The following is a 115,343-nucleotide window of genomic DNA, read 5'->3' as shown; positions in this document are numbered from 1 at the left end:
GTGCTCGTGGGTGACCAGCACCACGTCCGCCCCGGCCAGCGCGTCCGGGCCGCTGAACTCGCCCGGGTCGATCACCAGGGTGGTGCGGTCCAGTTCCAGTCGGACACACGCGTGTCCCAGTTTGGTCAGTCTCATCCGGAAGGCCGTCTCTCCTGAGTGGAACTCTGCCGCTCCACTGTGGAACCACCCCGACCCACTGCTCAACCAACGGTGCCGCACACCCCGTTCGGAAAAACCGAAACCGCAGCTAGAATGCGGTATCCCCGGGACAGAGGAACGGATGGGGCAGCGTGGAACTCCGCCAACTGGCCGCCTTTCTCGCCGTGGCGCGGACCGGAACGATCACCGCCGCCGCCACCGAACTCGACCTCGCGCCGTCCTCGCTGTCCGAACAGGTGCGCGCGCTGGAGCGGTCCCTGCACGCCGAGCTGTTCCACCGCACCCCGACCGGCATGCGCCTGTCCGACCAGGGGCAGGCCCTGCTGCCGCACGCCCGGTCGCTGCTCGCCCAGGCCGAGCAGGCCCGCCGGGCCGTGGCCGGCCAGCCCCGGCGGGTGCGGGTCGGCACGCTGGAGACGCTGGCCGCCAGCCACCTCCCCGGTGTGCTGGCCACCCTGGCCCAGCGCCGCCCCGAGCTGGCCGTCCAGGTCGACACCATGCCCAGGACCGCGCTGCTGGCCGGGCTGGCCGAGGGCGAGCTGGACGCGGTGCTGCTGCTGGACCTCGGCCCGGTGCTGGGCGGCCTCGGGTTCACCCCACCGCCAGGGCGATCACCGCTGTCCGCCGCGCGGCTGGCCTTCGTGGACCTGGACACGGTCCCGCTGGCCCTGGTGGCCGCCCCCGGCCACCCGGCACGCGCCCTGGGCGTGCTCACCGCGGCCCGGGTGGCCGCGCAGCGGCTGCTGGTCACCGAGCCCGGCTGCTCGTTCTTCCTGGCCCTGCACCACCTGGTGGCCGCTCCCACCGACCTGGTGCCACTGCGCAGCCTGGCCACCATGCGCGCGTGGGCCGCCGAGGGGCTGGGCCTGGCCCTGCTGCCCGAGTTCACCGTGGCCGAGGACCTGGCCGCCGGCCGGCTGGTGCGGCTGCCCCTGCACGAGTCCCCGCCCGAGCTGTGCCTGCGCCTGGTCTGGCCGGCCGACCGGGAGAACACCGACCCGGACCTCAAACAGGTGCTGTACGCCCTGACCGCGTAGGCGCCGCCTACCGGCTCGGCGTGCGCGCCGGCTCGGCGCCGGCCGCGTCCAGGAACCGCAGCAGCGCGTCCCGGTTGCGGGTGAGGTGGTCGATCCGGTCCTGCATGCCGCGCAGTGCCTGCTGCAGCGTGGCCACCAGGTCCGGGCAGGAGTTGAGCCGGGGCCCCCTGCCCTCGGCGCACGGCAGCAGCTCGCGGATCACGTCGGTGGTCAGCCCGGCGGCGAGCAGGCCCCGGATCTGCTCGACGATCATCGGCGCGTCCTCGGCGTACTCGCGGTAGCCGTTGGACCGGCGCGTGGACACCAGCAGGCCCTGCTTCTCGTAGTAGCGCAGCAGCCGGGTGCTCACCGACGTGCGGCGAGCCAGCTCCCCGATGCGCATGTGGTCCACCCCACGGCGGTCGTCACTGGACCTTGACACTGGTGTCCAAGTTTAGCGTCGCCCACATGCAGTACACCCACCTCGGCCGCACCGGTCTGCAGGTTTCCCGACTGGTGCTGGGCACCATGAACTTCGGCCCGGACACCACCGAGGCCGACAGCCACGCGATCATGGACCGGGCCGTGGAGCACGGCCTGAACTTCTTCGACACCGCCAACATCTACGGCTGGAAGCTCGGCGAGGGCTGGACCGAGCAGATCGTGGGCCGTTGGCTGGCCAGCTCCGGCCAGCGCGACAACATCGTGCTGGCCACGAAGGTGTACGAGCCCATGGGCGAGGGCCCCAACACCAGCGGCCTGTCCGCGCGGCACATCCGCCAGCAGGTGGAGGGCTCGCTGCGCCGGCTGCGCACCGACCACCTCGACGTCTACCAGGCCCACCACGTGGACCGGCACACCCCGTGGGACGAGTTCTGGCAGGCCATGGACACCCTGGTGGCCCAGGGCAAGATCCTCTACGTCGGCTCGTCCAACTTCGCCGGCTGGCACATCGCCCAGGCCAGCGAGGCCGCCCGGCGCCGGCACACCCTCGGCCTGGTCAGCGAACAGCACCTGTACAACCTGGCCGAGCGCAGCGCCGAACTGGAGGTGCTGCCCTCGGCCCGCGACTACGGCCTCGGCGTCATCCCCTGGTCCCCGCTGCACGGCGGCATCCTCGGCGGCTTCCTGCGCAAGACCCACCGCCGCGCGACCGGGTCCGACATCACCGCCAGGCGGCTGGCCGCGCTCGGCGTGGACCGGGTGCGGGCCTACGAGGCGTTCTGCGACGAACTCGGCGAGCACCCGGCCACCGTCGCCCTGGCCTGGCTGCTGCACCAGGACGGGGTGACCGGGCCGATCATCGGTCCGCGCACCGTCGAGCACCTCGACCACTCGCTGCGCGCTCTGGACGTCCGGTTGGGCCCGGACGAGCTGGCCCGCCTGGACGAGATCTTCCCCGGTCCTGGCCCCGCCCCCGAGGCCTACGCCTGGTAGGCCGGCACCGGCGGACCCGGCCGGCCCCACCCCGCAGCCGCGGCGTGGCGGCCCGGCGGGTCGGCCGGTTCAGCCGTCGAGGAAGCCGGCCAGGCGCGCGGCCATGTCGCTCCACCGCCACTGCTCGCGCACCCACGCGCGGCCGGCCTGGCCCATCCGCCTGGCCAGGTTGGGGTCGGCCAGCGGGGCGGTGACCGCCTTGACGACGGCGGTCAGGTCGCGGCCGTCCACCACGTTGCCGGTGACGCCGTTGCGGACGGTCTCCGGGGCGCCACCGGAGTTGCCGGCGATGACGGGCAGTCCGGTGGCGGAGGCCTCCAGGTAGACGATGCCCAGGCCCTCCACGTCCAGGCCGCGGCCCCGGGTGCGGCAGGGCATGGCGAACACGTCGCCGGCCGCGTAGTGCGCGGGCAGCTCCGCCCACGGCACCGAGCCGGTGATCACCACGTGGTCGGCCACCCCGCAGGAGGCGGCCAGGCGGTGCAGGGTGTTCCGGTACGGGCCGCCGCCGACCAGCAGCAGGGCCGCGTCCGGCACGGTCGCGCGGATCAGCGGCAGCGCGCGGATCAGCATGTCCTGGCCCTTGCGCGGCACCAGCCGGGACACGCACACCACGACCGGCCGGTCGGCCAGGCCGTAGCGGGCGCGGATCTGCTTGCCGGCCACCGGGTCGGGCCGGAACACCGTGGTGTCCACTCCGGACGGCAGGTGTTCCAGCGCGGCCATGGGGCCGAACGCGGCGGCCACCCGGGAGCGGGTGTAGCGGCTGACGAAGGTCACCACGTCCACAGTGGACCCGATGCGGCGCAGGGCCTGGCGGGCGCCGGGCAGCATGGACCAGCCGACCTCGTGGCCGTGCGTGGACGCGACCACCCGGTGCACGCCGGCCCGGCGCAGGCTGGGGGCGAGCAGGGCCAGCGGGGCGGCGGCACCGAACCACACCGCCTCGCACCGCTCCGCCCGCACGATCTCCCTGGCGCGGCGCAGCACCTCGGGACCGGGCAGCATCAGGGTGCCGGGGTGGCGGATCACCGGGAACGGCTGGGCGGCGTCGAACTCGGGGTGCGACCCTGAGCTGGCCTGCCAGGACGGGGCGTAGACCACCAGGTCGTCGGCTGGCAGCTGGGTGGCCAGCGCGTGCAGGTAGGACTGGATGCCGCCGGGCCGAGGGGGGAAGTCGTTGGTCAGCAACAGGGTACGACGCACTTGACCAACCATAACGCCGGACAGTCGTCGGGGCGGCGCCGAGGTGTTCCGGCACCGCCCCGAATCCACCCGCGTGGTTTCCGGCCGGCTCAGCCGCCGACCCGGCGGATGCCGGTGATCGGGCCGATGCTGTCGATGTTGGCGATCTTCACCGGCACGCCCTCGGTGGGCGCGTGCACGGCGCGGGTGTTGTCGATGGCCAGGGCCACGTGGCTGACCGGGCTGTAGTAGAAGATCAGGTCGCCGGCCTGGACCTGGCTGCGCGACACGCTCTTGCCGACGCCGGACTGGGCGCGGCTGGTGCGGGGCAGGGACACGCCGCCGTTCCGCCACGCCGCCTGGGTGAGGCTGGAGCAGTCCCACCGGTCCGGGCCGGTGGCGCCGTAGACGTACTTGTCGCCGAGCTGGTCGAGGGCGAAGCTGACGGCCTTGTTGACCGCGCCGGGCGGCAGCGAGATGCCGGAGGCGTCACCTAAGTCGTTGAGCGACTCCTTCTCCGCGCCGCTCAGCTTCTTGTACTGGTCGTTGGCTTCCTTGGACTGCTTGTCCAGCTCGTCCTTGCGCTGGCTGATCTCGTTGACCAGCTTGGCCGCCGAGTCGGTGGCCTCCTGGGCCCGGTTGCGGGCGTCCTCGGCCGCGCGCCTGGCCTCGTCGGCCCGGTCGACCGCGCCGCTGAGCTGGTCCAGCGCCTCCTTGTTGTCCGCGGCCAGCACGCCCAGCGCGGACATCCGGTTCAGGAAGTCCTGCTGGGAGTCGCTGACCAGGAACGCGGACAGCTGGTTGAACCGGGCACCCTCGAAGGAGGCGGCGGCCAGCTTGTCGACCTGGCCGCGGAACTGCTCCTCGTCGGCCTTGGCCGCGTTCTCCGCCTCGGTGGCCGCGTTCAGGTCGGCGTTGGCCTTGTCGAGATCGGCCTGCTTGGCCTTGAGGTCCTCCTTGGCCTGTTCCAGGTCCTGGGCGACCTTCTCGGCCTCGCGGCTCAGGTCGTTGTACTTCTGCAGGGCCTCGGAGGCCGTCCCCGATGTGTCGGGATCGGCGTTCGCCGGAGTCTGGGTGAGGCCAACCGCTGCGACCACAGCGGAGGCGGCGAGGGCTCCGCGCATGGAGCGCTTGAGTCGTTGCGACGCCACGTCGCGCGTGTCTCCTTCGTTGTCGCGACCGCCCACCGGGCAGTGGTCCACGGCGTGAGGAAGAAGGCAGCACGGGTCCCACCACTGGGGGACTTGCTTCTCGTGAAGTGTGCGGCCGGCTCTGCGCCCTGGTGTGCCCGGTTCGGCTCCCCCGACGGGCCGACTCGGCGGTGATCTCGCGGAGTCGCCCCCATCAGGCGACTGCCCGCCACGAAATCTCGGCAAGATTACGAAAGGTGAGCCCTCTCGTCTACCACCGGGACAACAAAACGAGCCCGTGCTAGTCGCTACCCACGATCGGAGTAGGGACGACTCCGGGATGTGATGATCACCACCGGAATGCCACCAGGTCAGGTGGTGCTGGTTCACCCTGGTCCAGCCGTGGTCGGGCCGGCGGGCGCAGTGCGCACACCCGGGGTGGGCGGCGCGTCCGGGGCGGCGGAACGGGTGTGAACACCGCCCCGGACGGCCGGCTGTCCGCGTGCGGCCGGGCGGCCCGGCTCAGCCCTCGACGCGCCGGATCGCGCTGGGCGAGCCGATCGCGTCGATGTTGGCGATCTTCACCGGCACGCCGTCGGTGGGCGCGTGCACCACCCGGTTGTTGTCGATGGCCAGGGCCACGTGGTGGATGGGGCTGCCGTAGAAGATCAGGTCACCGGCCCTGACCTGGCTGCGCGCCACGCTCTTGCCCACCCCGGCCTGCGCCCGGCTGGTGCGGGGCAGGCTCACCCCGGCGCTGCGGTAGGCGCCCTGGGTCAGCCCGGAGCAGTCCCACCGGTTCGGGCCGGTCGCGCCCCACTCGTACATGTCGCCGATCTGCTGCAGGGCGAAGGTGACCGCGCCGGCGGCGGAGCCGGCGGTGCCGGCGGGCGGGGTGTAGCTGGCCGAGGCCGCCCTGTCCACCCCGTCGTTCTGCAGCTTGCTCTTCTCCTGGGCGCTGAGCCGGTTGTACTGCTCCTTGGCCGTGCTGGCCTGCTTGTCCCGGTCGATCTTGCGCTGGTTGACCTGGTCGCGCAGGCGGGTGGCCTCGTCGGTGGCCTGCTGGGCCCGCTGCTTGGCGCCCTCCGCCTGCTCGCGGGCGGCCTCGGCGGAGCGCCTGGCCTCGTCGGCCCGGTCGACCGCGCCGGCGAGCTGGTCCATGGACCTCTTGTTGTCCTCGGCCAGCACGCCCAGCGCGGACATCCGGTTCAGGAAGTCCTGCTGCGAGTCGCTGACCAGGAAGGCCGCCAACTGGTTGAACCGGGCGCCCTCGTAGGAGGCCTCGGCCAGCTTGTCCACCTTGCCGCGGAACCGCTCCTGGTCGGCCTTGGCCGCGTTCTCCGCGTCGATGGCGGCCTGCTCGGCGTTGCTGGCCGCGGTCAGGTCGGCGTTGGCCCTGTCCAGTTCGGCCTGCTTGGCCGCGAGGTCGTCCTCGGCCTGGAGCAGTTCCTGCGCCAGGGCCTCGGCCTGGGAACTCAGCTCGTTGTACCTGTCCAGCGCCTCGGACGCGGTGTCCGGTGAGTCGGGAGCGGCGCTGGCCGAGGGCTGGCCCAGGCCCACGACCGCGACCACGGCCGAGGCGGCGATGGCCGCGCGCAGGGAACGCTTGAGTCGTTGCGACGCCACGTCGCGCGTGTCTCCTTAACTTGTCCCGACCGCCCACCGGGCAGTGCCCCAGCGGTGCCGCGGGGTCCCAGCGGTGCCCCGGGCCACCAGCGGTCCGGCGACGCCGGACCGCTGCCGCGCGGCTCGCCTGTTCGGCCCTGACACCGTGGCTGCCCGGTTCGGCTCCCCCGACGGGCCGACTCGGCGGTGATCTCGCGGAGTCGCCCCCATCAGGCGACTGCCCGCCACAAGATCTCGGCAAGATTACGAAAGGTGAGCACTTTCGTCTACCACGGGGATGGAAAGATCCGTTCGAGCTACGCCCTGCCCCTGGTAGGAGGAGCGGCACCACGCGCTGTGATGATCAACACCGCAACAACCCCGGTGGAGTGGTCACCCCACCGGGCCGGCCCGGGTTCGCCGATCCGGCGGCGACCCTCGTCGTGCGGCGCAACGCCGGGATCAGACCCGGCCCAGGCGGGCCAGCAGCACCGCGGACGGCACCGGGTGGGCGCCGCGCCGGCGCACCGAGTCGGCCACGGCCCGGTCCGAGGTCACCACCACCACCGGCCGCCCCTCGGGCTCGGCCGTGACCAGCGCCCTGATCACGTCGTCGGCCAGCACCCCGGGCGCGCTGAACAGCACCCGCACCCCGCGCGGCGCGGCCGAGGGCACCGCCACCACGCCGGCGCCGTCGAAGGCCACCGTCACCTCGGCGCCGGTGCGCGCGGCCAGCACCGCCAACTGGTGCACCAGCCGGTCCCGCTGGTCGGACAGGGGCAGCTCGGGATAGCCGGTCTTGGTCACGTTGTAGCCGTCCACGATCACGTGCACCGCGGGCAGGGCCAGCAGCCGGTCCAGCGCGGCCGGGTCCTCCACCCGGCCCACCGCGCCCTGCGCCGCGGTCGCGCCGCGCACCAGGTCGGCCGGCCGGGGCCCGCTGCCGCCCAGGGCGAGTTCCCGCCGCAGCCCGGTGACCGCGCCGTCCAGGGTCTCCACCAGCAGGGCCAGCCGCACCTCGTCGGCCTGCCTGGCCTCCCGCGCGGACTGCCTGGCCACCTCGGCGTCGGCCTCGGCGCGCTGGGCCCTGGCCCGCTCGGCCTCGGCCCGCGCCACGGCCGCGTCGCGCTCCGCGACCAGCGCCTCCACCCGGGCCCGCGCCTCGGCCTGGGCGCGTTCGATCTCCGCCCTGGCCGAGGCCGCCGCGTCCTTGGCCTCGCGCAGCCGCACCCCCTGCTCGCGCAGGCGTTTGCGCAGCCGCTCCAGTTCCGCCTCGCGTTCGGCGCGCACCCGCTCCACCGCGCCGTTGCTGGCCTCCAGTTCGGCGCGCAACCGGTCCACTTCGGCCTGCGCGCGCTCGGCCCTGGCCACGGCGGCGTCCCGGTCGGCCCGCAGCGCCGCGTCCGCCACCCGCCTGGCCACCAGTTCCACGTAGTGGGGCGCGGCCTCCTCGCCGAGCAGGATGGCCGCCGCCGCCGCGGACACCACGTCCGGTGTGCTCAGGTCCAGCGCGGCGGCCCGGTGCCTGCGGGTCCACTCCACCACCGCCCGGCGGAACGGCGCCACCTCGCGCAGCGCCCCCACCAGCACCGGCCCACCCAGCCGGGCCCGCTTGGCCGGCGCGAACCTGGCCACCGGCCGCAGCTGCTGGGGCACGTCCACCCTGGCCATCCCGCCGACCGCCTCGGCCGCCAGCTCGGCCAGCCGGCCCCGCACCGGTTCGGGCAGCGCGGTCCAGTCCACCTCGGGCTCGCGGAGTTCGCCCTCCTCCGCCTCGGGCGGCGTGTCCACCTCACCGACGGCGGCGTCGACCGAATCATCCACTGTGGATGACTCGGGGGCAGGAGCTGGCGAACCCTGTCCGGCCGGCTGTGGTGAGGGTGACACCCCACCAGGCTAGTGGCCCTACCTCGTCGGGACTAACCACTCAACCGCCACGCCGCTCAGCTGAGCACCGCCGACCGCCCGCCCGACCAGCAGGTGCGCGGCGCGGCGCGGGTCGAGCCGGGTGCGGTGGGCGGAAACGTCAGGGGTGGCGCTTAGCGTGCCAGTCATGCCGACCACGACATCCAGCACCCCCGCCCCGGACCCGGTGACCACGGCGACCGGCACGCCGCCCGCACCCGGCGGCAACGGCCACAGCGGCAGTGGCAGTGGCAGTGGCGCCGCCGTGCCGTGGCACGCCGGTCCCGGTCCCGGGGATCCGCCCGGGATCCCCTCGGCCAGAGGCCCCGGCCCGGCCGCCACCCAGCTCAGCTTCGACGAGCTGGGCAGCCCGCTGCGGCACACCACCTTCGTGGTGGTGGACCTGGAGACCACGGGCAGCCGGCCGGACGAGGACGCCATCACCGAGATCGGCGCGGTCAAGGTGCGCGGCGGCGAGGTGCTCGGCGAGTTCGGCACCCTCGTCGACCCGGGTCGGGGCATCCCACCGGCCATCGTCGAACTCACCGGCATCACCGAGGCGATGGTCAGCTCGGCACCGCGGATCGAGACCGTGCTGCCCGCGTTCCTGGAGTTCGCCGCCGGTGCCGTGCTCGTCGCCCACAACGCCGCCTTCGACATGGGCTTCCTGCGCGCGGCCTGCGAGCGGCACGGCTACCGCTGGCCCCGGCCCACCGTGGTCTGCACGGTCCGGCTGGCCCGACGCGTGCTCACCCGCGAGGAGACGCCCAGCTGCCGGCTGTCCGCGCTGGCCGAACTGTTCCAGACCCGCATCCAGCCCACCCACCGGGCACTGGACGACGCCCGCGCCACCACCGACGTGCTGCACGGGCTGTTCGAGCGGCTGGGGCCGCTGGGCGTGCACTCGGTGGAGGAACTGCTCGGCTACCTGCCCGAGGTCACCGCGGCCCAGCGCCGCAAGCGCGAACTGGCCGCGCCCCTGCCCAACCAGCCGGGCGTGTACCTGTTCCGCGGCCCCAACGAGGAGGTCCTCTACGTGGGCACCGCCTCGGACCTGCGCCGCCGCGTGCGCCAGTACTTCACCGCCAGCGAGGGCCGGCGGCGGATCAGGGAGATGGTCGGGCTGGCCGTCCGGGTCGACTGGGTGACCTGCGCGCACGCCCTGGAGGCCGAGGTGCGCGAGCTGCGCCTGCTCGCCGCGCACCGCCCCGCCTACAACCGGCGCTCCACGAACGCCCAGCCCGGCTGGTGGCTGGCCCTGACCGACGAGGCGTTCCCCCGGCTGTCGGTGGTGCGCCGGGCCCGCGACGGCGCGTTCGGGCCGTTCCGGTCCAGGCGCGGCGCGGAACTGGTGGCCGACGCGCTGCTGGACGGCGTGCAGCTGGACGCCGGCCCGCTGCGCCGCTGCACCGTGCGCATCCCGGCCCGCAACCCCTCGGCCAGCCCGTGCGCCCTGGCCGAGCTGGACCGGTGCGGCGCGCCGTGCGCCGGCCGGCAGACCCCCGAGCAGTACGCGCCGGCCGTGACGGCACTGCGCGAACTGGTCGCCGGCCAGCGCGGCCGGGCCCTGCCGCTGCTGGTCGACCAGCTGTCCGAGCTGGCCGGGGCCGAGCGGTTCGAGGAGGCGGCCGTGCGCCGGGACCGGCTGGTGGAGCTGGTCCGCGCGCTGGACCGGGCGCAGCGGCTGGCCGGGCTGGCCGCGCTGGCGGAACTGGTGGCCGCCCGGCCGGACGGGCGGGGCGGCTGGGAGTTCGCGGTGATCCGGCACGGCCGGCTCGCCTCGGCCGGCGTGGCCCGGCGGGGCGTGCCCCCCATGCCGGTGGTGGACGCGCTGGTGGCCTCGGCCGAGACCGTGCTGCCCGGCCCCGGCCCGCTGCGCGGCGCCCCACCCGAGGAAACCGCGCTGCTGCTGCGCTGGCTCACCCAGCCGGGCACCCGGCTGGTGCGCTGCGATGAGCCCTGGGCGGAACCGGCCACGGCGGCCGGCCGGTGGCGGGCCTGGGCCAGCCAGGCGGCCAGCGCCGGACCGGTGCACCGAGATTAGGATCTGGGCGGCCCCGTCACCGCGGTGCGGCCAGTCGAGTCGAGGAGGACATCGTGATCACGGCGATCGTGCTGATCCAGGCCAACACGGACAGCCTGCCCGAGACCGCGCAGGCGATCGCCGACATCGAGGGCGTCACCGAGGTCTACTCCTGCGCGGGTGACGTCGACCTGATCGCCGTCGTGCGGGTGGCCGCGCACGAGGACCTGGCCGCGCTGGTGCCCGGCCGGATCAGCAAGGTGCCCGGTGTGCTGGACACCGACACGCACATCGCGTTCCGCTCCTACTCCCGCCGCGACACCGAGGCCGCGTTCGCCATCGGCCTGGACAACGACGCCTGAGCGGCCAGTTCCCGCTCCCGGCTCACTCCCACGTCCAGTCCAGCTCGCCCGCGTCGGTGACGACCGGCCGCCACGTGCCGTTGAACGGCTCGCCGGTCTCCAGCGCGGTGGCGGTGCGCTCCAGCAGGTCGGCCAGGCCGGCCGGCTGGCCCGCGAAGTTCACGCCGTCCACGCGCGCCGCCTCGCCGATGCGGCTGCCCGCGCCGTCGCGCTGGTCGAAGAACTGGTAGTCGCCGCGCCCGTCCTCGGCGAACGGCACGTACCGGCGGTGCCACCACCAGCCGTCCGCGAAGCCGTCGCCGTCACCGGCCCGAGCACCGTCGTCGATGCGGCAGCGCAGCCGCCACGCGGCCACGATCCGGTCCACCGACATCGGCTCGTAGATGGTGGGCAGCGTGAAGGCCGACACGGTCGAGGTCGACTCCGCGCCGTTGTGCCGCAGCAGCGAGGCCACCAGTTCGGCCGGGAACGCCACGCCCACGGCCTGCTCCGCCGCGGCGATCGAGTCCACTGTGGCCGGCGGCGCCAGGGTGGCCGCGGTGGCCGGCGCGTGCGCGGCCAGCCAGGTCTCGATCCGCTGCCACGCCCGGTCGATCCGCTCGACCACGCGCGGGTCCACCGCCGGCCCGTCCCCAGCCGGTTCGCCCCCAGCTGGTTCGTCCACTGTCGACTTGTCCACTGTCGACTTGTCCACTGCGGACAGTCCCCCTCGCCTCGGCTGAGATGCCACGAGGGCCCCGAACCGCACTGGTTCGGGGCCCTCGGGTGAATCGTCCGATCAGGACACTCGACCGGTCAGTGCCCGGACTTGGCCGCGGCGTGCTCCTCGCCGGCCTCGGTCAGCTCCGGACGCTCCTCCGCGGTCAGCGCGTCGGCCTGGGTGCCGTGCGCCGCCCTGGCCCTGGCCAGGGCCGTGGTCTCGTCGCGCGGGTCGGGCCGCAGGAAGCTGCCCGGCACCGGGTGGCCGGAGGTGCCCAGCTTGTTCATCCGCTTGGGCACGGGAGCGCCCTGGTAGGGCAGGGCGATCGGGTGGCCGTGGTCGTCGACCGGGCCCAGCGGCTGGTGCACCTCGATGAACTCACCGTGCGGCAGCCGCTTGATGATGCCGGTCTCGATGCCGTGCTCCAGCACCTCCCGGTCGGCCCGCTGCAGGCCGATGCAGATCCGGTAGGTGACGTAGTAGGCGATCGGCGGCAGGATCAGCATGCCGATCCGGCCGGCCCAGGTCATCGCGTTCAGCGAGATGTCGAACTTGTCCGCGAAGATGTCGTTGCCACCGGAGATGAGCAGCACCATGAAGTAGGTGATGGACATCGCGCCGATGCTGGTGCGCACCGGCACGTCCCGGGGCCGCTGCAGCAGGTTGTGGTGGGCGTAGTCCTTGGTGAGCCTGCGCTCGATCCACGGGTACACCGCGGCCAGCCCGATCAGCAGCGGCAGCCCGGCCATGAACGGGATGAACGGCGCCGGGATCGTGTAGTTGCCCAGGTAGGTCTCCCAGGCCGGCCACAACCGGATCAGGCCGTCGGTCCAGCCCATGTACCAGTCGGGCTGCGAGCCGGCGGACACCTGCGAGGCGTTGTACGGGCCGAAGTTCCAGATCGGGTTGATCTGGAAGATGCCGCCCATGATCGCGCAGGCCGCCGTGGTCAGGGCGAAGAACGCGCCGCTCTTGACCGCGAACACCGGCATGATGCGCACGCCGACGACGTTGGTCTCCTTGCGGCCCACCCCCGGGAACTGGGTGTGCTTCTGGTACCAGACCAGGCCAAGGTGCACCGCGACCAGCGCCAGGATGATGCCCGGGATCAGCAGGATGTGCAGCGTGTACAGCCTCGGGATGATCTCGGTGCCCGGGAACTCGCTGCCGAACAGCAGGTAGTGCGCCCAGGTGCCGATCACCGGGATCGACATGATCAGACCGGACATGATCCGCAGACCGGTGCCGGAGAGCAGGTCGTCCGGCAGCGAGTAGCCGAAGAAGCCCTCGATGGTGCCCAGCGCGAACAGCAGCACGCCGATCACCCAGTTGGTCTCGCGCGGGCGCCGGAACGCTCCGGTGAAGAAGATCCGGAGCATGTGCACCACGATCGAGCCCATGAACAGCAGCGCCGACCAGTGGTGCACCTGGCGCACGAACAGGCCGCCGCGCACCTCGAAGGTGATCTGCAGGGTGCTCTCGAACGCCCGGGACATCTCGATGCCCCGCAGGTTGTTGAACGAGCCCTGGTACTGCACCTCCTGCATGGAGGGGTCGAAGAACAGCGTCAGGTAGATGCCGGACAGCAGCAGCACGATGAAGCTGTAGAGGGCGATCTCACCGAGCAGGAACGACCAGTGCGTCGGGAAGACCTTGTTCAGCTGCCTGCGCACGCCCGAGGCCGGGTGGAACCGGTCGTCGGCCCACTTGGCGGCACCGCCGGCCACCCTCGCCGCGGTCCCCTCGCCCCGGGTGGGCGTGGTGATCGAACTCATGACTTACGCTCCCAGAACGCCGGACCCACGGCCTCGATGAAGTCACCGCGAGCAACGAAGTATCCGTCCTCGTCCACCGTGATCGGAAGCTGCGGCAGCGCCCGCGTCGCCGGGCCGAACAGCGGCTTGGCGTAGTGGAACACGTCGAACTGCGACTGGTGGCACGGGCACAGCAGGCGGCCCGTCTGCTGCTCGTACAGGGAGGTCGGGCAGCCCAGGTGGGTGCAGACCTTGGAGTAGGCGTAGAAGTCGCCGTAGTTGAAGTCCTCCTGGCCGGCCCGCTTGACCACCTGCTGGTTGGGCCGCAGCCGGATCAGCATGACCGGCGCGTCCGACCGCTTGAGCGCGGCGGCCAGCTTCTCCGGGTCGTCCCGCTCGGACTCGCGGAACGGGAACACGGTCTCGAAGCCGCCCGCGTCCATGTCCTCCGGCCGGATCAGCACGACCTCGTGCGCGTCACCGGTGTGCCGGCGCAGGTAGACCTTCTCGCCGTTCTCCGGCAGCCACGAGCTGTGCCACAGCGAGTCCTTGGTGGTGCTGTCCTTCCACGGGTTGCGGATCATGCCGCCCAGCGGCACGGCCAGCGTGGCCAGGCCGAAGATGCCCGCGCCCAGCCCGGCGGTGCGCCGGATCAGCGACCGGCGGCCGATGCCGCTGCGCACACCCGCGTCGGCCAGCTGCGCCAGCAGCGTCTGCTTGTCCAGCTCGCTGGAGCCGCCGTCGTGGCGCTCCTGCACGGACAGCTCCTCGGGGATGAACTTCTTGGTGTAGTTCACCGCGCCGATGCCGAGGAACAGCACGGCCAGCCCCAGGGTCAACCCGATCAGCGGGTTGTACAGCGCGTACGGCCAGTACCCCTCGGTGCCGGGTGCCACGTAGCGCCACGGCCAGAACAGGAAGACCCCGAGGAAGGCCAGGCCGGCGAGCGCGGACAGCGCGAACCACAGGGTGATCTGCCGCGCGGCGCGGCGCTCCGCCCTGGTGCCCTTGACCGGCCAGCGGTCCTCGTAGTGGACGATCTCCACGCCGTCCAGCTTGGCGCCGAGCCGAACCAGCTCGTCCCGATTCATCTCCGCGAGCTCTGCCTCGCTGGGCAGGTCCTGACGCTGCTCGCCGCTCATGCCTTGGCTCCGATCCACAGGGTCGCGCCGATCAGGGCCGCGATTCCCACGATCCAGGCGATGAAGCCCTCGGACACCGGACCGAGGCCGCCGAGCGAGGCGCCGCCTGGGTTGTTGTTCTCGTCGGTCACCGACTTGATGTAGGCGATGATGTCCTTCTTCTCCTCCGGCGTGAGCTGCCGGTCGGAGAACTTCGGCATGTTCTGCGGACCGGTCAGCATCGCCGTGTACAGCTGGTCCTCGGTCACCCCGTCCAGCGTCGGCGCGAACTTGCCGGAGGACAGGGCGCCGCCACGCCCGGTGAAGTTGTGGCAGGACGAGCAGTTGAGCCGGAACAGCTCACCGCCGCGCGCCGGGTTGCTGCCGACCAGCGCCGCACCCTGCTCGGCCGGCCGCTCCGGGCCGCCGCCGTGCGACTGGATGAACGCGCCAAGCGCGTCGATCTCCTCGGTGGTCAGCTTGGCCGGCTTGCGCTCGGCCTGCGCCTCCTGGCGCACCATCGGCATGCGCCCGCTGGAGACCTGGAAGTACACGGCCGCGTCGCCAACGCCGATCAGGCTGGGGCCGCGGTCCTGGACCCCCTCCAGGTTGGCGCCGTGGCAGGTGATGCAGGTGTTGTTGTAGATCTGCTCGCCCTGGCGCACCAGCGCGGGATCCTCCGCCGCCTGTGCGGTCTGCGGCGTCGGGGTCAGCGCGACGTACATCGCGCCGGCGCCGACGAGCGCGACGCCGAGGGCGAGCAGGCCGGAGATCCGCCGCCGCAGTTTGGTGCGCCGGCGGGTCCGTTCCTTTGTCGTGGTCATGAGTGCGGCAACCCTTGCTGTCAGTTCGGGCTCGGGCGAGCGTCAGGGGATCAGGTAGATGCAGGCGAACAGCCCGATCCACACGATGTCGACGAAGTGCCAGTAGTAGGACACGACGATCGCCGAGGTGGCCTGGGCCGGGGTGAACTTGCTCAGCTTGGTGCGGATGAGCAGGAAGACGAAGGCGATCAGGCCGCCGATCACGTGCAGGCCGTGGAAGCCGGTGGTCATGAAGAAGACCGTGCCGTAGGCCGAGGACGAGATCGTCGTCTCGTGCTCGGTCACCAGCGTGTAGTACTCGCCGGCCTGCCCGGCCACGAAGATCGCGCCGAGCACCAGGGTCAGCAGGTACCACCGCCGGAGTCCGAACACGTCACCGCGCTCAGCTGCGAACACACCCCACTGGCAGGTGAACGAGGACGCGACGAGGATCACCGTGAACGGCAGCGCGTACGCGACGTTGAGTTCCGCGGGGTGCGGCGGCCATTCCGGTGCGGCGTTCTGGGCCTTCACCGTGAAGAACATGGCGAAGAGCCCCGCAAAGAACATCAGTTCGCTGGACAGCCACACGATCGTGCCAACGCTGACCATGTTCGGGCGGTTCAGCGAGTGCACGCGTTGGCCGATTGAGGGCGCTGCCGTTGTCACGCGACGCATTATTGCTTGCAGGTTTTCCGCTTGCCCGTTCGGGTCGGCGGCGGGTCGCCAACGTCAACTGGGTCACATCAGCGCAGACCACACGCGATGCGCCGATCGCGGCGCCGGATCGCCAGCCGATCGGGTCGTGCTCCGGCGCTCGCGCGCGCCGGCCCGCGCGGTAAGAACCGGGCATGGATTTCTCGCGGTGGTTGCGCAGGGGGCGCCGGTCACGCCGACCGGAGTTGACCGTGGACACGCCCGGTCTGGTGGTGGTGGCCGAGGCGTTCGACGCGGCCGAGGCGGACTCGGCGGTGCTGGCCCGGTCCCCCCGCTGGGTGGCCGACCAGCCGGCGGTGCTGCGCCACCACCTGCTGCTGCCGGCGTCCGCCGTGGACCGGGCCCGCGACCTGCTCGCCCCGGACGGGTGGCAGCTGCGCCCGGCCGGGGGACCCGCCCCAGAACCGACCGCTCCGGCACCGACCGCCCCGGCACCGGCGGAACCAGAACCGGCCAGCCCGGCACCGGCGGCGCCGGACGCGGCGGGGGCCGGTGGCGCCGGGCTGGTGCGGGTGCACGCGCTGCGGGTGCAGCGGCTGGACGCGCTGAGCTGCGCCCAGGAGCGGTCCAGGATGGCCGGTCTGGCCCAGCGGCTGGGTGGGGATTCAGCTGGGTGGGACGCGATGCAGCCAGGGCTGGCCAAGCCGGATAGCATCGGCTGACCAGATCCGAAGAGCGCGGAGGGTCAGCTGATGGGCACGCAGCCGCAGACCACGAAGATCCTGGTGTTCAGCCACCGACCCGAGGTGCGTGAGGCGATCATCACCGCCGTCGGCCGGCGCCCCGCCCCGGATCTGGACCGGGTCAGCTACCTGGAGGCGGACACCACCGCCGAGGTGATCTACCAGATCGACAACGGCGCCGTCGACCTGGCCATCCTGGACGGCGAGGCCCAGCCCACCGGCGGCATGGGGCTGTCCCGCCAGCTCAAGCACGAGATCGACGGGTGCCCCCCGATCGTGGTGGCGGTGCGCCGCCGGGACGACCGGTGGCTGGCCACCTGGTCGATGGCGGACGCGGTGCTCGTGCACCCGCTCGACCCGCTGGCCGCCGCCGAGACCGTCGCCGAGGTGCTCCGGTCCACCCGGCTGCCCGCGGTGCCGCGATGACCGCCGGCACGGCACGGGGACCACACGCGCGGGGTGACGGCAATGGCTGATGCCAGGTCCTGGCCGACGGTGCTCGGCCAACTGGTGGAGGGTGTCGACCTGACCGAGGCCGACACCGCGTGGGCCATGGACCAGGTGATGTCCGGCACGGCCACGCCCGCGCAGGTGGGCGCGTTCGCGGTGGCGCTGCGGGCCAAGGGCGAGACCCCGGCCGAGGTGTCCGGCATGGCCGAGGCCATGCTCGCCCACTCCCGCCGGATCGACGTGGGCCAGCGCGCCGTGGACATCGTCGGCACCGGTGGTGACCGGTCCGGCACGGTGAACATCTCCACGATGAGCGCGATCGTCACGGCCGCCGCCGGGGTGCCCGTGGTCAAGCACGGCAACCGGGCGGCCTCGTCCAAGTGCGGCACGGCCGACGTGCTGGAGGCGCTGGGCGTGGCCATCGACCTGCCGCCGGCCGGGGTGCTGCGGTCCGTGGCCGAACTGGGCATCGGGTTCTGCTTCGCGCCCGTGTTCCACCCGGCCTTCCGGGTCACCGGCGGCCCGCGCCGGGAGATCGGCATCCCCACCGCGTTCAACCTGCTCGGCCCGCTGACCAACCCGGCGCAGCCGGCGGCCGGCCTGATCGGCTGCGCCAACCCGCGGATGGCGCCGCTGCTGGCCGAGGTGTTCGCCCGGCGCGGTGCCTCCGCCCTGGTGGTGCGGGGTGACGACGGGCTGGACGAGATCACCACCACCACGACCACCACGGCCTGGGTGGTGCGCGACGGCGCGGTGCGGGTGGACCGGATCGACCCGGCGGCCCTGGGCGTGCCCGGCTCGGCCCCCGAGGACCTGCTCGGCGGGGACGCGGCGGTCAACGCCGAGGTGGTGCGGGAGCTGGTGGCCGGCAAGCCCGGCCCGGTGCGGGACGCGGTGCTGGTCAACGCGGCCGGCGCGATCGCCGCCTTCCGCGGGTTCACCGACGACCTGACCGCCGACCTGGTGGGTGGGCTGGCCGAGGCCGGCCGGGCCATCGACTCGGGTGCCGCGGCCGACCTGCTGAGCCGGTGGGTCCAGCTGAGCACCAAGCTGCGCACCGAGCTGGCCGGCTCCTGACCCCTGGACGCCCCCGCGCGGCGCCCCGAACCGGGCGGGGATTGGTCCGTTTCGGGGACGCACGTGGTGTTTGACTGTGGTGTTGCGGACAATCCGCTCCGCTGTGGTCGATTACCCGGCAAGCTTTTCCGGATCGGCCAAGATCGTGCACGGCGAGGAGGACGCAGGGTGTTCCACGGGATCCTGAAGAAGGGGGTAGCCCCGGTCGCCCGGGCCGTCTACCGCCCGAAGGTCGAGGGGCTGGACAACCTTCCGGCACACGGCCCGGTGATCCTGGCCAGCAACCACCTCTCCTTCGCCGACCAGCTGGTGATCAGCATCGTGGTGCCGCGCAAGGTCTCCTTCCTGGCCAAGGCCGAGTACTTCGAGGGCACCGGGGTCCGCGGCGCGCTGTCCCGCTGGTTCTTCAGTTCCCTCGGTCACATCCCGGTGCGCCGGGGCAGTGGCCGCACCGCGCGCGACTCGCTGGACACCGCGGCCCAGGTGCTGGCCGAGGGCGGGATCTACGCGATCTTCCCGGAGGGCACCCGGTCGCTGGACGGCCGGCTGCACCGCGGCCGCACCGGCGTGGCCAGGACCGCGCTGGAGACCGGCGCACCGGTGATCCCGGTGGGCCTGATCGGCACGGACAAGGTCCAGCCGGTCGGCAAGAAGCTGCCCCGCGTCAAGCCGGTGACCGTGCGGTTCGGCGCGCCGCTCAGCTTCACCCGCTACCAGAACATGACGGCCACCCAGCCGATCCTGCGGGCCATCACCGACGAGATCATGTACGCCATCCTGGAGCTGTCCGGCCAGGAGTACGTGGACAACTACCAGCAGAGCGGTAACCAGGCCGCCTGAGGCGCGGCTGAGCAGCGGTTCGAGGGCCCCACAAGCGGCTTGTGGGGCCCTTTGCCGTGCGGGTGGCGTTCACGGTCTCACGGTCCACCTGGCGGGCACGCGGTGGTGGTGCGCGGCGTCCGGCGCGACGGAGCACCGCGCGTGCCGTGGCGGCGGCCGACCGGGTCACTGGTGGCCTTCCCGCCCAGGCTCCGCGAGCCCGGTCGCACCGTCGTGTGGGCGCCCCGCGATGCGCCCGGAATCCCCCAGCTCCCCCGCACGGCGAACGCCCTGGGCTCCACCCACCCGGGGTGGCGCGACCACGCCGGGAGCGTGTCCCATCACCCGAACGGCCCTGCCTGAACTGTCAACTCGCGGGGTTTGCAAAGTCGACTCGCGGGTGGGGGTGGGGTGGAACGACGAACGGGCCGGTCGGAGTGGACTGTGCACTCCGGCCGGCCCGTTCGGGGACGCCTCAGGGGCTGGGGTCACTCGTGGTTGGGGCCCACGTGGTACTCGAACAGCAGGCCGCCCACGGCGACCAGGATCAGCACGGCCGCGATCACCAGCAGCCACACGTGCCAGAACGCGACGGCCACACCGCCCACGGCCGCGGCCGAGGCCAGGGCGATCGGCCAGTAGCTGCCCGGGCTGAAGAAGCCCAGCTCGCCGGCGCCGTCGCTGACCTCGGCGTCCGGGTTGTCCTCGGGCCGCTGCTCGATGCGGCGCGCCACGAACCGGAAGTAGGTGCCGATGATCAGCGACAGCCCACCGGTCAGGGTCAGCGCCACAATGCCGACCGGCTCCTGGGCCCAGAACCCGTAGATGATCGCCACGAGAAAGGCGAACCCGGTGATGACGTCGAACAGCCTGGCTTCGACCTTCATGGTGTCCTCGTTCTCCCGTCCGTCATCCGCTCAGCTGCCGCCGCCGGAGGCCTCGCGGGCCGTGCGCTTGGTGTCGAACGGCGTGGTCGTCAGCGCGTGCGGGGTGCACAGCTCACCGCAGTTGAGCTGGCTGAGCGCCTCGGCCGCGGTGTAGGGCCGACCAGTCTGGGCGTTGGTCTGCTGCCGCAGCTTCATGTACTGGTCGAACAGGTCGGGACTGAGCGCGCGGACCTCGAAGTTCATCATCGCGTGGTAGACGCCGCACAGCTCGGCGCAACGGCCGACGAACGAGCCCTGCTTGTCGATGGTGTTCTCGAACGACGCTTCCTGGTTGTTCTTGTCCGGCTCCGGGAAGACGTCCCGCTTGAAGTGGAACTCCGGCACGAAGAACGAGTGGATCACGTCGGTGGACTTCAGGTTGTACCTGATCGTCTTGTTCGTCGGCAGGACCAGCAGCGGGATCTCGTTGGAGGTGCCCACCGTGCTCACCGGCGTGCCGCCGTTGTCCTGGCCGGTCGGGTAGTCGGGGTACTGGAACTCCCAGTTCCACTGGAACGCCACCACGTCGACGGTGACGTCCGGGTTGTCCGACAACTTGTTCACGAAGTTCTGCGCGGTCGCGGTGAAGTAGAACAACACCGCCACGATCACCGTGGGCACCGTGACGAGCACGATCTCCAGCGGCATGTTGTACGCGGTCTGCCGAGGGAACCGGTCCGACTTCTTGCGGTGGAAGATCACCGACCACAGGGTCAGTCCCCAGACGATGACACCCACGATCAACGCGGCAACCACCGACCAGGTCCACAGGTCACGCATCCGCTCGGACTGCGGGGTCACCCCCACCGGCCAGCCGAAGCGCAGCACCTCGTCCGTGGAGCAGCCGGTGGCCGCGATGCCAACCAGGCCGACCAGCCCAGTGATCTTGGCCAGCCGTGCTGCCCTGGTGCCCTCCTTCAGGCCCACTGCTCGACGCCTCCTCGCTGACTTAGCTACCTCGCCGCGACGGCTGACAGCCGCTGCTGAAAAGCATTTGCCGGCACCCGGCCGGAGTCGTGAGGAGCCTAGCTCAGCACGTGCCGCGCCACCGCCCGGGGGCAGGCGCGTCGACCTGCCGTTTAGATCACAACGCCACCCGGTCGAGGTAGCGCCGGTCCGGGTCGGCCAACGGCCGCCGCCCGGCTCACCGCGCTGTCCCGGCATACTTGACCACACACCGAGGGCTTCGCCACCGCCCCGCGACGCGGCCGGAAACCGGCCCGGCCCCTGCCGATGCCGGCGAACCCGAGGAACTGCTACAGCTCGACAGGACTCGACACGAGAGGTGCGCGAGACGCGTGTGCGGTCTGACTGGACTGGTTTGCGCTAGCGAGTACGACGCCGAACAGGCACGTCCGGCCGTGGCGAGCGCGATGCGCTGCCAGCGGCACCGCGGGCCCGACGAGAGTGGCACGTGGGTCGGTGGCCAGGCCGTCTTCGGCTTCAACCGACTGTCCATCATCGACGTGGAGCACTCCCACCAGCCGCTGCTGTGGGGCCCGCCCGGGGCGGAGGGCCGGTACGCCCTGCTGTTCAACGGCGAGATCTACAACTACCTGGAGCTGCGTGCCGAGCTGATCGAGCGGTACGGCGCCCGGTTCACCACCGACGGCGACAGCGAGGTGATCGTCGCCGCCTACCACTACCTCGGCCCGTCCGTGGTCGGCCGGTTGCGCGGCATGTTCGCCTTCCTGATCTGGGACAACGAGCGCCGGGTCGTGTTCGGCGCGCGCGACCCGTTCGGCATCAAGCCGCTGTTCTACGCGGTCGGCCCGAGGGGCGCGGTGTTCTCCAGCGAGAAGAAGAGCGTGCTGGCGCTGGCCAACACCATCGGCATCGCGCCCCGGATGGACCGGCGGGCGCTGCAGCACTACCTGACGCTGCAGTACGTGCCCGAGCCGGCCACCCTGCACGACCAGGTGCACCGGCTGGAGTCGGGCAACTCGTTCACGCTGGTCCCTGGCGGTCAGCCGGTGACCGAGCGGTACTTCGCCGCGACCTTCCGGCCCCGCACGGTCAACGGTGACGTGGAGGCCAAGCGGCTCTACCACGAGATCGCCGAGGTCATGCGGGACTCGGTGGCCAAGCACATGCGCGCGGACGTGACCGTGGGCTCGTTCCTGTCCGGCGGGATCGACTCCACCGCCATCGCGGCGCTGGCCAAGGACCACAACCCCGACCTGATCACCTTCACCACCGGCTTCGAGCGCGCCGGCTACTCCGAGGTGGACGTGGCGGCCGAGTCGGCCGCGGCGATCGGCGTCAAGCACGTGATCCGCACGGTCTCCGCCGACGAGATGATGGAGGCCCTGCCGCTGATCGTGTGGTACCTGGACGACCCGGTGGCCGACCCGGCGCTGGTGCCGCTGTGGTTCATCGCCCGCGAGGCCCGCGAGCACGTCAAGGTGGTGCTCTCCGGGGAGGGCAGCGACGAGCTGTTCGGCGGCTACACCATCTACCGGGAGCCGCTGTCGCTGGCCGCGTTCGAGAAGGTGCCCGGGGCGCTGCGCAAGGCCATGGGCAAGGTGTCCACCAAGATCCCGGAGGGCGTGCGCGGCAAGGACCTGCTCCGCCGCGGCGCGCTCACCCTGGAGGAGCGCTACTACGGCAACGCCCGGATCTTCCGGGACGACCAGCTGCGGTCGGTGCTGCGCAGCTTCGACCCGCGGGTGTCGCACCAGGACGTGACCGCCGGCCCGTACCGGGAGTCGGCCGGCTGGGACCCGGTGACCCGGATGCAGCACGTGGACCTGTTCACCTGGCTGCGCGGCGACATCCTGGTCAAGGCCGACAAGGTGACCATGGCCAACTCGCTGGAGCTGCGCGTGCCGTTCCTGGACCCGGAGGTGTTCCGGGTGGCCTCGCAGATCCCGCTGGAGCAGAAGATCACCAAGGAGACCACCAAGTACGCGCTGCGCCAGGCGCTGCGCGAGATCGTGCCGGCGCACGTGCTGAACCGGCGCAAGCTCGGCTTCCCCGTGCCGATCCGGCACTGGCTGCGCGAGGAGATGCACGACTGGGTGCTGCACATCGTGCGCGAGTCGCAGACCGACGAGTACATCGACAAGCCGGCCGTGCTGCGGATGGTGGAGGAGCACCGCGCGGGCACGCTCGACCACAGCCGGCGGATCTGGGCGCTGATCGTGTTCATGCTCTGGCACGGCATCTTCGTCGAGCAGCGCATCCGCCCGGTGGTGCCGGAGCCCCGCTACCCGGTGCGGCTCTGACCACCTCGGCTGGCCAGCCCCGGTGGGCCGGCCAGCGGGGCCGACAACAGCACAAGGCGTAGGCAGGAGCCGCCGGGGCGATCACCAGCCCCGGCGGCTCCGTCGTTGTCAGCGGGGGGGACTGCCGGCGCGCCCCGGTCCACCACGGGACCACCCGGGGGCGGGAGCCGAGCCGGCCCGCGCCCCCGGGATCGCGCCGGGTCAGGCGGGCAGGATGGCGGCCACCTCGTTGGCCGCGTCCGCGCCGAACGCCGCGTCCAGCCGGGCCAGGGCCGCCTCCTGGTCGAAGGTCCACTCCTGGGGCCCGTGCACCTCCAGCACCAGCACCGCGATCAGCGAGCCGAGCTGGGCCGCCCGCTCCAGGCCCAGGCCCTTGCTGACGCCGGCCAGGAAGCCGGCGCGGAACCCGTCGCCAACGCCGGTCGGGTCGGTCTTGGCGACCTCCGGCACGGCCGGCACCCGCACGGACACGTCGTCCCGGCTGATGATCTCCACGCCCTTCTCCCCCAGCGTGGTGACCCGCATGCCGACCTGGTCCAGCACCTGCCGCTCGGTCCAGCCGGTCTTCTGCAGCAGCAGTTCCCACTCGTAGTCGTTGCTGAACAGGTACTCCGCGCCGGTCAGGAACGACCGGACCTGCTCGCCGTCCATCCTGGCCAGCTGCTGGGAGGGGTCCACGGCGAAGGCGTAGCCCCGCTGCCGGCACTCCTCGGCGTGGCGCAGCATGCCCTCCGGGTCGTCCGGGCTGATCAGCACCAGGTCCAGCTGGCCGCCGTACCGGGCCGCGACCGGCTCCAGCTCGATCAGCCTGGCCTCGGACATGGCACCCGCGTAGAACGAGGCGATCTGGCACATGTCGTCGTCGGTGGTGCAGACGAACCGGGCGGTGTGCGCGACCTCGGAGACCCGCACGCCCGAGCAGTCCACGCCGTGCCGCTCCAGCCACGAGCGGTAGTCGGCGAAGTCGGCGCCCACCGCCCCGACCAGCACCGGCTGGCAGCCGAGCACGGCCATGCCGTAGGCGATGTTCGCGGCGATGCCGCCCCGCCGGACCACCAGGTCGTCCACGAGGAAGCTCAGCGAGATGCGGTCCAGCCGGTCCGCGACCAGCTGCTCGGCGAACCTCCCCGGAAAGTGCATCAGATGGTCGGTGGCAATGCTTCCGCTGACGGCTACGGGCACCGGTTTCTCCCCTACTTCGGCGACTGGGCTGGCTCGGGCTGCGGGCTGGTCGGGTACTGCGGCTCCACCGAGCGTGGCAGCCGATCGGGCTGGGCCGCCAGTGCGTGGCCGAACCGGTGAGCGATCCGTTCGCGTTCGGTTCGCGACCGGTTCGCGGGTCGCGCCACCCCGCTCTCCTGACCGGCGGAGCAGCCTACCCGGGGGCCCGCCCGGCGGCCCGGTCGTTCGGCGGACACGTCGAGGGCCGTGACCGAATGGTCGGCCACGGCCCTCAAGGAGTGCTGAAGATCAGTTGAACGAGTCGCCGCAGGCGCAGGAGCCGGTGGCGTTGGGGTTGTCGATGGTGAAGCCCTGCTTCTCGATGGTGTCGACGAAGTCGATCACGGCGCCCTGCACGTAGGGAGCGCTCATCCGGTCCACGGCCACCTTGAGCCCGTTGAAGTCCCGGAAGACGTCGCCGTCCAGGGTGCGCTCGTCAAAGAACAGCTGGTAGCGCAGGCCAGCGCAGCCGCCCGGCTGGACGGCGATGCGCAGGTGCATGTCGTCTCGACCCTCCTGGTCGAGCAGCGCCTTGGCCTTGCTCGCAGCCGCCTCGGTCAACGTGACGCCGTGGGTCTGCTCGGCAGCGGTCTCCTGAGCGGTCGTCATGGCTCTCCCTCAAGGTCCTTCGCGGGCACGTGTGTCGCACAGCTCTCGGTCACCGGCGTGGCCGAAAGGGTTGTCCGGAGGCTCTCGGCCACCGACGTGACCGATCCGCCCGCCCGTGCCAACACGGGACAGTCCCGCTTTGTTCCCGCCACACCATGGTGGCACACCGCGCCGGAGCCGACCGGGCCCGAGCCGCCCGAGGACAGCCAGCGGGGACAGGAGCCGAGGACGAACGCGCCACGCGGCACGGGGCAGTCCGGCACCGGAAATGCCCCGTTCGGGGCCTGCCCTACCCTAATGGTGTGAGGTTCCTGCGCCGCAACTCCGCCGAGACCACCGCTACCGCCGACAAGGACGCGGTGGAGGTGGCCAATCCGGTCGAGGTGACGACGGGCAGCAAGGCGGTCACGCCGGGCAAGGGGCGGCCCACGCCCAAGCGGCGCGAGGCGGAGAACCGCCGGCGCGGCCCGGTGCCGCCGCCCCCGAGGAACCAGCGCGAGGCCATGCGCCGGATGCGCGGCAACAAGGAGGAGCGGCGCAGGGCCGCGGCGGAGCGCCGCGAGCGGATGATGGCCGGCGACGACCGGTACCTGCTCCCGCGCGACCGCGGCCCGGTCAAGGCCTACATCCGCGACCTGGTGGACAGCCGCCGCAACCTGCTCGGCCTGTTCATGCCGCTGGCCGTGGTGGTGTTCGTCGCCCTGCTCACCCCGCTGGTGCAGGTGCAGCAGTACGCCACCCTGGCGTGCACGCTGATGCTGCTGGCCATGCTCGTCGAGGGCGTCGTGCTCGGCCGGCTGGTGACCAAGCGGGTGCGGGCGAAGTTCCCGGACTCGCCGCTGCGCGGGCTGTCCCTCGGCTGGTACTCGTTCATCCGGGCCAGCCAGCTGCGCCGGCTGCGGGTGCCCAAGCCGAGGGTCCGGCCGGGCGACGCGATCAGGTGACGGCCCCACCCCAGGTGGAGCGGGGTACCGCCCCGGGTCGTTAGCAAGCACAACGATTTCGTCTAGGCTCTCCACCATGGAGTTCCGTCGTCTCGGCCGAAGCGGCCTTTCCGTCAGTGAGATCTCGTACGGCAACTGGCTCACCCACGGCTCCCAGGTCGAGGAAGAGCAGGCCCAGGCGTGCGTGCGGGCCGCGCTGGACGCAGGCATCACCACGTTCGACACAGCCGACGTCTACGCCAACACCAAGGCGGAGGCGGTCCTGGGGCGGGCGCTGGCCGGCCAGCGCCGGGAGAGCCTGGAGATCTTCACCAAGGTCTACTGGCCGACCGGCCCGGGCGGCCCCAACGACCGGGGGCTGGGCCGCAAGCACATCATGGAGTCCTGCAACGCCTCGCTGCGGCGGTTGCAGACCGACTACGTCGACCTCTACCAGGCGCACCGGTTCGACCGGACCGTGCCGCTGGAGGAGACCATGTCGGCCTTCGCCGACCTGGTCCGCCAGGGCAAGGTGCTCTACGTCGGCGTGTCCGAGTGGACCGCCGAGCAGATCGCCAGGGGCGCGGCGCTGGCCCGCGAGCTGAACATCCCGTTCGTGTCCAACCAGCCGCAGTACTCGATGCTGTGGCGGGTGATCGAGTCGCAGGTGGTGCCCACCAGCGAGCGGGAGGGCATCAGCCAGATCGTCTGGTCGCCCATCGCGCAGGGCGTGCTGACCGGCAAGTACCTGCCGGGTGCCCAGCCGCCGGCCGGTTCCAGGGCCACCGACGAGTCGGGCGGCAAGATGATCGCCCGCTGGCTGCGTGACGACGTGCTGGAGAAGGTGCAGCGGCTCAAGCCGCTGGCCGAGCAGGCCGGCCTGAGCCTGGCGCAGCTGGCCGTGGCCTGGGTGCTGCAGAACCCGAACGTGGCCTCGGCGATCATCGGCGCGTCCCGGCCCGAGCAGGTGACCGAGAACGTGAAGGCCGCCGGCGTGAAGCTGGACGCGGACCTGATGGCCGAGATCGACGCGGTGCTGGAGGGCGTGGTGGAGACCAACCCGGCGCTGACCGTCTCCCCCTGAGAGTTGCCCGCCCGGACAGCCACCTCCCGTGAGGTGTGCCCGGTCGCCGACCCGGCCGGTCGCCGCCGCGATATTCGCTGGCGGCGGCCGGCCGAGCTGTGTTCCCCTGCCCAGTCACAGCGGAGCGGGGCCGCCACCCGGTGCGCGGGCCCGCCACGGACGAACCGAGAACGGCGTGGAGCGACGATGACATCGGCGGCGGCGATCGAGTACACCTGCGACCTGGCCGGACTCACCCCGGCGGATCTGGCCGGCTTCTTCGTCGGCTGGCCGGCCCCGCCCGAGCCGGCGCGGCGGCTCGCCCTGCTGCACGGCTCCCAGCACGTGGTGCTGGCCAAGGACGCCGACCGGGTGGTGGGGTTCGTCACCGCGCTCACCGACGGTGTGCTCATGGCCTACCTGCCGCTGCTCGAAGTGCTGCCCGAGTACCAGGGCCGGGGCATCGGCACCGAACTGGTCCGGCGGGTGCTCGGCGAACTCGACCGGCACCACCGGGAGCTGTCCGGCGACCCGGACGGCGGCATGTACGGCATCGACCTGTGCTGTGACGACGACGTGGTGCCGTTCTACCGCCGGCTGGGCTTCCAGCGCGTCAACGGCATGGTGCTGCGGCCCACCCTGACCCGGGGCCGCGCCTGATTTCGGCGCGATCATCACGTGACGTAGTCGCCCGGGGACATGAACACCCGCTGGTATGGTCGCCCTCGCCCGGCAGGTGGAATGTCAAGATATTTTGTCGTGTCCCCGGCCGACCCCGTGATATTCACTGATCGTGCCCAGCGTTGAGCCACCGGAACTTCCACCGGAAAAGCAATTCGAACACTGTTCCCCGTTGCTTTTCCGGTTTTTCGGATTAACGATCCAGTCGGAGCGGCGGCAATCGCCGACATCCGGCGGAGCGGGCCGCACGACACCACCGGCCGGGCGGCCTCAGCGCACCGCCCCCGCCCGCCCACACCGGGCTGACCAGCTGGGATGCCCCCGGTCAGGCAGTGGCCGACCTGGTCCGACCCGAGGACCGGCCGACGCCGGCGGCCGTGGTGACCGCGGTGACCACCGTTCGCGAATCGGGCATTTATCCCGAAAATTCTGATTTCCCGGCACCGGACGCTCCCGTTCACGAGTCCCGTTCGCCGTCGTCGCACCGGGCCGCCCACCGGTGTCCCGAGTTCGCTTTTCCCAGCGTTCCCAACAGCGTTCCCAACAACGTTCCCGACAGCGGGCGCGCGTGACCGATCGAGCATGTCGGTCATCGGAAAAACCCGCGCGTCCGCGGTTTGCCGACCCGCACCGCTGGACGCGTGACGAGCATCGCCAGTCACCCCGCGGCCCTTCCCGTCGCCGTGTGCCACACATCGCCGGAGAACCAGCCCGGACCGATCGGAGAGGTGAGCAACAATGGACGAGATCACGACCGAGACGGCGGACAACGCGATCAGGCGGGTGGTCATCCTCGGCGGCGGCACCGCCGGCTGGATGACCGCCGCCTACCTCGGCAAGATGCTGCCCCCGACGGTGTCCATCACCGTCCTGGAGGCCCCCACCATCCCCAAGATCGGCGTGGGCGAGGCCACCGTGCCCAGCCTCCAGCCGCTGTTCTTCGACCAGCTCGGCATCCCCGAGGAGGAGTGGATGCCGGAGTGCAACGCCGCGTTCAAGATGGCCGTCCGGTTCGTCAACTGGCGCACTCCGGGTGGCCCGCATCCCGTGCCCCAGCCGCTGGACGGCGGCACCGACCACTTCTACCACTCGTTCGGGGTGCTGCCGTACTGCGACGACACGCCCCTGTCGCACTACTGGGTGTACGACCGGCTGGCCGGCCGCAGCACCGAACCCTACGGCCACGCGTGCATGCGCGAGGTGCCGGCGATGGACGCGCTGCGCGCGCCGCGCTGGCTGGACGGCACCAGGGCGACCTCCTACGCGTGGCACTTCGACGCGCACCTGGTCGCCGACTTCCTCCGCCGGTTCGCCACCACCAAGCAGGGCGTCCGGCACGTCCAGGACGAGATGACCTCGGTGGACCTCGACGAGCGCGGGTTCATCACCGGCCTGCGCACCAGGGCCAGCGGCACGCTCACCGCCGACCTGTTCGTGGACTGCTCGGGCTTTCGCGGGCTGCTCATCAACGAGGCCCTCGGCGAGCCGTTCCTGGACATGAGCGACCACCTGCTGTGCGACAGCGCGGTGGCCACCGCCGTGCCCAGCGACAGCGCCACCCAGGGCGTGGAGCCGTTCACCTCGTCGATCGCCATGCCCTCCGGCTGGACCTGGCGCATCCCCATGCTCGACCGGTTCGGCACCGGCTACGTCTACGCCAGCCGGTTCGCCGACAGGGACCAGGCGACCAGGGACTTCTGCGCGCTGTGGAACCTCGACCCGGAGCGGGCCACGCTCAACCACATCCGCTTCCGGGTGGGCCGCAACCGGCGGGCGTGGGTGCGCAACTGCGTGGCGATCGGGCTGTCCTCCTGCTTCCTGGAGCCGCTGGAGTCCACCGGCATCTACTTCATCACCACCGCCATCAGCCGGCTGGTCGCCCACTTCCCGGACCGGCGCTTCGACGAGACCGGGATCGACCAGTTCAACCGCGAGATCGAGTTCATGTTCGACAACTCGCGCGACTTCATCCAGGCGCACTTCTACTTCTCGCCGCGCACCGACACCCCGTTCTGGCGGGCCAACAAGCAACTGCGGCTGACCGACAACATCCAGGAGAAGATCGCGACCTACCGGGCGGGCGGGGTGATCAACGCACCGGACCTGACCGCCAAGCAGGCGCTGATGGGCATCGACGTGAACACCGACGTGTGGACCAACGGCAGCTACTACTGCGTGCTGGCCGGCCTGGGCGTGCTGCCCGACCAGCCGCTGCCCGGGCTGGCCGACCGGCCCGCCTCGCTGACCAAGGCCGCGCGCATGTTCCAGGAGGTCAAACAGCAGCAGCGGGAACTCGTCGACACCCTGCCCAGCAACCACGAGTTCCTGCGCGTGCTCCATGGCCGGTGACGGCGAGCTGGCCCGCCCGGTGGTGCGGGCGGCGGACTACCGCCTGCTGATGAGCGCCTTCCCCACCGGGGTCGCCGTGGTCACCACGCTCGACGTCGACCGCACCCCGCGCGGGCTGACCTGCACCTCGCTGGCCAGCGTCACCCTGGCGCCGCCGACCCTGCTGGTGTGCCTGCACAGCGCCAGCGGGACGCTCGCCGCGCTGCGCCGCCGGGGCGGCTTCGCGGTGAACCTGCTGTCCGCGCACGGCCGGCACGTCGCCGAGGTGTTCGCCACCGCCGACACCGACCGGTTCGCCCAGGTGGTCTGGCAGCCCTTCGGCTGCGCCGGCCTGCCCTGGCTGGTCAACGACGCGTTCGCGATGGCCGAGTGCCGGGTCGCCGGCACCCTGGCCGTGGGCGACCACACCATCGTGCTCGGCGAGGTCGCCGCGGTCACGCAGACCTCGGGGGTGCCGCTGCTGTACGGGATGCGCCGGTTCCGGGCGTGGCAGTCGTGGTTCGAGGCGCTGCCGCCGCTGGCCGGGGCGCGCCCCGCCGGTCAGCCGACCGGCAGCGGCCCCGGGACGCAGCCCCGGCGTCGATGACCGGCCGCTGGTGGCGGTCACCGGGGTGGCCGCCACCAGCCCAGCGGTGCCGGCTCAGGAGTCCGCCGGCGCCAGACTCATCGGGCCGTAGACCTCGGACTCGCCGTGCAGCAGGGTGACCTGGTGCACGCCCGACTCGTACAGCTGCGCCCAGACCGCGCTCAGCCAGTCCTCGGCCTCGGCCTGGGCGTCGAAGATCTCCTCCGGGCCGGGCACGTCCCCGGCCTGCTCGTCCTGGTAGCGCCACCGGTAGTGCACGACGTCCTCCTGACGTGAGGCTGCCCGGATCCGCCCCGGGTAACGTGGCCGCCCGGAAGGCTAATCCCGGCGGACGTGCCAGGCGGAGGCGGATGTGACCCGGCGGACACTCGTGCTCGGTGGCGCGCGATCCGGCAAGTCGGCGCACGCCGAGGGCCTGGTGCCGGCCGAGGCGGCCGTGGACTACGTGGCCACCGCGCGCACGGTGCCCGGGGACGCCGAGTGGGCCGCGCGGATCGCCGCGCACGTGGCCCGCCGGCCGGTGACGTGGCGGACCAGGGAGGCACCCCGCCCCGGTGACCTGCCCGCGCTGCTGGACCGCACCCGCCCGGACGGGCCGCCGGTGCTGGTGGACGACGTGGCGACCTGGCTGACCGGGGTGCTCGACGACGCCTCGGCCTGGGACGCGCCCGCCCCGGACAGCCTGGCCGAGGTGCGCGACCAGTGCACCGCGCTGGTCAGCTCGGTGGCCGCGTGCCCGGCGCGGCTGGTGCTGGTCTCCGCCGAGGTCGGACTGGGCGTGGTGCCCGCGACCCGGTCTGGCAGGCTCTTCCGGGACCAGCTCGGCTCGCTCAACGCACGCCTGGCCGAGGTGTGCGACGAGGTGCTGCTGCTGGTCGCCGGCATTCCACTGCGCCTGCGCTGACCACTGGCCGCCGCTGTCGGCCCGCGCGCCAGTGCGGTCCGCGCCCGCCCGCGACCCGAGGAGACCCTGTGACCGCCACGCCGGACGTGGAGTTCCCGCCCGTCGTACCCCCGGACGAGACAGCCCGCCGCCAGGCGGTGGCCAGGCACCAGACGCTGACCAAGCCGGCGGGCTCGCTCGGCCGCCTCGAGGAGCTGGGCGTGTGGCTGGCCGCCTGCCAGGGCGCCTGCCCGCCTCGGCCGTTCACCCGCGCCCGGGTGGTGGTGTTCGCCGGCGACCACGGCGTGGCCGCCCAGGGCGTGTCCGCCTACCCCAGCGCGGTCACCGGGCAGATGGTGACCAACTTCCTCACCGGCGGCGCCGCCGTGAACGTGGCCGCGTCCGTGGCGGGCGCGACCGTGCGCGTGGTGGACATGGCCGTGGCCGCCGACACCCCCGAGCAGATCAGCGCGCACAAGGTGCGGCGCGGCTCCGGCCTGATCGACCGGGCGGACGCGCTCACCCAGCAGGAGGTCGAGGCGGCCATCGCCGCCGGCCGGGCCGTGGCCGACGAGGAGGTGGACGGCGGGGCCGACCTGCTGATCGCCGGCGACATGGGCATCGGCAACACCACCCCGGCCGCGGTGCTGGTCGCCGCGCTCACCTCGGCCGAGCCCGTGGCCGTGGTGGGCCGGGGCACCGGCGTCGACGACAACGGCTGGATGCGCAAGGTGGCGGTGATCCGCGACGCGCTGCGCCGGGCCCGCAAGGTCGCCAACGACCCGGTGGCGCTGCTGCGCACCGCGGCCGGCGCCGACCTGGCCGCCACCGCCGGGTTCCTGGCCCAGGCCGCTGTCCGGCGCACCCCCGTGCTGCTGGACGGCGTGGTCGTCGGGGCCGCCGCGGTCGTGGCCGAGGAGCTGGCGCCGGGCGCCCGGCAGTGGTGGGTGGCCGGGCACCGCTCCCCCGAGCCGGCGCACGCGCTCGTGCTGGAGCACCTGGACCTGACCCCGCTGCTGGACCTGGGGATGCGGCTGGGCGAGGGCTCCGGCGCGCTGGCCGCGCTGCCGCTGCTGGTGCTGGCCGCCCGGGTGCTGGGCGAGATGGCCACCTTCGACGAGGCCGGCGTCAGCGGCCCTGACACCCCGCCCCCGCCGGCCCCGACCGGCACCGGGGACGGCATCAGCACGACCGGCTGATGGGCGTGCGGGGCCTGCTGCTGGCGGTGTCCTGGCTGACCGTGCTGCCGGTGCGGGTCACCGGGGTGGACGCGGCCGCGGGCCGCTGGGCGATCGCGACCAGCCCGCTGGTCGGCGCGCTGCTGGGCGGCCTGGCCGCGGCCGGGCTGTGGCTGCTCGGGGCGCTCGGCTGCGCCGGGCTGGTCGCCGGGCTGCTGGTGGTCGGGCTGTTGGCGCTGGCCACCCGGGGCATGCACCTGGACGGGCTGGCCGACACCGCCGACGGCCTGGGCTGCTACGGGCCGCCGGAGCGCGCGCTGGCGGTGATGAAGGACGGCGGCGCCGGCCCGTTCGCGGTGGTCACCCTGGTGGTGGTGCTCGGGGTGCAGGCCGCCAGCCTCGGCCAGCTGCTCGAAGCGCACCGGCTGGGCGTGGTGGTGCTGGCGCTGGCCTGCGGCCGGGCCGCGTTCACCTGGTGCTGCCGGCGGGGTGTGCCGGCCGCGCGGCCGGACGGCCTCGGCGCGCTGGTGGCCTCCTCGCAGCCGCCGGCCGTGCCCGTGCTGTGGGCGGTCGGCCTGGCCGGGGCCGGCGTGCTGGCCGTGCCGGACCGGCCGTGGCTGGCGCCGGCCGGGGTGCTGCTGGCCGCCGCCGTGGTGGTGGTGTTCACCTGGCACGCGCGCCGCCGGTTCGGCGGGATCACCGGTGACGTGCTGGGCGGTGCCGCCGAACTGGCCGGCACCGCGGTGCTGGTGGTGGGTGGGCTCGCCGGCTGAGCCGACCGGCCGGCGAGCCCGCCCCGCCGCCCGCTCAGTTCAGGCGCCGCATCCAGCCGTGCCCGTCCTCGGCCGTGCCGCGCTGGATGTTGGTCAGCGCCTCGCGCAGCCGCATGGTGATCGGGCCGGGCTGGCCGTCGGCGACGAGGAACTCCTGGTCGGCGCCCTTGACCCGGCCGACGGGGGTGATCACCGCGGCGGTGCCGCAGGCGAACACCTCGGTCAGCTCACCGCTGTCGGCCTTCTTCGCCCACTCCTCGGTGGAGAACCGCCGCTCCTCCACCGCGTACCCGTGGTCGCGGGCCAGGGTGAGCAGCGACTCGCGGGTGATGCCCGGCAGCAGCGACCCGCTCAGCTCCGGGGTCACCACGCGGGCGTTCTCACCCGAGCCGAGGACGAAGAACAGGTTCATGCCGCCCATCTCCTCGACCCAGCGCCGCTCCACCGCGTCCAGCCACACCACCTGGTCGCAGCCCTGCTCCACGGCCTGCGCCTGGGCCAGGAACGACGCCGCGTAGTTGCCGGCGAACTTGGCCGCGCCCGTGCCGCCCGGCGCGGCGCGCACGTACTCGGTGGACAGCCACACGCTCACCGGCTTGACCCCACCGGAGAAGTAGGAGCCGGCCGGCGAGGCGATCAGGACGTAGAGGTAGTGGTTGGCGGGCCGGTTCACGCCCAGCGTGGCCTCGGTGGAGATCATGAACGGCCGCAGGTACAGCGACTCGTCCGGCTGGGTGGGCACCCACCGCTCGTCCACCGCGACCAGTTCGCGCAGCGAGGCGAGGAAGATCTCGTCGGGCAGTTCGGGCATGGCGATGCGGCGCGCCGAGGCGCGGAACCGCGCCGCGTTCGCGTCCGGTCGGAACGAGGCGATGGAGCCATCGGGTTGGCGGTAGGCCTTGAGCCCCTCGAAGATCGCCTGACCGTAGTGCAGCACCGTGGCCGCCGGCTCCAGTTCAAGCGTGTGGTAGGGCTCGACGCGCGCGTCGTGCCAGCCGTTCACCGAGTTCCAGCGGATCGTCACCATGTGATCGGTGAAGTGCTGCCCGAAGCCCGGCTTGGCCAGTACCTCCGCTACCCGCTCCGGGGTCGCCGGTTGGGGGTGGGGGGTCCGGGAGAAAGGCAACGCTGACGTCATAAGTGCACGGTATCTCGTGGCCGCACGGCTGAGAATCGCCAGGCCGGGGTTGGTGGGAACGCGGAACGGGCCGGCTGGCCGGGCGATCCGCGCGAAGTGGTCACAGCGCGCCCGGCTTCTCCTACCATCGGTGATCGTGAGCCACGACTCGTCCCGAAGCCCGGTCGCCGTGCCGCGCAAGGACACCGGCAACGACGTCCGGGTGTTCGTCCTGTCCGCCGCACTGCCCCTGGCCGCCGGCCTGCTCCTGTTGGACGCCTACGGGCTGATGGGTGTGGCCGGGGTGGTAGTCGGCGGAGTCGCCTGCCTCTGCTTCGGTGTCTGGTGGCTGAATCGGTACCGGGCGCTGGTGCCCCGGCGGCCGAGCACTCAGCTGACGGTGTGGGTCGGCGTGCTGGCGGCCGTGCTGGCCGTGGTGGCGTTCGCGCTGGGCTGACCGCCCCGCCGCGCGTTGCCCGCGGCGATCAGGCCGGTCAGCGCGGTGCCGGCGGCCAGGCCGACGCCGGTGATCAGCAGGCTGTCCACGGGCAGGCTCATGGCCAGCAGCACGCTCAGCGCCAGGCCCAGGCAGGCCGAGCGCATCGGCCAGCCGCGCTCCTCCTGCAGCAGGATGCGGGCCGAGGCGTTGGTGAACGCGTGCGAGAACAGCAGGGCGCACGCGGCCACGCCCACGGCGGTGGCCGGCGGCAGCAGGCCCAGGCCGAGCACCCCGGCCGCGCCGCAGCAGACCGTCGCCGCCCAGCGGCTGGCGGCGGCACGCCGGCCGGTCCGGTCCGCGCCGCACACCCGGCCCAGCCGCAGCGGCAGGTCACCGGCCTCGGCCATGGCCCGCACCGTCCGCCGGGTGTTGCCGAGCACCACGAACAGGGCCGCCGCCGCGGCCACCCCGGCGCCGAGGTCGACCAGCCGGGCCAGCCAGGCCGCGTCCGCGGCCACCATGGCGTCGTGCAGCGGCGCCGGCGACAGGGCCAGCCGCTGCGGGCCGAGCTGGCGCAGCACGGCCGCGCCCACCGCCAGGCACACCAGCAGCACCACCCCGACCACGACCGGCACGGCCAGGCGCAGCCGGCGGGCCGGGTGCCGGGGGTCGGGCGGGGTGGGCGCGGCGATCCGCTCGATCCCGGCGAACGCGAGGAACGTCAGCCCGGCCGCGCCGACCAGGCCGTCGCCGCCGCCGGCGGCCGGCTCACCCAGCGGCGCCACCCCGGTGGCCGGCGGGGCGGGCAGCGCGAAGCAGGCCGCGACCACCAGCGCGAGCACCACCAGCACGAACCCCACCACCAGCGCGCTGGCCGCCGTGGTGAACCGCACGCCGAGCCCGGTCAGCACGGTGACCGCGACCAGCACGGCCACCCCGGCCAGCAGCGGCTGCCCGGGTAACAGGTAGCGGCCGAACGTGCCGGCCAGCGCGGCCATCACCGCCACCCGGGACAGCAGGTGGGCGCTGCCCGCGATGCGCGCCGGCCACGGGCCCAGCTGCTCGCGGGCGAACCCGTAGCCGGCGGCGGCGGCCGGGTAGGCCCTGGCCTGGTCGGCGGTGGAGAACGCGCAGCACAGCGCGGTGATGGCGGCCAGCGGCAGGGCGGCGAGCAACCAGGGGCCGGCGTACCCGGAAGCGGGGGCCAGGCCGGTGAAGACACCGGCGCCGAGCATCGCGGCGAGGCCGAGCACCACGGTTCCGGACGCGCGTGAGCCCCGGTGCGGTGAGTGCGTCACAGCCACCACAGTTTCAGATTCCCCCTGCCGCAGGTACTCCCAGCCCGCCGTTCGCACGGAACCCGCCGGATTTTTGACCCACTTGGCCCAGCGGCGACGGTGCCGTCGCCGAGGGTGACCAGCGGGCCACCTCGGGTCCGGGTGACGCGCTCGCCCTAGCATGCGTGCACATCGCAGTGTTGCCGGCGCAAAAACCGGCGGGTGAACGTTCGCCGACGGCACCGGCAACTCCAGGCAGTGACAACTCAACACCAGGGAGCCCACGTGTCCGTGCCCAAGTTGGCCCTCACCGACAACGAGATAGCCAGGCGTTCCGCTGACGCGGTGGTGATCGGCACTGTCCAGGGCGAGGACGGACTCGTGCTCGCCGACGGCGCCGCGGCCGTGGACGCCGCGTTCGAGGGTCGGTTGCGCGACCTGCTCGACACCCTCGGCGCCACCGGGCGGGCCGAGGAGGTCGTGAAGCTGCCCAGCGCGGGCGCGCTGGCCGCGCCGCTGGTCGTCGCGGTGGGCCTGGGCAAGCCGGCCGCCGACGCGGCCAGCTCGGCTGACCAGGTGCGCCGGGCCTCGGGCGCGGCGGCCCGCGCGCTCGGTGGCCGCAGCCGGGTGATCAGCACCCTGTCCAGCACCCACCTGCAGGCCGCGGCCGAGGGCCTGGTCCTGGGCGGCTACACGTTCACCCGGTACAGGTCGGCGGCCGGGAACAACGCGGCGCCGGAGCGGATCGAGCTGGTCAGCCCGGCCGAGGGCAGCGCGAAGGAGCACAAGGCCGCGCTGAAGACCGCGACCGAGACCGCCGCCGCCGTGTTCGCCGTGCGCGACCTGGTGAACACCCCGCCCAACGACCTGTTCCCCGCCTCGTTCGCCGAGCGCGCCGCCGAACTGGGCCGCGCCGCCGGGCTGGACGTCGAGGTGCTGGACGAGAAGGCCCTGCGCAAGGGCGGCTACGGCGGCATCCTGGGCGTGGGCGGCGGGTCCAGCCGCCCGCCGCGCCTGGTCCGGCTGGCCTACCGGCCGGCCAAGGCGCGCAAGCGGATCGCGCTGGTCGGCAAGGGCATCACCTTCGACACCGGCGGCATCTCGATCAAGCCGGCCGCCAAGATGGACGAGATGACCTCGGACATGGCCGGCGCCGCGGCCGTGGTCGGCGCGGTCGTGCTGGCCGCGAAGCTGAAGCTGCCGGTGGAGGTGGTGGCCACCGTGCCGATGGCGGAGAACATGCCCTCCGGCACCGCCTACCGGCCCGGCGACGTGCTGACCATGTACAACGGCACCACCGTCGAGGTGCTCAACACCGACGCCGAGGGCCGGCTCATCCTGGCCGACGCCATCGCCAGGGCCTGCGAGGACCAGCCCGACTACCTGGTCGAGACCTCCACGCTGACCGGTGCGCAGCAGGTCGCGCTCGGCACCCGCACGTCCGGTGTGATGGGCAGCGACGAGTTCCGCGACCGGGTCGCCGAGCTGGGCCGCTCCGTCGGGGAGAGCGCCTGGGCCATGCCGCTGCCCGAGGAGCTGCGCGCCGACCTGGACTCGCGCATCGCCGACCTGGCCAACGTCACCGGGCACCGCTGGGGCGGCATGCTGGTGGCCGGCTGCTTCCTGCGCGAGTTCGTGGCCGACGGCGTGCCGTGGGCGCACATCGACATCGCCGGTCCCGCGTTCAACACCGGCGGCCCCTGGGGGTACGTGACCAAGGGCGGCACCGGCGTCCCGCTGCGCACCATCGCGGCGGTGCTCGCCGACATCGCCGCCAACGGCTGACCCACCCGGTCCGCCGGCTCGGCCGCGGCGCGCGCGGGGCGTCTCAGACGGTGTCCTTGCCCCGCTCGCGCCGCTCGGCCGCGCGTTTGCGCGCGGTGTAGTCGCGCATCCGCTGCGGGTAGCCGACCAGGCCCACGTCGTAGACGGGAATGCCCAGCTTGTGGCCAAGCCGGCGGGCCGCGTCCGGGCCGTCGATCCGGCGTCTGGTCCACTCCCCGTCGTGGGCGACGAGCACCACAGTGGTTTCCGTCACCGTGGTGCGCGGCTCGACGAACGCCTCCACCCCCCGCCTGGCCGCGGTCCACTGCTCCAGGTGCGTGGTGTCGTGCGAGGTGGCCGAACGCAGCTGGCCCGGCCGCTGCTTCCTGCGAAAACGATCAAACAGCCCCACCTGGCTCCTCCTCGTCTCGGCTGTTTCGATCGTGCCAGCTCGACCACTCCCCGTGTTCAGCCCGTACCGGTAGGGGTATTACCCGGTGGTCAGGAGTACGGACGTCCCGGCCCGCTTCGCCAGCTCACCACTTGTGGTGACAAGATGGCAGCTGGCCACGCGTCCACCGGCGTGAACGGCCCGAAACACGTGAACCAATCGATGCCTCCCACTAGGAGAGACTCGTGACCGACACCTCCGCCGACCTGGTCATCCTCGGCGGCGGCTCGGGCGGCTACGCCTGCGCCTTTCGCGCGGCCGAGCTGGGCCTGTCCGTCGTCCTGGTGGAGAAGGACAAGCTCGGCGGCACCTGCCTGCACCGCGGCTGCATCCCGACCAAGGCGCTGCTGCACGCCGCCGAGGTCGCGGACACCGCGCGCGAGGGCGACCAGTTCGGGGTGAAGAGTTCCCTGGAGGGCATCGACATCGCCGGGGTCCAGTCCTACAAGGACGGTGTGGTCGCCGGCCTGTACAAGGGCATCCAGGGCCTGTTCAAGGCCAACAAGGTGACCACGGTGGCGGGCACCGGCACGTTCGTGGCGCCCAACGTGGTCGAGGTCGACGGCGACCGCTACATCGGCAAGAACGTGGTGCTGGCCACCGGTTCCTACGCGCGCAGCCTGCCCGGTCTGGAGATCGGCGGCCGGATCATCACCAGCGACCAGGCGCTGACCCTGGACTTCGTGCCCGAGAAGGTGGTCGTGCTCGGCGGCGGGGTCATCGGCGTGGAGTTCGCCAGCGTGTGGCGGTCCTTCGGCGCCGAGGTGACCATTGTGGAGGCCCTGCCCAGGCTGGTGCCCAACGAGGACGAGTGGGCGTCCAAGCAGCTGGAGCGGGCGTTCCGGCGGCGCGGCATCGCCTACAAGACCGGGGTGCGGTTCACCGGCGCCACCCAGACCGACAGCGGCGTGACCGTCTCGCTGGAGTCCGGCGAGCAGCTGGACGCGGACGTGCTGCTGGTCGCGGTGGGCCGGGGCCCCAACAGCGCCGGCCACGGCTACGAGGAGGCCGGGGTCCGCATCGAGCGCGGGTTCGTCATCACCGACGAGCGGCTGCGCACCAACCTGCCCGGCGTGTACGCCGTGGGCGACCTGGTGCCTGGCCTGCAGCTCGCGCACCGCGGGTTCCAGCAGGGCATCTTCGTGGCCGAGGAGATCGCCGGCCTGAACCCGAAGGTGATCGACGAGGCGGGCATCCCGCGGATCACCTACTGCAAGCCCGAGGTCGCCTCGGTCGGCCTGACCGAGGCAGCCGCCAAGGAGAAGTACGGGGCGGCCGAGACCTACGTCTACAGCCTTGCCGGCAACGGCAAGAGCCAGATTCTCAAGACCGCCGGCGGGGTCAAGCTGGTCAAGGCGCCAGACGGCCCGGTTGTCGGTGTGCACCTGGTCGGCGAGCGCGTTGGCGAGCTGATCGGCGAGGCACAGTTGATCTACAACTGGGAGGCGTTCCCAGAGGACGTGGCACCGTTGATCCACGCCCACCCAACACAGTCCGAAGCGCTTGGCGAGGCGCACCTCGCCCTGGCCGGCAAGCCCCTGCACGTGCACGGCTGACGTCGGCACCAAGTCAGCCAAGCGAGCGATAAGTACTGAGGAGTCAGCGAACGATGGCCTTCTCCGTCCAGATGCCGGCACTCGGCGAGAGCGTGACCGAGGGCACCGTCACCCGGTGGTTGAAGCAGGAAGGTGACCGGGTCGAGGTGGACGAGCCGCTGCTCGAAGTGTCCACCGACAAGGTCGACACCGAGATCCCCTCGCCCGCGGCGGGGTACCTGCAGCGCATCGTCGCCCAGGAGGACGACACCGTCGAGGTGGGTGGAGAACTCGCCGTCATCGGTGACGAGCCCGGCGGCGGCGCTGCCCCGGCGGGTGGCGGCGGCGCCCAGGCCGCGGCCGAGCAGCCGCAGGCCTCCGCGCCCGAGCAGCCGGCCCAGCCCGCCCCAGCCCAGCCCGCCCCGGCCGCCGCGCCCTCGACCGGCGCGGCCAGCGGCACCCCGGTGACCATGCCCGCGCTGGGTGAGAGCGTCACCGAGGGCACCGTCACCCGGTGGCTCAAGCAGGTCGGCGACACCGTCGAGGTGGACGAGCCGCTGCTGGAGGTGTCCACCGACAAGGTCGACACCGAGATCCCCTCGCCGGTGGCCGGCACCCTGCTGGAGATCACCGCGGACGAGGACGCCACCGTGGAGGTCGGCGGCCAGCTGGCCGTGATCGGCGACGCCTCGGCCGCGCCCGCCCCGGCGCCCGCCGCCCCGGCTGCCCCGGCTCCGGCCGCCCCGGCTCCGGCCGCGCAGGCCCCGGCCGCACCGGCGCAGCCCGCGCCCGCCCCGGCGCCCGCCGCCCCGGCTGCCCCGGCTCCGGCTGCCCCGGCTCCGGCCGCCCAGGCGCCGGCCGCACCGCAGGCCAAGGCCGCCGAGGGTGAGGGCCCGTACGTGACCCCGCTGGTGCGCAAGCTGGCCGCGGAGCACGGCATCGACCTGGCCACGCTCAAGGGCACCGGCGTGGGCGGTCGGATCCGCAAGCAGGACGTGCTCGCCGCGGTCGAGGCCAAGAAGGCGCCCGCGCCGGCCGCCCCGGCCCCCGCCGCGGCGCAGCGGCCCGCCGCACCGTCGGTGGAGCCCTCGGCCGAGGCCAAGGCGCTGCGCGGCAAGACCGAGAAGATGCCGCGCCTGCGCCAGATCGTGGCCAAGCGCACCCGCGAGTCGCTGGCCGTGTCCGCGCAGCTGACCCAGGTGATCGAGGTGGACGTCACCAAGATCGCCCGGCTGCGCCAGCGCGCCAAGGCCGCCTTCGAGCAGCGGGAAGGCGTGAAGCTGACCTTCCTGCCGTTCTTCGCCAAGGCCACGGTGGAGGCGCTCAAGCAGCACCCCAAGCTCAACGCGTCGATCAACGAGGAGGCCCAGGAGGTCACCTACCACGCGGCCGAGCACCTGGGCATCGCCATCGACACCGAGCGCGGCCTGCTCAACGCGGTGATCCACAACGCCGGCGACCTCAACCTGGCCGGCCTGGCGCACAAGATCGCCGACCTGGCCGCCAGGGCGCGGGCGAACAAGGTCACCCCGGACGAGCTGGCCGGCGGCACGTTCTCGCTGACCAACCTGGGCAGCAACGGCGCACTGTTCGACACGCCGATCATCGTGCAGCCGCAGGTGGGCATCCTGGGCGCGGGCATCGTGAAGAAGCGCCCGGTGGTGGTGACCGACGAGAACGGCGACGACACCATCGCCATCCGCTCCATGGTCTACCTGCCGCTGACCTACGACCACCGGCTGGTGGACGGCGCGGACGCGGGCCGCTTCCTCACCACGATCAAGAACCGGCTGGAGGAGGGCGCGTTCGAGGCCGACCTGGGCCTGTGATGTGACCGCTTCCCGGTGAACCGGGGCCGCCACGCGCGGCTCGAAGACCGGTGGGGGCCTGCCGCGGACCACGTGGCGGGCCCCTGGTCTTTTCGGGCCAGCCACCACGGCCACCAGTGCATTTTCCGGCCGGATGCCGCACGATCAAGGTATGCGCGTGGTGGTGGCCGGGTCGTCCGGGCAGATCGGCTCCAGTCTGGTTCCGCTGTTGCGGTCGGCTGGGCACGAGGTCGTCCGGCTGGTCAGACGCCGGCCGCACGCGCCTGACGAACGCGGCTGGGACCCGCCGGCCGGGCGCATCCAGCCGGGCGCGCTGGACAGGGCGCGGGCCGTGGTCAACCTGTGCGGCGCGGGTGTCGGCGACCGGCGCTGGACCCAGGCCCGCAAGCAGCTGCTGCTGGACAGCCGCACGGTGCCCACCGAGGTGCTGGCCGCGGCCGTGGTCGAGCACGGGGTGCCCACGCTGGTGAACGCCTCGGCCGTGGGCTACTACGGCGACACCGGCGACGAGGTGGTGGACGAGCGGTTCCCGGCCGGCCGGGGTTTCCTCGCCGACCTGGTCCGCGAGTGGGAGGCCGCGACCGGTGCGGCGGCCGCCGCCGGCGTGCGCGTGGTGCTGCTGCGCACCGGCCTGGTGCTCGGCCCGGCCGGCGGGCTGCTCGGCCGGCTCCGGCCGCTGTTCGGCGCGCTGCTCGGCGGCCGGCTGGGCAGCGGCGCGCAGTACTTCCCGTGGATCTCGCTGGACGACGAGATCGGGGCGATCCGGTTCGTGCTGGAACAGCCGGGGGTGGCCGGTCCGGTCAACCTGACCGCGCCGGCACCGGTCACCAACGCCGAGTTCACCAGGGCGATGAGCCGGGCGCTGCACCGGCCGGCCCCGTGGGTGGTGCCCGCGCCCGTGCTGCGGCTGGCCCTGGGTGAGTTCGCCGACGAGGGGGTGCTGGTCGGCCAGCGGGCCGTGCCGGCGGCGCTGCAGCACCACGGCTTCCAGTTCCAGCACCCGGCCCTGGCCGCCGCGCTCGCCGAGCTGGTCGGGACCTGAGGTGAGCCGCCTGCTGGTTGGCGCGCTCGGCCTGGTCCTGGTGGCGGCCTTCGTCGTGCTGGGCCTGGCCGTGGACGACCGGGCGCCCCGGATCGACGTGGTGGTCGCCGAACTGGCCGGCGGGCTGCCCGGCGTGGTGCGCGCGGCGGCGGCCCCGGTCAGCCTGGTGCTCAGTCCGGGCCTGGCCTGGCTGGGCCTGTTCCTGCTGGCCGTGGCGGCGCTGCGGGCGCTGCGCGGTGGCCGGCCCCGGCTGGCCGGCCTGCTGGTGCGGGCCGGGGTGCTGCTCGGCAGCTGTTGGGGGCTGGTGATGCTGACCCGCTACGGCTTCCAGCGCACCCGGCCGATCAGCTTCCCGGTGTGGGCCTACCCCAGTGGCCACACCACGGCCACGACCGCGGTCGCGGTGACCGCCGTGGTGCTGACCGCCTGGCTGGCCCGGCGCTGGCTGCGGGTGGCGGTGCTGCTGGCCGGCCTGGCCGTGGTGGTGGTCGCGGTCAGCCGGGTCGTGCTGGGCATGCACTGGCCGACCGATGTGGTGGGTGCCACGCTCGGGGTGGTCGGTGTCGGACTGCTGGCCGCGACCGCCCTGGGGCTGCTCCCGGTCGGCCAGACCCAGTCGGGCCAGTCCCGGTCGGGTCAGCCCCAGTCGGTTCCGAGCGGGACGGGGCGGGTCGAGTCGGGCGGGGACCGGTCGGGGCAGGCGGAGCCGCGTCCGGGGCAACCCCCGCGGCGCTGACCTGTGCCAGGAGCTGACCTGTGCCAGGAGCTGACCTGTGCCGGGAGCTGATCTGTGCCGGGCGTGACACCGCCGCGGCCGTGCCGATGTGGAGCAGGAGCGTAGGGTCGAGCCGTGACCGCTGACTCCTCCTGCCGTGCCGCTGACACCCCTGTTGACGTGCGCCGTCTTGGCACCATCGACTACCGCGCCGCCTGGGACCTGCAACGGGAACTGGTGCGGGCGCGGGCGGACGGGGACGGCCCGGACACCCTGCTGCTGCTGGAACACCCGGCCGTGTACACGGCCGGCCGCCGGACCAGCGACGACGAGCGACCCACCGACGGCACCCCGGTCATCGACGTGGACCGGGGCGGCAAGATCACCTGGCACGGCCCCGGCCAGCTGGTCGGCTACCCCATCATCGGGCTGGCCGAACCGGTGGACGTGGTCAACTACGTGCGCCGGCTGGAAGAGGCCCTGATCGCCGTGTGCGACCAGCTCGGGGTGAAGACCGGGCGGGTCGAGGGGCGCAGCGGGGTGTGGCTGCCCGCCGACGACCACGGCGTCGAGCGCAAGATCGCGGCGATCGGCATCCGCGTGCAGCGTGGCGTGACCATGCACGGGTTCGAGATCAACTGCGACGCCGACCTGACCCAGTTCGACCGGATCGTGCCGTGCGGCATCCGGGACGCCGGCGTGACCTCGCTGTCGGCTGAGCTGGGCCGCGACGTGTCCGTGGCCGAGGTGCTGCCCCTGGCCACCGAGGCCGTGCTGGCGGCGCTGGACGGCCACCTGCCGGTGACCGACCGCTGGCTGGACCGGCCGGAGCCGAGCAGCCCCGGCGTCACCTTCGCGCTGCGGAACTGACGCCGCCGAACCGAACCCGGACCACCCTCCACTCCTCTAGTATTCCGGAAATCCGTTCTACTGGAGGAGTGGAGCCATGCGCCTGTCCCGACGCCGCCTGCTCGCGGCCACGGCCGCCGCCGGATCGGCCACCCTGCTCGGTCCCACCCTGCTCGGCCACGCCCCGGTCGCCGCCGCCGCACCACCGGCGCCGGACACCGGCACCGAGCAGGGCTGGCTGGACTGGCTGCGGCGGCACCGCGACCACGCGGCCGTGGTGGTCGACAACGGCTCCGGCGGCCGGATCGCCCACCGGGCCACCGCCGACCACGTGCTCGCCTCCACCATCAAGGTGGTGCACCTGGCCGGCTACGCCACCGCCGTCACCGAGGGCCGGCTCGACCCGGACCAGCAGGTGCGCGTGGGCGACTGGGAGGCGTACTACCCGGGCTTCGACGGCGGCGCGCACGGCCACGCGCTGGCCGCCCTGGGCGTGCCGAACAACGGGGTCGTCGCCACCGACCCCGAGCACCGGGTCAGCGTGGACCAGCTGGCGCACGCCATGATCACCTACAGCGACAACGCCGCCACCGACTACCTGCGCGACCTGCTCGGCGACCCCGTGCTGCGGCGGGCGGCGCACCGCGCCGGATGGCGCGACCCCGACCTGCGGTCCCTGCTCGGCGAGGTGATCCTGCTGATCCTGCCCGAGCGCGCTCCCCGGCCAGGCGCCCCGGCCAGCGTCCGCCGGGCCGTCGGCGACCGGCTGGCCAGGCAGGCCATGTCCGACCCCGACCTGCAGCGCGAACTCACCGAACGGGTGTCCCAGGTCCCCGACTACACCGGCCAGCTCCCCTGGGCCCGGCAACACGGCAAGGGCAGCGCCCGCGACCTCGCCGCCATCCACTCGGCCCTGGCCAGCGGTTCGTTCACCCCGCACGGGGCCGTGCCCGTCGCCCGGGACCACCTGGAACGCCAGGCGCGGGAGAACGGCCCACTGCCGCCCGGGGTGCTCGGCATCGGCTTCAAGGGCGGCTCCCTGCCCGGCGTGCTCAACCTCGCCTACAGCGTGCGCTGGGCGGACGGGCGCGTCGGCGTGGGCGTGGTCCTGGTCGACGGCATCGACCAGGACACCCAGGCCGACGCCATGCCCCTGGCCCTGCTGATCCAGCACGCCCTGGCCGACCCGGCCTGGCTGGACCGCCTCGCCACCGCCCTCACCGGCTGAGCCGGCGCGGCCAGGCCCGCGGCGCGGACCAGCCGACCAGCCAGCGGGGCGGTGGCTACGGCGGGTGGGCCGCGCCGGGCATGCTTGGCCCATGACCGAGGAGACAGCCGATCAGCCGGACCTGGCCGGCCGGGTCGCGGAGTTGGAGCGCCGGGTGGCCGCGCTGGAGGGCCGCCGAGAACCGGCCGACGGCCAGCAGCAGCGGCCCGCCGGGCTGCCGGACGAGCCGCTCGGCCAGCTCGGCTACCAGGGTCAGGTGCGCCACCCCTACGAGCTGGAGTGGCGGATCAGCGTGGAGCCGGGCGCGGTGCTCGCGCTGCCGGATCTTCCCCGCATCGACGTGCTGGCCGCGCTCGGCCACCAGGTGCGGGTGACCGTGGTGCGGCTGCTGGCCACCGAGGGACCGCAGCCGGCGGCGGCACTGCAGGCCGCCGCCGGACTGGGCTCGCCGGGCCAGCTCTACCACCACCTCAAGTCGCTGACCAGCGCCGGCGTGGTGGAGCAGGACAAGCGGGGCAGCTACCGCATCCGCCCCGCGGCACTGATCCCCACCCTGGTGCTGCTCACCGCCTCGGCCGACATCGCCGGCCAGCTGCGGTGACGCCGCCGGGTGGGGCGGCCACCCCGCCTCAGCCCAGCTGCGGGGCCACCTCGGCGGCAATCAGCTCGACGTGGTCCAGGTCGGACAGGTCGAGCGCCTGCAGGTAGACCCGGGCGATGCCGGTGCGCTCGCGCCAGGTGCCGAGCTTGTCGACCACCTCGGCCGGGGTGCCGGCCAGGCCGTTGGTCCGCAGCTCGTCGACCTCCCGGCCGATCGCCCCGGCCCGCCTGGCCACCTCGGCCTCGTCCCGGCCCACGCAGATCACCAGGGCGACCGAGCGGACGATCTCGGCGGGGTCGCGGTTGATCTCCTGGCAGGCCCGCTCGACCCGCTCGAACTGGGCCAGCGCCGAGTCCAGCGAGCTGAACGGCAGGTTGAACTCGTCGGCGAACCGCGCCGCCAGCGCCGGCGTGCGCTTGAGCCCGTGCCCACCGATCAGCACCGGCGGCCGAGGGCTCTGCGCCGGCTTCGGCAGCGCCGGCGAGTCGGTGAGCTGGTAGTGCTTGCCGGTGAAGGAGAAGGTCTTGCCGACCGGGGTCTCCCACAGCCCGGTGATGATCTCCAGCTGCTCGGCGTAGCGCTCGAAGCGCTCACCCAGCGCGGGGAACGGAAGCCCGTAGGCCTGGTGCTCCTCCTCGTACCACCCGCTGCCGAAGCCGAACTCCACCCGGCCGCCGGACATCTGGTCGACCTGGGCCACGCTGATCGCCAGCGGGCCCGGGTGGCGGAAGGTCGCCGCGGTCATCAAGGTGCCGAGGCGGATCCGCGAGGTTTCCCTGGCCAACCCGGCCAGGGTGGTCCACGCGTCGGTCGGGCCGGGCAGCCCGCTCACCGACCCCATCTTCAGGTAGTGGTCGGACCGGAAGAACGCGTCGTAGCCGGCGTCCTCCGCACAGCGCGCCATGCGGAGCAGATCGTCGTAGCTGGCCCCCTGCTGGGGCTCGGTGAAGACCCTGAGTTTCACCGGCCCAATCTACGATCCCCACCCGGCCGGGACCACCGAAGCCGGTCGGACCCCGGTGCGGACCGGCGGGGCCGCCGCCACCGGTGCGCGCCAGGTCCACTTCGGACCGTCCACTGGGAACGGTCCGTCAGCGGCTCCCGGGTGCCGCGTCCGCGCCACCGGCCTCGGCGGCCGCGGCCTGGATGTCGGCGAGCATCCGCTGCCGCCGCGCCGAGTCGATCAGCTGCCCGGCGACGACGACCGCGTGGATGCGCGTGGTGTTGCCGATGTCGGCCAGCGGGTCGGCGTCGAGCACCACCAGGTCCGCGTACTTGCCCGGCTCGACGGTGCCCTGGACGTGCTGGGTGCCCAGGAAGCGCGCCGGCTCCAGGGTGGCGGTCTGCAGGGCCCGCATGGGCGTGAGCCCGGCGGCCACGCACAGGGCCAGTTCGGTGTGCAGGTCGAAGCCGTGGAAGCCGAAGATCGTCGGGTTGTCGGTGCCGGCCAGCAGCCGCACCCCGGCCTCGTCCATCGCCTTGGTGATGGCGAGCCGCCGCTGGAACAGCACGGCGCGCTGGGCCGCCTCCTCGGCGGTGCGGCCCCGGGTGTACAGCTCGTCGTGCACCCACTCCCAGATGCCCGGCAGGCTGGCCGGCAGGTACTTCAGCCGGTCGTCGGCGAGCGAGCCGAGGTGGGGCAGGTCGAGCATGCGGTGCATGGTCAGCGTGGGCGTGTACGCGACCCCGTTGGCGACCAGCTGGCGGAACACCCGGTCCGCGGTGAACGGGCTGTAGCTGTGCGCCGCCGCCCACTCGACGCGGTTGACCTGGTGGAACCAGCCGCTGTAGTCGCCGGCGGCGATGGTGGTCCTGGCCAGCGCGTCGAGGTGCTCGGCCGGGTTCCTGGCCGTGGCCGGGAACAGCGCGTGCACGTGCTCGATGCTGGCCTGGCCGGCCTGGGCGACCTCGACGACCGGGACGTCGTCGGGGATGTGCCCGGCGAAGGGCAGGTCCAGCCGGTGCGCCTCGTCGGCGAGGGCCCGGTAGACGTGCCGGCGCAACCGGGAGTAGACCTTGACGAAGTCGGCGCCCTCCGCCTTGGCGTCGCGGACCGCCTGGCGCGCCTCGGCCTCGGTGCCCACCGCGACGAACGGCACCCCGGCCACGCCCCGCTCACCCCACAGCGAGGGCCGGCCGTCGATCATCTTGCTGGCGATCACCAGCCGGGGCCCGAGCAGGCTGCCCTCGGTGATCCGGCGGCGCCACTCGTGGTGGTGGGCCTGCCCGGCCATCTGACGCACCGTGGTGACCCCGTTGACCAGGTAGAGCGGCAGGTAGACGCGTTCGACGGCATCGGTGTGCAGGTGCATGTCGGCCAGCCCGGGGATGAGGAACTTCCCGGTCAGGTCGACCTCGGCGGCGTCGTCGGGCACCCCGACCTCGCTGGCCCGGCCAACGGTGTGGACGCGCCCGTCCCGGACGACGACGGTCATGTCCGGCCGCGCCGGCGCGCCGGTCGCGTCGATCACGGTGACGTGGGTGAGGGCGAGAGGTGTTGACACTGCTGGCTCTTCTCCTGTGTCGGTGAACCTGGTGAACCCGGGGGCTGTCAGCCGGCCGGGGCTGTCAGCCGGCCGGGGCGTCAACTGGCTGGGGCGTCAACTGGCTGGGGCGTCAACTGGCTGGGGCGTCGGCCGGCGTGCCCGGCCCGGTCCCGGTGGCGCGACCGGTGCGGCCCAGCAGCACGGCGGCGGCGACCGCGGCGGCCACGACGAGGGCGAGGCAGGTGAGCATGGCGGCGCGCACGCCCGCGACGAACGCCTGCTGGGCCGCGGCGCGCAGGGCGGCCCCGACCGGCTCGGGCAGCCGCGCGGCCACGTCGAGCGCGGCGGCCAGGGTGGCCCGCGCGGCCGCCGTGTCAGCCTGGGCCAGCCCGGCCGGGGCGGCGGCGGTGAGGTCCGCCCGGTAGATCGCCGCGTGGACCGCGCCGAGGATCGCGGCGCCGCACGCGGCTCCCAGCTTCTCGCTGGTCTCGATCAGGCCCCCGGCTGCTCCGGCCCGCTCGACCGGCGCGGTGGCGATGATCAGGTCGGCGGTGGTGGCCAGGGTGGTGGCCAGGCCGATGCCCAGCAGGACACCGCCGGACACGATGAGCCAGCCGCCCGAGTCAACGGTCAGCCGGGCCAGCACGGCGAAGCCGGCCGCGGCGGCGGCCAGGCCCGCGCAGACCACCACCGCGGGCCGCGTCCGGGAAGCCAGCGCCGCCACCACCCACGCGCCGGCCACGGCCGAGGCAGCGCCGGGCAGCAGGCACAGCCCGGCCGCCAGCGGGCTCATCCCGGTCACCAGTTGCAGGTGCTGCCCGGTGAACAGCGCCGACCCGACCATGCCGAACGCGGCGAGCAGGTTGGTGCCGACCGCCGCGCTGAACGCCGGGGCGGTGAACAGCGCGAGGTCGATCAGGGGTTCGGTGAGCCGGCGCTGTCGGCGCGCGAACACCCCGCCGAGCACCACCCCGATCCCGATGGCCAGCACGGGCGGTCCGCCGAGGCCGTGCGTGGCCAGCACCTTGATGCCGTAGACCACGGGGAGCACGGCGCCCAGCGACAGCGCCGCGCTCAGCAGGTCCACCCGGGCGTGCGCGCTGCCCCGCGACTCGGGCAGCAGCAGCGGGCCGAGCACCACCAGCACGGCCATGACCGGCACGTTGACCAGGAACGCCGCCCCCCACCAGAAGTGCTGCAGCAGGGCGCCGCCGAGCAGCGGCCCGAGCGCGGCGCCGGCGGCGAACCCGCCGGTGACGATGGCGATCGCGGTGCTCCGCTGCCGCGCGTCCCCGAACAGGTGGCGGACCAGGGCCAGGGTGGCCGGCATCAGGGTGGCTCCGGCCGCGCCGAGCAGCGCCCTGGCCGCGATCAGCATCGGCGGGTTCACCGAGGCGGCGGCGAGTACCGAGGCCAGCCCGAACGCGCCGGCACCGACCAGCAGCAGCCGGCGCCGACCGATCCGGTCGCCGAGGGCCCCCATCGTGATCAGCAGTCCGGCCAGCAGGAACGAGTAGATGTCGGTGATCCACATCAGCTCGGTGGCGCTGGGCGCGAGTGCGGCGCTCAGCGCGGGCAGCGCCAGGTACAGCACGCTCACGTCCATCGACACCAGCAGGACCGGCAGCAGCAGCACGGCCAGGGCGCTCCACTCACGGCGTCCGGCGCGGGTGTTGCCGGAGGTCACGGTCATAGCCAGCACGCTAACAGCTGTTTCAAACGATCGTTAGATACGGAGGTATGAAACGCTCGTCAGCAGTGGTGGTAGGGTGCCGCCGTGGGAACGCGGGAGGAGTTGCTGAACGGCGCCAAGCGCTGCCTGGCCGAGCGCGGTTACGCGCGCACCACCGTGCGGGACATCGTGGCGGTGACCGGGGCGAACCTGGCCGCGATCAACTACCACTTCGGCACCAAGGACGCCCTGCTCAACCAGGCCCTGCTGGAGTCGGCCAGCGAGGCCGTCGGCGAGATCCTCAACGCGGTCCGCACCGACCCCGACCCGGCCGCACGGCTGCGCACCTTCCTCACCGCACTCACCGAGTCCTTTGTGGACAAGCGGGCGATGTGGGCGACCAACATCGAGGCACTCGCCCAGGCGGCCCACTCACCCGACCTGCGCACCCAGCTGGCCGCCGGCCAGGTGGCGGCGCGCACCGGCCTCGCCGACATGTCCCCCACCACCGACCGGGACGACGAGAGCACGCGCGCCGCCGTGGGCGCGGTGCACATGACCCTGCTGTCCGGGTTGCTCGTGCAGTGGATGGTCGCGCCGGACCAGGCGCCAACCGCTGACCTGGTGATCGAGGGACTGCGCACCCTCGGCACCACCCTGGCGAAACCAGCAGCGGACTAGGTGCCCCGCCGCACGCGGCAGTCACCCTCGGCACCGCGGCAGTCGCCCTCGGCACCACCGAACCCAACCGGGGCACCGCCCCAACCAGGGAACCGCTCCAACCAGGGAACCGCCCCAACCGGGAAACCGCGTTGCCCCACCCTGGATCGCGACCGGCCGGGACAAGCACCGCACAGGCCCGATCCGGATTGGCCGGCAACCGTTCTGGAGCGGCAACGCTCCACTCCGGATCACCAGCAGTTCACTCGCACCAGGAGCCGGTAGACAGCCCTCCGACGTGGCTCGTCAACGACCCGCACCCGGTCAACGGCAGTTCGACGGAGAACACGGGACGGTGGCGGTCCACTGACGGCGGATCGGCGGCGGTCCACCTCGCACGGCGGCGACTCCGAACTGCCAGGGACACAGCCGTTCCAGTTCGGAACACCAGCGTTCCCCTCCGGGGTTCGCGCAATCCAGTGCGGCCACCCAAAGCCTCCCATCGGAGCGCCATAGCTCCAGAGTGGAGTGCCGGGAGTCCTATGTGGGGCATGCAGGTTCCACAACGGAACAACCAAGCCCCACTACGGGGCATCGAAATCCCACTTCCACTTCTGGGCAACTTCTGGGCACGGGAGTTCCAGCAGGCTCCCGATCCCGCGCCGGCCCGGGCCTAGCGGTTGTCGGTCGGATCCGGGGTGGGACGGCGGCGCAGGCCCTCCACCACGCGGTCGATCGACCGGGTGACGTCGGCGCTGGCCTTGCGCGGGTCGGGCGAGGTGGCGATGACGGTCGCGGCCGAGGACAGCGCGCCGAACAGCAGCCTGGTGGTGATCTCCACCGGCAGGTCGTCGAGTTCACCGCTGACCACCAGGTTCTCCACCGCCGAGCGGAGCACGCCGAAGCTGAAGCCCTCCTCGGCCTGGCGCCAGCGCTCCCAGCCAAGCACCACCGGGCCCTCGTGCACCACGATGCGCTGGTAGGCGGGTTCCAGGCAGACCTCCACGTAGGCGCGCAGCCCGGCGATGGCCGACTCCCACGGGTCTCCCGGACCGCGCACGATCTCGCCGAGCCGGCCCATCACCTTGGTCTCGACCTCGGCGAAGGCCGCCTCGAACAGTCCCCGCTTGCCGCTGAAGTGGTGGTAGAGCGCGCCCTTGGTGACCCGGGCCCGCTTGGCGACCTCGTCCAGCGAGGTGTCCGCATAGCCGTACCTGGTGAACAGTTCCACCGCACTGTTCACCAGCGCCTGCCTGGTCGTTTCCGAGTACTCCAGGCGCCTTGACCGCACTGTCACCACGTTCACAACGTTACGACATACCGACAGTACGTACCGGTGGTATGTTCGCCACCAGGGGTACGTACCGAGGGTATGCCGCAAACCGCGAGTACGCCCTGGGTCACGATCTAGGGAGGAACGCTCCGTGAGCTGGACCGACCACTACCGACGGCGCAAGGCGCTCGACACCGTGCTCGCCAGGGCCGAGGCAGATCCGGCCGCCCCGCTGACCGGCACCAGCACCAGCCCCGCCCGGGACCTCGTCGCCCAGACCAGCGCTGACCAGCACAGCCCCAACCACCACAGCCCCAACCACCGCAGCGCCCACCACCGCAGCGCCCACCAGGACAGCGCTGACCAGGACAGCGCCGGGCCGGCCGAGGTGTTCGGCAGCACCGAGGAACTGGTGCTGGCCCTGCACCACAAGTGGATGCAGCAGCTCACCGGGCGGGTGGGGGTGGCACTGGCCGAGGCCGAGCGCTCGCCGGACGGCGACCGCGGTGACGCGGTGGGTCGGGCCTGGCTGGCCACCGCCGAGGCGCAGCCGGTGCTGCGGGCGGTGCTCGACGCCCACCTGGACACCACCCGACCGGCGCTGCGGGCCGCGGCCGAACGGGAACAGCGGATGGTCGCCCTGGCCTCGGGCATGGCCGAACTGACCGAGCCGGCCGCCCAGACCGCCGCCATCGGAGCGGCGTTCATCACACTCCTGCGCTCGGCGCCCACGCACACGGTGGCTCGCCGCAGGTCGACACGGTCGGTGCGGCCCGAGCCGGTTTCCGCGGTCGAGCGGTAACCCGACGGAGTGGCGCGCGCCACCCGGTGGCGAGTACTTGTGTCGGCATGACGAAGTGGACCGAGGCCGCGCTGCCCGACCAGTCCGGCCGCACCGTGCTCATCACCGGCGCGAACTCGGGTCTGGGGCTGCGCAGTGCGATGGTGCTGGCCAGCAAGGGCGCCAGGGTGCTGCTGGCCTGCCGGTCCGCGGAGCGCGGCCGGCGGGCCGTCGAGCGGGTCGGCGCGGGCGGCGGTCGGGCCGAGTTCGTCCAGCTCGATCTGGCCGACCTCGCCTCGGTGCGGTCGGCCGCGGCGGAGGTCCGGGACCGCACCGGCGACGCCCTGGACGTCCTGATCAACAACGCCGGGGTGATGGCCCCGCCGCTCGGCCGCACCAAGGACGGCTTCGAGACGCAGTTCGGCGTCAACCACCTGGGGCACGCCGCGCTCACCTGGCTGCTCATGCCGGCGCTGCGCAACTCGGCGACCGGGGCCGCGCGGGTGGTGGCCGTGTCCAGCCAGGCACACCGGTTCGGTCGGCTGGACCTGGCCGACCCCAACTTCGAGACCAGGCGCTACCGCGGCTGGCAGGCCTACGGCCAGTCCAAGCTGGCCAACCTGCTGTTCACGCGGGAACTGGACCGCCGGGCGAGGGCGGCCGGCCTGTCCCTGGTCAGCGTGGCCGCGCACCCGGGTTTCGCCGCCAGCGAGCTGGCCCCGAGCATGGGCCGCAACCACCGCAGCGGCCTGTTGGAGCAGGCCAGCCGGGTGATCAGCTCGCTGGTGGCCCAGCCGGTGCGGCAGGGCGCGCTCCCCCAGCTGTACGCGGCCACCGCACCGGGGGTGCGGGGCGGCGAGTACTACGGGCCGGACGGGTTCGGCGAGGTGCGCGGCTATCCCAAGCGGGTCGCCATGTCCTCGGCGGCCACGGACGACCACGCGGCGGCCCGGCTGTGGGAGCTGACCGCCGACCTGACCGGTGTCACCCCGGACCCCGCCTAGCCGCGGTCCGGACGGGCCCGTTCGGCGGGTTGGGGACGGCCCGGTGGCAGCCCGCGGCCGCCCCGCCCCGACTTGCCCGCACCCCAGGGGTCGGCAACGCTTTGTGATGTTGAATGCGCTGGTGGTCGCGCGTGCCGCCGCTGATGGCGGGTTCCGTGGGGCGGGGCGTAGGGTGGGTCGGTGACCGTCGCACCAGAGGGCCGGAAGCTGTTGCGGCTGGAAGTCCGCAACAGCCAGACGCCCATCGAGAAGAAGCCTTCGTGGATCAAGACCCGCGCCAAGATGGGCCCCGAGTACCGGGAACTCAAGGGCCTGGTCCGCCGGGAGGGTCTGCACACGGTCTGTGAGGAGGCCGGGTGCCCCAACATCTACGAGTGTTGGGAGGACCGCGAGGCGACCTTCCTCATCGGTGGCGACCAGTGCACCCGCCGCTGCGACTTCTGCCAGATCGACACGGGCAAGCCGGCCGAGTTCGACCGGGAGGAGCCGCGCCGGGTCGCCGAGTCCGTGCAGGCCATGGGGCTGCGGTACTCCACGGTGACCGGGGTGGCCAGGGACGACCTGCCCGACGGCGGCGCCTGGCTGTACGCCGAGACCGTCCGGCAGATCCACCAGCTCAACCCGGGCACCGGCGTGGAGCTGCTGATCCCCGACTTCAACGCCGACCCCGACCAGCTGGCCGAGGTCTTCGGGTCGCGGCCGGAGGTGCTGGCGCACAACCTGGAGACCGTGCCGAGGGTGTTCAAGCGCATCCGGCCGGGCTTCCGCTACGAGCGTTCGCTGGAGGTCATCACCCGGGCCCGCGAGGCCGGGCTGGTGACCAAGTCCAACCTGATCCTGGGCATGGGCGAGGAGCCGGCCGAGGTGGTGGCGGCGCTGCGGGACCTGCACGCGGCCGGCTGCGAGATCATCACCATCACCCAGTACCTGCGGCCGAGCGTCCGGCACCACCCGGTGGACCGCTGGGTCAAGCCGGAGGAGTTCGTCGAGCACGCCAAGGCGGCCGAGGAGATCGGCTTCACCGGCGTGATGGCCGGACCGCTGGTGCGCTCCTCCTACCGGGCCGGGCGGCTGTACGCGCAGGCCGTGCGGCGGCGCGGCGAGCAGCTCCCGGAGAACCTGGCCCACCTGCTCGACGCGGGTTCGGCGGCGCAGGAGGCCAGCTCCCTGCTCACCCGCTGAACGCGGCACACCCCAGCAGGTCAACCGCACCGCCCCGATGTTCCCGCACTGCCGGGACCACTCGGGGCGGTGCTTTTTTCTCGCCGGACACCCGAGACCGACACTCGGGACAGAAGACATCATTGATGTCATAATGACATCATGGATGCCAATGAGCGTGACGGTACTCCGGTGGCGCTCGACGCGCTGCTCGCCGAGGTGGTGCGCCGGCTGTGGCCGCTGCACCGCACGGTGGTGCGCGCGGCGGAGCGGGTGCTGGCCGGCACCGGGGTCACCCCGGGGCAGCACGCGGTCCTGGACCACCTGCACGCCACCGGTCCGCACACCGTGCCCCAGGTGGCCAGGGCGTTGGGCCTGGACCGGCAGCCGGTCCAGCGGCTGGTGAACGACGCGGCCGCCCTCGGCCTGGTCGAGGCGGTGCCCAATCCGGAACACCGGCGCTCCCACCTGATCCGCCTCACCGCTCGGGGCACGGCCGTGATCACCGGCATCCAGCGGGCCGAACGGCGTGAACTGCACCGTCGCCTGTCCGACGACGTCACCCCGGCCGAGGTCGCCACGGCACTGCGGGTGCTGGACCGGCTCGGCGAGGCGTTCCACCGCCTCGGCCAGGACACCCCCGACCAGCGCGACCAGGACGGCGCCCCGGACGGCGACGACGGCGGCAACGACGACGGCGACGACGGCGGCGCGCCCGAGCGAGCCCCACGCATCCCACCCCACACCGGAGGAGACCCGACATGACCCAGGCCCAGCCCACCTCGCTCGGCCACGCGCCCGTGCCCGGCGGTGAACTGCGCTACGAGACGGCGGGCAGCGGACCCGCCGTGGTGCTGCTGCACGGCGGCATGCTCGACATGGGCATGTGGGACGAGCAGTTCTCCTGGCTGGCCGGCCTGGGCCACCGGGTGATCCGCTACGACGCCCGCGGCCACGGCGGCTCCTCGTCGGTGACCGGGGACTACGCCCACCAGGAGGACCTGGCCGCCCTGCTGGCGCACCTCGACATCACCGACGCGACGCTGGTGGGCCTGTCCCTGGGCGCCCGGACCGCCCTGGACACCGCGATCGCGCACCCGCAGCTGGTGTCGGCCCTGGTGCTGGCCGCGCCCGGGGTCAGCGGCCGGCCGTTCACCGATCCGTTCGTGCGGCACCACCTGGCGCTGCAACTGGCCGCGCTGGAGGACACCAGCGGCGCGGCACCGTTCGTGGAGCACTTCCTGCGGATGTGGGTGGACGGCCCGCACCGCGACCCCGCGCGGACGCCTCCGGCGCTGCGGGAGCGGCTGCGGGCCTCGGCCGAGCACAACGTCACCCGGCACGCGCGCGGCCTGGGCGCCGGCCGCGCCCAGGAGGTGGGTGCGGCGGACCGGCTCGGACAGATCCGGGTGCCGACCCTGGTGCTGCACGGCGACCTGGACAGCACCGACATCGTGGGCAACGCCGAGCACATCGCGCGCGGGGTGTCCGGTGGTGTCCGGCACGTGTGCGTCACCGGGGTCGCGCACATGATCAACCTGGAGGCCCCCGACCGGTTCAACCGGGAACTGCGGGACTTCCTGGCCACACAGCAGGCTGACACCACGGCCGACTGACACCACAGCAGGCTGATCAGCGCAGCAGGGTGATCAGCGCAGCAGGCGGGCCACCAGAGCCGGCTGAGCGCCGTGCCTGGCCAGCGAGCACCTCAGCCGCTGGCGGCGCCGGCCGCCGGTGCCCGCCCTGGCCGCACCCGCCGCCAGGCCACCACCAGGAAGGCCACCAGCCCCAGCAGCGGCAGGGTGCTGATCGACCAGCTCACCGCCATGGGCGGGCCGGGCTGGGCGAGCACGGTCAGCCCGGTGAGTTCGCCGACACCCGGACCGGCCGGACCGTCGATGGTGAACCGGAAGGTCCACTGGCCCTCGACCGGCAGCGCCCGCACGTCCAGGCCCCACACGTCGCGCTTGCGCGGGTGGCGGGCCAGCGGCTGGGGCCGGGCACCGGGGTTGTCCGGCCCGATCGCGGTCAGCGTGCCGGACTTGCCGGCGATGCCGTCGTCGGGGGTGAACGTGAAGTCCAGGGACCGCATGGCGTGCAGCGGCCAGGTGCTGAACCCGACGGTCATCCCGTACGGCCCGACCTGCACCCGCTCGGTGTGCACGGTCTCCACCGGCTGGTACTCCTCGGCCGCCGCGGGCGCGGTCGCGGCGGCGGTCAGGCCCACCGCGGCCAGCAGTGCCACCGCGCCCGTGCGCAGCCTGGCCGCCACTGCCCGCCCGGTCACCGTGCCCCCTCGGGTGAGACCGGGGTGGCGGCGGCGGTCGCGCCGGGCGGCACACCGGGCGCGGACCGGCCGGCCGGCACGTCGGCGACGCCGCGCAGCATGATGCCGAACCCGCGGCCCAGCAGGCCCGCGGCCAGGCCGGCCACGGCGCCCAGTGCCGCGGTGGCCGCCAGGGTGGCCGTGCCGGGCAGGTGCGTGCCGTACAGCCAGTGCTGCTGCACCCCGTTGAGCCCGGCGACCAGCGCGCCGCCGAGCGCCCCGGTGGCGAGCCCGGCGGCCCGGCCCGGCCCGGTGCGCCGCCGACTGGTCCAGCGCGGCAGGTCGACCAGGGCGCCGACGGCGACCGCGCACACCGGCATGAGCGCGGGCATCACCGGGATCGCCAGCGCGTAGTCGCGCAGCGGCAGGCCGACCAGGTCGGCGTAGGCGTGCGCGGCCCACGGCGAGAACCACCAGAACACCGCCTGCAGCAGGGCCAGCACCGCGGCGGTGGCCAGGCCGCCGCCGGGCCGGCGGCTGGCGAACTCGCTGGCCAGCACCAGCAGCAGCGTGGTCAGGAAGGCCAGCCCCACGGCCACCGCGTCGACCACGCCGTCCAGGCCCTGCAGGCCGAGCACGGTGACCGTGCTGAACGCCAGCAGCATGGCCGTGCTGACCACCACGCCGGGCGGCCCCCAGCGGTGGCGCCGGCCGGCGGCGAACACCACGATCGTGCCGATCATGGTGCCGGTGACCGACAGCAGCAGGCCGATGTGCGGTGGCGAGTCGATCACCGCGTCAAACCCGTACAGGCTGTGCCACCACTGGTCCCACAGGCCGTAGAGCAGGAACGACGCCGCGCCCACGCCGGCAACCAGGTAGCCGAGCGGCGCGGTGAAGGTCCGGCCGAACACCCCGACCGGCATGCCGCCCAGGGTGGGGTCCACCCGCCGGCCGGCGCGCTGGGCCGCGGTGGTCGCCAGCACCACGGCCAGGCTGGCCAGCCCGGCGACGGCGCTGCCCGAGTACAGGAACAGGTGCGGCAGGGTGAAGAACGTGTCCGGACCGACGTCCTCGTGCCACTGCACGTCCCAGGTCAGGCCGACCAGGGAGAGCGCGCTGCCGCCGAGCAGCGCGCCCGCCGCCGGCAGTCCCAGGGCCGCGGCCCCGGGGCGGGCCTGGGCGTGGTCGGCCGGGCCGGCCCGGCCGACCACCGACCCCGATGCGGTGAACTCCATCCGGTTCGCTCCTTCACTGTCCTGTTCGGAATGTCCTCTTCGGAAAGTCCTGTTCGGAAAGTCCTCTGCAGAGCGTCCGATCGGGAACGTCCTCGTGGAAACGTCCGCATCGGATCGCGGGGCAGGCGCGGGCTGCCGCGGTGCGGCCGCGGTCCCGCATCGGGCGGGACGTCCCCGGCCGCCGGGTACCACGCGGGCCGGGCCGGGCTAACCGGACACCAGCAGCGGGAACACGACCTGGTCGGGCCCGTCGGCGCCGCTGATCGCCACGGTGATCTCCCACTCGCCGGCCATCGGCAGCGCGGCCGCGTCCACCCGGTACCGGCCGGGTCCCTGGGCGGTCGCGGTCAGCGGGGCGATCGCGTGGCCCATCCTCGGCATGACCGGGTCGACGCGCACCGCCGGTGCCGACACGGGCTGGCCGGCCGGGTCGCTGATCTCGACCAGCCAGGCGCCCGCCGCGCCGACCCGGGGCTGGTCCACGGTGAGCCGCACGCTGTGCCGGTCGCTGCCGGCGGTCAGCACCACCGGTCCGGCCGGGGTCGGCCAGAGCAGCCACACCAGGCCGGCGGCGACGACGGCCACGCCGAGCAGCACCGCGAGCACCGGTCGGCGCGCGAGCACCTGGCGGTGGGCGGCGGTGGGGTCGTCAGCCGAGGGCGGCCCGGCGGCCACGGGCGGTCTGTCGGTCACGGGCGGTCTCCCTGCGGGGTGGGCACCTCGACCGCCACGGGCACGGTCAGCACCGCGTACTCGCGCTCGACCTGCACCCACAGCCGGTAGTGGCCGGGCGCGGCGAAGGTGTGAGTGAAGTGGGCCGCCGGCCCGAACGCGGCCACGGTCTCGTCGGGTGGGCCGGTCGCGGCGTTGCTCACCGGCGCCATGGCGTGGGCGTGCGCCCAGTGGGGGGCGGTCAGGGCGGCGGCGCCGACCTCCGCCGCGGCTGGCGGCAGCGGCCCGACGATGATCAGGTGGCCGAGCATGCCCAGCCACGGCTGCAGGTCCGGGCGGGTGCCCACGGTCGCGGTGATGGTGCTCGCCGTGCCCACGGCCAGCTGGTCCACGCGCACGGCCACGGTCACGCCGTTGACCTCCCGCACGCCCGGGCCGCCCGGCTCGGCCGGGCCGGCCCGGTGCTCGCCGGCGGCCGCACCGGGGACGGTGAGCCCCGAGGGCGGGCGGAGCAGCTGCACGCCACCGCCGCGCCGGGCCAGTTCCGCGGCCACCGCGTAGGTCCCGGCCTCGGGTGGCACGAAGTGCGCCTGGTAGTCGCCGGGACCCAGCCGGATCGGGTGCAGGTGCCACAGCTGCCCGGACGGGCCGACCACCATGAGGTGGATCAGGGCGTTGTCGTGCACCAGCAGGTCGTCCACGGCGCGTCCGGTGGCCACGTCGGTGAGGGTGAGCCGCAGGTCCGCGGGTGCCCCGGCGCGGGCGTCGGGCGCGGCCACGGTCAGGGTCACCGGGGGCCGCGAGTAGTCGGTGGTCGCGGGCAGGGCCGCGACCGCGTACGGGTCGGTGACCGTGTCGAGGCTGGGGTCGGTCTGGCTGCCCGGTGCGGGTGGCGGCGGGATGCTCGCGGACAGCAGCGCGGCCGTGGTGGCCACCGCGATCGCCGCGACCACGCCGGCCGCCGGGACCAGCGGCACCCAGGCGCGGCGCGCCCGCACCGCGGTGACCAGCGCGAGCACCAGGAACGCGCCGGCCGCGACGAACCCGCCGTAGGTGAACGGCTCCCACGGCGCCACCACCCTGGCCGGCACCACGAACGGGATGCGGGCCACCCGGTCCCCGTCGTCGACGGCCAGTTCCCACGGCCCGGGCCGGTCCACCCGCAGCGTGCTGCCGTACAGGCCGGGCGTGCCGCCGAGCACCAGGTCGGCGCTGCTGGTGACGGTGCCGGGCGGGGCGAGCCCGGTGGCGGCGCTGTCGGCGGTGGTGGCGCCGGTCGGGGCCAGCCGCAGGCGCAGGGTGCCGGCGGGGGTGCCGGCGTGGCTGACCACCTCGACCCGCACCGGGCCGGGGGTGGCCAGCACGCGGCGGATCACCACGGTGAGTTCCCGCGCGCCCAGCGTCTGGGCGACGTGCAGGTCGCTGCCGACGGGTCCGCCGTCCGCGGCGGCCGGCAGCGGCCCGGCCAGCAGCAGGACGAGCGCGGTGAGGGCCAGGACCAGGGCGGCCCTCGGTCCGGTTGGTCTCGCATGCATCGACCAGACAAGCTAGTTACCCCGCGCGTCCGTGTCGTCACGCCGGGGCGGGAGGCGGCGTCCCCTGCGCGGGGGAGGCGGCGCCCCTGGTCCGGGGGAGCCGCTGGTTTCCCCGGGGAGCGGCTGGCACAGCACCGACTGGCACAGCACCGACTGGCGCGGGACCGGCTGGCGCGGGGCTGCCGCCGGACGCCTCAGCGGCCGACCAGCCCGTTGCGGTGCGCGTAGACCACGGCGTGCACCCGGTCGCGCAGGCCGAGCTTGGCCAGCACCCGCGACACGTGCGTCTTCACCGTCTCCTCGCCCACGCCGAGTTCCCTGGCGATCTCGGCGTTGCTGCGGGCGTCGGCCACCAGCAGCAGCACCTCGCGCTCCCGCGCGGTCAGCCGGTCCACCTCCGGGGTGCGGCTCGGCGGTTCGATGCTGGTGGTGAACTGCTCCACCAGCCGGCGGGTCACCGACGGGTCGATCAGCGCGTCACCCCTGGCGGCCACCCGGACCGCGGAGATCAGCTCCTCCGGGGGCAGGCTCTTGAGCAGGAACCCGCTCGCGCCGGCCCGCAGCGCCCGGTACACGTACTCGTCCGAGTCGTAGGTGGTCAGCACCAGCACGCGGGTGCCGTTGCCGGGAGCGGCCAGCACGGCCTCGGTGGCGGCGATCCCGTCGAGCCGGGGCATGCGCACGTCCAGCACGGCCACGTCCGGCCGCAGCCGGTGGATCTCGGTGATGGCGGCGCGGCCGTCGGCCACCTCGGCCACGCACTCCAGGTCGGCCTGGGTGTCCAGCACGGCACGCATGCCCGAGCGGAACATCGCGTGGTCGTCGGCCAGCAGCACCCTGATCGTCACGTCTGCTCCACCGGGAAGCTCACCCGGACCCGCCAGCGCCGGCCGTCCGGCTGCGGGCCGTAGCCGATCCGGCCGCCGAACAGGGCGACGCGCTGGCGCATCCCGGCCAGCCCGCGTCGGGACGACTCCCCCTCGGCGCCGCCGCGGCCGCCGGCACCGACCGGTACGCCGTTGGTCACGGTCACGCACACCTCGCCGGGCCGGTGGGTCAACTCGATCTCCACGGTATCGCCGTCGCCGTGGCGCACCGCGTTGGTCAGTGCCTCCTGGATGACCCGGTAGGCGGCGACGTCCAGCGAACCGGGCAGCGGCTGCGCGGCGCCGTGGACGGTCAGCCGCACCGGCAGGCCGGCGCCGCGCACGCCGTCGAGCAGTTCGTCGATGTTGTCCAGGCCGGGCTGCCGCTGGCCGGCGCCGCTGTCCTGGCCGTGCAGCACGTCCAGCAGCCGGCGCAGGTCGGCCAGGGCCGCGCGGCTGGCGGCCTCCACCGCGGCCAGCGACCGGTGCACGGGTGAGGCCGGCTCGGCCAGCCCGAGCCGGGCGGCACCGGCGTGCATGCTGATCGTGCTGACGTGGTGGGAGATCACGTCGTGCAGGTCGCGGGCGATGGCGCTGCGCTCCTCGGCCACGGCCCGCTGCACGGCCACCTGCTCGTCGCGGCGCAGCCGCTCGGCGTGCTGTTCGAGGTCCACGATGTAGGTGCGGCGGGCCATGGTGAACCGGCCGACCAGCCACGGCACCAGGCAGTTGCCGACGATCATCAGCAGCAGCACCACCCAGCCGCGCGCGAAGTCCTGATCGCCGACCGCGTTCACCGCGAACCCGAGCACCAGGCCGGCCAGCGCGGTCAGCGCCGGCCAGGTGCGCAGCCACGACCCGGCCAGGTAGCCGGACACCAGCAGGCCGGCGTTGTTGATCATCTGGGGGCCGGGCAGTCCGTCGAGCAGGACCGGGGCCAGCGCGACCAGCAGGCCGTGCCCGACGGCGACCTCCCTGGCCCAGCGCGGCGGCAGGGCGAGCGCCAGGTCGGCCACGATCACCAGGCCCAGCAGCAGCCAACACCGCCAGTCGGCCAGGTCCGCGGGCGGCAGGCACAGCCCGGCGTCGGTGGCCGCGCAGGCCACCGCCACCACCAGGGACTGCCGGGCCAGCGCCCGCTGGCCGCGCCGAGGGCCGGCGGGCTGGTCCTCGGTGTTCCGCACCTCGCCTCCCCCGTGCCCGACGATCACCCCTCGCGGGCGTACCAGGGTAGCCAGGCGGCCGGTGCGGGCCTCGGACGCCGCCCAGGCCGGCGGTCGCCCCGCGCGGCTCGCCGGTGGGCAGGTCCAGCAGCGGGTTCGACCGGTCCACGGCGCCGCCAGCGCCGAGCGGGTACGGGTACGGCCGCGCGATCGGCCGGTAGACGCGCCGCCAGAACGCGGTGTCCACGTCCCCGGCAGCGGCCAGGACGAACTGGTCGGCGATCGGCCGCAGCGACCGGCACCAGGTTCGCCGGCCGAACAGCGCGGCGACCGCGTCCACCCGCGCGCGGATCCTGCGCCGGTCCGCCACCGTGCCGGTCACGGTGATCGACGGGATGCCGCAGACGCAGGTCACCATCAGCGCGAAGTACGGCGAGTACCCGTCGAGCAGCACCGCCCGCCCGGCGACAGCTCGCGCAGCGGCTTGGTGGGCAGCGGCTTAGTGGGGCAGTGGCTCGCCGGCGGGGTGACGTGGTCGAGCGGGAAGGTCACCACCGGGCGCCGGTACCGCGGCTGTGGCCGCGCCGGCCCGTGTCCGGCCGTCCTTGGTGGGCGCAGCAGGGTTCGAACCTGCGACCCCCTGCTTGTAAGGCAGGTGCTCTTCCACTGAGCTATGCGCCCGGAAGGGGCGCCGGTCCGCCGCGTGGGTGGGCGGGCGGTCCGGCGCCGCCGGCCTCAGCCGTTCAGGGCGGCCACGGCCTTCTTCCACGCTTCCTGGTCGCGGGGCTCACCAGGCTGGTTGATCTCGGCGAACCGGATCACACCGTCCTTGTCGATCAGGAAGGTGCCCCGGTTGGCCAGCCCGGCGGCCTCGTTGAACACGCCGTAGGCCTTGGCGACCTCGCCGTGCGGCCAGAAGTCCGACAGCAGCGGGAACTGGTAGCCCTGCTGCTCCGCCCACGCCTTCAGGCTGAACGGCGTGTCCACGGACACACCGATGACCTGGACGCCCTCGTTGGTGTAGGTGGCCAGCTCGTCGCGCACCTGGCACAGCTCGCCCTGGCAGATACCGCTGAACGCGAACGGGTAGAACACCAGCAGCACGCTGCTCTCACCCCGGTAGGACGAGAGCGTGACCTGCTGCTTGTTGTAGTCGTTGAGCGTGAAGTCCGGGGCCTCCGAACCGACCTCAGCCGCCATTCCGCGCATCCTCCCAGGGTGTGAGCGCACGTTGCCCCGCCAAGCCTAGGGGACGGCCCGACGCGGTCAGCGTGCGCGGTGGCAAGACTCTCACCGAGTGCGGCCTCAGCGTCGGGTCTTGACTGTCTTCGGCGGCACCAGCCTGGTCCCGGCCCAGTCCGCCGCGACGCTGATGTTGGACGTCTGCGCGAGTCCAGCGGTGGGCACCGCCTCGGCGATGTCACTCGGCTCGACGTGCCCGGGCCGCCCCGTCTTCGGGGTCAGCACCCAGATCACGCCGTTCTCGGCCAACGGACCAGTGGCGTCCATGAGCGCGTCGACCAGGTCGCCGTCGCTCTCCCGCCACCACAGCAGGACGACGTCAACCACCTCATCGGTGTCCTCATCGAGGAGATCACTCCCGATGCGCTCCTCGATCGCGGCACGAACGTCGTCGTCAACGTCCTCGTCCCAGCCGATCTCCTGGACCACCATGCCCGGTTCGATCCCGAGCTTCTCGGCGACGCCGACCTTGCCAGCGTCTCCCGCGGCGACCACGGCTTCCACTCCTCCAACTACACCAAGTGCGGCAGACCACACGGGTCGCCGCACACTGTGCCAACTCTGGTCGCGATTAGCGAACACTGCGCATGCCCCCCTGCGCAACCGCCCACACCGTGACACGCCGTGACTTGACCCCCTCGACACCTTGCCGATGCAATGAGGCACCCTTGGACACACCTCTTATTGCGCGCGCGCGAGGACACGATTCAGCATTACTCACCGGTAGCGGTGACGAGGACGGGTACCTGGGGCGACGATGAGAGGACAATAGGACGGTTGGGCGTCACTCGGACGGGACCCGACCGTGCCGGTGACTCCGCTCAGTAAGCGGGGTTGATCGGCCAGCACAGAAGACAACCCAGGCGAGGAGAACCCTTGGCCCCGCAGAACAACGCCAACGGCGGCACGGGCACCCATGGACGAGTGCACGTCATCCGCGACGGCTTCGCGTCCTACCTTCCGGACATCGACCCGGAAGAGACCTCCGAGTGGCTGGAGTCGTTCGATGCTGTGCTGAAGGGCGCCGGCCAGCAGCGTGCCCGCTACCTGATGCTGCGCCTGCTGGAGCGCGCCCGCGAGAGCCGTGTCGGCATCCCGTCTCTGACCAGCACCGACTACGTCAACACGATCCCCACCGAGCAGGAGCCCTGGTTCCCCGGTGACGAGGAGACCGAGCGCCGCTACCGGGCCTGGATCCGGTGGAACGCGGCCATGACCGTGCACCGCGCGCAGCGGCCCGGCGTGGGCGTCGGCGGCCACATCTCCACCTACGCCTCCTCGGCCACCCTCTACGAGGTCGGCTTCAACTGGTTCTTCCGCGGCAAGGACCACCCGGGCGGCGGCGACCAGATCTACATCCAGGGCCACGCCTCCCCCGGCGTCTACGCCAGGGCGTTCCTGGAGGGCCGGCTGTCCGCCGAGCACCTGGACGGCTTCCGCCAGGAGTACTCGCACGGCGGGGCCGGCGCCGGTCTGCCGTCCTACCCGCACCCCCGGCTGATGCCGGACTTCTGGGAGTTTCCCACGGTCTCCATGGGCCTGGGCCCGATGAACGCCATCTACCAGGCCCGGTTCAACCGCTACCTGCACGCCCGGGGCATCAAGGACACCTCCGACCAGCGGGTGTGGGCCTTCCTCGGGGACGGCGAGCTGGACGAGGCCGAGTCGCGCGGTCTGGTGCACGTGGCCGCCAACGAGGGTCTGGACAACCTGACCTTCGTGATCAACTGCAACCTGCAGCGGCTGGACGGCCCGGTCCGCGGCAACGGCAAGATCATCCAGGAGCTGGAGTCGTTCTTCCGCGGCGCCGGCTGGAACGTGATCAAGGTGATCTGGGGCCGGGAGTGGGACGCGCTGCTGCACGCCGACCGCGACGGCGCGCTGATCAACCTCATGAACGTCACCCCGGACGGTGACTACCAGACCTACAAGGCCAACGACGGCGCCTACGTCCGGGAGCACTTCTTCGGCCGCGACCCGCGCACCAAGGAGCTGGTCGCCAAGCTGAGCGACCAGGAGATCTGGAACCTCAAGCGGGGCGGCCACGACTACCGCAAGGTGTACGCGGCCTACCAGGCGGCCGTGGAGACCACCGGTCAGCCCACCGTGATCCTGGCGCACACCATCAAGGGCTACGGCCTCGGCCCGCACTTCGAGGGCCGCAACGCCACCCACCAGATGAAGAAGATGACCCTGGACGACCTGAAGTTGTTCCGGGACACCCTGCGCATCCCGATCTCCGACGCCGACCTGGAGCGCGACCCCTACCTGCCGCCGTACTACCACCCGGGGCCGGACGCGCCGGAGATCCGCTACCTGATGGAGCGGCGCCGCCAGCTCGGCGGCTACCTGCCGGAGCGGCGGGCCAAGTCCAAGGCGCTGGTGCTGCCGGGCGACAAGGTCTACGACGTCATCCGGCGCGGGTCCGGCAAGCAGGAGGTCGCCACCACCATGGCGTTCGTCCGGCTGGTCAAGGACCTGGCCAAGGACAAGGAGATCGGCAAGCGGATCGTGCCGATCATCCCGGACGAGGCCCGGACCTTCGGCATGGACTCGATGTTCCCCACGCAGAAGATCTACAACCCGCAGGGCCAGCTCTACACGTCCGTGGACGCCCAGCTGATGCTCGCCTACAAGGAGAGCGACACGGGCCAGATCCTGCACGAGGGCATCAACGAGGCCGGCTCCACCGCCTCGTTCACCGCGGTCGGCACGTCCTACGCCACGCACGGCGAGCCGATGATCCCGATCTACATCTTCTACTCGATGTTCGGGTTCCAGCGCACCGGTGACGGCCTGTGGGCCGCCGCCGACCAGATGGCCCGGGGCTTCGTCCTGGGCGCCACGGCCGGCCGCACCACGCTGACCGGTGAGGGCCTGCAGCACAACGACGGCCACTCGCTGCTGCTGGCGCACACCAACCCGGCCGTGGTCGCCTACGACCCGGCGTGGTCCTACGAGGTGGCCCACATCGTCAAGGACGGGCTGCGCCGCATGTACGGCGAGCAGGCCGAGGACGTGTTCTACTACCTGACCGTCTACAACGAGCCCTACCAGCAGCCGGCCGAGCCGGCCGACCTGGACGTGGAGGGCCTGCTGCGCGGCCTGTACCGGTACGCGGTGGCGCCGGGCACGGGCGGCCCCCGGGCGCAGGTCCTGGCCTCGGGTGTGGCCATGCCGTGGGCGCTCAAGGCCCAGCAGCTGCTCGCCGACGAGTGGGGCGTGCAGGCCGACGTGTGGTCGGCCACGTCCTACTCGGAGCTGCGCCGCGAGGCCGTGGAGATCGACCGGCACAACCTGCTCCACCCGGAGAGCGAGCCGCGCGTGCCGTACGTGACCCAGGTGCTGGAGGACGCGGCCGGGCCGGTGGTGGCGGTGTCCGACTGGATGCGCGCCGTGCCCGACCTGATCCGCCCGTGGGTGCCCGGCGACATGCTCACCCTGGGCACGGACGGGTTCGGCTTCTCCGACACCCGGCCGGCCGCCCGCCGGCACTTCCTGGTCGACGCCGAGTCCATCGTGGTCGGTGTGCTCACCGCGCTGGCCCGCCGCGGTGAGGTGGACCAGGCCAAGGTGATCGCCGCGACCCGCAAGTACCGCCTGGACGACGTGACCGCGGCCGGCCCGCAGACCTCGGACCCCGGGGTCGCCTGAGCCGGCCGAGCAGCGCGTGCGCTGAGGCCGTAACGGGTATTCAGGGGCGCCGTGCCCCCCCATTTCGGTGGGGGCGCGGCGCCCCTGCTGTTTTTCCCGGGGCGCCGCCACTGACGCCGCTGGCGCCGCGGCGCACTCCGCCACCCCCGGCGGTGTGGACTGTACGAACGCACAGATTTGTTGTGGCGAATTATGTGTTCGGCCGCACGGGTCAATCGGGCAAGTGGATCACCGGGTTGCGCCGGACGTTTCCGGGGGCGTCGGATTCGCCTAGCGCACTGGGGTGAACGGCGCAATTCACCGTAGTCGTCCGCCCGGAATGCGGCCCCCTGGCCCGCCCCGCCAAAAACTGGCCGGCTTTGGCCAACCGTGTTGACGGGCAGGCCGCCGCATACCCCGCCACCTGCTCCGGGTGCCAGGTGGAGCACGGTGCCCTGCCCGTTTGTCCCGACTCCGCCGGGCACGCCGTCCCCCGCTGTTAACAGTATTGGGAATACTGTCAATAACCCACCCTTCATGAAACATATTCGTATCTTTTCTTCTGCCTGACGGCATTTACGCTGAACCCAGTTCGCGCGAACACCCTGCCCTTATCCCCCTAGTGCCCGGGCCGCCTATCCGGTGGCCCTGGTGCGCCCTGCACAAAGGGAGAGCCCAGTCATGGGAGAAGTTCGTGCTACCTGGCTCAGGCGGCTGGCCGGAATCGGGCTGGCCGCCGGCACCGCCGTGGCGGTGACAACCGGCGCGACGGCGACCGCGTCGGCGGCCGAGGCCAACATCCTCGACGCGGGTGCGGCTGACGCCATCCCCGGCAGCTACGTCGTGGTGCTCAAGGACTCGCTCGGCGTGTCCGCAGCCGCCTCGGCGAACAGCCTGGCCAGCAAGTACGGCAGCTCGATCAAGCACACCTACTCGGCCGCGCTGTCCGGCTTCTCGGCCACGATGAGCGAGAAGCAGGCCCGCAGACTGGCCGCCGACCCGGCGGTCGCCTACGTCGAGCAGGACCGCACGGTGCGGCTGGACGCCACGCAGACCGGCGCGACCTGGGGCATTGACCGCATCGACCAGCGGGCCCTGCCGCTGAGCACCACCTACACCTACTCGACCACGGCGAGCAACGTCACCGCCTACGTGATCGACACGGGTGTGCGGGCCAGCCACAGCCAGTTCGGCGGTCGGGCCAGCTCCGGCTACGACTTCGTGGACGACGACACCAACACCGACGACTGCCAGGGCCACGGCACCCACGTGGCCGGCACCATCGGCGGTTCCACCTACGGTGTCGCCAAGGGCGTGAAGATCGTGGGTGTCCGGGTGCTCGACTGCAACGGTTCGGGCAGCTACGCGGACGTGATCGCGGGCATCGACTGGGTGACCGCGAACCACTCCAGCCCCGCCGTGGCCAACATGAGCCTGGGTGGTGGCGTCTACACCGCGGTGGACCAGGCGGTGCAGCGCTCGATCGCCTCGGGCGTCACCTACGGCATCGCGGCCGGCAACAGCTCGGCGAACGCCTGCAACTACTCGCCGGCCCGCACGCCGGAGGCGATCACCGTGGGCGCGACCACCAACACCGACGCCAGGGCCTCCTACTCCAACTACGGCTCCTGCGTCGACATCTTCGCGCCGGGCACCAGCATCACCTCGTCGTGGAACACCAGCGACAGCGCCACCAACACCATCAGCGGCACGTCCATGGCGACCCCGCACGTGGTGGGCGCGGCCGCGCTGTACCTGGCCAACAACCCGTCGGCCAGCCCGGCCACCGTGCGCAACGCCCTGGTCGGCGCCGGCACCACCGGCGTGGTGACCAGCCCGGGCAGCGGCTCGCCGAACGTGCTGCTCTACACCGGCTCGTTCTGACCGCTCGGTGAGTTCTGACTGATTCCGGCCCCGGGGCGGACGAACGCTCCGTCCCGGGGCCACCACTCCCGGCAAGGAGAGAAGCCATGCCGCGACCACGATCGCTCTGGACGGGTCTGTGCCTGGCCGCCAGCGTCGCCGTCGTCACCCTGCACCCGGCGACGGCGAGCGCGGCCGGCACTGCCCCTGCGGCCCGCTCCGGGGTGGTCGCGGTCGCGGCTCCGGCCGACGCCGTGCCCGACAGCTACCTGGTCGCGCTGCGCGACCAGGCTGGGGCCGAACTGGACGTGACCGCCCTGGCCGCCCGCTACGGCGGCCACGTCCAGCACGTCTACCGGGCCGCGCTGCGCGGCTTCGCCGTGACCATGAGCGCGGCGCAGGCACAGCGGCTGGCCGCCGACCCCGCCGTGGCCAGCGTGGAGCAGAACGCCCGCGTGCGCCGGGGCGGCACCGCGGTGAGCGCCGCCGGCGTGCAACCCAACCCGCCCTCCTGGGCGCTGGACCGGATCGACCAGCGCGCGCTGCCGATGGACGGCCGGTACGCGTACCCGAACCCGGCCGGCAACGTCCACGCCTACGTCATCGACACCGGCATCAACATCAACCACGCCGACTTCGGCGGGCGCGCGCACTACGGCTGGGACTTCGTGGACGACGACGCCATCGCCGACGACTGCAACGGCCACGGCACGCACGTGGCCGGCCTCATCGGTGGCGGCTCGTACGGCGCGGCCAAGGGCATCCAGCTCTACGCGGTGCGGGTGCTGGACTGCGTCGGCTCGGGCACGATCGCGGACGTGGTGGCCGGCGTGGAGTGGGTGACCACCCACCACGTCAAGCCGGCGGTGGCCAACATGAGCCTGGGCGGCGGTGCCTCCAGCGCGCTGGACCAGGCGGTGCGGAACTCGATCGCGGCCGGCGTGACCTACACGGTGGCCGCGGGCGGCAGCGCGAGCAGCGCGTGCGACAGCTCCCCGTCCCGGGTGACCGAGGCGATCACCGTTGGCGGCACCACCATGTCCGACAGCAGGGCCTCGTTCTCCAACTACGGGTCCTGCCTGGACATCTTCGCGCCGGCGGTGACCATCACCTCGACCTGGATCGGCAGCCCCACGGCCACCAACACGCTCAGCGGCAACTCCATGGCCGCCCCACTGGTGGCCGGCGGCGCCGCCATGTACCTGGCCGACAACCCCACCGCCACCCCGGCCGCGGTGACGGCCGCGCTGGCCGCCAGGGCCACCACGGGCGTGCTCACCGGGGTCGGCGCCGGCTCACCCAACCGGCTGCTCTACGTCGGCCCCTGACCGGCCACTGCCAGGCCACTGGCCTGGCGACGGGCCGCGACCTCGGCGGCGGCACGGACGAACGCGGCCAGCGCCAGCGACCGGCTGCGCTCCGGCCAGCCGAGCGACAGCGTGATCGGCTCGGCGTCGACCACGGGTACGCAGGGCAGCGTCGTGGTCCGGCTGACCGTCTCCGGCATCACGGCCACGGCCAGCCCCAACGCCACCAACTGCATCAGTTGACCGCTGTCGCGCACCTCAGGCCCGCTGGCCTGGTCGGGTGTCATGCCCGGCCAGCGCGGCAGTGGCTCGTCGCGCAGGTCGGCCACGCGCACGCCGGCCCGGCCGACCAGCCGGTGTCCGGGCGGCAGCACCGCCACCTGGCGCAGGGTGAGCAGGTCCTCGGTGTCGAACCCGCTCAGGTCGTCGTACGGGTGGTGCAGGAACGCCACGTCGGCGCGGCCCTGCCGGAGCACGCCGGCCTGCTCGCCGATGCCGCAGACGAGCACGTCCACCGGGATCGCCTCGGGGTCGGCCCGGTAGGTGGTGAGGATCTCGGGCAGCAGGCCGGCGTCGCAGTTCGGCTTGAGCACCACGGCCAGCGCCGGGCTGGACCGGCCGGCGCGCCGCGCCCGGTTGCCGGCCGCGGCCAGCGCGTCCAGTGCCTTGTGCCCCTCGCGCAGCAGCACCTCGCCGGCCGGGGTGAGCGCGACCCGGCGGGTGGTGCGCTCCACCAGGGTCACGCCCAGCCGCCGTTCGACCTGGCGGATCGCTCGGGACAGCGGCGGCTGGGCGATGCCCAGGCGTTCGGCTGCCCGGCCGAAGTGCAGTTCCTCGGCCACGGCCACGAAGTACCGCAGCTCGCGCGAGTCCAGCTGATTCATACCGTGAGGGTATCGGTCGGGACCGAACGGGTCTTTCCCTTCTTTCGGGCGCTGGAGTGAGCTTGCGGCCATGACAGCAAGCACCACACGCACTCCGACCATCGCCCTGGTGACCGGCGGCAACAAGGGCATCGGCCGACAGATCGTGGCCGGACTGGCCGAGCGGGGCATGACCGTGCTGCTCGCCGCCAGGGACGCCGAGCGCGGCGAACAGGCCGCCGCCGAGGCGCGGGCGGCCGGCGGGGACGTGCACGCGATCACGCTCGACGTGACCGACCCGGCCACGGCCGCCGCCGCGGCCCAGCGGATCGACGAGCGGTTCGGCCGGCTCGACGTGCTGGTCAACAACGCCGGCATCACCGGGAACGCCTCGGGCACGCCGAGCCTGACCAGCCCGGACGCCATGCGCTCGGTGTTCGACACCAACGTCTTCGGCGTGCTCACCGTGACCAACGCGCTGCTCCCGCTGCTGCGGCGCTCGGCGGCGCCGCGCATCGTCAACATGTCCAGCTCAGTGGGGTCGATGGCGGAGATGACCGACCCGAACAGCCCGACCAGCGAGCTCGTGTCCGCCACCTACATCCCGTCCAAGACCGCGCTCAACGCGCTGACCGTGCAGTACGCCAAGGAACTCGGCAAGGACGGTTTCCTGGTCAACGCCGCGTGTCCGGGCTACTGCGCCACGGACCTGAACGACCACCGCGGCTACCGCACCGCCGCGCAGGGCGCGGCCGTCGCCGTCCGGCTGGCCACCCTCGGCACGGACGGCCCCACCGGCGGGTTCTTCAACGAGGACGGCCCCCTGCGGTGGTGAGACCGCGACCGCGCCAACCGAGCGGCAGCGGCCCTCAACGGGACCGGACCGGCCCAGAGCGGAGCGGCAGCGATCCAGGGCAGAGCGTTGGCAGTCCACAACGGTCTGCTCTCCCGTGATGGGTCGGCAGTGATCCGCACTGGAGCGACTGAGATGCAGCAGCGAGTGATGCCAGTCCACAACGGGCTGACTTCTACCCGAGATGGGTTGGCAGTGATCCACACTGGAGTGGCGGTGATCCGCAGTGGAGCGGCAGTGATCCGCAGTGGAGTGACAGCGATCCGCACTGGAGTAACAGCGATCAGGGACAGAGCGGTGGCAACCCCCAACGGGCTGACCTCGACCCGCAATGGGTCGACAGAGAGCCCTACTGGAGCGGCAATGATCCGCACTGGAGCGGCAGTGATCCGCACTGGAGCGGCAGTGCTCTACCGCGGGCTGACCGGGTGCGGTGCGGCGCGGCGGCTGGCGCGGCGGGTCACGGCGACCAGGGTGACCACCACCAGGATCAGGGCCAGGTCGACCAGGGCCGAGCAGGTCATGGCGGCGGCGTAGTCGGTGCCGGTCGGCGCGTCGCCGGCCACGGCGAAGAACAGCGCGCCGATCAGGGCGACCCCGGCGGAGCCGGCGAACTGCTGGGTCGTGGTGAGCATGCCCGCGCCGATCCCGGCCTGGTGCGGGCGCACCCCCACCAGGGCGGCGCCCACCAGTTGCGGCAGCACCAGCCCGTTGCCGACGCCCACCAGCGCCAGCGCGCCGAGCACCCAGGCCAGGCCGGGGGACTGCGGCGCGGCCAGCAGGCGCAGGGCGAGCAGCAGCAGGCCGGCGGCGGTGACGCAGCCGCCGAACACCATCACCGGACGGCCGTGGCGGGCGACCAGCCGGGCGCCCAGCAGTGAGGTCGTGGTGTACAGCAGGCCCATCGGGGCGAAGACCAGGCCGGCGCCGAGCGCGCCCAGGCCGAGGCCGCCCTGCAGCAGCAGGGTGAGGGTGAACATGAAGCTGGCGAAGTAACCCATGAACGCCACGCCCGCGATCAGGCCGGCGGTGTAGGAGGGCACCCGGAACAGGGACAGCTCCAGCACCGGCTGCCCACCCAGGGCGGACAGCCGCCGCTGCCGGCGCCCGGTGAGCACGGCCACGGGCAGGGTGGCGGCCAGGCACAGCCAGGTCCACGCCGGCCAGCCCTGGGTGCGGCCCATCGCCAGGGGCACCAGGACCAGGGCGAGGCTGCCGGCCACCCCGAGGGCGCCGGGCAGGTCCAGGCGGGTGCGGCGGCCCGGCTCCGCCGGTGAACGGTCGGCCGGTGAACGGTCGGCCGGGTCGGGGTGGGACGGCAGCAGCCGGGCGGCCAGCACCGCCGCGATGGCGCCGACCGGCACGGCCACCAGGAAGACCACCCGCCAGCCCAGGCCCAGCACGTCGGCGCGCAGCAGCAGGCCGCCGAACACCTGGCCGGCGATGGAGCCCACCCCACCGGCCACGCCGTACCAGCCCAGGGCCGCGGCCCTGGCGTCGGCCGGGAAGACCCGGGTGATCACCGCCAGCACCTGCGGCACCATGACCGCGCCGGCCAGGCCCTGGGCCAGCCGGGCGAGCACCAGCTGGGCGGGGTTGGCGGCCAGCCCGCACAGCAGCGTGGTGACGGTGAAGGCGAGCATGCCCAGGACGAACACGCGGCGGTGGCCGACCAGGTCGCCGAGCCGGCCGCCGGTGATCATGCCGGCCGCGTAGGTGAACGCGTACCCGCCGACGATCAGCTCCAGCGCGGTCGGGCCGGCGCCCAGGTCGCGGTGCAGCGCGGGCGCGGTGACGTTGACGACGAAGAAGTCGAACTGGGCCAGGAACTGCGCGGACAGCAGCACGGCCAGCAGCACGCCCGGGTGTCGCGTTCGGGTGGGGAGCACCATCTCTACCACATCGCGGATAATAGATATCCGGGATACGCCGTGTCTACGATCAGGGTATGAAGCTGTCGCAGGGAGTGGAGTGGGGCCTGCACTGCACCTCGCTGCTGGCGCAGGCCCCGGCCGACCGGCCGATCCGCCGGGACGTGCTGGCCGGCCACTACGGCCTGCCCGACGCCTACCTCGCCAAGCACCTCCAGGCGCTGACCCGCGCCGGGGTGCTGCACGCGCTGCCCGGTCCCCGGGGCGGCTACCGGCTGGCCCGGTCCCCGGAGCGGATCACCGTGCTGGACGTTGTCGAGGCCATCGAGGGCAGCACCAGCGCGTTCGTCTGCCAGGAGATCCGCCAGCGCGGCACCGGCGCGGTCAGCCCGGACCAGTGCAGCAACCCGTGCGCGATCAGGAGCGTGATGGACCAGGCCGACGCGGCGTGGCGGGACAGCCTGCGCGGGGTCACCGTGGCCGACCTGGTCGACCGACTGCCGCCGGGGGTCCGGGAGCGCAACGCCGACCTGCTGGCCGCCGCCGGCGGCTGAGCGCGCGGCCGGCCGGCTCAGTCGGCCGCCGACAGCGCGTCGGCGAGGGCCTCGGTCGCGCTGCTCCTGGGCGGTCCGACCGGCGCCCACTCGCCGTTGTCGGCCCGGTAGGCGTACCAGCGGCCGTCCCGGCCGAAGCGCAGTTGCAGCCCGAGGGCCGGCACGGTCCACCGGTTGCGCCAGACCCGCTCCCCGGGCTGGTCGGTGTCGTCGGGGCCGCCGGCCACCGCGGCGCCGCCGGTGCCGTCACCGGTGTCGGCGAGGGCGGCGCGGGCCAGGGCGAGTTCCCGGCGGAACGGGCTGCGCCGGTCGGGTGTCCACGCCTGCTCCAGGGTCTGCAGGCCGGCGGCCCCGCCGAACGTCCACGCGGCCACGGCTCTGGCCAGGTGCGGTCCGCTCGGGTCGCCCGGTTGTCTGGTGCGCGGCCAGTCCCCCGGGTGGGTGGCGGCCAGCCGCACCGTGTCCTGCCAGCGGGTCAGCTCGGCCGGCAGGTCACCGCCCTGGCCGGTCAGGCTGTCGGCGAGCAGCTGGCGGGCCCGGCCGGCCGCGTCCCGCGCCAGCAGGGCCAGCCCGGCCGGGTCCACGCCGGGCGCCTCGGGCACGGTCAGCAGCGGCTCGGCCGCGTGGTCCTCGGGCGGCAGCGGGTCGTCGAGGTCGGGCAGGGGCGCCGGCCGCGCCGCGAACGCCTCGGCCGCCGGGGTGCCCCCGGCCGGCCCACCGCCGGTCCGGGCCGCCGGCACGGACACCTCGGCCTGGCGCACGTTGCGCCGCTGCATCTCGTCCAGCAGCTCCCGCTCACCGCGCCCGCGCATCAGCAGCAGCACGAACGGGTCCGCGTCCAGCAGCCAGGACGCCTGGTAGCACAGGGCGGCCGCGTGCTTGCACGGGTCGCCCCAGTCCGGGCAGGTGCACTCGGGTTGCAGGTCGCCGATGCCGGGCAGCAGCGGGATGCCCAGGTCCTCGGCGGAACTCACCAGGTCGTGCGGCATGTCCCGGTCCAGCAGCGCGGCGATGTGCCCGGCGGTGGCCGCCACCCGGTCCAGGAACTGGTCCCACTGGGCGGCGGTGAGCTGCTCCACGGTCACCTGCGTCTGGTAGGGCGTGTCGCGGCTGCCGTAGACCAGGGCGGCCAGCCGACCGGGGCTGACCACGATCGGCCCCACGTACCCGGCCCTGGCGTAGGTGCGGCCCCGGGACAGGCGCTTGCGGTCCAGGGAGGCGTCCTCCATGGCGGTGATCCACGCCTCGCCCCACCAGGTCCGGGCGAACCGCGCGCCGCGCCGCTGCGGCGGGAACGCGGGGAAGGCCCTGGCCTGCTGCTCGGCGGACCGGCGGCGACGGGCGGACGTGCTCATCGGGCCCTCCTCAGCGCGACCAGGTCGGCCAGTTCCGCGTCGGACAGCTCGGTCAGTGCGGCCTCGCCCGAGGTCAGCACCGCGTCCGCGAGTTCCCGCTTGGCCGCCAGCATGGTGGCGATCCGGTCCTCCACCGTGCCCTCGGTGACCAGTCGGTGCACCTGCACCGGCCGGGTCTGGCCGATCCGGTAGGCGCGGTCGGTGGCCTGGTCCTCCACGGCCGGGTTCCACCACCGGTCGTAGTGCACGACGTGCTCGGCGCGGGTGAGGTTGAGCCCGGTGCCGGCCGCCTTGAGCGAGAGCAGGAACACCGGCACCTCGCCGTCCTGGAAGCGCCGCACCATCTCCTCGCGGCGGGCCACCGGCGTGCCGCCGTGCAGCAGCTGGCTGGGCACGCCCCGCTCGTCCAGGTGCCGTTCGATCAGCCGCGCCATGGCCACGTACTGGGTGAACACCAGCACGGCGCCGTCCTCGGCGAGGATGGTGTCCAGGAGTTCGTCGAGCAGTTCCAGCTTGCCGGACCGGCCGCTCAGCTGCGGCGCGGACTCCTTGAGGTACTGGGCGGGGTGGTTGCAGATCTGCTTGAGCCCGGTGAGCAGCTTGACGACCAGGCCGCGCCGTCGCATGCCGTCGCTGGCACTGATCTGGGCCATGATCTCGCGCACCACCGCCTCGTAGAGCCCGGCCTGTTCGCGGCTGAGCGCGACCGGGCGGTCGGTCTCGGTCTTGGGCGGCAGTTCGGGCGCGATGCCCGGGTCGGACTTGCGGCGGCGCAGCAGGAACGGCCGCACCAGCCGGGCCAGCCGGGCGGCCGTGGCCTGGTCCTTGTCCGCCTCGATCGGGCGGGCCCAGCGGGCGCGGAACGCGCTGAGCGGGCCGAGCAGCCCCGGTGTTGTCCAGTCCACGATGGACCACAGTTCGGCGAGGCTGTTCTCGACCGGGGTGCCGGTCAGCGCCACCCGCGCGGGCGCGGGGATGGTGCGCAGTGCCCTGGCCGTGCCGGACAGCGGGTTCTTCACGTGCTGTGCCTCGTCGGCCACGACCATGCCCCAGCTCGCCCCGGCCAGCCGCTCGGCGTCCAGCCGCATGGTGCCGTAGGTGGTGAGCACGAACCCGTCGGTGAGGCCGTCCAGGGACCGGCCCGGGCCGTGGAACCGGCGCACGGCCGCGCCGGGGGCGAACCGCTGGATCTCCCGCTCCCAGTTGCCCAGCAGCGAGGCCGGGCAGACCACCAGGGTGGGGCCGGCGGTGTCGGGGTGCTCCTGGCGGTGCAGGTGCAGCGCGATGAGCGTGATGGTCTTGCCGAGGCCCATGTCGTCGGCCAGGCAGCCGCCCAGGCCCACCGCGGTCAGCTGGGCCAGCCAGCGCAGGCCGCGCAGCTGGTAGTCGCGCAGGGTGGCGGCCAGTGCGGCGGGCTGGGCGACCAGGTCGTCGCCGTCCAGCCGGTCCAGCCGCTCGCGCAGCTCCGCGAGCCACCCGGTGGACGCCACCGGGACGCGTTCGCCGTCGATCTCGGCGCTGCCGGTCAGCACCGCGCCCAGGGCGTCGATCGCGGCCAGCGGCTTCAGTTCGCGTTCTCGGGCCCGGCGCACCAGTTCCGGGTCGACCAGCACCCACTGGTCGCGCAGGCGCACGGCCGGTCGGTGCGCCTCGGCCAACTGGTCCAGCTCGGCCTCGGTGAGCACGTCGTCGCCGAGGGCCACCTGCCAGTTGAACCGCAGCAGGGTGGTGCCGCCGAAGAACGCCGGCAGGTCCGACGGGGCGGCCTCGGCCGCGGCCACCTCGGCCCGCGCGGTCAGGTCCCTGGCCAGTTCCCTGGGCCAGTGCACGTCCACGCCGACCGAGGCCAGCCGGGCGGCGGCGGTGCCGAACAGCTCGTGCACGTCCTCGTCGCTGAGCGCGAGTTCGTCGGGCACCGCCTGGGCCAGCAGCCGCTCCAGCACCGGCCACACCCGGGCGGCGCGGCGCACCGCCACCATGGTGTCGATCCGGGCCGACGCGGCGAACCCGTGGCCGGTGCCGGCCCAGAGCTGGCCGGCGTCGACGACCAGGGTGGGGTCGGCGAGGTCGTGCACCTGCACCACGGCGTGGAAGGCGACCTCGTCGGGCAGGGTGTCGGGTGCGGCGGCGCCGAACCTGGTCAGGCCGGGCAGTTCCAGGCGCAGTGACACGCGCACCCCGGCGTCGACGCCGGCGGCCAGCTCACCGGCCCAGCCGCGCAGTCGGGGCACCCGCTGCGGGGCGGCGGCGGCGAACAGCGGACTGCCCGCGGCGTGCTCGGCGGCCGGGGTCCTGGGCATGCCGTCGGCGACCGCGTCCAGGAAGGCGCGCACCGCCGCCTCGGCGTTGGGCAGTTCCAGCGGTGTGCGCCCGGGCACCGGCACGGCGCGCGCGGTGGCCGGCATGGCCTCGGCCAGCCGGCGCAGCCGCTCGACGTCGGCCGCGTCCAGCGGGCCGACCCGCCAGGCGTCGAAGTCCCCTGGCGAGACGCCGGGCAGCAGCCGGCCCCTGGCGACCAGTTGCAGGGCCATGAGCGCGGCCGCGCCCCAGAACGCCGCGGCCGGGTGCGCGTCCGGCTGCTGGCGGGCCCTGGTCAGCACCGGGACGGCCGCACCGACCGGCAGCCGCAGCGCGGGCACGCGCGTCTGGCGCACCCCGGCGGCGTCGGCGCTGACCACGGTCAGCTCACCGGGGTCGCCGACGTCCTCGGGCAGCTCGACGTGCGGGCCGGAGTCCGGGCGGTAGAAGGCGAGCCCGCCGGTCCTGGGTGGGTCGCCCGGTTCGAACACCACCGCGCACCGCGCGAGCCGCCGCAGCGTGTCCGCGCTCAACCCTCGACCGGTGTTGCCGCCCAACGGCCCGTCCCTCCCTGGCCTCGCCCCTGTCCGCCCGCGCCGAGCCGCCCGGCACACCGGTCCGCCCACGGGTGCGCCGCCCGGGTGGGCCGTGGGCCGCACCGGAGACCAGACACGGGCGCACCAAGGTAACCGCTGTTCGCGGGGCGGCCGCGCTCACCCACGCGGGCCGGCCGGCGTGGTGGCTCAGGCGGTGCCCAGGGCTTGGGCGCGCACCCGCGCGGTCTGCTTGGCGGTGCGGTTCCAGTCCAGCCACCCGCGCACCACCAGCACGGCGAACACCACGTAGACCAGGGCGCTGAACCACAGCCCCGAACTCAGCTGCAGTGGCACGCCCACCGCGTCCACGGCCAGCCAGACCAGCCAGAACTCGACCAGGCCGCGCGCCTGGGCCAGGTAGGCCACGGCCGTGCCGACGAAGATGGCCGCGTCCGGCCACGGCGCCCAGGAGGCGTTGAGCGCCTTGAGCACCAGGGCCATGGCGACCGTGCCCACGCCGAGCAGCCCCAGGATGAGCAGCCGCTCCCGGGTGGTTCCGGTGCGCACCACCAGCCCGAAGACCGGGTCACGCCGCCGCGTCCACTGCCACCAGCCGTAGATGGCGAGCAGCAGGATCACCACCTGCCTGGCGGCCAGCCCGCCCAGGTGGACCGAGGTGTACACCCAGAACAGCAGCACGTTCGAGCAGACCTGGACCGGCCACGACCACACCGTGCGCCGGTGCGCCAACACGACGACGGTCAGGGCGAATATCTGTCCGATGAACTCGGCGAAGGACATCCACTGGCCGAGCACGGTGATCCCGTGATTCCACAGCACCTGCACCCCGAGCGCTCCTTCCCAACGCTCCGGGGGCCACGGGGATGCCCGAGACGCGCACCGACCAGCGGCCGGCCACGTGCCCCTGGCGGGCGGCGACCAGCTCGCTGGCCGAGAGCCGCGCGAACGCGGATCCACGGCACGGTCGAGCAGCGTGCGCGTCCTCCCATCCGGACTGTCACCGTCGGCCCCGGAATCCCACCGGGTCAACCGCCAACGAGGTCGTTGACGGGTCGCGGGCTGGACGGTCCTGGTCGGACCGCTCACCGCCGGTTCGGAATTTCACCGAGCCCCGGAGCGCACGTCTCCTGACTGCGCCAACATCAGCACCGCAGCCCCTGTTCCCCCACTTCTTGTGAGCTGTCTCACCAGGACCACGATCGGGCAGACCGGTCGCGGCCGCACGTCCAGCCGCCGCCTCCACCCAGTCCGCCGTCCTCAGTCCGGCAGGGAGCCCAGGCCGGCCGGTGGCGTGGGCGGGTCCTCCCGGCGGGTGGGCCGCTGCGGGGGTGGCGGGCTGCTGGCGTGCCGGCCGGCCCGGCCGATCCGGCGGCGGCCGGCGCCGCCACCGATCTCGTCGTCCGCGTGCAGTTCACCGGACCAGGAGCCGCGGTCCGACCACGTCTCCTCGTCCTGGTCCTCCTGTCGGCCACTCTCCTGTCTGCCGCGTTCCGGGCGCCCGCTCTCCCGGCGTTCCCCGCTCCACCGCTCGCCGGCCGGGCCGCCCAGTTGGGCGGTGTCCTCCACGCCGGCCCGGTCAGCGCCCTCGTCGGCCCGGCCGGTCCCGCCGGGGCCGCCGGCGCCGGCCGGTGCGGTGGCGGGGGCGGGGGTGCGGGCGGCCTCGTGCTGCAGCCGGGTGAGCCAGTCCTCCCAGCGCCGCTGCATGGGCCGGACGAGACCGCCGCCCACCCCGACCACCAGCACCCCACCGATGGTGGCCAGCACGGTGATCAGCACGGGCAGGGTCACGGTGACGGCGATGCCGAGCTGGTCGAGCGCGGCGATCACGCCGAGGGCGATGACGAACACCCGGACGCCGGTGCCGATCAGGCCGGTGTGCGGTCGCTGGCCGAGCGCGCTGGCGAGCACGTCCCGCAGTGCCGCGCCGATCGCGGCGGCCACCAGGACCAGCACCACCGCCACCACGATCCGGGGCAGGTAGGCAATCACCTGATTGAGCAGTTGGCTGACCGGGTTGCTGGCGCCGAACATGCCGAACGCCAGTTGCAGCGCCATCAGCAGCACGAAGTAGAAGACCAGCTTGACGATCAGTCCGGTCGCGCTGACCGGGGCCTTGCCCAGCACTCGGCTGATCCCGGCGCGCTCCACCAGTTTCGGGAAGCCGGTCCGGGTGAGCAGCAGGTCAACGCCCTTGGCCAGGGCCTTGGCGATCAGCCAGCCGACGAGCAGCACCAGCAGGAAGCCCACGAGCCTGGGGACGAACGAGATGAGTTCCGACCAGGCGTCCCCGAGCCCTCGGCGCAGTTGATCGCCCACAACACTCTCCTCTGGGCAGCTCGACCGTTCACGTGTTGGGTGGAGCGTTTCCCAGCGGCATGCCCAAGGCAAACTGGCTGTGGCACGAAGGAGTGACTGACGTGGCGTTTCTCGCCAAAACAGTCCAGAGTGGAGGGACCGGTGGGGACCGGGGAGAGGGCCGCCCGGCGCTTCGCTCGCCGGGCGGCCCGACTACGTGGCCGGCCCGGTGACCGCGCGGCCCCGGGAGCGGGGCGGCAGCGGCCCAGCGTGCGATTCTGGGCGACATGAGCAGCGCGGATCGCCCGACGAAGTCGGGCGAGAGCCCGAGTGACACAGCGCGCCCGACGAAGTCGGGCGAGAGCCCCAGCGGCACAGCGCGCCCGGCGAAGTCGGGCGAGAGCCCCAATGACGCGACCAGCCCGACCGAGCCGGGCGGCAGCGCCGGTGCCCCGGACGCCCCTGATGCCTCTGATGCCCCTGATGCCCCGAACGCCACCAGCGCGGTCTCGGCGGCGCGGGCGCTGTCCGCGCGAACGCTGCACAACCTGGAACGCGCCTCCGGTGAGCTGGCCGCGGCCACCAGCGCCGCCATGGAGCAGCGGCTGCCCTGGTTCCGCCGGATGCCGGCCGACCAGCGGGCCAGCGTGCTGCTGGTGATCCAGGGCGGGGTGTCCGGGTTCGTGTCCTGGCTGCGCGACCCCAAGCAGGTGATCCGGCTCACCGCCGAGGCGTTCCGGGCCGCGCCGAGGGACATGTCCCGCTGGGTGTCGCTGCGCCAGACCGTGGAGCTGGTCCGGGTCGCGCTGGAGGTGTTCGAGCGGCAGCTGCCCGGCCTGGCCGACAGCGCGGCCGAGCGGGTGCCGCTGACCGAGGCGGTGCTGCGCTACGGCCGGGAGATCGCCTTTGCCGCGGCCACCTCCTACGCGGCGGCCGCCGAGGCCAGGGGCGCGTGGGACGCCCGGCTGGAGGCGCTGGTGGTGGACGGCGTGGTGCGGGGTGACGCCGAGGAGTCGCTGTACTCGCGGGCCGCGGCGTTGGGCTGGGACCTGGCCGCCGAGGCCACCGTGCTGGTGGGGAACCCCCCGTCGGAGGACCCGCCGCAGGTGGTTTTCGGGGTGCGCAGCCGGGCGGCCCGGATCGGCCGGCCGGTGCTGCTGAGCGTGCAGGGTTCGCGGCTGGTGGTGGTGCTGGCCGGGTCCACCGAGCCGACCGGCGGGCCGGACGTGCTGGCCAGGATGGCCGACGCGTTCGGGCCGGGGCCGGTGGTGGCCGGCCCGACCGTGACCAGCATCGCCGAGGCGCACCGCAGTGCCGCGGACGCGCTGTCCGGGCTGCGCGCGGTGGTGGGCTGGCCGGGTGCGCCTCGGCCGGTGCGGTCCACGGACCTGCTGCCGGAGCGGGCGCTGGCCGGTGACCCGGAGGCCGAGTGGCAGCTGGTGGACCGGGTGGCCCGGCCGCTGGAGGACGCGGGTTCGGCGCTGTTGGACACGGTGGACACCTACCTGGAGGTCGGCGGCGTGCTGGAGGCGTGCGCGCGCCGGCTGTACGTGCACCCGAACACGGTTCGCTACCGGCTGCGCCGGGTGACCGAGTTGACCGGGCGCAACCCCAACGACCCGAGGGACTCGCTGGTGCTGCGGGTGGCGCTGTCGGTCGGCCGGCTGGCCAGGGCCCGCGGCCTGTGGTGAGCGCGCCGGAGCGGGCCGCCCCACCGGACCAGGTCGCCCCAGCGGACCAGGCCGTGCCACCGGAGCGGGCCACCGCGCCGGAGCGGGCCGAACCGGGGCAGGAGGAGAAGAAGCAGGTCAGGCCACAACCGACGGGGTTCGGGCAGCCCGGTTACGCTGCGGGATAACGCCTGGTCCACCGGATGAATCGGGGAAAACCGACAGCCGTGCGTCGCCGGGCGTTTGTAGACGCTCCACAACTTCGGCCGCTGGACTTCGTGTCCGGCAACATCCCGGACCGGGCGGGTCAGCGTGTTCAGTGAACGCGTGATCGCACTTCTCGCCCCCGGCCAGGGTTCCCAGTCGCCCGGCATGCTCGCGCCGTGGCTCGAACTGGACGGGGCACGACAGCGGGTCGAGGGGTGGTCCGAGGCCACCGGCCTCGACCTGGTCCGCCTGGGGACCACCGCGGACGCGGACGAGATCAAGGACACCGCGGTGACCCAGCCGCTGGTGGTCGCCCTCGCGCTGCTGGCATACGAGGAGCTGAGCCGCCGCGTCGAGCTGCCCGCGGACGTCCCGGTCGCCGGCCACTCCGTGGGTGAACTCGCCGCCAGTGCCATCGCCGGCGTGCTCAGCGCGGACGACGCCGTGGCGCTGGCCGCGGTGCGCGGCGCGGAGATGGCCGCGGCCTGCGCGCTGGAGCCCACCGGCATGGCCGCGGTGCTCGGTGGCGACCCGGACGAGGTCGTCGCGCACCTGGACAGCCTCGGGCTGATCGCGGCCAACCGCAACGGCGCCGGGCAGATCGTGGCCGCCGGGCAGCTGCCCGCGTTGGAGAAGCTCATCGCCGAGCCGCCGGCCGGTGCCCGCAAGGCGGTCGCGGTCAAGGTGGCCGGCGCGTTCCACACCCACTACATGGCCCCGGCCGAGGAGGCGCTGCGGGCGCGGGCGGCCGGTGTGACCACCGCCAACCCGACCAGGCCGCTGCTGTCCAACGCGGACGGTACCGTTGTCGAGGAGGGTGCCGAGGTGCTGCGGCGGCTGGTCGCCCAGGTGACCCGGCCGGTGCGCTGGGACTCCTGCCAGGCCACGCTGCGCGCCCTCGGGGTGGACGCCGTGGTCGAGCTGCCGCCGGCGGGCACGCTGACCGGGCTGGCCAAGCGGGAGCTAACCGGGGTCGGCACTCTCGCCCTGAAGACCCCCGACCACCTGGACAAGGTGGCCGAGCTGCTGGGCGCCGCCAGTGGCAACGACGAGACCGAGAGCAGCGAGAACGCCCAGTGACCGACGACCGCGACCGCACCTCACCGCGCCTGGCGCTGCGCCAGCGCACCGGCCCGGCCCACACCCGCCTGCTCGGGTTCGGCAGCGCCCAGGGCAACCGGGTGGTGACCAACGACGACATGGCCAAGCTCGTCGACACCTCCGACGAGTGGATCCGGCAGCGGGTCGGCATCGTGGAGCGCCGGTTGGCCGACGAGGACCAGTCCCTGGTGGACATGGCCACGGCGGCCGGGGCCAAGGCGCTGGCCAACTCCGGGACCTCGCCCGACGAGGTGGACACGGTGATCGTGGCCACCTGCACGCTGGTCGGCGGCATCCCCAACGCGGCGGCACGGGTGGCCGACCGGGTCGGCATCGTCCAGGCGGCGGCCTTCGACCTGAACGCCGCGTGCGCGGGCTTCCCGTACTCGGTCATGGTGGCCTCGGACCTGATCCGCGGTGGCAGCGCCAGGAAGGTGCTGGTGATCGGCGCGGAGCGGTTCACCGACTGGGTGGACTGGACCGACCGGGCCAACTGCGTGATCTTCGGGGACGGCGCTGGCGCGGCCGTGGTGGCCCCGTCGGAGGAGCCGATGATCGGCCCGGTGGTGTGGGGCAGCAACGGTGACCTGGCCGACCTGATCTACCTGCGGGAGAACCGCTACGTGTTCCAGCAGGGCCAGTCGGTCTACCGGTGGGCGACCACCCAGATCTGGCCGATCGCCGAGCGCGCGGTGGCCGCGGCCGGGCTGAGCCTGGCCGACATCGACGTGCTCGTGCCGCACCAGGCCAACCTGCGCATCGTGGAGGCGTTGGCGCGCAAGCTGCGGGCCAACGGCGCGCGGGCGGAGATGGTGGTGGCCGACGACATCACCTACTCCGGCAACACCTCGGCGGCCTCGATCCCGCTGGCGTTAGACCACATGACCGCGGCCGGGCAGGTGCACAGCGGTGATGTCATGCTGCTGGTGGGGTTCGGCGCCGGGCTGTCGTACGCGGCCCAGGTCGCGATCGCCCCGTGAACCGGCGGCACCACACGGAAGACTCGCGGGCGGGCGCCATGAGCCCGTTCGGCAACAGCGAGAAGGAAGGGAAGCGTCCGTGAGCAACGAGGACATCCAGAAGGGGCTCGCCGAGATCGTCGAGGAGGTCGCGGGTGTCGCGGCCAACGAGGTGACCGAGGAGAAGTCCTTTGTGGACGACCTGGACATCGACTCGCTGTCGATGGTCGAGATCGCCGTGCAGGCCGAGGACAAGTTCGGGGTGAAGATCCCGGACGAGCAGCTGGCCAACCTCAAGACCGTGGGCGATGCGGTGAACTACATCGCCACCAACAAATGACCAATAACGACGTCGTCGTCACCGGGCTGGGCGCGACCACACCCCTGGGTGGGGATGTCGCGTCCACTTGGGACGGTCTGCTCAACGGCCGCAGCGGGATCAGCCGGATCGAGGCCGAGTGGGTCGAGAAGTACGAGCTGCCGGCCCGCATCGCCGGGCAGCTGGCCGTCGAACCCACCGAGATCCTGCCCAGGGTCGAGGCCCGTCGGCTGGACCGCTCCGAGCAGGTCGCCCTGGTCGCCGCGCGTCAGGCTTGGGCGGACGCGGGCCTGGACAAGGACGCGGTCGACCCGGAGCGGCTGGGCGTGGTGGTCGGCACCGGCATCGGTGGCGCGCTCACCCTGCTGCACCAGGACGACCTGATCGAGACCCAGGGGCTGCGCAAGGTCTCGCCGCTCACCGTGCCGATGCTGATGCCCAACGGCCCGGCCGCGCACGTCGGCCTGGACCTGGGTGCCCAGGCCGGGGTGCACGCCCCGGTGTCGGCCTGCGCCTCCGGCTCCGAGGCGCTGGCGTGGGCGTGGCGGATGCTGCGCGCCGGTGAGGCGGACGTGGTGGTGGCCGGCGGCGCCGAGGCGTGCATCACCACCATCACCATGGCGGGCTTCGCCCAGGCCAGGACGGTGAGCACGCGCAACGACGAGCCGGAGCGGGCGTCCCGGCCCTTTGACGCGGACCGCGACGGTTTCGTGCTCGGCGAGGGCGCCGGGATCATGGTGCTGGAGCGCGCGGAGTACGCGGCCGCTCGCGGCGCCCGGGTCTACGCCCGGCTGGCCGGCGCGGGCACCAGCTCCGACGGCTACCACATCACCGGGCCGCACCCCGAGGGCATCGGCCAGATGCGGGCGATCAAGGCGGCCCTGCGCACCGCCGGCCTGTCCCCCGAGGAGGTGGGGCACGTCAACGCGCACGCCACCGCCACGGTGGTGGGCGACGTGGCCGAGACGATCTCGGTGCGGCGGGCGATCGGCGACCACGCCGTGGTCACCGCCCCCAAGGGCGCGCTGGGGCACCTGCTCGGCGCGGCCGGCGCGGTGGAGGGCATCGCCACGGTTCTGTCCATTCGCGACGGACTCGTCCCACCCACGCTGAACCTGGAGAACCTGGACCCGAAGGTGGAGCTGGACGTGGTGGCCGGCGAGCCGCGCAAGGTCAGGTTGGACGCCGCGGTGAGCAACTCGTTCGGGTTCGGCGGCCACAACGTCACCCTCGCCTTCACCTCCGCCTGATCCGCCGCGCCCCGTGGTTCGAACCGGGCTGTGCCACCCCACCCGGTTCGAACCCCAGGCCCCCCCGCCCGCGAGTCGACTGTGCAAACCCCCCGAGTTGACACTTCAGGCAGGGCCGTTCGGGTGATGCGGGGCCGGGTGGACCCGGCGGGACCTCCCGCCGGCCCCGTCGGGCGTCAGCAGGACTCGTACCGCGTCAGCAGGACTCGTACTGGGGGCTGCGGTTCTCCGGCCCGTTGCTCAGCTTGAGCTTGTTGCCGTCCCAGACCAGCAGGTAGACCACGCGCCAGCGGATGCAGTCGCTGCGCAGGTCGTCCGGGGCCTTGGCGGTGTCCTGGGTGCTGACGAAGTTGAGCAGCACCCGCAGGCTGGTGGTGGACGCGGACTCGATCCGCTGCACCACGATGCTGCCGTCCTGGGTGCTCGCGTAGTCGGATTCCCACTGGCTCCGGGGCATGCCCTGGGCGCGCAGCGCGGTGACCGTGGCCGCCCAGGCGTCGTAGCGGCGGTCGTTGATCGCGTCGAAGTGGCTCTGCAACAGCCCGCGGACGGCCTCGTGCTCCGGGTGTTCGGCGGCGTCCGCGGTCAGCTTCACCGTGCGGTCCCCGGGCAGGGCGGCCCGCGGCGTCGTCGAGCTGACCTCGGCCAGCGGCGGCGTGTCGACCAGCGGACGCTGGTAGATCTCCCTGGTCAGCAGCCCGGCGCCGGCGGAGGCGGCGGCGACCAGCACGACGAGCGGGATCATCCAGCGCACGGTTGACGAGGTCTGCTGAGCGGGTGGCACCCGTCGAGGGTGCCACAACGCGTCGGTGGGGTGTCCGCCGATGGTCGGGTGGGCGGTCCACGCCCGGCCCACCCAGTCCCGGTTCGCCCGGCCCCGGCCCACCGGCCGCCAGGCGAGGCGACGGCCTACCCGACCCGGTGCAGCCAGGTGACGGGTGCGCCGTCCCCGGCCCGCCGGAACGGTTCCAGCGCGTCGTCCCAGGCGGCGCCGAGCAGTTCCTCCACCCGGTGGGCGAAGGACTCCCCGCCCCGGCTGCTCGCGGCCAGGGCCCGCAACCGGTCCTCGGTGACCACGATGTCACCGTTGGCACTGGTGTTGCCGCGCCACAGGCCGAGCCCGGGCGCGAAGCAGAACCGCTCGCCGTCGGCCCCGGGGCTGGGTTCCTCGGTGACCTCGAAGCGGAGCATCGGCCAGGCGCGCAACGCCTTGGCCAGTCTGCCGCCCGAACCGGTGTCGCCGGTCCAGGCGCACTCGGCGCGCAACTGCCCCGGCGCCGCTGGTTGCGCCGTCCACCGAAGGTCCACCCGGCCGCCGAGGACGCCCGAGATCGCCCACTCGACGTGCGGGCAGACCGCAGACGGCGACGAGTGGACGTAGACCACGCCACTGGTGCTGCCACGGGTGCTCACTGCTGACCTCCGCTGTTCGACGAGGGACGTCTTCCCCTACGACCTCGCCCAGTGGACGACCACGCGATCACCCGATGCGCCATTCTGCCCTGCCCGTGGCCGCGTCCGCCAGAAGAACGCCGAGGAACCCGGGAACGCATTCACCCCGTCGAGCGCTCAGGTCCGGCCGCGCACCCAGCGGCGCGCCGGGCGGGCGGGTGACCGTGTCCCACCATCCGGTGAGGGTGCCGCTGGCACTGTCCACCGTGGCCGGTCACCCCGTCGCACTGATCACGCCGTTCCGAATGGCCGCCTCCGGATTCTCCAGCGAGGCTACGGTGGTCAGCGAAGATCGGGGTAGCGCTCGGCCGGTACGGCGAGCGCAGGGAGGTGGGCCGTGCGCCTGATCCGGTTCGGCAAGGAACCCTCACAGGTCGGAGCGGACGTGCGAGCCGCACTGGCCACGTGGGGCTCGGGGGAGAACATACTCGGTGGGGTCGCCCTGCTCGGCGTGCAGCCCCCTGGTTGCCCGCGCGCGCTGGACGCGCTGGTGGTGCTGCCCAGGGGCGTGATCGTGATCGTTGGCGTGGACCTGCCCGATCCGGCGATGCGGCTGGAGGCGCCGCTGGCCGGGCCGTGGCGCATCGACGGCTGGCCGCTGACCCGGTCGGACGGGGCGGTGAGCCCGGCGCGCGAGGCGCTGGACGCCGCCGCGGCCGTGGCCAACCGGCTGCAGCTGATGCGCGTCGAGCCGCTGCCGGTCAGCACGGTGGTGGCGGTCGGCCCGTACGTGGACAAGGTGGTGCAGCCCACCACCGACCTGAACCGGGGGGTGCGCGTGCTGCACCCCGAGCCGGGCAGCCTGCTGGCCGCCGTCCGGGAGCTGGCCACCTGTGACCGGCCCTGCGCGGTGGCCCAGGCCCAGCAGGTGATCGGCGCGCTGCTGCCGGCCGCCGCGGCCGCCGCGGTGCGCGTGGGCGACCTGCGGGTCGAGGGGTTCCCCGAGGTGGTCACCGCGCCGCTGGCGACCGCGAGCACCACGCTGCTGCCCCGGGTGCCCGCCCGGGTCCAGCCCACCCCGCAGCCGGTCGGGGCCGCGCAGCGCCGGGCCCCGCGCTGGCTGCCGTTCGCCGCGGCCGGGCTGATCGGCGGGCTGCTGGTGGGCGGGATCGCGGTGGCCGTCGGTTCCGGCCGCGACGCGGTGTCCACCGGGCCGGCCGCGCCCACCACCAACGCGGTCAGCGTGGCCGGGACGAGCTTCCTGCCCAGGGGCGCGGACAGCGACCGGGACTGCGCCGCGCACGCCTACGGGGACGTGCGCGCCTGGCTGGCCGACAACCCGTGCCGGGAGCTGCGCCGCGCCCAGTACGAGACCACTGTGGACGGTCGCGCGGTGGGGGTGTGGCTGGCCGAGGTCCGGTTCGACGACACCACGCGCGCCGACCAGTTCCGCAGCCGGCTCGGCACGCCCGGCGCGGGCGGCATCAACGACATGGCCAGGGAGGGCACCCGCTGGGTGGGTGGCCCGCAGTCGTTCGACCAGGCCACCTTCGCCAGTTCGCGGACCGGGAGCACGGTGCGGCTCGCCCAGGCGGCGTGGGTCGAGGGCGGGGCCGCCACCGACGACCCGCAGCTGGGCGAACTCACCGAGCAGGCGCTGCGGCTGCCCAGCATCCAGTGACACCAGCAGCCAGTGACACCGGCAGCCGGTGAGGCCGGCCGGGGTCACAGGCCGTAGGCCTCCAGCAGCCGCAGCCAGACCTCGCTCACCGTGGGGTAGGCGGGCACCGCGTGCCAGAGCCGGTCCAGCGGCACCTCGCCGACGATGGCGATGGTGGCCGCGTGCAGCAGCTCGGCCACGTCCGGCCCGACGAAGGTGACGCCGACCAGCACCCGGCGGTCCTCGTCCACCACCATGCTGGCCCGGCCGGTGTAGTCGCGGGCGTGCAGTGCCGAGCCGGCGACCGCGATGTCCAGCTCGACCACCCTGGTGCGCACCCCGTCGCGCCGCGCGGCCTCGGCGGTGCGGCCCACCGACGCCACCTCGGGGTCGGTGAACACGACCTGGGGCACGGCCGCGTGGTAGGCGGTGGCCGCGTGCGGGCTCCACGGCCGGGGCTGGTCCAGTTCGCCGCGCGCCCGCGCCACGATGGCGTCACCGACCACCCGCGCGCCGTACTTGCCCTGGTGGGTCAGCATGGCCCGGCCGGTCACGTCACCGGCCGCGTACAGCCAGCCGCCGGCGACCCCGGCGACCAGCCCGGAGTCGTCCACGGTGAGCGGCTCGCCCGGGGTGAGCCCGACGTGCTCCAGGCCCAGGCCCCCGGTGGCCGGCCGGCGCCCGGTGGCCACCAGCAGGTGGTCGGCCACCACCCGGTCCCCGCCGGACAGCTGCACGGCCACCCCGCCCGCCACGGTGGACACGCGCTCGGCCCTGGCGTTGAGCCTGATGTCCACCCCGTCGGCGCGCAGCCCGTCGGCGACCAGCGCGCCGGCGAAGTCCGGCAGCTTGGCCAGTGGGCGGTCCTCGGCCACGATCAGCGTCACGGCCGCGCCCAGGCGCGCCCACGCCTGCGCCATCTCCACCCCGACCACGCCGCCGCCGAGCACCGCCAGCCGGCCAGGCACCTCGTGCGCGGAGGTGGCCTCGCGCGAGGTCCAGACCGGGGTGTCGGCCAGCCCGGGGATGGGCGGCTTGACCGGCTCGCTGCCGGTGCACAGCACCACGGCGTGCCGCGCGGTCAGCGCCCGGCTCTCGCCGTCGGGCGTGGTCACGGTCAGCGCCCTCGGCCCGGTCAGCCGGGCCCGGCCGCGCACCACGGTGAGGCCGGCGCCCTCGGCCCAGTCCACCTGGCCGGCGTCGTTCCAGTGCGCGGTGAACCCGTCGCGGCTGGCCAGCACCTCCGCGGCGGCCAGGTGCTCGTCCGCCCGCACCCCGGGCACCCGCCGCGCCGCGGCGAGCGCGCTGCCCGGCCGCAGCAGGGCCTTGCTCGGCATGCACGCCCAGTAGGAACACTCACCGCCGACCAGGTCGGCCTCGACCAGCGCGGTGCTCAGCCCGCCCCGCGCGGCCCGGCCAGCGGCGTTCTCCCCCACCGCGCCGCCACCGACCACCACTACGTCGAACGTCTCGCTCGTCACCCGCACACCCCACACCAGGCGGCCGCACCGGGCAAATCGGTGCCCGACCGCGTGACGCGGGGGCTTCCCGCCGTGTCGGCCAGCCGACATCATGCCGGTGACCGGTGTGAACGGGCGGAGCTGGGAGGTGGGCCGTGCGCGAACCGACACGGCGGGGACGGATCGTGGCCGCGCTGCTGGCCGGGCTGGTGCTGTTCGGCGCGGGCCTGGCCAGCGCGTCCTGGGCGCGGGCGGGGACCGGACAGCAGGACTCGGCTGGGCGGGGCACGGCCAGCATGCTGGACGCGGTGCTGCGGCGCGGTGAGGTCCGGGTGTGCAGCACCGGCGACTACCGGCCGTTCACCTACCTGGACCCGGCCACCGGCGCCTGGTCGGGCATTGACGTGGACATGGCCAGGGACATGGCCGGCCGGCTGGGCGTGCGGCTGACCCTGGTGCGCACCACGTGGGGCACGCTGCTCACCGACCTGGGCCGGCGCTGCGACCTGGCGATGGGCGGGGTGTCGGTGACGCTGGAGCGGGCCGCGAAGGCGTTCTTCAGCGACCCGTACCTGACCGACGGCAAGACGCCGATCACCCGGTGCGCGGACGCGGACCGGTTCCAGACGCTGGAGCAGATCGACCGGCCCGGGGTGCGGGTGGTGGTCAACCCGGGTGGCACCAACGAGCAGTTCGCCAGGCAGCACCTGCACCAGGCCACCATCGTGGCGCACCCGGACAACAACACGATCTTCGACGAGATCATCGCCGGCCGGGCGGATCTGATGATCACCGACGCCGCGGAGACCCGGTGGCAGGCCACGCGGCACCCGGAACTGTGCTCGGTGCACCCCGACCAGCCGTTCACCTTCGCGGAAAAGGCCTACCTGCTGCCGCGTGACGACGTGGCGTTCCAGCAGTGGGTGAACCAGTGGCTGCACCTGGCCCGCAACGACGGCACCTACCAGCGGGTGTCCGCGCCCTGGCTGGGCTGAGGCGGCCGGCCGGGCCGACCGGCGGGCCCGGGCTGACCGGGCCGGTCAGCCCGGTTCGCCGCGGCGCTTGCGGTGGGCGACCCACACCAGGTCGATCAGGGACACCACCGCGAGCACGCCGAGCACCACGGCACCCCACCCGAAGCCGGCGCGCGCGGCCAGCACCGCGGCCACCGCGCAGAACACCACGCCGAACCCGGCCAGCCACAGCCGCAGGGTGAGCGCGCTGCGGGCCGGGGTGGCGCCCAGCCGGGCCGTGGGGTCGTGGTAGTCGTAGAGCCCGCGCTCGTAGTCGGCCCGGTCGCGGGGCTCGCGGGGCTGCTGGCCTGACTCGCTCATTCCGGCCTCCCGCAGGGCGTGGTGCCGGGTGGTGGTTGACGCGTTCGCTGTCGCGCTCGGGCGCGCCGGACGCTGACGTTCGCGGTGGTGCTCCCCGCGGTGGTGCTCCCCCGCGGCTCAGTTCGCGGTGCGTCCGCTGTCCACGCTACGCCGGGCCGACGCGGCCGGCCGCGCTGGTTTCCGCTGGCCGGGTCCACTGGCCTGGTCGGGCTGGCGGGCCAGCGGGATCGCACGCCGGGTCGGATCGGGCCGGGGCGGCCGGGTCAGGTAGGGCCGCAACAGCCGGACGAGCACCAGGCCCGGCACGACCAGCGGCACCACCACGGCCAGCGTGGCCGCGGTCACCCCGGCCCGCACCACGTCCCTGGGCAGCAGCACGATCCGGTCGACCACCAGCGTCCGCCGGAAGGGCAGCGACAGCAGGGCCAGCACGACCACGAAGACCACCATGGCCAGGGCGGCGCGGTGCACCGACGCGCGGTAGCCGATGCCCTCCGCCGCGGCCAGCACGGCCAGCCAGCCGAGCAGGCCGGGCAGTTGGGCGCGTTCGGCGGTGGCCGCCCAGCACAGCCCGCCGGCCACGGCGAGCACGGCCAGCAGCCCCTGCCGCCCCGGATGACCGAACCACGCCGAGGCCGATTCCAGCCAGTGGCCGGGAATTCCGGCCCAGGTCACGGCCGCGTGCAGCACGCCGAGCGGGGACCGGGCGTGCTGGCCGAACTGGCTGCCGATCCAGCCCAGCGTCCAGGTGGACACCAGCGCGGTCAGGGCCAGCTGCCACCGGGGCCGGTCCACCGCGCACCGCCACAGCCGGACCGCTTCCCGCCGGAATGACCGCATCCCGCCCCTCCCCGCCGCGCTCCGGACCGAGCCCCGCCTCCGGTCTCTGCGCTTGATGGTGCGGACAGAACCGCGGGACGCAATGGGTGGCCTTCGAACGGCGGCGTGCCCCCGGATCGGACCGACACGGTCGGTGAGATCGGCCGCCACCGGCACGGCCGGACTGCTCCGATCGGGCGCCGGGCCAGCATGGTGGGCCGCGGTGGCCGTGCCGTTCCACCCACGGCGAGCGGGTCCTGGTGTGGTCGGCGGAACCACCACACCAGGACCCGAGGCACTACCGCGTCACCCGGTCAACCCGACAGCGGGTTCACAGGGGCGGGTAGGCGTTCTGCAGCAGCTGCTTGAACTGCGCGGAGAACCAGTGCCCGGCCAGCGGGGCGTCGCCGAGGGCACCCGAGGGGTTGTTGCCGTTGAGCGGGTTGCCACCGTAGGTGGGGTCGCACATCCGGTCGAAGCCCTTGCCCTCGTCGTTCGGGATCTCCTTGCTGGCCCCGTCCGACTCGCCCGGCGGCTTGGCCCACACGTAGGCGTCGATACCGGTGGCCGGCGCCGCCTTCGGCCGCTCGCCGAGGCCCGCTCCGGACTGGTTGCACCAGTTGCCGGGGTGGATGCGCCGGTCCACCCGGCCGCCGTCGACGTAGGCGTCCACGCTGGTCTTCGGGCCCGGGCCGGTGGGCCGGGCCGAACCGCCCCAGCCGTTGCGGCTGGTGTCGATCAGCATGCCGATGCTGGACGAGAACCCGGCCGAGATCAGCTGCTGGCGGAACGCCTGGGCGAAGGACAGCTCGTCCACGTACCGGTTCCAGTCCACCCACTTGGACTGGCGCACCGTGGTGCCGTTCACCGTGTCGTTGACGGTGAAGTACGGCTCCTTGAGCGCCGAGTAGTTCGCCGTGTTGGTGATGAACCCGTGCACGTTGTTGACCGTGCTGCCGGAGGCCCTGGCGGCCTGGGCGAACAGCGTGGCCGACGCGGTGAAGTTGTCGTCCCAGCCGATCCAGCCGTGGTGGGCGGCGTCGATGTAGTTGTAGACGTTGCCGATCGCGCCCAGCTTGGCCAGCGCGTAGCCAATGCCGTTCACGTAGCCGCCGTTGTCCTTCATCGTCTGGCACAGCTGGGTGCCACCCGGCCGCCCGGCCGTGTTGGTGATCAGGTTGGGCAGCGAGTCGATCTCGATGACCGCGACGATCCGCAGGTTGGCGTACTTGGTGTCGGACAGGATCGCCGCGATCGGGTCGATGAACTCGCTCTTGTACCTGGGCAGGTCGTCGGGGCCGAGTTCACCGTTGGAGGCCAGTGCCGAGCAGTCCCGACCGGGCAGGTCGTAGACGACCATCTGGAACAGGGTGGCGCCCTGGGACAGGGCCGCGTCGAGGTGGTCCCGCAGCCCCATGCCGCCGTTGACGCCCTCGATCGCGGCGATCCGGTCCAGCCACACGAAGGTCGGCTGGTTGGCGACGGCGCTGCCGCCGTCCGCCTTGGCCTTGGCCGACCACTCGGGGTTCACGTAGGGCTTGGCGCCCACGTACGGGTTGTCCACCCGCGCCTTGGGGCTGGCGGCGCCGGTGGCCGGGCTGCTCGCGCCGAACATCATGCCGAGGGCGAGCACGGATGTCGCCAGCGTGGCGAGCCCACGTCGAAGACCGGAGCCTCGGGCTCGGTATCGGGGGGCAGTTCTCATCTGAGCTCCTTGTTCGTAATCACGATGACACCGTTGTCCGAGGCCCTGGACGCCTCAACGGATTACTGGGAGCGCTCCCAAAACAAACTTTATCAAGCAAGTAACAGGGTGTGAAGAGTTCGTCACGCATTGATCTTGTGACGGCGCGTCGACAACGCCGGGACGTTCCGTGATCAACAAGGGGAATCCCCAGGCCAACCGAGGTTTCCCCGGTCAGGTTCCCGCGGCGAATTCGGTCCGGCTCAGTGGTCCAGGAGGTGGTCGACCAGATGGTCGAGCGCGGGCAGGGCCCGGCGCACCGCGTCCCGATCCCGCTCGGCCAGCTTGCCGAGAGCGGTTCCAATGCGCCGCTCGTGCGCCCGCTGCCAGGCGGCGAGCTGCTCCCGGCCGGCCGAGGTGAGGGTCAGCCTGGCCACCCGCCGGTCAGCCGGATCGCCGTTGCGCTCGACCAGCCCGGCCTCGATGAGCTGGCTGACCAGCCCGCTGACCGTGTTGGGCGCCAGCCGCTGCGAGGAGGCCAGCTCGCCAACCCGCATGGGCGAGCGCTCCGCCAGCGTCTGCAACAGCTCCACCTGCGCCATCGGCAGCGACTCCCACGGGTAGTCCGTGCGGATGCTGGTGCGCAGCGCCCGCCGCAGCCGGGTCACCACCTCGGTGAGGGTCCTGGCGTCGGAGGGAGCGCGGACCGCCGGGGCGGCCCCGGCAACGCGCTGCTGGTCGAGGTCGGAAGTGGCCGGCTGGTCAGCGGCGACCGCCTCGGGCGCACCGCCCAGCGGCGCGCCCTGCACACCCGGCGCGCCGAGTCGCTGCGGTGGTCGGCTCACTCCCTCGGCCATGGCCGTCATGGTACTGACCGGGTTTCGGGTTGATCACAGTTTGGGACGCGACAACAGGTCCGCGCCCGACATGCTCGGCCACCGACGCATCCCGGCGGGCCCGGGCGCGGATCACCGCCGGCGCCCGGCCGTCACAGCGGCCACTGCACGCACAGCCTGGCCAGCCCGCCGAGCACGGCCAGCAGCACCGACCCGGCCAGCAGCCGGGCCGCGTTGCGGCGCCACCACAGCATCCGCGGCAGCCACCCGGTGGGCACCAGGTCCCAGTCCACCCAGTGCATGGCCAGCAGGTAGGCGGCCATCGACAGCACGCCGATCCCGCCGACCGCCAGCAACAAGGTGGCGAGGACTTCCAACGCTGGCATGCGACTCTCCGGTGACCCACTGATCGGCAAGCACCGTCATCGTGCCTGACGCCGGACAACCCGGCGACACGCGAGGGCAGGACAGCCACCCCGCCAGGCGGCAACCCCGGCGCGGGGGTTAGCGCCAGCGGGGCGGACCGCCGGCCGCGTGAGCCGTCCACGCAGGTCAGCCCGGTGGTGCGACACGACTGGGTGGATGTGACGCGCGGCTCGCCGAAAATCGCTTTTTCGCGGCCCCCGTCCTCGCCTAGGGTTCTGGGTACACGAGAAAGGAGGTGGTCCAGCGTTGAATATCAACAGGACTCGTGAGGTGGCTGTCCGCTAGGACCACCGCACGGTGTGCGAAGCAGCCGGCCCGCCCTGGTGCGGGTGGTGGTCGGCGAATACCAGGCAGTCACCCGGCCCCCGTTACCCCTGGGACTAGTCCGCCCAGGCCCCGAGCCCACCAGCCCGGGGAAGTGGTACGGGGGCCGTTCTACGTTCTGGGCCCACCTTCTGCGGAGGTCAGCCGGCCGTGACGTCGGCGACCAGGCCCGCCTCGTAGGCGATGATCGCCGCCTGCACCCGGTTCTTCACCCGCAGCCGGTTCAGGATCGCGCTCACGTGGCTCTTGACCGTGCCCTCGACCAGGTACAGCCGGCTGGCGATCTCGGCGTTGGACAGACCGGCCCCGAGCAGCGCCAGCACCTCCCGCTCGCGCTCGGTCAGCACGTCGGCCCTGGTCCTGGCGGCCACCCCGCGGCCGAGCCGGCCGCCGGCGAGTTCGGTGATGACCCGCTGGGCCACCTGGGGCGACAGGTAGGCGGCTCCCCCGGCCACCGCCCGCACCCCGGCGATCAGCTCGCGCGGGTCGCCGGCCTTGAGCAGGAAGCCGCTGGCCCCGTCACCGAGCGCGCGGGCGATGTAGTCGTCCTCGCCGAAGGTGGTGAGCATGATGACCGCGGTCTCGGGCACGGTGAGCCGGATCTCGGCCGCGGCGGCCAGTCCGTCGAGCCGGGGCATGCGGATGTCCAGCAGCGCCACGTCCGGCCGGTGCGCCCGCACGAGTTCGATCGCCGCCCCGCCGTCGGCGGCCTCGGCCACCACCTCGATCTCCGGGTCGGCCGACAGGATCGCCCGCACGCCGGCACGGATCATGGCCTCATCATCGGCCAGCAGTACCCGAATCACCGCTGTCTGCTCCCTTGCCTCCGGCTGTCCCGGTGCCCTGGTGGACGTGGTCTGCCCGCGAATCCGCCTGGCACGACCTGGTGCAGCCTACGGGGCGCGGTGACGAGGGCTGTTACCGTGCGGTGTCCGGTTGATGTGCGACTGCGGCTCCCGCCGCGGCCGGGGAACCCCGACAGGAGCCGCAGTGCGGTGACCGGGACCGCCGTCTCACCGTTGAACAGGCGATCACCGGACACGGGTCTGGTTACTCAGCGTGTCGATGCCCTGGGAACGCCCCCGCCGACTGGGAGCGCTCCCAGGCAGGCCGACTGTAGCTATCCGGATATGCGTTGAAAAGGGTCGTTCGACCGGCGGCACCGCCAGGGGCAGCGGAGATCACTACCGTGCGGCGACCAGAAGAACCACGCGGACAGCCCGGTTCGGCAGTCATCACCGCGCTTGTTCGCCGAGTCGGCCCCCGTTTCGACTACGACTGGTGACGGCTCGCCGGCGGACTACCCCGTTCAGGTTTTGTTCCCAGCCAACTCCGCCGTCAGCCCGTTCCGACCAGGGAACATCCCGCCGAACGGACCAGCCGCAGCCGGTTTGGGAGCGCTACCAGCCAGCACCGGCACGTGTTCGACCGACGCGCTCCGACGCCGGTTCACCCCGCCGACCTCACCCCGCTGGCGGCCACCCCGCACAGCACCCCCACACAGCGGCCACCCCAGAGCGGCTACCCCGCCACCCGCTGCGGTCACTCAGCGGCCGTCGCCGCCTGGACACCCGCAGGTTCCTCCGGTGGCGACCCGGGCAGCGGGACGGGTCCAGTGGTGGCCAGCCCGTCGAGCACGACCCGCAGGTTGCGTCGCCACTGCTCGGCGTCCGCCCGCAGACCGATGGTGCGCTCGCCGGTCATCACCGAGGCCAGCAGGAAGGGCACGTCCTGCCAGGCCACGTCCTGCCGCATCACTCCGGCCGACTGAGCCCGCCCGACCAGCAGTCGGACCTGCTCGCGCAACTCGGCCAGTGGCGCGTCCAGAGCCAGCCGGCACTGCCCGCCCAGCGCCTCGTTGATCCCGCAACTCGCCGAGCGCAACCGCACGAACGCGACCGCGAACTCGCAGAACCCGTGCCACGGGTCCGGGTCGTCCGCCGCCCGGCTGGCCGCTGTCACCAGTTCGCCGATGGTGTCGGCGAGCACCGCCTCAAGCAGCGCCTCCCGCGAGGGCAGCCGACGGTAGAAGGTGCCGATGCCCACGCCGGCCCGCCGCGCGATCTCGTGCGCGGTGACCTCGACCCCGATCTCGGCGACCGCCGCCCTGGCCGCGACGACCAGCCGTCGCACGTTGCGCCGCGCGTCCGCCCTGGGCCGCCGCTCCAGGTCGGCTGCGAGCAGCCGCTCCACCGCACTGTCCACATCGCCGCCCGCCGTGTCACCCATCGTGTCGCTCGCCACGCCGCCCACCCCGCTCACGACAGCCAATCTAGCACAACAAGTGGACGTCCCGCGTCCGCTTCCGCTAGCATCCTCGTCAATCGGACCACTCGCGTCCGCTTGTCCCCCGTGCAGGAGGCAGCCGTGCCCGACCACAGGCCCATCAACGGCAGAACCCCCGTCCGCAAGATCAGAGTGGGCATCATCGGAGCCAGCCCGGACCGCGGCTGGGCTGGCAGAGCGCACGTGCCCGCGCTGCGGGCGCTGCCCGGCTACGAACTCACCGCTGTCGCCACCAGCCGCGCCGACAGCGCTGGGCGCGCCGCCGAGCTGTTCGGCGCCGCCCACGCCTTCACCGACCAGCACCAACTCGCCGCCCACCCCGAGGTGGACCTGGTGGTCATCACCGTGAAGGTGGCGGCGCACCGGGAACTGGTGCAGGCGGCACTGGCCGCGGGCAAACACGTCTACTGCGAGTGGCCACTGGCACTGACCACGGCCGAGGCCGAACTCCTCGCCACGGCCGCCCAGACCGCCGGCGTGCGCACGGCCGTGGGCCTCCAGGCTCGGTACGCACCGGCCATCAGCCACGCCCGCGCACTGATCAGCGAAGGACACCTGGGGCGGGTCACCTCGGCCACCCTGCACACCGCGCGAGCCAAGGGCGCCGCCACCGCGGTACCGGCCTGGACGGCCTACACCTACGACCGGGCCAGCGGCGCCGGCCTGCTGGAGGTGTTGGGCGGCCACGCCCTCGACGCGCTGGAGCACCTGCTCGGCGACATCGCCGACCTGTCAGCCACCCTGTCCGTCCAGCACCCGCACCACACCGTGACCGAGACCGGCCAGGCCATCGCGGTGACCAGTCCCGATCACCTGCTGCTCACCGCCACCCTGGCCAGCGGCGCCGTGGTCACCGCGCACATCCACGACGGCGAGGCCGCGGCGCCGCGCACCCGGCTGGAGATCGCCGGCACCAAGGGCGACCTGGCCATCGTCTCGGCCCCGGCCCAGTCCCCCGATGCCCTGCAGTTCCAGATCGGCGAGCTGCGGCTGCGCACCACGCACGGCACAACCGGCACCTGGCGGGAGGTCCCCCTCCCCGACCAGCACACCCTGCCAGCCGAGATCGAGCCCCAGGCCCGCAACGTCGCCGCGCTCTACGCGCAGTTCGCCACCGACCTCCACACCGGCTCGCACCACACCCCCGACTTCGCGACAGGGGTGCGGTTACACCGCCTGCTCGACGCCATCCGCGCCTCCGCGACCACCGGCACCCGCCAACCCCGCTGAGCCAGCCCCCAGCCGCACGCACTTCACAGTCTCGGCGAGCCCCCGCCCCAGTCTCACCCCTTCAAGCCCCGCAACACACCGAAATCCTCACCGCACACCCAAACCCGCACCGAGCATCAACCCTCACCGCACATCAAGCACTGCCTTGCCCGCCACCCTGCGCGCCAACAGTGCCTCGGCCGCCTCGGCCGCGCGGTCCCACCCGGTCCGCCACCCGATCTGCGGGTCGAGCCAGCCGCGCTCCAGCGCGGTGACGAGGTGGGCGAGGTCCGGACCGAAAGGAGTCGACACGACAAAGGGCTCGATCCGCCGGCCGCCACCCCGCAGCCGCTCCCGCTCGAAGTCGATCACCGTGGGCCGCCGCGCGGCGTTGCCGATGCTCTGCACCGAACCACCCGGCTCCACCAGGGCGAACGCCTCGGCGAGCAGGTCACCGCCGACGTTGTCGAGCACACCGAAGACCGGCGCGGTGACGTTCTCCAGCCCCACCACGACCTCGGCCGCGCCAAGCTCGGCCAGGCCCTGGCCGCGGGCGGCGCTGCCCACGGCGGCGATGACGTGCGCGCCAGCTCGTGCCGCGAGCTGCACGGCGAAGCGCCCGACCCCACCCGAGGCACCGGTGACCAGCACCCGGCGGCCGAGCACCGACCCGAGGCCGCGCAGGGCCTGGAGCGCGGTGACCCCGGCCACCGGCAGCGCGCTGGCCGCGCCCAGGTCGACCGAGTCCGGCACCACCGCGAGGTTGGCCGTGTCCACGGCGCGGAGTTCGCCCCACCCGCCCCGCCAGTCAAACGTGGTCACGCGGGTGCCGACGGCGGGCCCGGACCCGTCGGCCGCCGCCTGGCGCACCACGCCGGCCGCGTCACCCCCGAGGATCTCGCCGGGCTCGCACCGCTCGGCTTTGAAGGCGAGTTCAGCGAAGTTGAGCGAGACCGCGTGGACCTCGATCAACACCTGTGACCTCGCCGGCAGCGGCTCCGGTACCTCGGCGAAACCAAGTCCCTGGAACGCGCTCGGGTCATGAACCAGCGCACGCATCGTGCTCCTTCTCCCATCACGACAGGTAGATGTCACCACGACAGGTAGATGTCCGGGGACACCAAGGACAGCGCCCCGCGGTCCCCCATCCGCGCCACTGGGCGCCACCCATCCTGGGACGGCCACCGCCAGTCCGTCCAAGACCAGCACTCATAACCGCTGTCTATGACAATCGGAGGTGCGGCTGGGGACAGCAACGGGTGTCCGGCCACCACCGGTTCGCGCGCTCGACACCGCGCCCCGCACTCCCGCCCGGGGGCGCGAACAGCCGCGACCGGGCTCGGTGGTAGCCTCTAGTTGATCTTGAAATCGGTTGCCCTGTCTGGCGGGCCGTGGTGGGGCGGGTGGGGTTCGAACCCACGACCTGACGGATTATGAGTCCGCTGCTCTGACCAGCTGAGCTACCGCCCCCACGTGACACAGGACTCGTCGTCGCCAGTCGGAGACTACCCAGGCGGCAAAACATCGCTGTCAGTGGCCCTGGACTGGGCCGGGATGGGGCGGCTGAGCCAGCGCGGGTCGATGTCGGTCGGCGGCGCGGCACCGAGCTGGCTGATCCGGTAGCCGTTCGGGTAGCCCGGGTAGGTGCGGTTGCGCGGGTCGCGCAGCAACCTGGAGGTGCGACGCGGCGGTAGCAGTTGGACGAGGGCCGCCCGGGTCCGCAGCGCGCTCCTGGCCGCCGGTCCGACCCAGGCCGGCGGAGCGGTGAACGCGAACGCGTCGAGCATCCCCCGGTCCAGCAGGGACAGCACCACCTGGGCGACCAGGGGGCGGACCGGCCGCGGATACCAGGAGCAGACCAGGTCCAGGGTGTAGCAGCCGATTTCGTGGTTGGTCGTGGCGTAGCGGAAGTGCGTGTGCTCGTAGTCGCGCTTGAACTCGGCGAACTCCGCGTACCCCTCGGGCAGGTCGGTGATGCCCATGCGCTGCCCGACCGCGCGGTAGAAGTGGAACGCGGCCAGGCGTTCGTGGTCGGTCAGCCGGCGCCAGCCGAACTGGTCGATCCAGGCGATCGGGTCGTAGACGAACGTCGACAGCACGTACTTCATGTCGCCGTTGTCAATGCGGTACCGGCGGTGCATGCCGTTGACCACGCGCAGCGACTCGCGTCCCCGGGGCGAGTCGTACCCGTGTTCCACCAGCTCGCCCATGAGCAGCGCGGTGTCGTCGTAGCGGCGCTGCGCCCGGTTGGCGAACTCCCCGGTGGCGGCGAGCAGCGCCGAGATCGAGGGCACGCAGTAGGTGCGGAACAGCGCGAGTTCGAGGGCGCGCCGGTAGTCCCAGGGGAACTCGTAGGCCGCGGACAGCCGCAGGATCTTCTGGTGGTCGCGCTCGGGATCCAGGGCGAGGATCGTGGCCAGGCGCGCGTACCGGTCGCGAACACCCAACACCGAGTCCAGCCGCGCACGCAGGCCCGCCACCACCGCCACCTCGCAATGCGATCACCCAGAGCAACATCGTTGATCGCATTCTGCAATCACCGTGGGGAAAAGGGAAACCGGGCTCGGGCTGTGGCGTGCCTGGCCAGGCACGTCCGCACCACGCCCACCCGGAATTCGCCGGATCAGGCGACAGCGGGCACCAGGCGGTGGACGGCCCGATCCCGGTCAGATTCCCTGATCGCCGTGTTGGCGGGCGAGCCAGCCCGGTCGAGTGCCGTGGCGCCCGGCATGGGCGCGGCCCGCTCGCCCTCGAACCGCGTGGTGCCGAGGCTGGGTGCTCGGCGTTTTGGTGGAGGGCATGTGGCGAGTGGATCTCGCCGTGCCTGGGAAACACGAAAGCCCAGGTGCGCTGACCTGGGCTTACTGCTCCTCCGGTTGGACTCGAACCAACAACCCTTCGGTTAACAGCCGAATGCTCTGCCAATTGAGCTACGGAGGACCGTTCTTCAGTTCTTTCGTCGGGCGGTGCCGACGGGTGGTAACTCTAGCGCATCCCCAGGAGTGCTCGCGCACACCCCCCACCTTGCCTCGCCGACTGCGGGAAGATGGTCTTGTCCGGAGGAGGGAGAGCTGATGAAGGGGATCCTGTTCGGGGCCGCCGTGGGGTACGTGCTCGGCGCCCGGGCCGGTCGGCAGCGGTATGACCAGCTGGTACGCGCCTACCGCCGGCTGATCGACCACCCGGTGGTGCAGGGCGCGGCCGGGGTGGTCCGCGCGAAGGTCGGCGAGTGGACCGGGTTGGCCGGCCGGGACGCCGGGACCGAGGGCACCGCGGCGGTGACCAAGATCACCGGCGCGGATCGTCGGTCGCGGTCGCGTGACTCGGTGATCCCGCGCGCCTGATCGACGATCCCCGCGCGCGGCCGCCGCGCCGGCCGTCGCACGCCTCGGCCCTCACGCCTCGGTCGCGGTCCTGGCCACCACGAACACCCGGCGGAACGGGAACCAGGTGGTGCCGTCGGCCCGCACCGGGTACGCCTGGCGCAGCCGGCCGGCCAGCTCGGCCCGGAACTCCGCCCAGTCCGCGTCGCCGAGCGCGGCCCGCACCGGCCGCAGTGCCGTGCCGCTGATCCACTCCAGCACGGCGTCGGGTCCGGTGAGCCGCTGCAGGTAGGTGGTTTCCCAGGCGTCCACCGCGCACCCGGCGTCGGCCAGCAGCGCGGCGTAGCCGGTCGGGTCGAGCACGGTGTCCGCGCCGCGCAGCACGGTCTCGCCGAGCGCCGCGCGCCACCGGGGCAGGCCGGCGAGTTCACGGGAGATGGCGTGCGAGGGCGCGCCGAAGTTGCCCGGCACCTGGAAGGCCAGCCACGCGCCCTCGGGCAGGGCCGCCACCCAGCGCCGGAGCAGTTCCTGGTGGCCGGGCACCCACTGCAGCACCGCGTTGCTGACCACCACCTCGGTGTCCGGCTCGGGTGTCCACTCGCGCACGTCGGCGAGGTCGGCGGTCAGGCCGCGCTCGCGCGCGGCGGCGACCATCTCGGGCGAGGAGTCCAGTGCCTCCAGGCGCGCGGCCGGCCAGCGCCGGGCCAGGTGCTCGGTCAGGTTGCCGGGTCCGCAGCCCAGGTCGACCACCCGCCGGGGCGCCTCCGCCGCGACCCTGGCGACCAGCTCGTGGAACGGCCGGGAGCGGTGGTCGGCGAAGGTCAGGTACTTGTCGGGGTCCCACATCGCGCACCTCCAAATAAACCGTACGTACGTACTTTAAAGGAGGGGTGACGGAACGAGAACCCTGCGTCAGCACATCCTGGTCGCCTCAGGCGTCCGGAGCGGCGCGGCGCACCTGGTCCACCCGCGCGGCCACCTGCTCGGCGATCACCCGCAGCGCCTCGGCGTCGGTGCCCGGATCGGCCCGGACCTGGAGCACCACCCCGTCCTGACCGGGCACCTTGCGCTGCACGAACCACGCGCCCCCACCGGGCAGCTCGCGGCGGTGGCTGGACCTGATCGAGCCGGTGACCCTGGCGTGCACCACCTCGGGCACCCGGCCCGGCTCGGTCAGGGTGAACCGCCTGGTGGGCAGATCAGCCAGGAGCACGGCCGCACCCGCGGTCCCGGTCTGCCTGGCCTCGACCACGGCCAGCGCGCCCGCCTGCCAGACGGCCTTGCTGATCAGGTGCCAGCCCACCCGCCTGGTCCGCTCCCCCTCCGGCAGCCACAGCCCCAGCGACGTGGCCACCAGGTGCCCGCCGGAGCGCTCCTCGGCCACCGCGACCACGTTCTCCCCCGCCGCCAGCGTGCCGGGAAAGCCCTCGGGCAGCCGCTGCCCGCCCAGCCGCCGGGCCAGCCGGCGCAGCCAGCCGCTCACTGCAGCGCTCCGGCGGCCTGCTCGCCCAGTGCCTTGCGGTACTCCTCCAGCGCCACCAGGTCACCGAACAACGCCCGGTACTCGTCGGCGTCGTCCAGCGGGGACATCCGCTGCAGCCGGGACTTCAGCTCGGCGATCTGCCGCACCAGCAGGCTCTCCTGCACCCGGGCCAGCACACTGCTGGCGTAGCGCTCGTCGGGTTCGCTGCGCGCCTTGATCAGCGGCTCCACCGCCAGTTCGGTGAGCAGCGAGCGCACCGTCTGGTGCTCGCACTGCTGGCCGACCGCCTCCACCAGTGCCGGCCCGGACAGCCCGCACGAGGTGCCACCGGCCGCCAGCACGCTGCGGTGCAGTTCCCGGTAGGCGTCGTGGGTGAACACCTCCTCGGGCAGCGAGTCGTAGTAGGGGCCGGCCAGCTCGGGCAGTTGCAGCGCCACCTTGAGCGCCTCCCGCTGCGCCCCCAGCTGCGGGTCGCGCGGGTTGGGCCGGGCCGGGCCGGCGGCGCCCACGGCCAGCGCGCCCTGGTTGGGGTCCTGCCGCACCACCCTGGCCCTGGGCTTGCGCGCCGGGCCGCCGCCGGCGACCTCGCGGACCCGCTGCACGATCTCGGACTCGGGCTGCTGCCAGCCCACCCAGCCGGCCAGCTGCCTGGCGTAGTCGTCCCGCAGGGCGACGTCCTTGATCTGGGCCACCAGCGGCACGGTCCGGTTCAGCGCGGCGACCCGGCCCTCGCCGGTGTTGAGGTCGTAGCCGCGCAGCAGGCTGAGGATGGCGAACTTGAACAGCGGCTGGCGCCGCGCCACCAGGTCGCGCACGGCCACGTCGCCCTTGGCCTGGCGCAGCTCGCAGGGGTCCATGCCGTCGGGGGCCACCGCGATGAAGGTCTGGCCGGCGAACTGCTGGTCCTCCTCGAACGCCTTGAGCGCGGCCTTCTGCCCGGCCTCGTCGCCGTCGAAGGTGAAGATCACCTCGCCGCTGTAGAACTTGTCGTCCAGCAGCAGCCGGCGCAGCACCGCGATGTGCTCGGCGCCGAACGCGGTGCCGCAGGAGGCCACCGCCGTGGGCACCCCGGCCAGGTGCATGGCCATCACGTCGGTGTAGCCCTCGACCACCACGGCCTGCCGCCGCTTGGCGATCTCCCGCTTGGCCAGGTCCAGTCCGAACAGCACCTGGGACTTCTTGTAGATCGGGCTTTCCCCGGTGTTGAGGTACTTGGCCTGGATCGGGTCGTCGTCGAAGACGCGGCGCGCGCCGAAGCCCACCACGTCGCCGCTGAGGTCGCGGATCGGCCAGAGCAGCCGGCGGTGGAACCGGTCGATCGGGCCCTGCCGGCCCTCCTTGCTCAGCTGCGCCTTGTACAGCTCGGACAGCTCGAACCCGCGGCCGATCAGGTGCCGGGTGAGCTTGTCCCACCCGCCCGGCGCGTACCCGCAGCCGAACATGGTGGCCGCGGCCTCGTCGAAGTCGCGCTGGGCCAGGTACTCCCTGGCCGGCCGAGCCTCCGGGCTGCGCAGCTGCTCGGCGTAGAACTCGGCGGCGGCGCGGTGCGCCTCGACCAGCCGGGCCCTGGTGCCCCGGTCGCGCTTCACGCTGGCGCCGCCGCCCTCGTAGGTCAGCTGGATGCCGACGCGGGCGGCCAGTCGCTCCACGGCCTCGACAAAGCTCAGGTGCTCGTGCTTCTGGATGAAGGCGATCACGTCGCCGCCCTCGCCGCAGCCGAAGCAGTGGAACGTGCCGTGGCTGGGCCGGACGTTGAACGACGGCGTCTTCTCGTCGTGGAACGGGCACAGCCCCTTGAGCGCGCCACCGCCGGCGGGCCGCAGCGCCACGTAGTCACCGACCACGTCGTTGATCCGGTTTCGCTCCCGCACCTGCGCGATGTCGCTTTCCCGAATCCGTCCCGCCACGGGAGTCGAGTCTAGTTACGTCGGTTCCCGCCGCGGACACCTGGCGTGCCCTGCCGGTACCCGGGGTGCCGAGGCCGGCGCGGGCCAGCGGCAGGATGGGGGCATGCCCGCAGCCCACGACCGGTTGGCCACCGAGTTCACCGCGCACCGCCCGCACCTGCTCGCGGTGGCCTACCGACTCACCGGCAGCGTCGCCGACGCCGAGGACGCGGTGCAGGAGGCGTGGCTGCGGCTGGTCGGGCAGGCCCCGGGTGCCGCGGAGCTGGGTACTGGAGAACTGGGGTCTGGAGAACTGGGCCCTGGAGAACTGGGCACTGCGGATCCAGGTGCTGCGGAACCAGGTGCTGGGGGAACCGGCGGCAAGGAGCCGGGCGCCGGGGAAACAGACGCTGGGGAAACGGGCACCGGGGAAGCGGGCACCGGCGGCTCGGCCGACGGGCTCGCGCCGGCCGGAATCCGTGACCTGCCGGCGTGGCTGACCACGGTGGTGGGCCGGATCTGCCTGGACAGGCTGCGCTCGGCCGCCGTGCGCCGGGAACGCTACGTGGGCTCGTGGCTGCCCGAACCCGTGGTCACCCCGCTGGGCAGCGGCGGCGCGCCCGACCAGGTCGGCGCTGATCCGCTGGAGGTCGCGGTCCGCGACGACGGGGTGCGGCTGGCCGCGCTCGTGGTGCTCGACCGCCTCAGCCCGGAACAGCGGGTGGCGTTCGTGCTGCACGACGCGTTCGACGTGCCGTTCGCCGAGATCGCCGCCACCCTGGGCTGCTCGGTGGCCGCGGCCAGGCAGCACGCCTCGCGGGGCCGGCGGATCGCGGCCGAGGCCGCCCCACCACCCCGGGTGGAGTTGGCCGCCCAGCGCGAGACCCTGGAACGGTTCCTGGCCGCGCTCAGCTCGGGTGACCTGGACGCGGTGGTGCGCCTGCTGCACCCGGAGGCGACGCTGATCGGCGACGCCGGCGGCCGGGCCAGGACCGCGCTCCACCCGGTCACCGGTGCGGACAAGGTCGCCCGGTTCCTGGCCGGCCTGCTGCGGCGCTACGGCCCCGCCCTGCTCACCGTGGGTCGGCCGGTGCTGGTCAACGGCGAGTTGGGGCTGCTGATCCCGGCCACGCCCGGCGACGGGGAACACCAGCCGGTGCCGGCGCGGGTGGCGGTGTTCAGCGTCCAGCACGGGTTGGTCACCACCATCTACGACATGGCCAACCCGGACAAGCTCGGCCACGTGACGTTCTGACCGCGCCACGCGCGACCCTGTCCCGAAGAAACTGTTCACCCGGGAAACCGCGTCCGCAGGAAACCGCGTCCGGGGGAAACCCGATCCGGAGGACACCAGCCCGGACGGGTGCGTCCAGGGGCTGGCCCGCGGCGAGCTGGCCGGGTCCGGCGCGGACGCGGTCCCCGGGGCCGGGTCAGCTCCCTCGGCGCAGGGCGCGGGTGGCCAGCCCCAGGCCCAGCGCGGTGACCACGGCCACGGCGACCACCCCGGGGAGCACGGCGGGGGCGAGGAACTGGCCGGCGAACAGCGCCCGCGCCGCGTCCACCACGTAGGCGACCGGGTTGACCGCGGCCAGACCGCGCAGCCAGGCCGGGCCGGCGCTGATCGGCAGCAGCACACCCGAGAGCAGCATCAGGGGGAACAGCAACAGCTGGGTGGCGACCCAGAACAGGTTCCCGCTCGGCCGGGCGGCGATCGCCAGCAGGTGGGAGAACGCGCTCAGGCCGATCCCGAGCACGGTCAGCAGCAGCATGGTGGCCAGTGCGCCCGGGATGTGCGGGGTGAGCCCGAACGGGGTCGCGATGGCGATGATGAGCACGGCCTGGGCGCACAGCGTGACCGATTCCTTCAGGGTGCGGCCGGTGATCAGCGCCGCCCGGTGCACCGGGGTCACCAGGATCCGTTCCAGCTGCCCGCCACTGGACTCGCTGAGCAGCTGGTGTCCACAGGACAGCGGGCCGACCAGGCACATCATGATCAGGATGCCGGGCACGAACCACTGCCAGGTCGTCTCGGCGCCGCCGAAACCGCTGTGCGGCCCGGTGAGCACGGAACCGAACAGGACCAGGAACAGCACGGGCTGTGCCATGGCGAGGACGATTCCCCAGGGCTGGCGCAGTTCGGGCCGGATCTCCCGGTGGAACGACGTCACTGTGTCCTGCAGAAACTTGCGCACGGGGTGGTCTCCCTGTGGTGACTCAGCTGGCGGGGTGAACGGGGTCGGTGGCGGGGTGGACCGGGTCGGCGTCGCCGGATTCGCGCAGCCGCCGGCCGGTGAGGGTGAGGAAGACGTCGTCCAGACTGGGGCGGCTGCTCGCCGCGGTGGTCACGGTCACCCCCGCGTGATCGAGTTCCCGCAGGAAGCGCGGGAGTTCCCGATCGGCCCGGACGAGTCGCAGGGTGACCGCCGTGCCGTCGGTGCCCACCCGCTCGGGTGTGGTGAACCGGGCTCCGATGCTGGCCGCCACGCCGGCGTCGGCCGGGGTTTCGGTGGTGATCCGGATCTGGTCGCCGCCCAGCGCGGCTTTCAACCGTGCTGGTGTCCCGTCGGCGATGACCCGGCCGGCGTCCACGATGACCACCCGCTCGGCCACCCGGTCGGCCTCGTCCAGGTAGTGGGTGGTCAGGACGACGGTGATGCCGTGCTCCCGCCGGAGCCGCAGGATCTGGGCCCAGATGTCGGCCCGGCTCCTCGGGTCGAGTCCGGCCGAGGGCTCGTCCAGGAACAGCAGGCGGGGCTGGTGCATCAGGCCGAGGGCGATGTCGACGCGCCGCCGCTGGCCGCCGGACAGCGTGGCTGGCCGGCGGGTGGCCAGCGCGGTGAGGTCCAGCAGGTCGAGCAGGTGGTCGGCGCGCTGGCGGGACCGGCGTGGGCCAAGGCCGTACCAGCGGCCCTGGGTCACCAGCTCGTCGCGAACGCGGTGGTTCTCCCCGGCCGCGTGGTGCTGGCCGACGTAGCCGATCGCGGTCCGCACCCACTCCGGCGCGGTCCGCACGTCGGCCCCGGCCACCCGGGCCGTTCCGGCGGTGGGCGGCAGGAGCGTGGTCAGCATGCGCAGCGTGGTGCTCTTGCCCGCGCCGTTCGGCCCGAGCAGCGCGACGAGTTCGCCCTCGGCCACGGTCAGGTCGATGCCGTGCACCGCCACCACGGTCTGCCCGCCCGTCCGGAACGACCGCCCGAGGCCGCGCGCCTCGATCATCAGCTCACCACTCATGCAGCGGAGGTTATCCGCTCCGAAGTGGAGCGTCAAAGTTCCACTCTGGGATTGCGGAATTCCATCCTGGGGATCGTTGGTACCGTTGGCGGGTGGTCGAGCAACAAGAAGCAACGCCTTCCGCTGCCCGCAACCGCACCCAGCGGGCGATCCTGGCTGCCGCCGCGTCCGTGCTGGCCCGCGACCGGTCCGCGACACTGCCGCAGATCGCCCTGGCCGCCGACGTCGGCCGGACCACCCTGCACCGGTACTTCCCCGAGCGGGACGGCCTGGTCAACGCGGCTGTGGACGATTCGCTGGAACTCATCGGCGAGGCGATCAGGGAGGCCGCCCCGCACGAGGGCGGTGTCTGGGAGGCGATGCGCCGGCTCGTGGCCGCCCTGGCCTCGGTGAGCGACCGGATCATGTTCGTTTTCGGCGACCCGTCACTGCTCCGCGATCTCGGCCCCACGCCGGCCGGGCAACAACTGCCGGACGATCCCGTTCTGGGACTCATCCGCCGCGGCCAGGCCGACGGGGTGTTCGACGCCGAGGTCTCCGCCGGGTGGCTGCAACAGGTTCTGTGGGCGCTCCTGTACACCGCGTTCGAGCAGGTCGAACGGGGCACGCTGGCGCGCTACGACGTGGTCCCGACGGTGCTGCGCACCCTGGAGCGGGGCATCACCGCGACCGGTTCCGCCTGACCGCGGCGCCGCCCGCCACCCGCGCACACCCTTCGCGTCTTGCCCGGCCACCCGCTGTGCGGCCGGGGCTGGCGCACCGGGGCCACCCCGGTCCGGCTGGCAGGATGACCGCATGACAGACGAGCCGGTGGCAGGTGCTGGGCCGGCGCTGTTCCAGCTGGTGCGGTTCTGGTCGCGGCGGTGGGCCGCGGGCGTGGCCGGGCGGCTCGCCGACAACCAGGGTTCCGACGACCAGGGTTGCGACGACCAGAATCCCGGCGGGCAGAATCCCGACGACCAGCATCCCGGCGGGCAGGACGGGCAGAATCCCGGTGGGCAGGACGCCGCTGGCCGCGGCTCCGGTGTCCCGGATGCCGGTGGTCGCCCCGGTGCCCACCGCGCCGGCCACCAGCGCCTGGGCGACCCGCACCGGGTGCCGAACGTCCTGGTGGTCGAGGCGGTGCACGCGGCGGGCGCCCACCCCGGCGAGGTCACCGTCGCCGAGGTGGCACACCAGTTGGGGGTGGACCGTTCGGTGGCCAGCCGGATGGTCGCCGAGGCGGTGAACGCCGGACACGTGCGGCGGGACGCCTCGGCCCGGGACGCCAGACGGGCCAGCCTGTCGCTGACCGGGTCGGGCCAGGCCCTGCTGCACGCCTCACACGCCTACCAGGAAGAGGTGTTCGCCCAACTGGTCGCCGGTTGGAGCGGGGCAGACCAGCGGCGCTTCGCCGGCTACCTGCGTCGGCTCGCCGCCGAGGTGCTGCCCGGGGAAGGTCCGGCCTGATCCCGGCCGTCCCGCTCGGCGTCCGCGCGCAGGCCGACCTCGGTGGTCATGGCCAGCGGCCGGGCCAACCCGAGGGAGGCCTCGTCGAACCGGTCCAGGTAGGACAGCACGCGCTTGGCCGCGGGGTTCAGCTCGCCGGGTTCCGAGGACAGGCTCGGCCCCACGACCAGGGTCCTGTCCTGGGTCCTGTCCCGGTCGCCACGGTCGCTGGCCACCGCGGCCATGCGCGCCAGGTTCTCCCTGATCCGCCCCATCGCCCCGGTCACGCCGGGATGCCCGGCCAGGGCGGCTGTCTCCGCGGCCGTGGCCAGATTGCGGGCGTGGTACAGAACCAGCTCCAACACCACGACCAGGTAGCTGAGCGTGTCCCGGCGGTCGCGGAACGGGTTGAACCGGTGCAGCAGCGGTTCGACAATCCGCTCCAGATCGCCGAACCGCCGGTCCAGCTCCCGCGACTTCTCGATCAGGTTGAGCTGCTCCCCGTGCGCCAGCACGTCCTCGGCGTGGCCGACGAACTCGCTCAGCCCGTTGAGCAGTTCGGCCACTTCCTCGCGGGCGGCCGAGCCGGTGCGGGTGGGCAGCACGACCGCGGCGGCCACCGCCCCGGCCAGCGCGCCGATCAGCGTCTCGACCAGGCGCAGCAGGAACACCTGCGGGGTGAACATGCCCATCAGGTCGTAGAGCAGGCCGAGCGTCACCGTGAGGAAGAAGCTCATCATGCTGTAGGAGACCTGGACCAGGTAGAACGCCAGGAACAGGCCAACGGCCATCAGCCCGCCCACCACCACCGGGTGGCCGGCCACCAGCAGTGCGACCACCATGCCGGCGAGCACGCCCAGCAGCGTGCCCAGCACCCGGCGGAACCCCTTCACCAGCAGGTCGCCCCGTGAACTCGTGCCGATGAACACCACCCAGCAGGTGATCACCGCCCAGTACCAGCGCTGCGGGGACACCAGTTCACTGGCGACGATCGCCAGCGCGCACGCCACCGCCGTCTGCACCGCCTGGCGGGTGCTGGGGCTCAGCCGTTCGGTCGGGGGCTCCTCCTCCTGCCGCCGCCGGTCCACCCCCGGTTCCCGGGGGCGCTCCGCCTCGTGGCCTGCCCCGCCCCGCTCGTCCCCGGCGGGCTGTTCCCCGCCGTCCCGCGTTGGCTGGTCCGCTGGCCGCTCCCGGCCGGCCTGATCAGTGGATGCCGGCCGCTCCGAATCGGGTTTGCCCAGCTCTGGTTGAGTACCTCGAAGTTCCGAATCGGACTTCTCGCGCTCCACTCCGGATTCCGTCTTGCCCGAATCGGGTGCGGGACGCTCCGATTCGGTGTCCCCGGCTGTCCACCACGCCTGCGTCTCCAGGTAGCGCCTGGTCTGGATGGTGGCGAGGACGAGTTCGCTCACGGCCCGACGCAGTCCCATGGCCGCCCGGTGCGGGGCTGGCGCGTCCGGCTCGACCGGTGTCGCGCGCCGGGCCCGGACCGTGGCCAGGATCTCCCTGGTGTCGGCGGCGATCACCCGGCTCGGGTCCCGCCCCAGGTAGCCGCGCAGCTGGCGCAGCTCGACCAGCAGGTCCGCGCGGTGCTGCCGGGAGACCCCCTGCTCGACGGCGTTGCGCACGGACAGCGCCAGCCGTTCGGCCGCCAACTCGATGGTGACCAGCTGGCGGCGCACCCGGTCCAGCTGTGCTGGTCGCTGGTCGTCGCGGTCCAGTTCCGCCTCGATCATCAGCGCGCCCTCGCGCAGCCGCTCGGTGTACCGGTCCAGGCGCTCACCGGTCCGTCCGGCGCTGTCCATCTCCTCCAGCACCCGGCTGACCTGGTCGACCTGTTGGCCCAGCCGGGCGCGGAACGCGTGGAACATCCGGCGCACCGCGTGCTGCCTGCTCTCCCGGCCCAGCAGCAGGGCCAGGCCGACCGCGACCAGCACGCCCACCACCATGCCCACCAGCACCACCGGCAGCAGCGCCGAGGTCAGTCGGGTGAACACGGCGGCGAAGAAGCTCATGAACCCGGCCATGCCCACGGCGAACCCGATGTTGGGGAACCGCCGCAGCCACACGGCCACGAAGGTGACCGCCACGAACACCGAGTCGACGACCACCGGGATCTTGGGCAGCAGCGCGGCCAGCGTCAGCGACGCCGCCGCGGCCACCGGCACCAGGCCGGCGGAGGCGAGTTTCTCCCGGGTGGTGGCCTCGCGCAGGCCGGTGGACATGTTCAGGGCGAGGATCGCGCCCACCATCACCGCGGGGAACGGCAGCCCGGCCAGGGCCAGGCCCCCGGCGGCGATCAGCGTGGCGAGCACCACGCGGACGGCGTAGCGCAGCCGGACCATGCCGGGGTCGGCCGCGGCCAGCCGGTCCAGCACGGCCGCCGCCAGCCGCCGAGCCCCGTGCCATCGGGTCGCCACTCCCACACGATCACACACCGGCCGGCCCTCCGCCGGTCACGCGAACCCGGCCCGGGCGGCGGTCGGCGCGCCGGCGGCTACGGCCGGGTGATCCGGGCGAGGAAGTACAGCGCGCCCGTGGCCTGGTGCCGGACCAGCAGCAGGAACGGCCGGTCCACCCGGATCACCAGCGGTGGTTCCTGGTGCACGGGCATGCTGGTCATCCGGATCATCATGGCGGTGGCCGCCGCGCCCTCCAGGCCCTGCTCGTCCACCCGCAGCACGGCCTCGTGCAGCACGTCCGACACGCTCAGCCGCGGATCGGGGCTGAGCGCGCCCAGGTCGGCGGACCGGCTGAACAGCGTCCGCACGCCCAGTCCGGTCAGCGCGGCGGTGAGCGCGGCCCTGGCCCGCGCGCGACACCGGGGCAGGTGCAGTTCGACGCGGGTGCGGGTGCGCGCGGCCAGCAGCGCGGTCAGCCGGGGCACGTCCAGGCCGGGCTCGGCCGCGGCCAGGTCGCCGTCGGGCAGCAGCACCACGGCCTCGACCCCGCCGTGCGCGGGCAGCCCCACCGCGGTCCACCCGTCCTGGGCGGCGTGGGTCAGCTGGCCGGTGTGCCGCATGGTCGGCACCGGGCGGGGGCCGTCGGGCGCGTGGAACGGTTTGGGCCGGGTGTCGTTGGCGTCGAACGGGGTGCGCCAGGCCGTGCGCAGGTACAGCGCGTTGACCAGGGTGGCGACCGTGTCCTGGGCCACCGCGCCCGGCGGGACCAGTTCGGGGATGAGGTCGTGGGTGGTCGCGGCGACGTCGGCGTTGATCGCGGCCCTGGCCGCTTCGGGGTCGGTGGCGAACGGCGCGGTCCGCACGCTGTGGCCCGGCCAGCCGGCCAGGTCGGTCACGAAGTCGCCGTTGACGGGCAGTTCGTCCCAGACCCACAGGGTGTTGGTCACGGCCAGTTCTGGCGACCGCGCGTCCGA

Annotated in this window: 104 protein-coding genes, 3 tRNA genes, 2 pseudogenes and 1 riboswitch (2 of these 110 only partly in view); of the genes and pseudogenes, 49 read left to right on the top strand and 60 right to left on the bottom strand. The window is 73.2% G+C overall.

Annotation, left to right across the window (positions count from 1 at the left end):
* Positions 1-135: the start of an MBL fold metallo-hydrolase gene (locus tag LX83_RS10885; RefSeq protein WP_253769941.1), read on the bottom strand. 504 nt of this gene lie to the left of the window's left edge; only the first 135 of its 639 coding nucleotides appear in the window; the start codon lies at positions 133-135; its stop codon lies beyond the left edge, outside the window.
* 155 nt (positions 136-290) lie between these two features.
* On the opposite strand from LX83_RS10885, the gene LX83_RS10880 reads away from it, so the two are divergent.
* Positions 291-1,196 (top strand): LysR family transcriptional regulator, encoded by a 906-nt coding sequence (locus tag LX83_RS10880; protein WP_253769939.1) that lies wholly within the window; start codon positions 291-293, stop codon positions 1,194-1,196.
* Positions 1,197-1,203: 7 nt separating this feature from the next.
* Here LX83_RS10880 and LX83_RS10875 read toward each other — a convergent pair whose 3' ends face one another.
* Positions 1,204-1,578 carry a MerR family transcriptional regulator gene (locus tag LX83_RS10875; protein WP_253769937.1) on the bottom strand — a complete coding sequence of 125 codons (375 nt, stop codon included), beginning with the start codon at positions 1,576-1,578 and terminating at the stop codon, positions 1,204-1,206.
* A gap of 65 nt (positions 1,579-1,643) precedes the next feature.
* Here LX83_RS10875 and LX83_RS10870 point away from each other — a divergent pair, with 65 nt between their 5' ends.
* A complete protein-coding gene (locus tag LX83_RS10870; RefSeq protein ID WP_253769935.1) occupies positions 1,644-2,612 on the top strand; it encodes an aldo/keto reductase in 969 nt (322 codons plus the stop codon).
* A 69-nt stretch (positions 2,613-2,681) separates the two neighbouring features.
* Here the strand turns inward: LX83_RS10870 and LX83_RS10865 are convergent, their stop codons facing one another.
* The 4 genes from LX83_RS10865 to LX83_RS10850 form a co-directional block, all read right to left on the bottom strand.
* The gene (locus LX83_RS10865) at positions 2,682-3,818 is read right to left on the bottom strand and encodes a glycosyltransferase family 4 protein (RefSeq protein ID WP_253769934.1); all 1,137 of its coding nucleotides are present in this window, start codon (positions 3,816-3,818) and stop codon (positions 2,682-2,684) included.
* A gap of 89 nt (positions 3,819-3,907) precedes the next feature.
* Positions 3,908-4,948, bottom strand: coding sequence for a C40 family peptidase (locus LX83_RS10860; protein ID WP_253769932.1), 1,041 nt, complete (start codon positions 4,946-4,948; stop codon positions 3,908-3,910).
* A gap of 501 nt (positions 4,949-5,449) precedes the next feature.
* The gene (locus LX83_RS10855) at positions 5,450-6,553 is read right to left on the bottom strand and encodes a C40 family peptidase (RefSeq protein ID WP_253769930.1); all 1,104 of its coding nucleotides are present in this window, start codon (positions 6,551-6,553) and stop codon (positions 5,450-5,452) included.
* 441 nt (positions 6,554-6,994) lie between these two features.
* Complete coding sequence (locus tag LX83_RS10850) at positions 6,995-8,356, bottom strand: NYN domain-containing protein (protein WP_407649519.1); 1,362 nt, start codon at positions 8,354-8,356, stop codon at positions 6,995-6,997.
* A 229-nt stretch (positions 8,357-8,585) separates the two neighbouring features.
* Between LX83_RS10850 and LX83_RS10845 the strand changes: the two genes are divergently transcribed.
* Together LX83_RS10845 and LX83_RS10840 are read left to right on the top strand one after the other, a co-directional pair.
* Positions 8,586-10,481, top strand: coding sequence for a DEDD exonuclease domain-containing protein (locus LX83_RS10845; protein WP_253769928.1), 1,896 nt, complete (start codon positions 8,586-8,588; stop codon positions 10,479-10,481).
* Between the two features lie 53 nt (positions 10,482-10,534).
* Entirely contained in the window at positions 10,535-10,822 is a 288-nt protein-coding gene (locus LX83_RS10840; RefSeq protein ID WP_253769926.1) for an Lrp/AsnC family transcriptional regulator, read from the top strand.
* Between the two features lie 22 nt (positions 10,823-10,844).
* On the opposite strand, the gene LX83_RS10835 is transcribed toward LX83_RS10840, so the two are convergent.
* The 5 genes from LX83_RS10835 to ctaE form a co-directional block, all read right to left on the bottom strand.
* Complete coding sequence (locus LX83_RS10835; RefSeq protein ID WP_253769924.1) at positions 10,845-11,516, bottom strand: SMI1/KNR4 family protein; 672 nt, start codon at positions 11,514-11,516, stop codon at positions 10,845-10,847.
* A 101-nt stretch (positions 11,517-11,617) separates the two neighbouring features.
* The gene (gene qcrB / locus LX83_RS10830) at positions 11,618-13,297 is read right to left on the bottom strand and encodes a cytochrome bc1 complex cytochrome b subunit (RefSeq protein ID WP_253769923.1); all 1,680 of its coding nucleotides are present in this window, start codon (positions 13,295-13,297) and stop codon (positions 11,618-11,620) included.
* The gene (gene qcrA / locus LX83_RS10825; RefSeq protein WP_253769921.1) at positions 13,294-14,418 is read right to left on the bottom strand and encodes a cytochrome bc1 complex Rieske iron-sulfur subunit; all 1,125 of its coding nucleotides are present in this window, start codon (positions 14,416-14,418) and stop codon (positions 13,294-13,296) included. Before qcrA ends, qcrB begins: the two co-directional genes overlap by 4 nt.
* The gene (qcrC, locus tag LX83_RS10820; protein ID WP_253769919.1) at positions 14,415-15,221 is read right to left on the bottom strand and encodes a cytochrome bc1 complex diheme cytochrome c subunit; all 807 of its coding nucleotides are present in this window, start codon (positions 15,219-15,221) and stop codon (positions 14,415-14,417) included. The genes qcrA and qcrC overlap by 4 nt, the downstream gene beginning before the upstream one ends.
* Positions 15,222-15,263: 42 nt before the next feature.
* Entirely contained in the window at positions 15,264-15,878 is a 615-nt protein-coding gene (gene ctaE, locus LX83_RS10815) for an aa3-type cytochrome oxidase subunit III (RefSeq protein WP_253769917.1), read from the bottom strand.
* A 173-nt stretch (positions 15,879-16,051) separates the two neighbouring features.
* Between ctaE and LX83_RS10810 the strand changes: the two genes are divergently transcribed.
* From LX83_RS10810 to LX83_RS10795, 4 genes are all read left to right on the top strand, one after another.
* Entirely contained in the window at positions 16,052-16,579 is a 528-nt protein-coding gene (locus LX83_RS10810) for a hypothetical protein (RefSeq protein ID WP_253769915.1), read from the top strand.
* 30 nt (positions 16,580-16,609) lie between these two features.
* A complete protein-coding gene (locus LX83_RS10805; protein ID WP_253769913.1) occupies positions 16,610-17,026 on the top strand; it encodes a hypothetical protein in 417 nt (138 codons plus the stop codon).
* Between the two features lie 42 nt (positions 17,027-17,068).
* A complete protein-coding gene (gene trpD / locus LX83_RS10800) occupies positions 17,069-18,127 on the top strand; it encodes an anthranilate phosphoribosyltransferase (protein WP_253769911.1) in 1,059 nt (352 codons plus the stop codon).
* A 168-nt stretch (positions 18,128-18,295) separates the two neighbouring features.
* Positions 18,296-18,967, top strand: a complete 672-nt coding sequence (locus LX83_RS10795; RefSeq protein ID WP_253769909.1) for a lysophospholipid acyltransferase family protein — start codon at positions 18,296-18,298, stop codon at positions 18,965-18,967.
* Positions 18,968-19,434: 467 nt separating this feature from the next.
* Here LX83_RS10795 and LX83_RS10790 read toward each other — a convergent pair whose 3' ends face one another.
* Positions 19,435-19,833 carry a cytochrome c oxidase subunit 4 gene (locus LX83_RS10790; protein ID WP_253769907.1) on the bottom strand — a complete coding sequence of 133 codons (399 nt, stop codon included), beginning with the start codon at positions 19,831-19,833 and terminating at the stop codon, positions 19,435-19,437.
* Between the two features lie 30 nt (positions 19,834-19,863).
* On the bottom strand, positions 19,864-20,799 hold the full coding sequence (ctaC, locus tag LX83_RS10785) for an aa3-type cytochrome oxidase subunit II (protein WP_253769904.1): 936 nt from the start codon (positions 20,797-20,799) through the stop codon (positions 19,864-19,866).
* A gap of 371 nt (positions 20,800-21,170) precedes the next feature.
* Between ctaC and asnB the strand changes: the two genes are divergently transcribed.
* Positions 21,171-23,099: an asparagine synthase (glutamine-hydrolyzing) gene (asnB, locus tag LX83_RS10780; RefSeq protein ID WP_253769902.1), complete on the top strand. Its 1,929-nt coding sequence runs from the start codon at positions 21,171-21,173 to the stop codon at positions 23,097-23,099.
* A 201-nt stretch (positions 23,100-23,300) separates the two neighbouring features.
* On the opposite strand, the gene LX83_RS10775 is transcribed toward asnB, so the two are convergent.
* Together LX83_RS10775 and LX83_RS10770 are read right to left on the bottom strand one after the other, a co-directional pair.
* Positions 23,301-24,239, bottom strand: coding sequence for a carbohydrate kinase family protein (locus tag LX83_RS10775; RefSeq protein WP_253769900.1), 939 nt, complete (start codon positions 24,237-24,239; stop codon positions 23,301-23,303).
* A 330-nt stretch (positions 24,240-24,569) separates the two neighbouring features.
* The gene (locus LX83_RS10770; protein ID WP_253769898.1) at positions 24,570-24,929 is read right to left on the bottom strand and encodes a HesB/IscA family protein; all 360 of its coding nucleotides are present in this window, start codon (positions 24,927-24,929) and stop codon (positions 24,570-24,572) included.
* Positions 24,930-25,231: 302 nt separating this feature from the next.
* Between LX83_RS10770 and LX83_RS10765 the strand changes: the two genes are divergently transcribed.
* The 5 genes from LX83_RS10765 to LX83_RS10745 all read left to right on the top strand — a co-directional run bounded on the left by LX83_RS10765 (position 25,232) and on the right by LX83_RS10745 (position 30,531).
* On the top strand, positions 25,232-25,873 hold the full coding sequence (locus LX83_RS10765) for a DUF3043 domain-containing protein (RefSeq protein ID WP_253769896.1): 642 nt from the start codon (positions 25,232-25,234) through the stop codon (positions 25,871-25,873).
* A 76-nt stretch (positions 25,874-25,949) separates the two neighbouring features.
* Positions 25,950-26,936, top strand: coding sequence for an aldo/keto reductase family protein (locus tag LX83_RS10760; RefSeq protein WP_253769894.1), 987 nt, complete (start codon positions 25,950-25,952; stop codon positions 26,934-26,936).
* Between the two features lie 186 nt (positions 26,937-27,122).
* Complete coding sequence (locus LX83_RS10755; RefSeq protein ID WP_253769892.1) at positions 27,123-27,575, top strand: GNAT family N-acetyltransferase; 453 nt, start codon at positions 27,123-27,125, stop codon at positions 27,573-27,575.
* A gap of 759 nt (positions 27,576-28,334) precedes the next feature.
* Positions 28,335-29,945 carry a tryptophan halogenase family protein gene (locus LX83_RS10750; RefSeq protein WP_253769890.1) on the top strand — a complete coding sequence of 537 codons (1,611 nt, stop codon included), beginning with the start codon at positions 28,335-28,337 and terminating at the stop codon, positions 29,943-29,945.
* A complete protein-coding gene (locus LX83_RS10745) occupies positions 29,935-30,531 on the top strand; it encodes a flavin reductase family protein (protein ID WP_253769888.1) in 597 nt (198 codons plus the stop codon). Before LX83_RS10750 ends, LX83_RS10745 begins: the two co-directional genes overlap by 11 nt.
* Before the next feature lie 54 nt (positions 30,532-30,585).
* Here the strand turns inward: LX83_RS10745 and LX83_RS10740 are convergent, their stop codons facing one another.
* Complete coding sequence (locus LX83_RS10740) at positions 30,586-30,789, bottom strand: hypothetical protein (protein WP_253769886.1); 204 nt, start codon at positions 30,787-30,789, stop codon at positions 30,586-30,588.
* Positions 30,790-30,883: 94 nt separating this feature from the next.
* Here LX83_RS10740 and cobU point away from each other — a divergent pair, with 94 nt between their 5' ends.
* The 3 genes from cobU to LX83_RS10725 all read left to right on the top strand — a co-directional run bounded on the left by cobU (position 30,884) and on the right by LX83_RS10725 (position 33,365).
* On the top strand, positions 30,884-31,435 hold the full coding sequence (cobU, locus tag LX83_RS10735) for a bifunctional adenosylcobinamide kinase/adenosylcobinamide-phosphate guanylyltransferase (protein ID WP_253769884.1): 552 nt from the start codon (positions 30,884-30,886) through the stop codon (positions 31,433-31,435).
* A 68-nt stretch (positions 31,436-31,503) separates the two neighbouring features.
* A complete protein-coding gene (gene cobT / locus LX83_RS10730) occupies positions 31,504-32,613 on the top strand; it encodes a nicotinate-nucleotide--dimethylbenzimidazole phosphoribosyltransferase (RefSeq protein ID WP_253769883.1) in 1,110 nt (369 codons plus the stop codon).
* A complete protein-coding gene (locus tag LX83_RS10725) occupies positions 32,613-33,365 on the top strand; it encodes an adenosylcobinamide-GDP ribazoletransferase (protein WP_253769881.1) in 753 nt (250 codons plus the stop codon). The genes cobT and LX83_RS10725 overlap by 1 nt, the downstream gene beginning before the upstream one ends.
* A 34-nt stretch (positions 33,366-33,399) precedes the next feature.
* Here LX83_RS10725 and LX83_RS10720 read toward each other — a convergent pair whose 3' ends face one another.
* Positions 33,400-34,503: a branched-chain amino acid aminotransferase gene (locus tag LX83_RS10720; protein ID WP_253769879.1), complete on the bottom strand. Its 1,104-nt coding sequence runs from the start codon at positions 34,501-34,503 to the stop codon at positions 33,400-33,402.
* A gap of 136 nt (positions 34,504-34,639) precedes the next feature.
* Between LX83_RS10720 and LX83_RS10715 the strand changes: the two genes are divergently transcribed.
* On the top strand, positions 34,640-34,939 hold the full coding sequence (locus tag LX83_RS10715; protein ID WP_253769877.1) for a hypothetical protein: 300 nt from the start codon (positions 34,640-34,642) through the stop codon (positions 34,937-34,939).
* Here LX83_RS10715 and LX83_RS10710 read toward each other — a convergent pair.
* Positions 34,873-36,219, bottom strand: a complete 1,347-nt coding sequence (locus LX83_RS10710; protein ID WP_253769875.1) for an amino acid permease — start codon at positions 36,217-36,219, stop codon at positions 34,873-34,875. The two genes, LX83_RS10715 and LX83_RS10710, sit on opposite strands and share 67 nt — an antisense overlap.
* Positions 36,220-36,483: 264 nt before the next feature.
* On the opposite strand from LX83_RS10710, the gene LX83_RS10705 reads away from it, so the two are divergent.
* Positions 36,484-37,983, top strand: a complete 1,500-nt coding sequence (locus LX83_RS10705; RefSeq protein ID WP_253769873.1) for a leucyl aminopeptidase — start codon at positions 36,484-36,486, stop codon at positions 37,981-37,983.
* A 43-nt stretch (positions 37,984-38,026) separates the two neighbouring features.
* Here LX83_RS10705 and LX83_RS10700 read toward each other — a convergent pair whose 3' ends face one another.
* The gene (locus tag LX83_RS10700) at positions 38,027-38,374 is read right to left on the bottom strand and encodes an oxidoreductase (RefSeq protein ID WP_253769871.1); all 348 of its coding nucleotides are present in this window, start codon (positions 38,372-38,374) and stop codon (positions 38,027-38,029) included.
* A 224-nt stretch (positions 38,375-38,598) separates the two neighbouring features.
* Here LX83_RS10700 and lpdA point away from each other — a divergent pair, with 224 nt between their 5' ends.
* The 7 genes from lpdA (at position 38,599) to LX83_RS10665 (ending at position 46,212) form a co-directional block, all read left to right on the top strand.
* Positions 38,599-39,969 carry a dihydrolipoyl dehydrogenase gene (gene lpdA / locus LX83_RS10695; RefSeq protein ID WP_253769870.1) on the top strand — a complete coding sequence of 457 codons (1,371 nt, stop codon included), beginning with the start codon at positions 38,599-38,601 and terminating at the stop codon, positions 39,967-39,969.
* 53 nt (positions 39,970-40,022) lie between these two features.
* Positions 40,023-41,777 carry a 2-oxoglutarate dehydrogenase, E2 component, dihydrolipoamide succinyltransferase gene (sucB, locus tag LX83_RS10690; protein ID WP_253769868.1) on the top strand — a complete coding sequence of 585 codons (1,755 nt, stop codon included), beginning with the start codon at positions 40,023-40,025 and terminating at the stop codon, positions 41,775-41,777.
* A gap of 151 nt (positions 41,778-41,928) precedes the next feature.
* Positions 41,929-42,819, top strand: coding sequence for a TIGR01777 family oxidoreductase (locus LX83_RS10685; RefSeq protein ID WP_253769866.1), 891 nt, complete (start codon positions 41,929-41,931; stop codon positions 42,817-42,819).
* Position 42,820: 1 nt separating this feature from the next.
* On the top strand, positions 42,821-43,555 hold the full coding sequence (locus tag LX83_RS10680) for a phosphatase PAP2 family protein (protein WP_253769864.1): 735 nt from the start codon (positions 42,821-42,823) through the stop codon (positions 43,553-43,555).
* A gap of 114 nt (positions 43,556-43,669) precedes the next feature.
* Entirely contained in the window at positions 43,670-44,404 is a 735-nt protein-coding gene (gene lipB / locus LX83_RS10675; RefSeq protein ID WP_253769861.1) for a lipoyl(octanoyl) transferase LipB, read from the top strand.
* A gap of 76 nt (positions 44,405-44,480) precedes the next feature.
* Positions 44,481-45,611, top strand: a complete 1,131-nt coding sequence (locus LX83_RS10670) for a serine hydrolase (protein WP_253769859.1) — start codon at positions 44,481-44,483, stop codon at positions 45,609-45,611.
* 91 nt (positions 45,612-45,702) lie between these two features.
* The gene (locus LX83_RS10665) at positions 45,703-46,212 is read left to right on the top strand and encodes a helix-turn-helix domain-containing protein (RefSeq protein WP_253769857.1); all 510 of its coding nucleotides are present in this window, start codon (positions 45,703-45,705) and stop codon (positions 46,210-46,212) included.
* Between the two features lie 28 nt (positions 46,213-46,240).
* Here the strand turns inward: LX83_RS10665 and LX83_RS10660 are convergent, their stop codons facing one another.
* The 3 genes from LX83_RS10660 to LX83_RS10650 all read right to left on the bottom strand — a co-directional run bounded on the left by LX83_RS10660 (position 46,241) and on the right by LX83_RS10650 (position 50,391).
* The gene (locus tag LX83_RS10660) at positions 46,241-47,176 is read right to left on the bottom strand and encodes an LLM class F420-dependent oxidoreductase (RefSeq protein ID WP_253769855.1); all 936 of its coding nucleotides are present in this window, start codon (positions 47,174-47,176) and stop codon (positions 46,241-46,243) included.
* A 127-nt stretch (positions 47,177-47,303) separates the two neighbouring features.
* Positions 47,304-48,716 carry an amidohydrolase family protein gene (locus LX83_RS10655; RefSeq protein WP_253769853.1) on the bottom strand — a complete coding sequence of 471 codons (1,413 nt, stop codon included), beginning with the start codon at positions 48,714-48,716 and terminating at the stop codon, positions 47,304-47,306.
* A gap of 112 nt (positions 48,717-48,828) precedes the next feature.
* The gene (locus tag LX83_RS10650; RefSeq protein ID WP_253769851.1) at positions 48,829-50,391 is read right to left on the bottom strand and encodes an MFS transporter; all 1,563 of its coding nucleotides are present in this window, start codon (positions 50,389-50,391) and stop codon (positions 48,829-48,831) included.
* 84 nt (positions 50,392-50,475) lie between these two features.
* On the opposite strand from LX83_RS10650, the gene LX83_RS10645 reads away from it, so the two are divergent.
* Positions 50,476-51,051 carry a TetR/AcrR family transcriptional regulator gene (locus tag LX83_RS10645; protein WP_253769849.1) on the top strand — a complete coding sequence of 192 codons (576 nt, stop codon included), beginning with the start codon at positions 50,476-50,478 and terminating at the stop codon, positions 51,049-51,051.
* 652 nt (positions 51,052-51,703) lie between these two features.
* Here the strand turns inward: LX83_RS10645 and LX83_RS10640 are convergent.
* On the bottom strand, positions 51,704-52,321 hold the full coding sequence (locus LX83_RS10640) for a TetR/AcrR family transcriptional regulator (protein ID WP_253769847.1): 618 nt from the start codon (positions 52,319-52,321) through the stop codon (positions 51,704-51,706).
* A gap of 133 nt (positions 52,322-52,454) precedes the next feature.
* Here LX83_RS10640 and LX83_RS10635 point away from each other — a divergent pair, with 133 nt between their 5' ends.
* From LX83_RS10635 to LX83_RS10615, 5 genes are all read left to right on the top strand, one after another.
* Positions 52,455-53,105 carry a hypothetical protein gene (locus LX83_RS10635; protein ID WP_253769845.1) on the top strand — a complete coding sequence of 217 codons (651 nt, stop codon included), beginning with the start codon at positions 52,455-52,457 and terminating at the stop codon, positions 53,103-53,105.
* Positions 53,106-53,152: 47 nt separating this feature from the next.
* Positions 53,153-54,088: an oxidoreductase gene (locus LX83_RS10630; RefSeq protein WP_253769843.1), complete on the top strand. Its 936-nt coding sequence runs from the start codon at positions 53,153-53,155 to the stop codon at positions 54,086-54,088.
* 180 nt (positions 54,089-54,268) lie between these two features.
* Positions 54,269-55,270, top strand: coding sequence for a lipoyl synthase (lipA, locus tag LX83_RS10625; RefSeq protein ID WP_253769841.1), 1,002 nt, complete (start codon positions 54,269-54,271; stop codon positions 55,268-55,270).
* A 141-nt stretch (positions 55,271-55,411) separates the two neighbouring features.
* Positions 55,412-56,014 (top strand): MarR family winged helix-turn-helix transcriptional regulator, encoded by a 603-nt coding sequence (locus LX83_RS10620; protein ID WP_253769838.1) that lies wholly within the window; start codon positions 55,412-55,414, stop codon positions 56,012-56,014.
* Positions 56,011-56,865, top strand: a complete 855-nt coding sequence (locus LX83_RS10615) for an alpha/beta fold hydrolase (RefSeq protein WP_253769836.1) — start codon at positions 56,011-56,013, stop codon at positions 56,863-56,865. The genes LX83_RS10620 and LX83_RS10615 overlap by 4 nt, the downstream gene beginning before the upstream one ends.
* Positions 56,866-56,957: 92 nt before the next feature.
* Here the strand turns inward: LX83_RS10615 and LX83_RS10610 are convergent, their stop codons facing one another.
* The 10 genes and pseudogenes from LX83_RS10610 to LX83_RS10570 all read right to left on the bottom strand — a co-directional run bounded on the left by LX83_RS10610 (position 56,958) and on the right by LX83_RS10570 (position 64,726).
* Positions 56,958-57,509, bottom strand: a complete 552-nt coding sequence (locus LX83_RS10610; RefSeq protein ID WP_253770181.1) for a hypothetical protein — start codon at positions 57,507-57,509, stop codon at positions 56,958-56,960.
* A 23-nt stretch (positions 57,510-57,532) separates the two neighbouring features.
* Complete coding sequence (locus LX83_RS10605) at positions 57,533-58,753, bottom strand: hypothetical protein (RefSeq protein WP_253769834.1); 1,221 nt, start codon at positions 58,751-58,753, stop codon at positions 57,533-57,535.
* 207 nt (positions 58,754-58,960) lie between these two features.
* Positions 58,961-59,446 (bottom strand): FixH family protein, encoded by a 486-nt coding sequence (locus tag LX83_RS10600; protein WP_253769831.1) that lies wholly within the window; start codon positions 59,444-59,446, stop codon positions 58,961-58,963.
* A complete protein-coding gene (locus LX83_RS10595) occupies positions 59,443-60,960 on the bottom strand; it encodes a hypothetical protein (RefSeq protein ID WP_253769829.1) in 1,518 nt (505 codons plus the stop codon). Before LX83_RS10595 ends, LX83_RS10600 begins: the two co-directional genes overlap by 4 nt.
* A gap of 194 nt (positions 60,961-61,154) precedes the next feature.
* Positions 61,155-61,772 (bottom strand): response regulator, encoded by a 618-nt coding sequence (locus tag LX83_RS10590; protein WP_253770179.1) that lies wholly within the window; start codon positions 61,770-61,772, stop codon positions 61,155-61,157.
* Between the two features lie 32 nt (positions 61,773-61,804).
* Positions 61,805-63,010, bottom strand: a complete 1,206-nt coding sequence (locus LX83_RS10585; RefSeq protein ID WP_253769827.1) for a sensor histidine kinase — start codon at positions 63,008-63,010, stop codon at positions 61,805-61,807.
* Between the two features lie 205 nt (positions 63,011-63,215).
* A pseudogene (locus LX83_RS38655) lies at positions 63,216-63,449 on the bottom strand (DUF4419 domain-containing protein); the annotation flags it as partial.
* A gap of 146 nt (positions 63,450-63,595) precedes the next feature.
* A tRNA-Val gene (locus tag LX83_RS10580) sits at positions 63,596-63,670 on the bottom strand.
* Between the two features lie 54 nt (positions 63,671-63,724).
* Positions 63,725-64,189 (bottom strand): peroxiredoxin, encoded by a 465-nt coding sequence (locus LX83_RS10575; RefSeq protein ID WP_253770177.1) that lies wholly within the window; start codon positions 64,187-64,189, stop codon positions 63,725-63,727.
* Between the two features lie 105 nt (positions 64,190-64,294).
* Positions 64,295-64,726 (bottom strand): DUF3052 domain-containing protein, encoded by a 432-nt coding sequence (locus tag LX83_RS10570; protein WP_253769825.1) that lies wholly within the window; start codon positions 64,724-64,726, stop codon positions 64,295-64,297.
* Between the two features lie 381 nt (positions 64,727-65,107).
* On the opposite strand from LX83_RS10570, the gene aceE reads away from it, so the two are divergent.
* From aceE to LX83_RS10555, 3 genes and pseudogenes are all read left to right on the top strand, one after another.
* Positions 65,108-67,885 (top strand): pyruvate dehydrogenase (acetyl-transferring), homodimeric type, encoded by a 2,778-nt coding sequence (aceE, locus tag LX83_RS10565; RefSeq protein WP_253769823.1) that lies wholly within the window; start codon positions 65,108-65,110, stop codon positions 67,883-67,885.
* A 660-nt stretch (positions 67,886-68,545) separates the two neighbouring features.
* Positions 68,546-69,742, top strand: a pseudogene (locus LX83_RS10560) (S8 family peptidase); the annotation flags it as partial.
* A 92-nt stretch (positions 69,743-69,834) separates the two neighbouring features.
* Positions 69,835-71,055, top strand: coding sequence for a S8 family peptidase (locus LX83_RS10555; RefSeq protein WP_253769821.1), 1,221 nt, complete (start codon positions 69,835-69,837; stop codon positions 71,053-71,055).
* Here the strand turns inward: LX83_RS10555 and LX83_RS10550 are convergent.
* Complete coding sequence (locus LX83_RS10550; protein WP_253769819.1) at positions 71,040-71,918, bottom strand: LysR family transcriptional regulator; 879 nt, start codon at positions 71,916-71,918, stop codon at positions 71,040-71,042. The two genes, LX83_RS10555 and LX83_RS10550, sit on opposite strands and share 16 nt — an antisense overlap.
* Positions 71,919-71,988: 70 nt before the next feature.
* Between LX83_RS10550 and LX83_RS10545 the strand changes: the two genes are divergently transcribed.
* The gene (locus LX83_RS10545) at positions 71,989-72,732 is read left to right on the top strand and encodes an SDR family oxidoreductase (RefSeq protein WP_253769817.1); all 744 of its coding nucleotides are present in this window, start codon (positions 71,989-71,991) and stop codon (positions 72,730-72,732) included.
* A gap of 428 nt (positions 72,733-73,160) precedes the next feature.
* On the opposite strand, the gene LX83_RS10540 is transcribed toward LX83_RS10545, so the two are convergent.
* Positions 73,161-74,642, bottom strand: a complete 1,482-nt coding sequence (locus LX83_RS10540; RefSeq protein WP_253770175.1) for an MFS transporter — start codon at positions 74,640-74,642, stop codon at positions 73,161-73,163.
* Between the two features lie 56 nt (positions 74,643-74,698).
* On the opposite strand from LX83_RS10540, the gene LX83_RS10535 reads away from it, so the two are divergent.
* Positions 74,699-75,175 (top strand): RrF2 family transcriptional regulator, encoded by a 477-nt coding sequence (locus tag LX83_RS10535; protein ID WP_253769815.1) that lies wholly within the window; start codon positions 74,699-74,701, stop codon positions 75,173-75,175.
* Between the two features lie 17 nt (positions 75,176-75,192).
* Here the strand turns inward: LX83_RS10535 and LX83_RS10530 are convergent, their stop codons facing one another.
* The 4 genes from LX83_RS10530 to LX83_RS10515 form a co-directional block, all read right to left on the bottom strand.
* A complete protein-coding gene (locus LX83_RS10530) occupies positions 75,193-76,530 on the bottom strand; it encodes an SWIM zinc finger family protein (protein WP_253769813.1) in 1,338 nt (445 codons plus the stop codon).
* A complete protein-coding gene (locus LX83_RS10525) occupies positions 76,527-79,061 on the bottom strand; it encodes a DEAD/DEAH box helicase (RefSeq protein WP_253770173.1) in 2,535 nt (844 codons plus the stop codon). The genes LX83_RS10530 and LX83_RS10525 overlap by 4 nt, the downstream gene beginning before the upstream one ends.
* Before the next feature lie 510 nt (positions 79,062-79,571).
* Positions 79,572-80,210, bottom strand: coding sequence for a nicotinamide riboside transporter PnuC (gene pnuC / locus LX83_RS10520; protein WP_253769812.1), 639 nt, complete (start codon positions 80,208-80,210; stop codon positions 79,572-79,574).
* 148 nt (positions 80,211-80,358) lie between these two features.
* Positions 80,359-80,509: riboswitch (FMN riboswitch) on the bottom strand.
* A gap of 133 nt (positions 80,510-80,642) precedes the next feature.
* Entirely contained in the window at positions 80,643-81,701 is a 1,059-nt protein-coding gene (locus LX83_RS10515; protein WP_253769809.1) for a mechanosensitive ion channel family protein, read from the bottom strand.
* 266 nt (positions 81,702-81,967) lie between these two features.
* On the opposite strand from LX83_RS10515, the gene LX83_RS10510 reads away from it, so the two are divergent.
* The 5 genes from LX83_RS10510 (at position 81,968) to fabF (ending at position 87,186) form a co-directional block, all read left to right on the top strand.
* Positions 81,968-83,371, top strand: coding sequence for a PucR family transcriptional regulator (locus LX83_RS10510; RefSeq protein ID WP_253769808.1), 1,404 nt, complete (start codon positions 81,968-81,970; stop codon positions 83,369-83,371).
* Between the two features lie 306 nt (positions 83,372-83,677).
* Complete coding sequence (locus tag LX83_RS10505) at positions 83,678-84,637, top strand: ACP S-malonyltransferase (RefSeq protein WP_253769806.1); 960 nt, start codon at positions 83,678-83,680, stop codon at positions 84,635-84,637.
* Positions 84,634-85,638, top strand: a complete 1,005-nt coding sequence (locus LX83_RS10500; protein WP_407649517.1) for a beta-ketoacyl-ACP synthase III — start codon at positions 84,634-84,636, stop codon at positions 85,636-85,638. Before LX83_RS10505 ends, LX83_RS10500 begins: the two co-directional genes overlap by 4 nt.
* A gap of 79 nt (positions 85,639-85,717) precedes the next feature.
* A complete protein-coding gene (locus LX83_RS10495) occupies positions 85,718-85,957 on the top strand; it encodes an acyl carrier protein (protein ID WP_253769804.1) in 240 nt (79 codons plus the stop codon).
* A complete protein-coding gene (fabF, locus tag LX83_RS10490) occupies positions 85,954-87,186 on the top strand; it encodes a beta-ketoacyl-ACP synthase II (protein ID WP_253769802.1) in 1,233 nt (410 codons plus the stop codon). Before LX83_RS10495 ends, fabF begins: the two co-directional genes overlap by 4 nt.
* Positions 87,187-87,382: 196 nt before the next feature.
* Here the strand turns inward: fabF and LX83_RS10485 are convergent, their stop codons facing one another.
* Positions 87,383-87,970, bottom strand: a complete 588-nt coding sequence (locus tag LX83_RS10485) for a hypothetical protein (RefSeq protein ID WP_253769800.1) — start codon at positions 87,968-87,970, stop codon at positions 87,383-87,385.
* 125 nt (positions 87,971-88,095) lie between these two features.
* The gene (locus tag LX83_RS10480; RefSeq protein WP_253769798.1) at positions 88,096-88,599 is read right to left on the bottom strand and encodes a DUF3145 domain-containing protein; all 504 of its coding nucleotides are present in this window, start codon (positions 88,597-88,599) and stop codon (positions 88,096-88,098) included.
* 376 nt (positions 88,600-88,975) lie between these two features.
* Between LX83_RS10480 and LX83_RS10475 the strand changes: the two genes are divergently transcribed.
* A complete protein-coding gene (locus LX83_RS10475) occupies positions 88,976-90,259 on the top strand; it encodes a hypothetical protein (RefSeq protein WP_253769796.1) in 1,284 nt (427 codons plus the stop codon).
* 44 nt (positions 90,260-90,303) lie between these two features.
* Here LX83_RS10475 and LX83_RS10470 read toward each other — a convergent pair whose 3' ends face one another.
* Complete coding sequence (locus LX83_RS10470) at positions 90,304-91,719, bottom strand: dihydrolipoyl dehydrogenase family protein (RefSeq protein WP_253769794.1); 1,416 nt, start codon at positions 91,717-91,719, stop codon at positions 90,304-90,306.
* A 134-nt stretch (positions 91,720-91,853) separates the two neighbouring features.
* On the opposite strand from LX83_RS10470, the gene LX83_RS10465 reads away from it, so the two are divergent.
* Entirely contained in the window at positions 91,854-92,693 is an 840-nt protein-coding gene (locus tag LX83_RS10465) for a transporter substrate-binding domain-containing protein (protein WP_253769792.1), read from the top strand.
* Positions 92,694-92,738: 45 nt separating this feature from the next.
* Here the strand turns inward: LX83_RS10465 and LX83_RS10460 are convergent, their stop codons facing one another.
* From LX83_RS10460 to LX83_RS10430, 7 genes are all read right to left on the bottom strand, one after another.
* Positions 92,739-93,032 carry a DUF6343 family protein gene (locus tag LX83_RS10460; RefSeq protein ID WP_253769790.1) on the bottom strand — a complete coding sequence of 98 codons (294 nt, stop codon included), beginning with the start codon at positions 93,030-93,032 and terminating at the stop codon, positions 92,739-92,741.
* Between the two features lie 117 nt (positions 93,033-93,149).
* Entirely contained in the window at positions 93,150-93,872 is a 723-nt protein-coding gene (locus LX83_RS10455; RefSeq protein WP_253769788.1) for a hypothetical protein, read from the bottom strand.
* A 310-nt stretch (positions 93,873-94,182) separates the two neighbouring features.
* Entirely contained in the window at positions 94,183-95,556 is a 1,374-nt protein-coding gene (locus LX83_RS10450) for a glycoside hydrolase family 6 protein (protein ID WP_301327924.1), read from the bottom strand.
* A 242-nt stretch (positions 95,557-95,798) separates the two neighbouring features.
* Positions 95,799-96,392: a MarR family winged helix-turn-helix transcriptional regulator gene (locus tag LX83_RS10445; RefSeq protein WP_253769786.1), complete on the bottom strand. Its 594-nt coding sequence runs from the start codon at positions 96,390-96,392 to the stop codon at positions 95,799-95,801.
* 131 nt (positions 96,393-96,523) lie between these two features.
* The gene (locus tag LX83_RS10440) at positions 96,524-96,757 is read right to left on the bottom strand and encodes a hypothetical protein (RefSeq protein WP_253769784.1); all 234 of its coding nucleotides are present in this window, start codon (positions 96,755-96,757) and stop codon (positions 96,524-96,526) included.
* A gap of 504 nt (positions 96,758-97,261) precedes the next feature.
* Positions 97,262-97,927 (bottom strand): response regulator, encoded by a 666-nt coding sequence (locus LX83_RS10435; RefSeq protein ID WP_253769783.1) that lies wholly within the window; start codon positions 97,925-97,927, stop codon positions 97,262-97,264.
* Between the two features lie 736 nt (positions 97,928-98,663).
* Positions 98,664-99,383 (bottom strand): TetR/AcrR family transcriptional regulator, encoded by a 720-nt coding sequence (locus LX83_RS10430; RefSeq protein ID WP_253769781.1) that lies wholly within the window; start codon positions 99,381-99,383, stop codon positions 98,664-98,666.
* A 105-nt stretch (positions 99,384-99,488) separates the two neighbouring features.
* Here LX83_RS10430 and LX83_RS10425 point away from each other — a divergent pair, with 105 nt between their 5' ends.
* Entirely contained in the window at positions 99,489-100,637 is a 1,149-nt protein-coding gene (locus tag LX83_RS10425) for a Gfo/Idh/MocA family protein (protein ID WP_253769779.1), read from the top strand.
* A 123-nt stretch (positions 100,638-100,760) separates the two neighbouring features.
* Here the strand turns inward: LX83_RS10425 and LX83_RS10420 are convergent, their stop codons facing one another.
* From LX83_RS10420 to LX83_RS10405, 4 genes are all read right to left on the bottom strand, one after another.
* Positions 100,761-101,675, bottom strand: a complete 915-nt coding sequence (locus LX83_RS10420; protein WP_253769777.1) for a zinc-binding dehydrogenase — start codon at positions 101,673-101,675, stop codon at positions 100,761-100,763.
* Positions 101,676-102,008: 333 nt separating this feature from the next.
* Positions 102,009-102,086: transfer RNA gene (locus LX83_RS10415), tRNA-Ile, on the bottom strand.
* Between the two features lie 35 nt (positions 102,087-102,121).
* Entirely contained in the window at positions 102,122-103,096 is a 975-nt protein-coding gene (locus LX83_RS10410; protein ID WP_253769774.1) for an oxygenase MpaB family protein, read from the bottom strand.
* A 387-nt stretch (positions 103,097-103,483) separates the two neighbouring features.
* A tRNA-Asn gene (locus tag LX83_RS10405) sits at positions 103,484-103,556 on the bottom strand.
* A 134-nt stretch (positions 103,557-103,690) separates the two neighbouring features.
* Between LX83_RS10405 and LX83_RS10400 the strand changes: the two genes are divergently transcribed.
* Positions 103,691-103,960, top strand: a complete 270-nt coding sequence (locus LX83_RS10400; RefSeq protein ID WP_253769772.1) for a hypothetical protein — start codon at positions 103,691-103,693, stop codon at positions 103,958-103,960.
* Positions 103,961-104,011: 51 nt separating this feature from the next.
* Here LX83_RS10400 and LX83_RS10395 read toward each other — a convergent pair whose 3' ends face one another.
* The 3 genes from LX83_RS10395 to dnaG form a co-directional block, all read right to left on the bottom strand.
* On the bottom strand, positions 104,012-104,785 hold the full coding sequence (locus LX83_RS10395; protein ID WP_253769770.1) for a trans-aconitate 2-methyltransferase: 774 nt from the start codon (positions 104,783-104,785) through the stop codon (positions 104,012-104,014).
* An 85-nt stretch (positions 104,786-104,870) separates the two neighbouring features.
* A complete protein-coding gene (locus tag LX83_RS10390) occupies positions 104,871-105,422 on the bottom strand; it encodes a hypothetical protein (protein ID WP_253769768.1) in 552 nt (183 codons plus the stop codon).
* Positions 105,419-107,329, bottom strand: coding sequence for a DNA primase (gene dnaG, locus LX83_RS10385; protein ID WP_253769766.1), 1,911 nt, complete (start codon positions 107,327-107,329; stop codon positions 105,419-105,421). The genes LX83_RS10390 and dnaG overlap by 4 nt, the downstream gene beginning before the upstream one ends.
* Before the next feature lie 103 nt (positions 107,330-107,432).
* Between dnaG and LX83_RS10380 the strand changes: the two genes are divergently transcribed.
* Entirely contained in the window at positions 107,433-108,563 is a 1,131-nt protein-coding gene (locus tag LX83_RS10380) for a sigma-70 family RNA polymerase sigma factor (protein ID WP_253769765.1), read from the top strand.
* Positions 108,564-108,738: 175 nt separating this feature from the next.
* Here the strand turns inward: LX83_RS10380 and LX83_RS10375 are convergent, their stop codons facing one another.
* Together LX83_RS10375 and LX83_RS10370 are read right to left on the bottom strand one after the other, a co-directional pair.
* Positions 108,739-109,500 (bottom strand): ABC transporter permease, encoded by a 762-nt coding sequence (locus LX83_RS10375; RefSeq protein ID WP_253769764.1) that lies wholly within the window; start codon positions 109,498-109,500, stop codon positions 108,739-108,741.
* A gap of 22 nt (positions 109,501-109,522) precedes the next feature.
* Complete coding sequence (locus tag LX83_RS10370) at positions 109,523-110,524, bottom strand: ATP-binding cassette domain-containing protein (RefSeq protein WP_253770169.1); 1,002 nt, start codon at positions 110,522-110,524, stop codon at positions 109,523-109,525.
* 107 nt (positions 110,525-110,631) lie between these two features.
* On the opposite strand from LX83_RS10370, the gene LX83_RS10365 reads away from it, so the two are divergent.
* Both LX83_RS10365 and LX83_RS10360 read left to right on the top strand, forming a co-directional pair.
* Positions 110,632-111,222: a TetR/AcrR family transcriptional regulator gene (locus LX83_RS10365; RefSeq protein WP_253769763.1), complete on the top strand. Its 591-nt coding sequence runs from the start codon at positions 110,632-110,634 to the stop codon at positions 111,220-111,222.
* A 112-nt stretch (positions 111,223-111,334) separates the two neighbouring features.
* On the top strand, positions 111,335-111,988 hold the full coding sequence (locus LX83_RS10360; protein ID WP_253769762.1) for a MarR family winged helix-turn-helix transcriptional regulator: 654 nt from the start codon (positions 111,335-111,337) through the stop codon (positions 111,986-111,988).
* Here the strand turns inward: LX83_RS10360 and LX83_RS38390 are convergent.
* Entirely contained in the window at positions 111,937-114,387 is a 2,451-nt protein-coding gene (locus tag LX83_RS38390) for an FUSC family protein (protein ID WP_308203946.1), read from the bottom strand. The two genes, LX83_RS10360 and LX83_RS38390, sit on opposite strands and share 52 nt — an antisense overlap.
* Before the next feature lie 77 nt (positions 114,388-114,464).
* A protein-coding gene (locus tag LX83_RS10350; protein ID WP_253769761.1) for a serpin family protein crosses the window boundary here: on the bottom strand, positions 114,465-115,343 show its 3' portion. The gene runs 267 nt beyond the window's last position; the window shows 879 of its 1,146 coding nt (coding positions 268-1,146); its start codon lies beyond the right edge, outside the window — the gene reads right to left on this strand; it ends in the stop codon at positions 114,465-114,467.

It is taken from the genome of Goodfellowiella coeruleoviolacea (assembly GCF_024171785.1).
Classification (GTDB): Bacteria; Actinomycetota; Actinomycetes; order Mycobacteriales; family Pseudonocardiaceae; genus Goodfellowiella; species Goodfellowiella coeruleoviolacea.
The sequence above is the reverse complement of the archived record's forward strand: the minus strand, read 5'-3'. Positions and strand labels throughout refer to the sequence as shown.

Bases quoted from the DNA above. Each gene is read 5' to 3' on its own strand.
- LX83_RS10875 (WP_253769937.1), bottom strand. From the start codon at position 1,578: ATGCGCATCGGGGAGCTGGCTCGCCGCACGTCGGTGAGCACCCGGCTG.
- LX83_RS10870 (WP_253769935.1), top strand. From the start codon at position 1,644: ATGCAGTACACCCACCTCGGCCGCACCGGTCTGCAGGTTTCCCGACTG.
- LX83_RS10845 (WP_253769928.1), top strand. From the start codon at position 8,586: ATGCCGACCACGACATCCAGCACCCCCGCCCCGGACCCGGTGACCACG.
- qcrB (WP_253769923.1), bottom strand. From the start codon at position 13,297: ATGAGTTCGATCACCACGCCCACCCGGGGCGAGGGGACCGCGGCGAGG.
- qcrA (WP_253769921.1), bottom strand. From the start codon at position 14,418: ATGAGCGGCGAGCAGCGTCAGGACCTGCCCAGCGAGGCAGAGCTCGCG.
- qcrC (WP_253769919.1), bottom strand. From the start codon at position 15,221: ATGACCACGACAAAGGAACGGACCCGCCGGCGCACCAAACTGCGGCGG.
- ctaE (WP_253769917.1), bottom strand. From the start codon at position 15,878: ATGCGTCGCGTGACAACGGCAGCGCCCTCAATCGGCCAACGCGTGCAC.
- LX83_RS10810 (WP_253769915.1), top strand. From the start codon at position 16,052: ATGGATTTCTCGCGGTGGTTGCGCAGGGGGCGCCGGTCACGCCGACCG.
- LX83_RS10805 (WP_253769913.1), top strand. From the start codon at position 16,610: ATGGGCACGCAGCCGCAGACCACGAAGATCCTGGTGTTCAGCCACCGA.
- trpD (WP_253769911.1), top strand. From the start codon at position 17,069: ATGGCTGATGCCAGGTCCTGGCCGACGGTGCTCGGCCAACTGGTGGAG.
- LX83_RS10790 (WP_253769907.1), bottom strand. From the start codon at position 19,833: ATGAAGGTCGAAGCCAGGCTGTTCGACGTCATCACCGGGTTCGCCTTT.
- LX83_RS10775 (WP_253769900.1), bottom strand. From the start codon at position 24,239: ATGCACTTTCCGGGGAGGTTCGCCGAGCAGCTGGTCGCGGACCGGCTG.
- LX83_RS10770 (WP_253769898.1), bottom strand. From the start codon at position 24,929: ATGACGACCGCTCAGGAGACCGCTGCCGAGCAGACCCACGGCGTCACG.
- LX83_RS10760 (WP_253769894.1), top strand. From the start codon at position 25,950: ATGGAGTTCCGTCGTCTCGGCCGAAGCGGCCTTTCCGTCAGTGAGATC.
- LX83_RS10755 (WP_253769892.1), top strand. From the start codon at position 27,123: ATGACATCGGCGGCGGCGATCGAGTACACCTGCGACCTGGCCGGACTC.
- LX83_RS10750 (WP_253769890.1), top strand. From the start codon at position 28,335: ATGGACGAGATCACGACCGAGACGGCGGACAACGCGATCAGGCGGGTG.
- LX83_RS10745 (WP_253769888.1), top strand. From the start codon at position 29,935: ATGGCCGGTGACGGCGAGCTGGCCCGCCCGGTGGTGCGGGCGGCGGAC.
- LX83_RS10725 (WP_253769881.1), top strand. From the start codon at position 32,613: ATGGGCGTGCGGGGCCTGCTGCTGGCGGTGTCCTGGCTGACCGTGCTG.
- LX83_RS10720 (WP_253769879.1), bottom strand. From the start codon at position 34,503: ATGACGTCAGCGTTGCCTTTCTCCCGGACCCCCCACCCCCAACCGGCG.
- sucB (WP_253769868.1), top strand. From the start codon at position 40,023: ATGGCCTTCTCCGTCCAGATGCCGGCACTCGGCGAGAGCGTGACCGAG.
- LX83_RS10685 (WP_253769866.1), top strand. From the start codon at position 41,929: ATGCGCGTGGTGGTGGCCGGGTCGTCCGGGCAGATCGGCTCCAGTCTG.
- LX83_RS10670 (WP_253769859.1), top strand. From the start codon at position 44,481: ATGCGCCTGTCCCGACGCCGCCTGCTCGCGGCCACGGCCGCCGCCGGA.
- LX83_RS10665 (WP_253769857.1), top strand. From the start codon at position 45,703: ATGACCGAGGAGACAGCCGATCAGCCGGACCTGGCCGGCCGGGTCGCG.
- LX83_RS10650 (WP_253769851.1), bottom strand. From the start codon at position 50,391: ATGACCGTGACCTCCGGCAACACCCGCGCCGGACGCCGTGAGTGGAGC.
- LX83_RS10630 (WP_253769843.1), top strand. From the start codon at position 53,153: ATGACGAAGTGGACCGAGGCCGCGCTGCCCGACCAGTCCGGCCGCACC.
- LX83_RS10620 (WP_253769838.1), top strand. From the start codon at position 55,412: ATGGATGCCAATGAGCGTGACGGTACTCCGGTGGCGCTCGACGCGCTG.
- LX83_RS10615 (WP_253769836.1), top strand. From the start codon at position 56,011: ATGACCCAGGCCCAGCCCACCTCGCTCGGCCACGCGCCCGTGCCCGGC.
- LX83_RS10605 (WP_253769834.1), bottom strand. From the start codon at position 58,753: ATGGAGTTCACCGCATCGGGGTCGGTGGTCGGCCGGGCCGGCCCGGCC.
- LX83_RS10595 (WP_253769829.1), bottom strand. From the start codon at position 60,960: ATGCATGCGAGACCAACCGGACCGAGGGCCGCCCTGGTCCTGGCCCTC.
- LX83_RS10590 (WP_253770179.1), bottom strand. From the start codon at position 61,772: ATGTTCCGCTCGGGCATGCGTGCCGTGCTGGACACCCAGGCCGACCTG.
- LX83_RS10575 (WP_253770177.1), bottom strand. From the start codon at position 64,189: ATGGCGGCTGAGGTCGGTTCGGAGGCCCCGGACTTCACGCTCAACGAC.
- LX83_RS10555 (WP_253769821.1), top strand. From the start codon at position 69,835: ATGCCGCGACCACGATCGCTCTGGACGGGTCTGTGCCTGGCCGCCAGC.
- LX83_RS10550 (WP_253769819.1), bottom strand. From the start codon at position 71,918: ATGAATCAGCTGGACTCGCGCGAGCTGCGGTACTTCGTGGCCGTGGCC.
- LX83_RS10545 (WP_253769817.1), top strand. From the start codon at position 71,989: ATGACAGCAAGCACCACACGCACTCCGACCATCGCCCTGGTGACCGGC.
- LX83_RS10540 (WP_253770175.1), bottom strand. From the start codon at position 74,642: ATGGTGCTCCCCACCCGAACGCGACACCCGGGCGTGCTGCTGGCCGTG.
- LX83_RS10535 (WP_253769815.1), top strand. From the start codon at position 74,699: ATGAAGCTGTCGCAGGGAGTGGAGTGGGGCCTGCACTGCACCTCGCTG.
- LX83_RS10530 (WP_253769813.1), bottom strand. From the start codon at position 76,530: ATGAGCACGTCCGCCCGTCGCCGCCGGTCCGCCGAGCAGCAGGCCAGG.
- LX83_RS10525 (WP_253770173.1), bottom strand. From the start codon at position 79,061: ATGGCCCTGCAACTGGTCGCCAGGGGCCGGCTGCTGCCCGGCGTCTCG.
- LX83_RS10510 (WP_253769808.1), top strand. From the start codon at position 81,968: ATGAGCAGCGCGGATCGCCCGACGAAGTCGGGCGAGAGCCCGAGTGAC.
- fabF (WP_253769802.1), top strand. From the start codon at position 85,954: ATGACCAATAACGACGTCGTCGTCACCGGGCTGGGCGCGACCACACCC.
- LX83_RS10460 (WP_253769790.1), bottom strand. From the start codon at position 93,032: ATGAGCGAGTCAGGCCAGCAGCCCCGCGAGCCCCGCGACCGGGCCGAC.
- LX83_RS10455 (WP_253769788.1), bottom strand. From the start codon at position 93,872: ATGCGGTCATTCCGGCGGGAAGCGGTCCGGCTGTGGCGGTGCGCGGTG.
- LX83_RS10450 (WP_301327924.1), bottom strand. From the start codon at position 95,556: ATGAGAACTGCCCCCCGATACCGAGCCCGAGGCTCCGGTCTTCGACGT.
- LX83_RS10445 (WP_253769786.1), bottom strand. From the start codon at position 96,392: ATGGCCGAGGGAGTGAGCCGACCACCGCAGCGACTCGGCGCGCCGGGT.
- LX83_RS10440 (WP_253769784.1), bottom strand. From the start codon at position 96,757: ATGCCAGCGTTGGAAGTCCTCGCCACCTTGTTGCTGGCGGTCGGCGGG.
- LX83_RS10420 (WP_253769777.1), bottom strand. From the start codon at position 101,675: ATGCGTGCGCTGGTTCATGACCCGAGCGCGTTCCAGGGACTTGGTTTC.
- LX83_RS10400 (WP_253769772.1), top strand. From the start codon at position 103,691: ATGAAGGGGATCCTGTTCGGGGCCGCCGTGGGGTACGTGCTCGGCGCC.
- LX83_RS10395 (WP_253769770.1), bottom strand. From the start codon at position 104,785: ATGTGGGACCCCGACAAGTACCTGACCTTCGCCGACCACCGCTCCCGG.
- LX83_RS10380 (WP_253769765.1), top strand. From the start codon at position 107,433: ATGCCCGCAGCCCACGACCGGTTGGCCACCGAGTTCACCGCGCACCGC.
- LX83_RS10370 (WP_253770169.1), bottom strand. From the start codon at position 110,524: ATGATCGAGGCGCGCGGCCTCGGGCGGTCGTTCCGGACGGGCGGGCAG.
- LX83_RS10360 (WP_253769762.1), top strand. From the start codon at position 111,335: ATGACAGACGAGCCGGTGGCAGGTGCTGGGCCGGCGCTGTTCCAGCTG.